The 111,026-nt window shown below is 67.9% G+C and carries 105 protein-coding genes and 24 pseudogenes (2 of these 129 cut by a window edge); 59 read left to right on the top strand and 70 right to left on the bottom strand.

The window, feature by feature from the left end:
• A protein-coding gene (locus tag OG385_RS36750) for a GlxA family transcriptional regulator (protein ID WP_266862436.1) crosses the window boundary here: on the top strand, positions 1-312 show its 3' portion. 633 nt of this gene lie to the left of the window's left edge; only the last 312 of its 945 coding nucleotides appear in the window; the start codon falls outside the window, past its left edge; it ends in the stop codon at positions 310-312.
• 472 nt (positions 313-784) lie between these two features.
• Here OG385_RS36750 and OG385_RS36745 read toward each other — a convergent pair whose 3' ends face one another.
• Positions 785-997, bottom strand: a complete 213-nt coding sequence (locus OG385_RS36745; protein WP_266862434.1) for a hypothetical protein — start codon at positions 995-997, stop codon at positions 785-787.
• Between the two features lie 210 nt (positions 998-1,207).
• Here OG385_RS36745 and OG385_RS36740 point away from each other — a divergent pair, with 210 nt between their 5' ends.
• The 3 genes from OG385_RS36740 (at position 1,208) to OG385_RS36730 (ending at position 4,317) form a co-directional block, all read left to right on the top strand.
• Complete coding sequence (locus OG385_RS36740) at positions 1,208-2,485, top strand: sensor histidine kinase (protein WP_266862432.1); 1,278 nt, start codon at positions 1,208-1,210, stop codon at positions 2,483-2,485.
• Positions 2,475-3,149 (top strand): response regulator transcription factor, encoded by a 675-nt coding sequence (locus OG385_RS36735; protein WP_266862430.1) that lies wholly within the window; start codon positions 2,475-2,477, stop codon positions 3,147-3,149. The genes OG385_RS36740 and OG385_RS36735 overlap by 11 nt, the downstream gene beginning before the upstream one ends.
• Positions 3,150-3,249: 100 nt before the next feature.
• Positions 3,250-4,317 (top strand): CPBP family intramembrane glutamic endopeptidase, encoded by a 1,068-nt coding sequence (locus OG385_RS36730; RefSeq protein ID WP_266862428.1) that lies wholly within the window; start codon positions 3,250-3,252, stop codon positions 4,315-4,317.
• Between the two features lie 249 nt (positions 4,318-4,566).
• On the opposite strand, the pseudogene OG385_RS36725 reads toward OG385_RS36730, so the two are convergent.
• Positions 4,567-4,821 (bottom strand): annotated as a pseudogene (locus OG385_RS36725) (IS110 family transposase); the annotation flags it as partial.
• A gap of 61 nt (positions 4,822-4,882) precedes the next feature.
• Between OG385_RS36725 and OG385_RS36720 the strand changes: the two are divergent.
• The 4 genes from OG385_RS36720 to OG385_RS36705 all read left to right on the top strand — a co-directional run bounded on the left by OG385_RS36720 (position 4,883) and on the right by OG385_RS36705 (position 8,923).
• Positions 4,883-5,545 (top strand): NAD(P)-dependent oxidoreductase, encoded by a 663-nt coding sequence (locus tag OG385_RS36720; RefSeq protein WP_266862426.1) that lies wholly within the window; start codon positions 4,883-4,885, stop codon positions 5,543-5,545.
• A gap of 82 nt (positions 5,546-5,627) precedes the next feature.
• Entirely contained in the window at positions 5,628-5,939 is a 312-nt protein-coding gene (locus OG385_RS36715) for an ALF repeat-containing protein (RefSeq protein WP_266862425.1), read from the top strand.
• Positions 5,923-6,573 (top strand): hypothetical protein, encoded by a 651-nt coding sequence (locus OG385_RS36710; RefSeq protein WP_266862423.1) that lies wholly within the window; start codon positions 5,923-5,925, stop codon positions 6,571-6,573. The genes OG385_RS36715 and OG385_RS36710 overlap by 17 nt, the downstream gene beginning before the upstream one ends.
• Before the next feature lie 2,029 nt (positions 6,574-8,602).
• Positions 8,603-8,923: a hypothetical protein gene (locus OG385_RS36705; RefSeq protein ID WP_266862421.1), complete on the top strand. Its 321-nt coding sequence runs from the start codon at positions 8,603-8,605 to the stop codon at positions 8,921-8,923.
• Positions 8,924-9,048: 125 nt separating this feature from the next.
• On the opposite strand, the gene OG385_RS36700 is transcribed toward OG385_RS36705, so the two are convergent.
• The 3 genes from OG385_RS36700 to OG385_RS36690 all read right to left on the bottom strand — a co-directional run bounded on the left by OG385_RS36700 (position 9,049) and on the right by OG385_RS36690 (position 10,386).
• Positions 9,049-9,420, bottom strand: coding sequence for an antibiotic biosynthesis monooxygenase (locus OG385_RS36700; protein WP_266862419.1), 372 nt, complete (start codon positions 9,418-9,420; stop codon positions 9,049-9,051).
• A 199-nt stretch (positions 9,421-9,619) separates the two neighbouring features.
• Positions 9,620-9,925, bottom strand: a complete 306-nt coding sequence (locus OG385_RS36695) for an NADPH-dependent FMN reductase (protein WP_266862417.1) — start codon at positions 9,923-9,925, stop codon at positions 9,620-9,622.
• Complete coding sequence (locus tag OG385_RS36690; RefSeq protein ID WP_323183983.1) at positions 9,922-10,386, bottom strand: VOC family protein; 465 nt, start codon at positions 10,384-10,386, stop codon at positions 9,922-9,924. Before OG385_RS36690 ends, OG385_RS36695 begins: the two co-directional genes overlap by 4 nt.
• A 67-nt stretch (positions 10,387-10,453) precedes the next feature.
• Between OG385_RS36690 and OG385_RS36685 the strand changes: the two genes are divergently transcribed.
• Positions 10,454-11,464: an Lrp/AsnC family transcriptional regulator gene (locus OG385_RS36685; RefSeq protein ID WP_323183982.1), complete on the top strand. Its 1,011-nt coding sequence runs from the start codon at positions 10,454-10,456 to the stop codon at positions 11,462-11,464.
• A gap of 357 nt (positions 11,465-11,821) precedes the next feature.
• On the opposite strand, the gene OG385_RS36680 is transcribed toward OG385_RS36685, so the two are convergent.
• The gene (locus tag OG385_RS36680; protein ID WP_266862511.1) at positions 11,822-12,079 is read right to left on the bottom strand and encodes a hypothetical protein; all 258 of its coding nucleotides are present in this window, start codon (positions 12,077-12,079) and stop codon (positions 11,822-11,824) included.
• On the opposite strand from OG385_RS36680, the gene OG385_RS36675 reads away from it, so the two are divergent.
• Positions 11,972-12,367, top strand: a complete 396-nt coding sequence (locus tag OG385_RS36675; protein ID WP_266862508.1) for a transposase family protein — start codon at positions 11,972-11,974, stop codon at positions 12,365-12,367. The two genes, OG385_RS36680 and OG385_RS36675, sit on opposite strands and share 108 nt — an antisense overlap.
• On the opposite strand, the gene OG385_RS36670 is transcribed toward OG385_RS36675, so the two are convergent.
• Together OG385_RS36670 and OG385_RS36665 are read right to left on the bottom strand one after the other, a co-directional pair.
• Positions 12,339-13,325 (bottom strand): hypothetical protein, encoded by a 987-nt coding sequence (locus OG385_RS36670; RefSeq protein WP_266862414.1) that lies wholly within the window; start codon positions 13,323-13,325, stop codon positions 12,339-12,341. The two genes, OG385_RS36675 and OG385_RS36670, sit on opposite strands and share 29 nt — an antisense overlap.
• Positions 13,326-13,399: 74 nt before the next feature.
• A complete protein-coding gene (locus OG385_RS36665) occupies positions 13,400-14,257 on the bottom strand; it encodes an SDR family oxidoreductase (protein WP_266862413.1) in 858 nt (285 codons plus the stop codon).
• Between the two features lie 127 nt (positions 14,258-14,384).
• Here OG385_RS36665 and OG385_RS36660 point away from each other — a divergent pair, with 127 nt between their 5' ends.
• Entirely contained in the window at positions 14,385-14,786 is a 402-nt protein-coding gene (locus tag OG385_RS36660) for a helix-turn-helix domain-containing protein (RefSeq protein ID WP_266862507.1), read from the top strand.
• 271 nt (positions 14,787-15,057) lie between these two features.
• On the opposite strand, the gene OG385_RS36655 is transcribed toward OG385_RS36660, so the two are convergent.
• Positions 15,058-15,324 carry a hypothetical protein gene (locus OG385_RS36655; protein WP_266862412.1) on the bottom strand — a complete coding sequence of 89 codons (267 nt, stop codon included), beginning with the start codon at positions 15,322-15,324 and terminating at the stop codon, positions 15,058-15,060.
• On the opposite strand from OG385_RS36655, the gene OG385_RS36650 reads away from it, so the two are divergent.
• The gene (locus tag OG385_RS36650) at positions 15,323-15,778 is read left to right on the top strand and encodes a VOC family protein (RefSeq protein WP_266862410.1); all 456 of its coding nucleotides are present in this window, start codon (positions 15,323-15,325) and stop codon (positions 15,776-15,778) included. The genes OG385_RS36655 and OG385_RS36650 overlap by 2 nt on opposite strands.
• A gap of 21 nt (positions 15,779-15,799) precedes the next feature.
• Here OG385_RS36650 and OG385_RS36645 read toward each other — a convergent pair.
• Positions 15,800-16,673: pseudogene (locus OG385_RS36645) on the bottom strand (IS5 family transposase).
• Between the two features lie 63 nt (positions 16,674-16,736).
• Positions 16,737-17,099 (bottom strand): hypothetical protein, encoded by a 363-nt coding sequence (locus tag OG385_RS36640; RefSeq protein WP_266862408.1) that lies wholly within the window; start codon positions 17,097-17,099, stop codon positions 16,737-16,739.
• A 69-nt stretch (positions 17,100-17,168) separates the two neighbouring features.
• On the opposite strand from OG385_RS36640, the gene OG385_RS36635 reads away from it, so the two are divergent.
• Positions 17,169-17,819 (top strand): TetR/AcrR family transcriptional regulator, encoded by a 651-nt coding sequence (locus OG385_RS36635; RefSeq protein ID WP_266862406.1) that lies wholly within the window; start codon positions 17,169-17,171, stop codon positions 17,817-17,819.
• Positions 17,820-18,303: 484 nt separating this feature from the next.
• Here OG385_RS36635 and OG385_RS36630 read toward each other — a convergent pair.
• The 4 genes and pseudogenes from OG385_RS36630 to OG385_RS36615 form a co-directional block, all read right to left on the bottom strand.
• Positions 18,304-18,859: pseudogene (locus tag OG385_RS36630) on the bottom strand (transposase); the annotation flags it as partial.
• Positions 18,860-18,891: 32 nt separating this feature from the next.
• A complete protein-coding gene (locus tag OG385_RS36625) occupies positions 18,892-19,326 on the bottom strand; it encodes a hypothetical protein (protein WP_266862506.1) in 435 nt (144 codons plus the stop codon).
• A gap of 192 nt (positions 19,327-19,518) precedes the next feature.
• Positions 19,519-20,784, bottom strand: a complete 1,266-nt coding sequence (locus tag OG385_RS36620) for an IS701 family transposase (RefSeq protein WP_266850846.1) — start codon at positions 20,782-20,784, stop codon at positions 19,519-19,521.
• Positions 20,785-21,238: 454 nt separating this feature from the next.
• Positions 21,239-22,192, bottom strand: a complete 954-nt coding sequence (locus OG385_RS36615) for an aldo/keto reductase (RefSeq protein ID WP_266862405.1) — start codon at positions 22,190-22,192, stop codon at positions 21,239-21,241.
• A 141-nt stretch (positions 22,193-22,333) separates the two neighbouring features.
• Between OG385_RS36615 and OG385_RS36610 the strand changes: the two genes are divergently transcribed.
• A complete protein-coding gene (locus tag OG385_RS36610; protein ID WP_266862404.1) occupies positions 22,334-23,251 on the top strand; it encodes a helix-turn-helix transcriptional regulator in 918 nt (305 codons plus the stop codon).
• Between the two features lie 317 nt (positions 23,252-23,568).
• Here OG385_RS36610 and OG385_RS36605 read toward each other — a convergent pair whose 3' ends face one another.
• A complete protein-coding gene (locus OG385_RS36605) occupies positions 23,569-23,928 on the bottom strand; it encodes a helix-turn-helix domain-containing protein (protein ID WP_266862402.1) in 360 nt (119 codons plus the stop codon).
• A gap of 101 nt (positions 23,929-24,029) precedes the next feature.
• On the opposite strand from OG385_RS36605, the gene OG385_RS36600 reads away from it, so the two are divergent.
• A complete protein-coding gene (locus OG385_RS36600) occupies positions 24,030-24,869 on the top strand; it encodes an enoyl-CoA hydratase/isomerase family protein (protein ID WP_266862400.1) in 840 nt (279 codons plus the stop codon).
• A gap of 85 nt (positions 24,870-24,954) precedes the next feature.
• Here the strand turns inward: OG385_RS36600 and OG385_RS36595 are convergent.
• Positions 24,955-25,697: pseudogene (locus OG385_RS36595) on the bottom strand (transposase); the annotation flags it as partial.
• A 278-nt stretch (positions 25,698-25,975) separates the two neighbouring features.
• Between OG385_RS36595 and OG385_RS36590 the strand changes: the two are divergent.
• Together OG385_RS36590 and OG385_RS36585 are read left to right on the top strand one after the other, a co-directional pair.
• Positions 25,976-26,228: pseudogene (locus tag OG385_RS36590) on the top strand (cation transporter); the annotation flags it as partial.
• Positions 26,229-26,358: 130 nt separating this feature from the next.
• Positions 26,359-26,686 (top strand): annotated as a pseudogene (locus OG385_RS36585) (sulfite exporter TauE/SafE family protein); the annotation flags it as partial.
• 123 nt (positions 26,687-26,809) lie between these two features.
• On the opposite strand, the gene OG385_RS36580 reads toward OG385_RS36585, so the two are convergent.
• From OG385_RS36580 to OG385_RS36570, 3 genes are all read right to left on the bottom strand, one after another.
• Positions 26,810-27,877, bottom strand: coding sequence for an alkene reductase (locus tag OG385_RS36580; RefSeq protein WP_266862398.1), 1,068 nt, complete (start codon positions 27,875-27,877; stop codon positions 26,810-26,812).
• Positions 27,878-28,075: 198 nt separating this feature from the next.
• The gene (locus tag OG385_RS36575) at positions 28,076-28,606 is read right to left on the bottom strand and encodes a class I SAM-dependent methyltransferase (RefSeq protein ID WP_323183980.1); all 531 of its coding nucleotides are present in this window, start codon (positions 28,604-28,606) and stop codon (positions 28,076-28,078) included.
• A 15-nt stretch (positions 28,607-28,621) separates the two neighbouring features.
• Positions 28,622-30,124, bottom strand: coding sequence for an MFS transporter (locus OG385_RS36570; RefSeq protein ID WP_266862395.1), 1,503 nt, complete (start codon positions 30,122-30,124; stop codon positions 28,622-28,624).
• Positions 30,125-30,246: 122 nt separating this feature from the next.
• Here OG385_RS36570 and OG385_RS36565 point away from each other — a divergent pair, with 122 nt between their 5' ends.
• Positions 30,247-30,825: a helix-turn-helix domain-containing protein gene (locus OG385_RS36565; protein WP_266862393.1), complete on the top strand. Its 579-nt coding sequence runs from the start codon at positions 30,247-30,249 to the stop codon at positions 30,823-30,825.
• A gap of 29 nt (positions 30,826-30,854) precedes the next feature.
• Here OG385_RS36565 and OG385_RS36560 read toward each other — a convergent pair whose 3' ends face one another.
• A complete protein-coding gene (locus OG385_RS36560) occupies positions 30,855-31,913 on the bottom strand; it encodes an NAD(P)/FAD-dependent oxidoreductase (protein ID WP_266862391.1) in 1,059 nt (352 codons plus the stop codon).
• 502 nt (positions 31,914-32,415) lie between these two features.
• Between OG385_RS36560 and OG385_RS36555 the strand changes: the two genes are divergently transcribed.
• On the top strand, positions 32,416-32,598 hold the full coding sequence (locus tag OG385_RS36555; protein ID WP_266862390.1) for a hypothetical protein: 183 nt from the start codon (positions 32,416-32,418) through the stop codon (positions 32,596-32,598).
• A gap of 209 nt (positions 32,599-32,807) precedes the next feature.
• Positions 32,808-32,975, top strand: coding sequence for a hypothetical protein (locus OG385_RS36550; RefSeq protein WP_266862389.1), 168 nt, complete (start codon positions 32,808-32,810; stop codon positions 32,973-32,975).
• A gap of 96 nt (positions 32,976-33,071) precedes the next feature.
• Here the strand turns inward: OG385_RS36550 and OG385_RS36545 are convergent, their stop codons facing one another.
• Positions 33,072-33,257 (bottom strand): hypothetical protein, encoded by a 186-nt coding sequence (locus OG385_RS36545; RefSeq protein ID WP_266862387.1) that lies wholly within the window; start codon positions 33,255-33,257, stop codon positions 33,072-33,074.
• 109 nt (positions 33,258-33,366) lie between these two features.
• Positions 33,367-33,789: a MerR family transcriptional regulator gene (locus OG385_RS36540; protein ID WP_266862504.1), complete on the bottom strand. Its 423-nt coding sequence runs from the start codon at positions 33,787-33,789 to the stop codon at positions 33,367-33,369.
• 70 nt (positions 33,790-33,859) lie between these two features.
• On the opposite strand from OG385_RS36540, the gene OG385_RS36535 reads away from it, so the two are divergent.
• The 3 genes and pseudogenes from OG385_RS36535 to OG385_RS36525 all read left to right on the top strand — a co-directional run bounded on the left by OG385_RS36535 (position 33,860) and on the right by OG385_RS36525 (position 37,174).
• Complete coding sequence (locus OG385_RS36535; protein WP_266862385.1) at positions 33,860-35,110, top strand: MFS transporter; 1,251 nt, start codon at positions 33,860-33,862, stop codon at positions 35,108-35,110.
• Positions 35,107-36,003: pseudogene (locus OG385_RS36530) on the top strand (IS481 family transposase); the annotation flags it as partial. The gene OG385_RS36535 and the pseudogene OG385_RS36530, both read left to right, overlap by 4 nt.
• A gap of 241 nt (positions 36,004-36,244) precedes the next feature.
• Positions 36,245-37,174: an NADP-dependent oxidoreductase gene (locus OG385_RS36525; protein ID WP_266862383.1), complete on the top strand. Its 930-nt coding sequence runs from the start codon at positions 36,245-36,247 to the stop codon at positions 37,172-37,174.
• Positions 37,175-37,627: 453 nt separating this feature from the next.
• Here OG385_RS36525 and OG385_RS36520 read toward each other — a convergent pair whose 3' ends face one another.
• Entirely contained in the window at positions 37,628-38,560 is a 933-nt protein-coding gene (locus tag OG385_RS36520) for an NADP-dependent oxidoreductase (RefSeq protein WP_266862382.1), read from the bottom strand.
• 89 nt (positions 38,561-38,649) lie between these two features.
• Here OG385_RS36520 and OG385_RS36515 point away from each other — a divergent pair, with 89 nt between their 5' ends.
• Both OG385_RS36515 and OG385_RS36510 read left to right on the top strand, forming a co-directional pair.
• A complete protein-coding gene (locus OG385_RS36515) occupies positions 38,650-39,039 on the top strand; it encodes a helix-turn-helix domain-containing protein (protein ID WP_266862381.1) in 390 nt (129 codons plus the stop codon).
• Between the two features lie 624 nt (positions 39,040-39,663).
• Positions 39,664-39,984 carry a hypothetical protein gene (locus tag OG385_RS36510; protein ID WP_266862379.1) on the top strand — a complete coding sequence of 107 codons (321 nt, stop codon included), beginning with the start codon at positions 39,664-39,666 and terminating at the stop codon, positions 39,982-39,984.
• 75 nt (positions 39,985-40,059) lie between these two features.
• Here the strand turns inward: OG385_RS36510 and OG385_RS36505 are convergent, their stop codons facing one another.
• Together OG385_RS36505 and OG385_RS36500 are read right to left on the bottom strand one after the other, a co-directional pair.
• Positions 40,060-40,359 (bottom strand): hypothetical protein, encoded by a 300-nt coding sequence (locus tag OG385_RS36505; protein ID WP_266862377.1) that lies wholly within the window; start codon positions 40,357-40,359, stop codon positions 40,060-40,062.
• Positions 40,360-40,613: 254 nt separating this feature from the next.
• Entirely contained in the window at positions 40,614-42,149 is a 1,536-nt protein-coding gene (locus tag OG385_RS36500) for a reprolysin-like metallopeptidase (RefSeq protein ID WP_266862376.1), read from the bottom strand.
• A 263-nt stretch (positions 42,150-42,412) separates the two neighbouring features.
• Between OG385_RS36500 and OG385_RS36495 the strand changes: the two genes are divergently transcribed.
• From OG385_RS36495 to OG385_RS36475, 6 genes and pseudogenes are all read left to right on the top strand, one after another.
• Positions 42,413-42,721 (top strand): transposase, encoded by a 309-nt coding sequence (locus OG385_RS36495; protein ID WP_266862375.1) that lies wholly within the window; start codon positions 42,413-42,415, stop codon positions 42,719-42,721.
• On the top strand, positions 42,718-43,155 hold the full coding sequence (locus tag OG385_RS36490) for an IS3 family transposase (protein ID WP_266862373.1): 438 nt from the start codon (positions 42,718-42,720) through the stop codon (positions 43,153-43,155). Before OG385_RS36495 ends, OG385_RS36490 begins: the two co-directional genes overlap by 4 nt.
• 18 nt (positions 43,156-43,173) lie before the next feature.
• Positions 43,174-43,386: pseudogene (locus OG385_RS37495) on the top strand (DDE-type integrase/transposase/recombinase); the annotation flags it as partial.
• 79 nt (positions 43,387-43,465) lie between these two features.
• Positions 43,466-43,615, top strand: a pseudogene (locus tag OG385_RS36485) (IS5/IS1182 family transposase); the annotation flags it as partial.
• 538 nt (positions 43,616-44,153) lie between these two features.
• Positions 44,154-45,419, top strand: a complete 1,266-nt coding sequence (locus OG385_RS36480) for an IS701 family transposase (protein WP_266850846.1) — start codon at positions 44,154-44,156, stop codon at positions 45,417-45,419.
• A gap of 167 nt (positions 45,420-45,586) precedes the next feature.
• Positions 45,587-46,669 carry an IS630 family transposase gene (locus OG385_RS36475; RefSeq protein ID WP_266862502.1) on the top strand — a complete coding sequence of 361 codons (1,083 nt, stop codon included), beginning with the start codon at positions 45,587-45,589 and terminating at the stop codon, positions 46,667-46,669.
• 100 nt (positions 46,670-46,769) lie between these two features.
• On the opposite strand, the gene OG385_RS36470 is transcribed toward OG385_RS36475, so the two are convergent.
• From OG385_RS36470 to OG385_RS36455, 4 genes and pseudogenes are all read right to left on the bottom strand, one after another.
• Positions 46,770-47,762 (bottom strand): aldo/keto reductase, encoded by a 993-nt coding sequence (locus OG385_RS36470; RefSeq protein WP_266862371.1) that lies wholly within the window; start codon positions 47,760-47,762, stop codon positions 46,770-46,772.
• 648 nt (positions 47,763-48,410) lie between these two features.
• Complete coding sequence (locus OG385_RS36465) at positions 48,411-49,262, bottom strand: serine hydrolase (protein WP_266862369.1); 852 nt, start codon at positions 49,260-49,262, stop codon at positions 48,411-48,413.
• A gap of 249 nt (positions 49,263-49,511) precedes the next feature.
• The gene (locus OG385_RS36460; RefSeq protein ID WP_266862367.1) at positions 49,512-50,300 is read right to left on the bottom strand and encodes a dienelactone hydrolase family protein; all 789 of its coding nucleotides are present in this window, start codon (positions 50,298-50,300) and stop codon (positions 49,512-49,514) included.
• 489 nt (positions 50,301-50,789) lie between these two features.
• Positions 50,790-51,118, bottom strand: a pseudogene (locus OG385_RS36455) (ISAzo13 family transposase); the annotation flags it as partial.
• Positions 51,119-51,608: 490 nt separating this feature from the next.
• Between OG385_RS36455 and OG385_RS36450 the strand changes: the two are divergent.
• Positions 51,609-52,064, top strand: coding sequence for a VOC family protein (locus tag OG385_RS36450; protein ID WP_266862365.1), 456 nt, complete (start codon positions 51,609-51,611; stop codon positions 52,062-52,064).
• Between the two features lie 78 nt (positions 52,065-52,142).
• On the opposite strand, the pseudogene OG385_RS36445 reads toward OG385_RS36450, so the two are convergent.
• The 3 genes and pseudogenes from OG385_RS36445 to map all read right to left on the bottom strand — a co-directional run.
• A pseudogene (locus OG385_RS36445) lies at positions 52,143-52,406 on the bottom strand (transposase); the annotation flags it as partial.
• The gene (locus OG385_RS36440; RefSeq protein ID WP_266862363.1) at positions 52,381-52,581 is read right to left on the bottom strand and encodes a transposase; all 201 of its coding nucleotides are present in this window, start codon (positions 52,579-52,581) and stop codon (positions 52,381-52,383) included. The pseudogene OG385_RS36445 and the gene OG385_RS36440, both read right to left, overlap by 26 nt.
• 180 nt (positions 52,582-52,761) lie before the next feature.
• Complete coding sequence (gene map / locus OG385_RS36435) at positions 52,762-53,532, bottom strand: type I methionyl aminopeptidase (protein WP_266862361.1); 771 nt, start codon at positions 53,530-53,532, stop codon at positions 52,762-52,764.
• A gap of 65 nt (positions 53,533-53,597) precedes the next feature.
• On the opposite strand from map, the pseudogene OG385_RS36430 reads away from it, so the two are divergent.
• Positions 53,598-53,821, top strand: a pseudogene (locus OG385_RS36430) (helix-turn-helix domain-containing protein).
• A gap of 255 nt (positions 53,822-54,076) precedes the next feature.
• On the opposite strand, the gene OG385_RS36425 reads toward OG385_RS36430, so the two are convergent.
• Positions 54,077-54,631: a hypothetical protein gene (locus OG385_RS36425; RefSeq protein WP_266862360.1), complete on the bottom strand. Its 555-nt coding sequence runs from the start codon at positions 54,629-54,631 to the stop codon at positions 54,077-54,079.
• Between the two features lie 314 nt (positions 54,632-54,945).
• Here OG385_RS36425 and OG385_RS36420 point away from each other — a divergent pair, with 314 nt between their 5' ends.
• The 4 genes from OG385_RS36420 to OG385_RS36410 all read left to right on the top strand — a co-directional run bounded on the left by OG385_RS36420 (position 54,946) and on the right by OG385_RS36410 (position 57,600).
• Positions 54,946-55,812 (top strand): helix-turn-helix transcriptional regulator, encoded by an 867-nt coding sequence (locus OG385_RS36420; RefSeq protein WP_266862358.1) that lies wholly within the window; start codon positions 54,946-54,948, stop codon positions 55,810-55,812.
• A gap of 73 nt (positions 55,813-55,885) precedes the next feature.
• Positions 55,886-56,194 (top strand): aldo/keto reductase, encoded by a 309-nt coding sequence (locus OG385_RS37440; RefSeq protein ID WP_323183977.1) that lies wholly within the window; start codon positions 55,886-55,888, stop codon positions 56,192-56,194.
• Positions 56,194-56,706 carry an aldo/keto reductase gene (locus OG385_RS37435; protein WP_323183976.1) on the top strand — a complete coding sequence of 171 codons (513 nt, stop codon included), beginning with the start codon at positions 56,194-56,196 and terminating at the stop codon, positions 56,704-56,706. Before OG385_RS37440 ends, OG385_RS37435 begins: the two co-directional genes overlap by 1 nt.
• Positions 56,707-56,823: 117 nt before the next feature.
• A complete protein-coding gene (locus OG385_RS36410) occupies positions 56,824-57,600 on the top strand; it encodes an alpha/beta fold hydrolase (protein ID WP_266862356.1) in 777 nt (258 codons plus the stop codon).
• Between the two features lie 112 nt (positions 57,601-57,712).
• Here OG385_RS36410 and OG385_RS36405 read toward each other — a convergent pair.
• The 11 genes and pseudogenes from OG385_RS36405 to OG385_RS36355 all read right to left on the bottom strand — a co-directional run.
• Positions 57,713-58,102, bottom strand: a pseudogene (locus OG385_RS36405) (transposase); the annotation flags it as partial.
• A gap of 450 nt (positions 58,103-58,552) precedes the next feature.
• Positions 58,553-59,281 (bottom strand): DJ-1/PfpI family protein, encoded by a 729-nt coding sequence (locus tag OG385_RS36400; protein WP_266862355.1) that lies wholly within the window; start codon positions 59,279-59,281, stop codon positions 58,553-58,555.
• A gap of 799 nt (positions 59,282-60,080) precedes the next feature.
• Positions 60,081-61,442: an MBL fold metallo-hydrolase gene (locus tag OG385_RS36395; protein ID WP_266862500.1), complete on the bottom strand. Its 1,362-nt coding sequence runs from the start codon at positions 61,440-61,442 to the stop codon at positions 60,081-60,083.
• A gap of 187 nt (positions 61,443-61,629) precedes the next feature.
• Positions 61,630-62,319 carry a rhodanese-like domain-containing protein gene (locus tag OG385_RS36390; protein WP_266862354.1) on the bottom strand — a complete coding sequence of 230 codons (690 nt, stop codon included), beginning with the start codon at positions 62,317-62,319 and terminating at the stop codon, positions 61,630-61,632.
• A gap of 409 nt (positions 62,320-62,728) precedes the next feature.
• On the bottom strand, positions 62,729-63,097 hold the full coding sequence (locus OG385_RS36385; RefSeq protein WP_266862352.1) for a hypothetical protein: 369 nt from the start codon (positions 63,095-63,097) through the stop codon (positions 62,729-62,731).
• 32 nt (positions 63,098-63,129) lie between these two features.
• A complete protein-coding gene (locus OG385_RS36380) occupies positions 63,130-63,693 on the bottom strand; it encodes an XRE family transcriptional regulator (RefSeq protein WP_266862351.1) in 564 nt (187 codons plus the stop codon).
• 7 nt (positions 63,694-63,700) lie between these two features.
• Positions 63,701-65,956 carry a helix-turn-helix transcriptional regulator gene (locus OG385_RS36375; protein WP_266862349.1) on the bottom strand — a complete coding sequence of 752 codons (2,256 nt, stop codon included), beginning with the start codon at positions 65,954-65,956 and terminating at the stop codon, positions 63,701-63,703.
• Positions 65,957-66,216: 260 nt separating this feature from the next.
• Positions 66,217-66,525, bottom strand: a pseudogene (gene tnpA, locus OG385_RS36370) (IS200/IS605 family transposase); the annotation flags it as partial.
• Between the two features lie 291 nt (positions 66,526-66,816).
• Positions 66,817-67,137, bottom strand: coding sequence for an SDR family NAD(P)-dependent oxidoreductase (locus OG385_RS36365; protein ID WP_266862347.1), 321 nt, complete (start codon positions 67,135-67,137; stop codon positions 66,817-66,819).
• Between the two features lie 6 nt (positions 67,138-67,143).
• On the bottom strand, positions 67,144-68,028 hold the full coding sequence (locus OG385_RS36360; protein WP_266862345.1) for an NmrA family NAD(P)-binding protein: 885 nt from the start codon (positions 68,026-68,028) through the stop codon (positions 67,144-67,146).
• A 48-nt stretch (positions 68,029-68,076) separates the two neighbouring features.
• Positions 68,077-68,793: an SDR family NAD(P)-dependent oxidoreductase gene (locus OG385_RS36355; protein WP_266862344.1), complete on the bottom strand. Its 717-nt coding sequence runs from the start codon at positions 68,791-68,793 to the stop codon at positions 68,077-68,079.
• 82 nt (positions 68,794-68,875) lie between these two features.
• Between OG385_RS36355 and OG385_RS36350 the strand changes: the two genes are divergently transcribed.
• Positions 68,876-69,508 carry a TetR/AcrR family transcriptional regulator gene (locus OG385_RS36350; RefSeq protein ID WP_266862343.1) on the top strand — a complete coding sequence of 211 codons (633 nt, stop codon included), beginning with the start codon at positions 68,876-68,878 and terminating at the stop codon, positions 69,506-69,508.
• 486 nt (positions 69,509-69,994) lie between these two features.
• Here the strand turns inward: OG385_RS36350 and OG385_RS36345 are convergent, their stop codons facing one another.
• Positions 69,995-70,942 (bottom strand): class I SAM-dependent methyltransferase, encoded by a 948-nt coding sequence (locus OG385_RS36345; RefSeq protein WP_266862341.1) that lies wholly within the window; start codon positions 70,940-70,942, stop codon positions 69,995-69,997.
• Between the two features lie 178 nt (positions 70,943-71,120).
• A complete protein-coding gene (locus tag OG385_RS36340) occupies positions 71,121-71,564 on the bottom strand; it encodes a MarR family winged helix-turn-helix transcriptional regulator (protein WP_266862339.1) in 444 nt (147 codons plus the stop codon).
• A 333-nt stretch (positions 71,565-71,897) separates the two neighbouring features.
• On the opposite strand from OG385_RS36340, the gene OG385_RS36335 reads away from it, so the two are divergent.
• From OG385_RS36335 to OG385_RS36320, 4 genes are all read left to right on the top strand, one after another.
• The gene (locus tag OG385_RS36335) at positions 71,898-72,671 is read left to right on the top strand and encodes an SDR family NAD(P)-dependent oxidoreductase (protein WP_266862337.1); all 774 of its coding nucleotides are present in this window, start codon (positions 71,898-71,900) and stop codon (positions 72,669-72,671) included.
• A gap of 91 nt (positions 72,672-72,762) precedes the next feature.
• On the top strand, positions 72,763-73,629 hold the full coding sequence (locus OG385_RS36330) for an SDR family oxidoreductase (protein ID WP_266862336.1): 867 nt from the start codon (positions 72,763-72,765) through the stop codon (positions 73,627-73,629).
• Complete coding sequence (locus tag OG385_RS36325) at positions 73,626-74,276, top strand: hemerythrin domain-containing protein (protein WP_266862335.1); 651 nt, start codon at positions 73,626-73,628, stop codon at positions 74,274-74,276. The genes OG385_RS36330 and OG385_RS36325 overlap by 4 nt, the downstream gene beginning before the upstream one ends.
• A gap of 191 nt (positions 74,277-74,467) precedes the next feature.
• Positions 74,468-75,223 (top strand): SDR family NAD(P)-dependent oxidoreductase, encoded by a 756-nt coding sequence (locus OG385_RS36320; RefSeq protein WP_266862333.1) that lies wholly within the window; start codon positions 74,468-74,470, stop codon positions 75,221-75,223.
• A 589-nt stretch (positions 75,224-75,812) separates the two neighbouring features.
• Here the strand turns inward: OG385_RS36320 and OG385_RS36315 are convergent.
• Complete coding sequence (locus OG385_RS36315; protein WP_266862331.1) at positions 75,813-76,169, bottom strand: hypothetical protein; 357 nt, start codon at positions 76,167-76,169, stop codon at positions 75,813-75,815.
• 123 nt (positions 76,170-76,292) lie between these two features.
• On the opposite strand from OG385_RS36315, the gene OG385_RS36310 reads away from it, so the two are divergent.
• Positions 76,293-77,138 carry an aminoglycoside phosphotransferase gene (locus OG385_RS36310; protein WP_266862329.1) on the top strand — a complete coding sequence of 282 codons (846 nt, stop codon included), beginning with the start codon at positions 76,293-76,295 and terminating at the stop codon, positions 77,136-77,138.
• A 61-nt stretch (positions 77,139-77,199) separates the two neighbouring features.
• Here the strand turns inward: OG385_RS36310 and OG385_RS36305 are convergent, their stop codons facing one another.
• The 4 genes from OG385_RS36305 to OG385_RS36290 form a co-directional block, all read right to left on the bottom strand.
• Entirely contained in the window at positions 77,200-77,961 is a 762-nt protein-coding gene (locus tag OG385_RS36305; RefSeq protein WP_266862328.1) for a hypothetical protein, read from the bottom strand.
• Between the two features lie 129 nt (positions 77,962-78,090).
• The gene (locus tag OG385_RS36300; protein ID WP_266862327.1) at positions 78,091-79,614 is read right to left on the bottom strand and encodes a hypothetical protein; all 1,524 of its coding nucleotides are present in this window, start codon (positions 79,612-79,614) and stop codon (positions 78,091-78,093) included.
• On the bottom strand, positions 79,611-79,955 hold the full coding sequence (locus OG385_RS36295; protein ID WP_266862498.1) for a helix-turn-helix transcriptional regulator: 345 nt from the start codon (positions 79,953-79,955) through the stop codon (positions 79,611-79,613). The genes OG385_RS36300 and OG385_RS36295 overlap by 4 nt, the downstream gene beginning before the upstream one ends.
• A gap of 17 nt (positions 79,956-79,972) precedes the next feature.
• A complete protein-coding gene (locus tag OG385_RS36290) occupies positions 79,973-81,076 on the bottom strand; it encodes a tyrosine-type recombinase/integrase (RefSeq protein ID WP_266862326.1) in 1,104 nt (367 codons plus the stop codon).
• Between the two features lie 174 nt (positions 81,077-81,250).
• Between OG385_RS36290 and OG385_RS36285 the strand changes: the two genes are divergently transcribed.
• Positions 81,251-81,460, top strand: a complete 210-nt coding sequence (locus tag OG385_RS36285; RefSeq protein ID WP_266862325.1) for a hypothetical protein — start codon at positions 81,251-81,253, stop codon at positions 81,458-81,460.
• 101 nt (positions 81,461-81,561) lie between these two features.
• Here the strand turns inward: OG385_RS36285 and OG385_RS36280 are convergent.
• The 3 genes and pseudogenes from OG385_RS36280 to OG385_RS36270 all read right to left on the bottom strand — a co-directional run.
• Positions 81,562-81,792 (bottom strand): annotated as a pseudogene (locus OG385_RS36280) (TetR/AcrR family transcriptional regulator); the annotation flags it as partial.
• A gap of 273 nt (positions 81,793-82,065) precedes the next feature.
• Positions 82,066-82,530 carry a hypothetical protein gene (locus tag OG385_RS36275; protein ID WP_323183974.1) on the bottom strand — a complete coding sequence of 155 codons (465 nt, stop codon included), beginning with the start codon at positions 82,528-82,530 and terminating at the stop codon, positions 82,066-82,068.
• Between the two features lie 312 nt (positions 82,531-82,842).
• Positions 82,843-83,748: a helix-turn-helix transcriptional regulator gene (locus OG385_RS36270; protein WP_266862324.1), complete on the bottom strand. Its 906-nt coding sequence runs from the start codon at positions 83,746-83,748 to the stop codon at positions 82,843-82,845.
• Positions 83,749-83,934: 186 nt separating this feature from the next.
• On the opposite strand from OG385_RS36270, the gene OG385_RS36265 reads away from it, so the two are divergent.
• Positions 83,935-84,687 carry an SDR family NAD(P)-dependent oxidoreductase gene (locus OG385_RS36265; RefSeq protein WP_266862323.1) on the top strand — a complete coding sequence of 251 codons (753 nt, stop codon included), beginning with the start codon at positions 83,935-83,937 and terminating at the stop codon, positions 84,685-84,687.
• 96 nt (positions 84,688-84,783) lie between these two features.
• Here the strand turns inward: OG385_RS36265 and OG385_RS36260 are convergent, their stop codons facing one another.
• The 3 genes and pseudogenes from OG385_RS36260 to OG385_RS36250 all read right to left on the bottom strand — a co-directional run bounded on the left by OG385_RS36260 (position 84,784) and on the right by OG385_RS36250 (position 85,807).
• On the bottom strand, positions 84,784-84,969 hold the full coding sequence (locus tag OG385_RS36260) for a hypothetical protein (protein ID WP_266862321.1): 186 nt from the start codon (positions 84,967-84,969) through the stop codon (positions 84,784-84,786).
• Positions 84,970-84,991: 22 nt separating this feature from the next.
• Positions 84,992-85,258, bottom strand: a pseudogene (locus OG385_RS36255) (Tn3 family transposase); the annotation flags it as partial.
• A gap of 93 nt (positions 85,259-85,351) precedes the next feature.
• Positions 85,352-85,807, bottom strand: coding sequence for a DUF5946 family protein (locus tag OG385_RS36250; RefSeq protein ID WP_266862494.1), 456 nt, complete (start codon positions 85,805-85,807; stop codon positions 85,352-85,354).
• A 714-nt stretch (positions 85,808-86,521) separates the two neighbouring features.
• On the opposite strand from OG385_RS36250, the gene OG385_RS36245 reads away from it, so the two are divergent.
• Positions 86,522-86,791 (top strand): hypothetical protein, encoded by a 270-nt coding sequence (locus OG385_RS36245; RefSeq protein WP_266862319.1) that lies wholly within the window; start codon positions 86,522-86,524, stop codon positions 86,789-86,791.
• A 262-nt stretch (positions 86,792-87,053) separates the two neighbouring features.
• Here the strand turns inward: OG385_RS36245 and cas2e are convergent.
• Both cas2e and OG385_RS36235 read right to left on the bottom strand, forming a co-directional pair.
• Positions 87,054-87,323 (bottom strand): annotated as a pseudogene (gene cas2e / locus OG385_RS36240) (type I-E CRISPR-associated endoribonuclease Cas2e); the annotation flags it as partial.
• Between the two features lie 17 nt (positions 87,324-87,340).
• Positions 87,341-87,595: pseudogene (locus OG385_RS36235) on the bottom strand (type I-E CRISPR-associated endonuclease Cas1); the annotation flags it as partial.
• Here OG385_RS36235 and OG385_RS36230 point away from each other — a divergent pair.
• Positions 87,596-87,745: pseudogene (locus OG385_RS36230) on the top strand (alcohol dehydrogenase catalytic domain-containing protein); the annotation flags it as partial. It abuts the pseudogene before it with no gap.
• Between the two features lie 274 nt (positions 87,746-88,019).
• Here OG385_RS36230 and OG385_RS36225 read toward each other — a convergent pair.
• From OG385_RS36225 to OG385_RS36210, 4 genes and pseudogenes are all read right to left on the bottom strand, one after another.
• Positions 88,020-89,096, bottom strand: a pseudogene (locus tag OG385_RS36225) (NAD(P)/FAD-dependent oxidoreductase); the annotation flags it as partial.
• 302 nt (positions 89,097-89,398) lie between these two features.
• Positions 89,399-89,965 (bottom strand): type 1 glutamine amidotransferase domain-containing protein, encoded by a 567-nt coding sequence (locus OG385_RS36220; RefSeq protein WP_266862318.1) that lies wholly within the window; start codon positions 89,963-89,965, stop codon positions 89,399-89,401.
• Between the two features lie 101 nt (positions 89,966-90,066).
• Positions 90,067-90,958: pseudogene (locus OG385_RS36215) on the bottom strand (SDR family oxidoreductase).
• 118 nt (positions 90,959-91,076) lie between these two features.
• Positions 91,077-92,261 carry a zinc-dependent alcohol dehydrogenase gene (locus tag OG385_RS36210; RefSeq protein WP_266862316.1) on the bottom strand — a complete coding sequence of 395 codons (1,185 nt, stop codon included), beginning with the start codon at positions 92,259-92,261 and terminating at the stop codon, positions 91,077-91,079.
• A gap of 1,383 nt (positions 92,262-93,644) precedes the next feature.
• Here OG385_RS36210 and OG385_RS36200 point away from each other — a divergent pair.
• From OG385_RS36200 to OG385_RS36180, 5 genes are all read left to right on the top strand, one after another.
• The gene (locus OG385_RS36200) at positions 93,645-94,628 is read left to right on the top strand and encodes an Lrp/AsnC family transcriptional regulator (protein ID WP_266862492.1); all 984 of its coding nucleotides are present in this window, start codon (positions 93,645-93,647) and stop codon (positions 94,626-94,628) included.
• Positions 94,629-94,774: 146 nt separating this feature from the next.
• On the top strand, positions 94,775-95,716 hold the full coding sequence (locus tag OG385_RS36195; RefSeq protein WP_266862312.1) for a polysaccharide deacetylase: 942 nt from the start codon (positions 94,775-94,777) through the stop codon (positions 95,714-95,716).
• Positions 95,713-97,020, top strand: a complete 1,308-nt coding sequence (locus tag OG385_RS36190; RefSeq protein WP_266862310.1) for an MFS transporter — start codon at positions 95,713-95,715, stop codon at positions 97,018-97,020. Before OG385_RS36195 ends, OG385_RS36190 begins: the two co-directional genes overlap by 4 nt.
• Positions 97,017-97,868 carry an SDR family NAD(P)-dependent oxidoreductase gene (locus OG385_RS36185; protein WP_266862490.1) on the top strand — a complete coding sequence of 284 codons (852 nt, stop codon included), beginning with the start codon at positions 97,017-97,019 and terminating at the stop codon, positions 97,866-97,868. The genes OG385_RS36190 and OG385_RS36185 overlap by 4 nt, the downstream gene beginning before the upstream one ends.
• Positions 97,865-100,111 carry a 2-dehydropantoate 2-reductase gene (locus OG385_RS36180; protein WP_266862308.1) on the top strand — a complete coding sequence of 749 codons (2,247 nt, stop codon included), beginning with the start codon at positions 97,865-97,867 and terminating at the stop codon, positions 100,109-100,111. Before OG385_RS36185 ends, OG385_RS36180 begins: the two co-directional genes overlap by 4 nt.
• On the opposite strand, the pseudogene OG385_RS36175 reads toward OG385_RS36180, so the two are convergent.
• Positions 100,089-100,466: pseudogene (locus OG385_RS36175) on the bottom strand (zinc ribbon domain-containing protein); the annotation flags it as partial. The gene OG385_RS36180 and the pseudogene OG385_RS36175 overlap by 23 nt on opposite strands.
• Positions 100,467-100,477: 11 nt before the next feature.
• Here OG385_RS36175 and OG385_RS36170 point away from each other — a divergent pair.
• The 5 genes and pseudogenes from OG385_RS36170 (at position 100,478) to OG385_RS36150 (ending at position 107,047) form a co-directional block, all read left to right on the top strand.
• Positions 100,478-101,350 (top strand): transposase, encoded by an 873-nt coding sequence (locus tag OG385_RS36170; protein ID WP_266862306.1) that lies wholly within the window; start codon positions 100,478-100,480, stop codon positions 101,348-101,350.
• A gap of 270 nt (positions 101,351-101,620) precedes the next feature.
• Positions 101,621-102,862 carry an acetyl-CoA carboxylase biotin carboxylase subunit family protein gene (locus OG385_RS36165; RefSeq protein WP_266862304.1) on the top strand — a complete coding sequence of 414 codons (1,242 nt, stop codon included), beginning with the start codon at positions 101,621-101,623 and terminating at the stop codon, positions 102,860-102,862.
• A 7-nt stretch (positions 102,863-102,869) separates the two neighbouring features.
• A complete protein-coding gene (locus OG385_RS36160; protein ID WP_266862302.1) occupies positions 102,870-104,933 on the top strand; it encodes a hypothetical protein in 2,064 nt (687 codons plus the stop codon).
• 147 nt (positions 104,934-105,080) lie between these two features.
• Positions 105,081-105,691: pseudogene (locus OG385_RS36155) on the top strand (transposase); the annotation flags it as partial.
• 180 nt (positions 105,692-105,871) lie between these two features.
• On the top strand, positions 105,872-107,047 hold the full coding sequence (locus OG385_RS36150; protein ID WP_266862488.1) for a glycosyltransferase: 1,176 nt from the start codon (positions 105,872-105,874) through the stop codon (positions 107,045-107,047).
• 81 nt (positions 107,048-107,128) lie between these two features.
• Here the strand turns inward: OG385_RS36150 and OG385_RS36145 are convergent, their stop codons facing one another.
• The 3 genes from OG385_RS36145 to OG385_RS36135 form a co-directional block, all read right to left on the bottom strand.
• A complete protein-coding gene (locus OG385_RS36145) occupies positions 107,129-107,464 on the bottom strand; it encodes a DegT/DnrJ/EryC1/StrS family aminotransferase (RefSeq protein WP_323183973.1) in 336 nt (111 codons plus the stop codon).
• Positions 107,464-107,748: a hypothetical protein gene (locus OG385_RS36140; protein WP_266862300.1), complete on the bottom strand. Its 285-nt coding sequence runs from the start codon at positions 107,746-107,748 to the stop codon at positions 107,464-107,466. Before OG385_RS36140 ends, OG385_RS36145 begins: the two co-directional genes overlap by 1 nt.
• A 178-nt stretch (positions 107,749-107,926) precedes the next feature.
• Positions 107,927-108,370 carry a DUF6228 family protein gene (locus OG385_RS36135; RefSeq protein WP_266862299.1) on the bottom strand — a complete coding sequence of 148 codons (444 nt, stop codon included), beginning with the start codon at positions 108,368-108,370 and terminating at the stop codon, positions 107,927-107,929.
• Between the two features lie 260 nt (positions 108,371-108,630).
• On the opposite strand from OG385_RS36135, the gene OG385_RS36130 reads away from it, so the two are divergent.
• Positions 108,631-109,332 (top strand): hypothetical protein, encoded by a 702-nt coding sequence (locus OG385_RS36130; RefSeq protein WP_266862297.1) that lies wholly within the window; start codon positions 108,631-108,633, stop codon positions 109,330-109,332.
• A 224-nt stretch (positions 109,333-109,556) separates the two neighbouring features.
• Here the strand turns inward: OG385_RS36130 and OG385_RS36125 are convergent.
• Both OG385_RS36125 and OG385_RS36120 read right to left on the bottom strand, forming a co-directional pair.
• A pseudogene (locus tag OG385_RS36125) lies at positions 109,557-109,895 on the bottom strand (DNA polymerase III subunit alpha); the annotation flags it as partial.
• A 454-nt stretch (positions 109,896-110,349) separates the two neighbouring features.
• Positions 110,350-110,871 (bottom strand): TerD family protein, encoded by a 522-nt coding sequence (locus tag OG385_RS36120; RefSeq protein WP_266862295.1) that lies wholly within the window; start codon positions 110,869-110,871, stop codon positions 110,350-110,352.
• Between the two features lie 147 nt (positions 110,872-111,018).
• Between OG385_RS36120 and OG385_RS36115 the strand changes: the two genes are divergently transcribed.
• On the top strand, positions 111,019-111,026 hold the beginning of the coding sequence (locus OG385_RS36115; RefSeq protein WP_266862293.1) for a lipopolysaccharide assembly protein LapB. Its footprint extends 1,219 nt past the window's final position; 8 of the gene's 1,227 nt are visible here — the first part of the coding sequence; the start codon lies at positions 111,019-111,021; the stop codon falls past the right edge of the window.

The following is a 111,026-nucleotide window of genomic DNA, read 5'->3' as shown; positions in this document are numbered from 1 at the left end:
CTCTCCGAGACCCGGGGCTGGGCCCTGCACCACCTCGACGAACCGCTCACGCTCCGCATGCTCGCCCGGCATGGGGGCGTCTCACCACGCACCTTCATACGCCGGTTCACCGCGGAGACGGGCACCACGCCCCTCCAGTGGCTACTGAGCGCCCGCCTCGGCAGGGCACGCGAACTACTGGAGACGACGAGCAACTCGGTGGACCAGGTGGCACGGGACTGCGGCATCGGCACAGCGGCCAACCTGCGTCTGCACTTCCGACGCACCCTCAACACCACCCCCACCGCCTACCGGCGCGCTTTCACGCGTTGACACCGTTCGCGCGCCTGCCACCCACCTCGGTCCGGCTCGCGGCGACCACCGCCGGTGAGCCTGTCCACGGTCCGGGTCACCGTGGCGGAAAACTGCGGCATCCGTCGCACCTTCTCCTGCGCATCGCTCAACCGCCAAACCCAGCGCCGAGGCGGTCGGCGCGGGCACCCGCTCGCAGTCGTCCATGAAGGGCAAACGGGAAGTGACGGGCCGCGTCGGCCGGCGTCCGGCTCAGGGTCGACAGCACGGTCAGATCGCCGTCCCGGTCACCGCCAGCGTCTGCGTCTGCGTCTGCGTCTGCGTCTGCGTCTGGCCGATGCCTCTCAGGTTCTCGACCACCGCCCTGATGTCGTTGTCTCTTCCCGCCAAAGCGGGCCGGTGTTGTGACAACCGAGCGCTCCTTGTGATCGATGTTGTGGAGGGCGTGACACTCTTGCGGGCAGTAGCCCGGTTGTGAGGTGTCTACGGTCCGTCAGGCGGACGAATTCGCGCGCAGGGCGTGCGCGGCGAGGATGCCTGCGCCGAGCGCCGTCACGATGCCGCAGCCCAGATGAGTGCCGGTGTGTGAACCGCCGAAGGACGCCGCGACGTTGATGGCGGTGCTGACGCCTACGATGGCCCACAGAACGGACCGGAAGACGGTCCGGCGGCGCGGCTGCGGGGGCGGGGAGACGAAGTTCGTCATGGGGGAAGTCCTCTGCGAATCTGGTGGTCGAAGGCACGCTTGACGCTATCGGCCGGTCTCCGCTCCGAACGATCCCGCAGACTGCTCGACCGCGGGTACGGCTGGCTGTTCGACCGGTGGTACAGCAGGCTGTAACTCTTCGCGGGTGATCTCGCCGGGCCGCCGGAACCCTTTTGGCACAGGAAAGCGGAAGCGATCGAGGAGGGAAGGATGACGGGGACGTTGCGGCGGACACCACGCCTACGCGGAGCGGAGCAAACCACCACCGCGGTGCTCAGAGCCGCCGGGGCCGCGATCAGTGAGCTGGCGGGCGGCTTCGGCACCGCGCTTTCCGCGCTCGCGCTCCTGATTCTGCTGCTGCTCACGGCTGCTCTGTCGCTCACCGGCATAGGTCTGCTGCTGGTGGGCCCTGCGTTGGGTGCGCTGCACGCCCTGGCCCGGCACGAACGCCAACGGCTCGCCCGCCGGGGCCACGAAATCATCGCTCCTGACCCGCCACCCACGCGCCCACGCGCAGGACTCGTCCATCCCACCACCCGGCGCGAGGTGCGCTGGCTGCTCCAGCACACCTCGGCCGGACTGCTGTTGGCAGTGACGGGCATCGTCCTCCCCGTACTCGCGGTGCGTGACACGGCCTTCCCGCTGTACTGGCGGTTCGCCCCGAAGGACACCACCGCCGCTTCCATCGGCATCGGCACCGCGCACACATGGCTGGACGCGATCGCGGTCTCCCTGCTCGGGGTGGGTTGGATCGCTCTCATCCTGGGGCTCGCTCCCTCGCTGGCCCGGCTCCAGGCGAAGCCCGCCCAGCGCTTCCTCGCCGCCGACTCCGACACCGACCTCTCCGCCAGAGTCCTTGAGCTGACCGCGAGCCGGGCCGCGGCCCTGGACGCGCACGCCGCCGAGCTGCGCCGTATCGAACGCGCCCTCCACGACGGCAGCCAGAACCGGCTGATCTCCGTCACCGTGCTACTCGGCGCGGCCCGCCGCCGGCTGGCCCGCGAGCCGGACCACACGCACGAGGTCATCGACATCCTGGAGCGTGCGCACTCCGCCGCCGAACAGGCCCTGGCCGATCTGCGCGGTGTCTCCCGCAGCATTCTCCCCCCGGTGCTGGAGGTCCAGGGCCTTGCCGGGGCCCTGACAGGACTCGCCGCCGACTGCGCGGTGCCCTGCCGTACAGACGTCGATGTCCCCACACGGTGCGCCGTCTCCGCCGAAGCGACCGCCTACTTCGTGGTAGCCGAGGCCCTGACGAACATCGCGAAGCACAGCGGTGCACAACAGGCCGCCGTAAGCGTGCGGGCCGACGGCGCGAACCTCCGCCTCACCATCACCGACGACGGCCGGGGCGGCGCCGACGAGGGCGGCGGCTCCGGCCTCACCGGCATCCGCCGCCGGGTCGAGGCACACGACGGAACACTCAGCCTGGCCAGCCCCGCCGGTGGCCCGACAACCCTTGAGGTGGTACTCCCCTGTGGACAGTGACCCGCGGATCGTGATCGCCGAGGACGACCCGCTGCTGCGCGAGGGCCTGGCCCTCCTCCTGCGTGCCGAATCGATCGAGGTGGTGGCAACGGCCGGCACCCCCGAGGGGGCACTCGCCGCCATCGACGAACACAAGCCCAATGTCGCCATCTTCGACGTGCGAATGCCGCCCACCCACACCGACGAGGGCATCCGCGCGGCCGTTGAGGCCAGGCGCCGTCAACCCGGCCTGGCGATCTTGGTGCTGTCCGCCTACGTGGAGAAGAGTTTCGCCACCGAGCTGCTCAGCGACGGCGTGGGCCGGGTGGGCTATCTGCTCAAGGAACGGGTGGGCCGGGTCGAGGAGTTCCTCGACGCACTGCACCGGGTGGCCGCCGGTGGCACCGCGATCGACCCCGAGATAGTCGCCCAGCTCTTCACCCGGTCCCACCGGGACGCCCGTCTGGAACGGCTGACCCCTCGCGAGCGGCACGTACTCGCCCTCATGGCCGAAGGGCTGGGAAACAGCGCGATCGCGAAACAACTCGTCGTCACGGAGGGCGCGGTCCACAAGCACATCCGCAGCATCTTCGCCAAGCTGGACCTGTCGCCCACCGACCACGTGGACCGGAGGGTGACCGCCGTACTCAGGTATCTGGAGGGCGCCACGGCGAGGGCGAGGTAGAGCCTGCTGTACCCCGTTTCGAGGCGCACACGGGAATGATCCGACGGCGCGGCGATGGTGTGCTGAACACATCAACCGGCCGGCCCGAAGGAACAATCCAGTGCGCCAACACGAAACCCACACCTCCACCGGCAGCCGAACAGGCGTCCCAGCAGTCCGGACTTCCCAGTCGGCCGGAACCCTCCATGCCGACCAGGATCAGCAGCCCAGCCACATTTCTGCTGACCGGATCCACACCGGCCTGCCTGACCGCCACCGCCCCAGGCCAGCGCCCAACGGTTCCGGACTGCGCGACAGCCTCCGACGCCGTCCGCTGCTCTGGTTCTTCCTGCTTGCCTTCTCGCTGAGCTGGGCGGCCTGGACCCCGTACGTGCTGTCCGAGAACGGCCTCGGCGTATGGCACTTCACGTTTCCAGGAGGCAGCAGCGGAAGCCAGCTGACCGGCGTGCTGCCCGGCGCCTATCTCGGACCCATCGCCTCCGCGCTCCTGCTGACCGGGCTCACGGAGGGGCGCCGGGGTCTACGGACCTGGGGCAGGCGCATGACCAGGTTCCGGCTCAGCTGGCGCTGGTACGTCGCCGTGCTGCTCGCCGTGCCCGCGGCACTCACCATCGCCGCGACCGCCCTGGGTGACCGCGGCCCCACCACCCCGACCGCCGCCGTGCTGGCGGCGTACCTGCCGGGCCTGGTCCTGCAGTTGATCACCACCGGGCTCGCCGAGGAACCCGGCTGGCGGGAGTTCGCCATGCCGCGCGCCCAGGAACGGTTCGGCCCGCTGCCCGCCACCCTCCTGGTCGGCGTTCTGTGGGGCGCCTGGCACCTGCCGCTGTTCCTCACCGAATGGGGCGGCGGCCCGCACGTACCTCTCGCCAAGGTGGGGGCGTTCCTCACCACGACGCTCTGCTTCAGCTTCGCAATGACCTGGGTGTTCAACCGATCCGGCGAGAGCATGCCGCTCGTGATGCTCATGCACACGAGTGTGAACAACTTCTTCTCCGTCGCCTGGACGGCCATGTTTCCCCGGCTCCCCGACGACGACACCACCTACGCCTTCCTCCTGGTATCGGTGGCCGCGGCCCTCCTCGTCCTCCTTCTGACCCGGGGCCGGCTCGGCTACCGTCCGACCACCGCCTTCGAGCCGGTCTCCGCTTCCCCGAGCGGCAGGTGACACGGCCGCCCGTCGGCGGATCGAGGCAGTGACCGACTTCCTCGTCGCGCTCGCCCCCCCCCCGCCTGACAGGCATAGGCCGAGCCCGCGCTCGGCGCACCACGCCTGTGGGCGGCCTCCTTCGGAGCCGGCGTCCGCACGACCTCGTGACCGCCTTCGCCGCCCTCCCCAGCCCGACTGCACCGGCGGGGGGTGCCTCTATGTCGTTCGTCAATCCCGCGCTATCGGTTTTGGTGGTGTTGGTCCCGTTCATGCGGCGAGGGCGATGGTGGGGGTTCGGGGTTCGTAGAAGGTGCCGTCGCGGAGCATGGCGAACAGGACGCTGATGCGTTGGCGGGCGAGGCGGAGGAGGGCCTGGGTGTGGGTCTTGCCGCGGGCGCGTTGCTTGTCGTAGTAGGCGCGGGAGGCGGGGTTGGCGTTCATGCAGGCGAAGGCGGAGAGGAACATGGCCCTGACGCCGACTCCCGGCATCGAGGTCAGGACCTGGGAAAGAGGGTGCTACTGGGTCCATTTACGCTGAGGCAAACGCAGGTTCCACAGTTACGCAATTTCTTGGGAGACACCGTTGGCGAGGATCGCTCTCTTCGGCGCTACTGGAATGATCGGCGGTCGCATCTTGAGCGAGGCGCTCGATCGTGGTCATCACGTTGTGGCCGTCGTCCGCGATCGTGCGAAGCTGACCCGCACTCATCCCGGGCTGCGCGTCGTGACCGGCGACGTCCTCCAGCCGACGTCGGTCAGTACTGGCGCCAAGGGCCAGGATGTCGTGGTCAGCGCCGTCGGTGGTGGTCACGGCAACGGCCCGGGGCATCTCGCCACAGCCGAACCGGCCGTGAGATCGCTGGTGGCCGGGCTGCGCGCACTCGATGGCGGCCCGGCAGGCACCCGTCTGATCTCAGTCGGCGGAGCCGGATCATTGCGCATCTCAGCCGGCAGACGACTCTGGGACACAGTTGGACTGCCGGAGCCTGTGCTCCAGATCATGCACGCGAGTGGCGACGCACTGGATTATGCCCGCACCGTCAACGATGTTCGCTGGACGATAATCAGTCCACCCACACTGATCGGGCCCGGCTCCCGAAGCGGAACGTACCGCAGCGCGCTGGACGATCTCATCGTGGGCGCGGACGGTAGGAGTCGGATCTCTACCGATGACTTCGCTGTCGCGGTCGTCGACGAGATCGAGCACGCACGGCACGTCAATGAGCGGTTTACCGTGGGCTACTGAATTCCTCTCCGTGGCTTTTATGACGCCTCGTGATCCCCAAGAGCGCGTAACACGTTCATGAGCGGGATTTCTTGAGGGTCCGATGAAGACCCGCGGTCCCTGGGTGAGCCAGGCCGCCGCAGATGCTCTGGGTGGCACCGACCAGGACGTGATCACGTTCCTGCGCTCCGGCTGGGACACGGCGGTGCAGGACGAGACCCGTGACGCGGTCTCGGAACTGAGCACCACCAGTCCGTACGAGAGCGTGCGCACGGCCGCGGCCAAGGCGCTGAAAGGGGATGCCAAGGCGGTCACCGACTTCTACACGACCGGCCAGTACACATCCGGCGCCACCGACATGGAGGTGGCTGTCTCCAAGGTCGTCAAGCGGCATCAGCGTGCAGGAGGGCGGTAAGGCCGCGCTCGCCGACGGCAGCGGCAAGGCCCTGGCTGCCTTCCTTGCGCACGGTCAGTACGTCGCCCGCAGCACCGACGAAGAGGCCCAGGCATCCAAGCTGGTCAGCGACGGTGGACCCGAGGTGAAGGACGCGGCGAAGATCGCGCTGGCCGGGCCGGTCAACAAACTGCACGACTTCATCGCGGTCGGGCAGTACATGGCCGACCGCAAGGACCAGCTGGCCGCCACCCACGTCGCCCAGGTCACCGGCCTGGTCGCCCAGGCCGACAGCATGGCCGCCAAGTCCGCGGCCACCGCCCGCGACGCGGCCGACGCCGCCGACCGCGACGCCGCAGCCGCCACCGGATCTGCCGCACAGGCCGCATGGTCCGCCAACTACGCGCAAAAGTCCGCCACCCAGGCAAACGAAAACGCAGCCCAGGCCAAGCAGGAAGCCCTGGACGCCGGCAAGTCCGCTGAACAGGCCGGCGCCGATGCCAAAGCCGCATGGAAGCGCACCTACGACCTGCGTAAGCAGGAAGAGGAGGCAGCTCACAAGGCCGCCGACGAAGCCCGCAAGAAGCAGGCCGCAGCCGACAAGAGCCACGCTGCGTCCCCAACAACAACGTCGCCGGCATCGACTGGAACCTGATCCGCTGCGTCAACAAGGGCGGCACCATCGAGGCCCCCCGAGTACGACCCCCGCCTCGTTGCCATCGCCTGGGCCGTCACCGGCACCGACCTCGCCGGAAAAACCGAGGAACAGGAGCCATCCGTCCCGCTGGCCCCGGAGAAGCCCTGTGATCTTGAGGTATGCCTCCCAGGCTGTGGGGGGACGTCTGCACACAGCCACTGCGCACACGCCCCGCGTCCTCGACCTGATGTCTTGGCCTCAACTCCGCAGCCTGGACTGTCTGGAATGCGGCGCTACGGCTCGAGGCGGCTCTAGGTTCGACAGGATCGGTACGTAACGCCAGGTCGGCCGGATCCTCCTTCGTGGATGGAGCAGCATGTTGGAACCGTCGGCGCCTTCCTTTGATCCTCAGCGGCGGGGCAGCATGATCGGCCTCTTCTGGGTCGAAGCGCAGGATGTGTATCTGGGCATGCCCCCCGTGGCTCCAGCCCCCGGTGTTCTCCTCTCGCCGGCAGGTCTACGTGTGGTCGGGCCCGATCCGTAGTTCTGGGAGTGGCCGGCTGTGACGGATCTTCGGGTGAGCGAGGTACCCGTCCGCTCGACTGTCACGCGGTGGGCTACACGTGCCGTCACAATGGCCGTGGCCGCCCTGGACGCGTGGGTGCCGGGCAGTCCTACGGAGATGACCGTGTCGGGCACCACTACGCACCAGGCCGAGTTCCAGACGCCGGTCTTCTCTGGCGCCGAGACTGCGTACACGCAGCGAGAAGCCGATCTCTCACACGGGCTGCTCGCACAATTCACCCGTGGTGAAGTCTCGCCCAGCGTCATGACTGACTGGTGGAGCGGTACTCAGTCCACCGCAGTGCCGCGTTCACACCAGCGGGAGGCCATACTCCAAAGTCGGCTGGCCACAGACTGAAACACCCTTCGGCCAACCCCGTTCGCATCGTCCCTCGTTGACGAGAGGTCAGCCCCACACATGGACAGCATCACAGCAGAAGTGCAGCCTCTCAACACATGATTCTGGCTTTCGACGGCGACTGCGGTTTCTGCCAGGCCGCCATCAACCAGATACGCGAGCGAAGCAAACCTCGTATGCGGGCCGCTGCCTGGCAGACTCTGCCGACCAAATGACGCGCCCTCACGTGCAGCGCCTGGACAGAGAAGTCCTCCTCTTCCATAGCGATGAGGTGCGCTGCGGCGGTCCACAGGCCCTGGCCCGTTACATGGGCTCTCCTCCCCGGCGCTTCGCGACCTCGCCGCAGCCTTCTTCCTGCGGCTTCCCCTCGTCAGTCCAGCCGCTCACATCGTCTACCGGTGGGTGGCCGTGAACCGGCACCGTATGCCCGCCGGCACACCATCCTGCGCCATTCCCCGCAACCACAGCTGAGAGCCCCGATGTCCCAGGTCCCATCCGAGGCCCACCTGCGGTGGCGGGCCTACACGGTGGCTCTGTGCACGACTCGCGTCAGCAGTTGTTCACCGTTGCGGGAGGCATCTGCACTGCGGCGATGTCGATGTCGACGGCTTTGCGCAGCAACTCGGGCCATGGGCCCGGCACCGGCAACGGTTCCGCCACTACGGACCACCTACCCCCGTGGCCAGCGCTCTTTCCCTGCACCTGCGGAAGCGGTACCGGCCGATCTCGCCTACGGCCCCGAGCTGCGGCTCAAAGCCGTGAATATTCGACGCAGGCCAGCCGCCGCCGCGCCTCCCGAACTGCTGCCAAAACGCTGCTCGCTGCCGTGTACGGAGCCAGGTCCCGGCGCCCAGCAATTGAGCCGCGCTTTCGACAAGATTCACGACACCGTCACGGCCCAGGGCGGCGACGCGACCGTCGAACATACCCTGCTGAAACAGGCCCGCATCTCCATTTGCTTCGGCACCCTCAACAACTGCCTCGTCGACGAAGCCAATCCGTGGTCCGATCATGCTGTTGCCGCAGCGATCCCGGCGGCAACGGTCCGGCAAGGGGCCGGAGTGTCCCGGTGGGATCACGGTGTTCTCCAGACAGATGGCACCCGACGAGAGATCACACCCAGACGTGGTTGCGGCAGGACGCCGGCCGCTTGCCGAACACGTCATGGGCATGGTCTGGTCGGCGACGGATGCGGAGTGGGCGGACAACCTCGCGGCGGCGGCCCTGTACGCGGCCCGGTACGGGACGCTCGCCGCGCCGCGCTGCGCGGGGGCCGTCAGCCCGGCTTCACTCGGACCGAGGAGCCGAGGGTGCGCGACGTCCAGCCACACCGCCCCGCGCTGGGAGAACATGGCCGTCCCCGACTCCCCAAGTGCGGCGATGAGTTCAACGGCCGCCTCGCCCCGCAAGGTGCCGGTGCCACGCGGCCATCAAACAGGCCCGTGAGGAGCAGACAGGGCGAGTAACGTCTCCAAGCGGCAGACCGCGACTTCCACTTCTCCCGGCTCGCGGTACGTGCCCACCGTGGACTGCTTATGCGGCGTTACTGCCCGCTGCCGTACGCCAACGCGTCAGGCGACACAAATCCCCGGCACGGCCTGTGCTCGGAACAGGTGCGGGGTGGCGACGAGGCTGGCCGGGTAGAGCTCGCGAGCGGGTGCACGCACACTGTCGTCGAGCCGGGCCGCACGATAGTGGTCCGTCGACTCCCAGACGGCGTGATTGAGGAACGTGCTGCTGCCTGCGATACCGCGGTACAACTGGGTGAAGATGAAGCCCGGTTGATTCTTCAGAGCGGCCGCGTCGGTGGACCAGGCCAGCAGCAGCTGGTCGACATCTTCGGGGGCGACGGACAGGACGTTGACGAGGATGACAGGTCCGCCCTCCTCGTTGAGCTGGTCAGCGAGGGCAACGTGGGCGTCCAACTCGTGGAATTTCGGCATGATGGTTCTCTTTCAGATACTGGCGGGGTGATCCGGCGCTCGGGTCAGGCCGTCTTCGACTGCAATGCCCGGTCCAGAGCGTCCAAGGCTTTTGGTGAGGCCGTGCTCGATCGATTCGGTAGGGCGTCCCCCCGCGGGTGGAGAAGTTGATCGATGAGCGGGATCGGGACGAAGCCGACAACGTGCAGCTGGAGCGAGATCATCGCCGGTTCGAGTGCCACGGCGGTTCGGGCCCCGGCTGCCACGCCACCGTAGCTGACCAATACCACCGGCTTGCCGCGCCCTTCCCAGAACAGGTGGTCCAGGGTGCGTTCTTCAGGGCGGCGTTGTAGCTGTGGTTGTACTCCGGCATCACGAAGAAGTAGGCCGCCGCGCGGTCTATGACCTCGATGTCGAAGACGCCGCTCCTGGCGGCCTGTTCGACGACCCACCGAGCGGTGGGCTTGCCCACACGGTTCGATCGGGTGCTGGCGATCGGGACCTGGACGAGGGGACGGTCGGTCAACGGCTCGGTGATGACATATCCGGCAACTTCCCGTTCACCGTGATCTCCTCGATGAACAGCGGGTTGACGTGCTCGGCATCGAGCCCGCCACTGCCGTAGGGGCGTGTGACCATCTCCAACTCATGACCGCTGGGGTCGTTGAAGTAGACGCCGCGGCCGTCGTCGAGGCGGTTGATGTTGCCCGCGTCCTGATGCCGGGGGTCAGCCCAGTACTCCAGGCCCCGCTCCAGCACCCGGGCGAAGATCACATCGAACTCCGCCTCGCTGACCAGGAAGGCGTAGTGCTGCGCCGTGATGTCGCGGTCGGTGCTCATAAAGTCGAAGGTGACGTCAGGGCTCACCCGCACCATCACGAAGTGGCCCAGCTTCACCGGAGGCTCGAAGCCCATCATGTCGGCCAGAAAACGGGCGGAGGCCCCTGCATCGCGGGACCAGACGATCTGGTGGTTCAAAACGCTCATGCACCGAGTGTTCGCCACGCAACGGCGAAAGCTCCAGGAAGCCGACTAGAATTTGCCAATAACTCCCATGCGATCTGCCCAGAAGAACGAAACTTCACTGATGGATGTTGTAGATCAGCAAATCCTCCAATGCCTGATGCTCGACGGGCGAGCCCCGATGAGACGAATCGCCGAGGTAGTGGGGGTATCGGAGCAGACCGCGACCCGCCGCTACCGCACCATGCGTGAGGCAGGTGTGCTCCGCGTCCTGGTCAGTGAGGCGGCCGCCTCCGCCAGACATCCGCTCTGGCTGCTGCGGTTGCAGTGCCGCCCCACTGCCGCCGCACGCCTTGGCAAAGCGCTGGCCGCACGCAACGACGTCTCTTGGGTCGCTCTGCACTCCGGCGGCGCGGAGCTGATGTGCACCACGAGCCTGCCCGCCGATACGGAGGGAGGCACGGGAGTGCTGCCCCGGATCTCGCACACATCAGAAGTGCTCTCGTTCACCACCCACCTGGTGCTGCACTCGTACTCCGGCGGCCCCGCCGAGTGGTCGGGCTTCGAGGAACCGCTGAGCGAGGACGCGAAACGAGATCTTCTTCAGGGCTGCGATCCACGCCGACGGAAGGCGACGTACAGTCCGGTCCTCCTCGAAGACCGCCCGCTGTTGGAGGAACTGCGCAAGGACGGCAGATCCACCGCGTCAGCGCTGGCCCGCACCCTCAACTGGCCGCTCTCCCGCGTCAGAGGCCGTCTCCAGGCGCTACTGGACAGTGGCGCGGTCACAGTGGACGTGGACGTGATGCTGGAAGCGTTCGGCTACCACACATCGGCCACGCTGCTCCTTCATGTCTCACCGGACCGCATCGTCACGATCTGCGAAACGCTCTCCGCTTATCGACAGACCAGTTGGGTCGCCGCGGTCACGGGCGCCGCGAACATCGTGGCCGCAGTGACCTGCCGCGACAGCACCGAACTCTTCAGCTATGTCACTGAGCAGTTGGGCAGCCTCCCCGGCGTGACCCACGTCGAGGTCGTCCCGTTGCTCAGCAGGCTCAAGCAGGCCGCCACTCGAGTGACTGGCGGCCGCCTGGTGTGATCACGTCGGACCTCACTGGTCGGGAGTGAACTTTGACCGACCGACCACCAAGCCGTGCTACGGCCGCCCGGCGGCAAGGTACCCGCCGACCTGGCCACCGGCCGGCAGGGCACTCCCGCAGGCCGAGGCCCTGCAGCCCGGCCGCACCCGCCACGGAGAGAGCCTTCTCGAACAGCGGCGTGACCACGGCGTTGAGCCTGCGATCGAGCCGCTCAATCCGCCCGATCCGCCCGATCGCCGCCTCCACGAGTTCCGTCGGCGACACCACCTTGCGGCGGACCAGGTCGGCTTGAGCGGTGGCGTCCAGCCATGCGAGTTCTTCCTCGGGTATCGAACTTCCCGTCATTTCCTACCGCTTCAGGCTGTGGTTGTGGACTTCAGCACAACCGCGATGACGGGCTTGGACTGCGGGGCGAACCCGGTCGCGGTGTACATGGCGTGCAGGAGTTCGCCGGTGGTGTCAGCGAAGCCGAGGCCGTGCCGCTCAGCGAAGTCGGCGAGGAAGGGGTGCTGCAGCAGGGCCCGGGCCATCCGGGCGTCGTTCGATGTCCGGATCGCCGCCCCACCGACGGCCCGCCCCACTTCCTTGAACGGCTGGTGGCCACACTGGTCCACTTGCGGACCGGGCTGACGCAGGAGGCCCTGGCCGTGGCCTACGGGGTCGGGTCCTCCAGCACCAGCCGGGTGATCAACGCGCTCAGGCCCCTGCTCGCCGAACGCGGCTTCGCCGTCCCAGACCGGCCCGACTTGCGCCTGCGCACCCTGGAGGATGTCTTCGCCTACGCCGAGGCCGAAAAGACCGAACCCCGGCAGGGGCCCCGATGCGTCGGTACACCGGACGCCGCGAGCACAGCACCGAACCGACGGTGCGGGGTCAGTGCAGCGGCAGGCTTTCGAGGGTGAAGACCGGGCTGGTCAGCGGATCGCCGTAAAGGAAGGTGTCCATCTGGGAGTTGGACACCAGCAGCTGGTCCTGGCTCACGGCGACGCCGGTGGTGGTGTCGGCCCCGGGGTAGGTGCGGGCGGAGACGACGGCGGCCCGGGTGGTGTCGCCGGACAGCCGCACGGCGTCGACCTCGTTGTTCACGGACCGGGCGACGTACAGGGTGTTCCCTAGCCGTGCTATCCCGTCGGCGCTGGCCAGGGCCGGTGCGGTGATCTTGCGGACCTCGCCGGTGGCGAGGGTGAGCCGGTAGAGCGCGCCGCTGTACCAGTAGCCGATGATCAGCGACTTGCCGTCGGGGGTGGTGACGATGCCGTTGCCGTTGGACTGGCCGTCCACGTAGTCCGGCAGGCGGTAGGCCACTTCCAGGGTCCGATGAGCGCCGGTGGCAGGGGCGTTCACCTCGGCGGCCGGAATCCGGTAGACGACGGCGCGGAAGGAGTCGGTGATGTAGACGTCCCCGTCGGGGGTGACGGTCTCATCGTTGACGAGGGTCGAGCCGCCTGTATCGGGGACGGTGTAGGAGGAAACGAGTTTCCCGGTGTTCGTGTAGACGAAGAAGCGTCCGGTGAAGGCACCGGCGACCAGCAGGCGGTTGCCGGCGGTCTTGATCCCGGTGGCCTGAGTACGGCTGTCCTGGCCGCCCGGCAGGAAGGGGTCGAGCGTCTTCGCTCCTGGGCGCCCGCGATAGACGGTGCCGTCGGCGATGCTGGCGGTGTAGACGTAGTGGCGGTCGGCCGCGACGCTCTCCGGGAAGGCCCGACTGCCGTTGACCGTGATCGTGTGGCCGTTGCCCTCGCGGTTGTGGGCGGGCGCGGCGGTGGCGGGAAGCGTGAGGGCCGCCAGGGTTGCGGACGTCGCGGTGAGGGCGAGGAGCATGCGCCGCCAAGTGGGGTGCGCGGTGGTGCGGATGGACATCGTGTAGGACCTTTCCCCGGGTGACCGGGAGCGACGTGGGCGAGTGGGAGACGGAGCCGGTGGTCGACGGCCTGTCAGCGCAGCGCGTCGGCGATCGCGTCGGCCGGCGGCGTGGTCGGCCGCCCGATCAGGCGCCGCAGGTCACCGGAAGCGGTGAACAGCTCGCCGCGACTCATGCCGAGGTCGGCGTCGGCAAGGACGTGCGCCAGCTCGGCGGGCAGGCCGGCGCCGGTCAGCACCTGGGCGAGTCCGTCGGCCGGGAGGTCGGTGTACGTGATCCGCTTCCCGGTGGCGGCCGAGATCGCCGCGGCGAGCTCGGACAGGGTGAACGCCTCGTCGCCGCCCAGCTCGTACACCTCGCCCGCATGGCCCTCGGTGGTCAGCACGACCGCGGCGGCGTCGGCGTAGTCGGCGCGGGCCGCGGCGCTGATCCTGCCCTGGCCGGCCGACCCGACAACGGCTCCGTTGCGCAGTACCAGCGGGAGTTGGGCGGTGTAGTTCTCCAGGTACCAGCTGTTGCGCAGCAGCACGCTGGGGACTGCGCGCTCCCGCAGGTATTTCTCGGTGGCGCGATGGGTGGAGGCGAGGATCGTGGTGGCCGTGTTTGCGTGCAACATGCTCGTGTACGCCACCAGCGACACGCCTGCTGCCACCGCTGCGTCGATGGCGCGGCGGTGGTTGGCGACCCGCTCGTCCACGGTCGTGGTCGATATCAGCAGCAGCTTGTCCGCGCCCTCGAAGGCCGCCGCGAGGCTGTCCTGCTCCGCGAAGTCGGCCCGGCGTACCACGACGCCGCGGTCGGCGAGGTCCTTGATCCTGGCGGTATCCCTACTGGTCGCGACGATGTCTGAAGCCGGCACTCCGCGCGCCAGCAGTGTTTCGACGGTGAGCCTGCCCAGCTGACCGGAAGCTCCGGTGACAACGATTGACATGGGGTCGCCCCTTCCTGTCGCGGACCTCCCGCGGCACGAACCCCAGGATGACCTGGTCGCTCTCTTTTGGTAAGGAACCACTTCAAGGTAAGGTGGCCACCCGGACGAAAGTATCGAGGTGAGCACTGTGCCGGCCCCCGAGGATGTGATCGAGCCCATACCGTCATGGGACCCGTACGCACGTGGCTGCCCCTCGCGTGACGTGCTCGACCAGATCGGCAGCAAGTGGGCGGTTCTCGTGCTGGGCGAACTCGGCAAGCACGGAGCGTGCCGGTTCACCCAACTGCGGCAGCGAGTGGCGGGAGTGAGCGAGAAGATGCTCACCCAGACGCTGCGCACCCTCGAACGCGACGGACTGGTCCTGCGGACGGTGTACCCAGAGGTGCCGACCCGCGTGGAGTACGAGTTGACCCCGCTCGGCCAGACGCTGCGCGGTCCCCTGAGGGCGCTCACGGAGTGGTCGGTGCGGTACATCGAGGAAGTCCTCGCCGCCCGTGAGGAGTACGAAGTCCGAACCACGAGACGTTAGTACTGCCACGGTCTTTGTCGTGATGAGATGGAAACGGATGGCGCCCGACACTCACCGCGACGGCATACACACCCGGGCAAGGTGCCGCCGAGGAGCCATGAGCGCAGGTTCGCCCCGCCTCTGACCAACAAGTGGCCGTTTTCAAAGAGCGTCATCAGAAGAACTGGCACTCATCGGGTACACACTCCTGCCGACCACCCTTCAGCCGAACCACCAGGCCAACGGACCCTCACATCAATCGCGGGTGAGGTCGTTAGCGGGGTGACGATTGTCAGCGCTCGCGTGCGGTCGAGCTGGTCCAGCTGGCCAGAAGATCGAGTGCCTGGCGTTCGGGTGAGTCGGGCTCGGGCGAGTAGATGGTGATACGGAGCCCGGGGTCAGCGGTCAGACCGAGGGCTTCGTACGGCAGGGCCAGGTTCCCGACGAGCGGGTGGTGGAGTTGCTTCACGCCGGAGCGGTGGAACTTCACGTCGTGCCTAGCTAGGGCCTGTTGCGAAAGTGGATCGTCTGTCAGACCTGTCTGGGATTCTCCGAGCATGGAGATGACGCTGCAGCTGACGATTGACTGCTCCGATCCGCAGAGAATGGTGACTTTCTGGGTCGAGGCCCTGGGCTACGTGCCTGAGCCTCCGCCCGGCGGGCACGCCACATGGCGTGCTTACTGGGCGGCGATGGGGGTGCCCGAGGCAGAGTTGCCGGCCGGAGCCGGGGATATTCCGGAGTCGATCATCGATCCCGCGGGACGTGGACCGAGGGTGTGGTTCCAGCAGGTTCCGGAGCCGAAGGTCGCCAAGAACCGGTGGCACTTCGACTTGAAGGCCGGTGGGGGCCGTGACGTTCCACTGGACGTCCGCACGCAGCGGGTCAGGGCTACGGTTGAACGGCTGGTCAAAGCTGGTGCCACCGTGTTGCGGATCAAGGATGAGCCGGACATGGGGCTCTACGCCACCGCCATGCAGGACCCCGAGGGCAACGAATTCGACATCGTCTGAGGGCCGTTGCGCCGGCGCTGGTCACAGCCACTCGTTCACGGCTGCGACCAGCACAGTCGCCTCGTAGCGGACGGAGAGCTTGTCGTACCTCGTGGCCACTGCCCTGTGCCTTTTAGTCGGTTGATCCCGCACGCGACCGCATGACGCTCGCGGTAATCCACCGCATCGAAATGCGGAGGCCGACCGCCACGGGAACCGAGCTTCTGGCGGTTGCGCGCCTGGTCGGCCTTGTCCGGGATGGTGCAGCGGATCCCCCAGCAGCGCAGGCATGTCCGGTTCCTCCGGGAGGCGTACGCCTTGTCAGCCCGCACGCGATCGGGCCGGACACGTGGTCGGCCCGATCCGATGCGGGGCAAGCGGACCTTTTCCAGCACGGGTTCGAACTGCGGCGAGTCCCCGCGCTGTCCAGCGGTGATCACGATGGACATGGACTTCTGTCCCTGCTCGACGGCCAGGTGCAGCTTGGTGGTGAACCCGCCGCGCGAACGTCCAGTCCGTGATCTGAGGGCTCGATGAATACGCCGCCGGGTGGTTCCTTTTGCAGGTCACCCCGTTTACGGGCTCCGGCCGCATGCTGATGAGCGCGGCACACCGTGGAATCGACACTCAGGTCCCACGTGATCGCGCCCTTCGCGTCGGCCAGAGACTGGAGACGGGTGAGGAGCCGCTGCCAGGGTCCGTTCCGCTGCCATCGGCGGAACAGGTCATAGACCCGGCTCCACGGACCGTACTCGACAGGTACATCCCGCCACGGCACACCGGTCCGCACCCGGAACCGTATGCCGTCGATCAACTGCCGCCGAGGCCAGAAGGGCGGCCGCCCCACCCTGGCACCCTTCGGCAACAACGGTTCCAGCACCGTCCACTGCTCGTCCGTGAGATCTCCCCGACCCATGAACCGTGATCATTCACAACCCAAGATCCACTTTCGATACACGGCCTAGCGACGACACTGCGTTCAGCCGAGCACGCGGGCTATCGCGGCCAGTGCGTCGTCCGGGTTGCGGACCAGGATGATCCGGGCGGCCGGCGCGTGCGCGTGGATGACGTTGAGGACCCGGTTGAACCAGTAGGTCGTCTGCTCCGTCGGCGGAAGATTCGGGTCTTGGCCGCTGATGAAGCTACCGATCACGACGCCGTCATACTCGGCCTTGCCCAGCCTCGCGGCCAGTTCGGCGTCACCGCTCTCGTCGTCGGGAAGGACCATGATGTCGGCCGCCAGGCCGGCCTTCCGCAGGCGCGCCTGGACGACCGCGCCGATCTCCGGGTGCTTGCCGAAGCCGAGCACGCGCCACTCCTTGAGGAACTCCACTGTCGACAAAGCCTTCCCCTGTCCGTAGAATTGACTGGACCGTATGTTTGTTGAATAGATGGTGAGTGTAGTGAAATCATGACAGGCGTCAAGGGAACCCAGCGCGCATACCGCTCGGCGGTACGGGAGGAAGCCGCGCACCGCACACGCGAAACCGTGGTTGCCGCCGCCGCCGAGGTGTTCGCGGAGAAGGCCTACGCGGGGGCCACGATCGAACTGATCGCCGCCCGCGCCGGGGTCTCACGTGCCACCGTCTTCGGAGTCGGCGGCAAGGCTCAACTGTTCGCCCTCGCCCGGATGCACGCGGCCACGGGCGGCCGTCTCACCGCAAACGACGAACGCTTCGAGCAGCTCCTGGCGGCCCCTGGCGCGCACCGGCTACTCAAGGAGTTCGCCGCCTTCACCGCCGCCATATCGCGTCGGCTCGGGCCCTTGCAGCTCGCGCTCGAACAAGCCGCGACGACCGACCCCGAACTGGCACAGCTACAGGAATCGAGCCAGCAGGAGCTGCTGGAGTGCGCCCGCGCCGTCGCGGGGGCGGTGGCCGCCACGGGATTGCTGCGGCGCGACGTCTCGCCCAAGGTCGCGGGCGACATCCTCTGGCTTCAGATCCAGCCGACGAACTACCGGCGCCTGACGCAGGAGCGCGGCTGGAGCCACGAGGCGTTCGAGCGCTGGCACGCCGCGACCATGATCGCAGGCCTGCTGAATCACCACCCGGCCGACTGAACCACCCCGGTCGGCCGACAGGAGCGCAGGCCAGGAGCACACGGGCGCGGAGCCATCCTCCGGTCCCCCGCTCCGCCGACCAGGCCACCCGGCGCCCGCCCGCACGGCCTGAGAACTCGAAAGGCGGTCTCGCCGCGCGTAGAGGTTCAGTCATGACCGACGTGACGAGAAATCCGTTCGCGCCCGGATTCACGCGTCAAGTTCTTTGTACACGCTTACAGTTGGGCCCGATGTTCGAGTCGACCTCCCGGCAGTGTCCGCCGCGGGTCGCCACCGAATGCGTTCCACCGCCCGAGGGGCCCCTGCCGGTCGGGCAGCGGAACGCGGGCGGGCGCCCTCCTGGCGCCGACCGGTTCCGCGCCAACTACGAGATCCGCCCAGCCCTAGTAGGACTCTTAGGTTGCTCTGGCTCTTGGGTTTGGGCTGGTGGTTGATGTTCTGGGCAGGGGGCGGTGGCAGGTGGTGCAGGTGCCGGTCCAGCAGTTCAGCAGGGCCTGGATGGCGTCGAGGATCTGGTAGAGGGAGAGTCCGCTGTATCGGCTTTTGGGGCCAGGCGCTGTTCGGTGAGGAACGCGTGGGCGGCGGTGACCAGGGTGACGTGGTGATGCCACCCTGCCCAGGAACGTCCCACGAAGTGGTCCAGGCCGAGGCCGTGCTTGACTGCCCGGTAGTCGTGCTCGATGCGCCAGCGGATCTTGGCAATGCGGACCAGTTCGGCGACCGGAGTGTCTGCGGACAAGTTGGACACCCAGTAGTCGGTGGGCGCCTCGGCGCCGTCGGGCCACTCGACCAACAGCGTCACCTCGGGCAGGACACCGTCCCAGCTGCCTGGGCCGGTGGCGGCGGCCTGGGCCAGGCGACGGGCCCGGGCCCCGGCCGGCCGCACCCGCAGCGCCAGAAAGCGCGAGCGCATCGGCCTGCCCGCGAGAGCCTTCACGCCACCTCACCTCGGTGAACGCCTGCCGCCCCTGACAGACCTAACGGAGTCCTACTAGATGCGGCTGGCAGCGGACTCGTCGGCGCGCCAGGCGATCGTCGCCCAATCATCAAGGAAAGTTCCCGCCGCTGATCGCTACATCGCAGGACCGCCGAAGGGCTCTGTGGAGAAGGGTTCGTCTGACGTGATGACGTCACCATAAGTCGCGCGTCGTTGGATCGGGGCGGCGTGACTACCGTCTCGGCCCTCGGCCTTCGATCGCACAGGCACGGGCCCTGCCAGCAATTTCGTAAAGATCTGCTCGGCGCATCCCAGATACAGGCGCATCGCACCGTACGGCCCCACCGCGCATCCGGTGCGATGCCCGTGCAAGTCCAGCTCCTCCACTGCTTGAACACCCGCGTCCATCTCCGGCATGTCGTCCGGCGGGACGAGAGCATGCAACTCCCCCGACCACTCCCTGCCGAGATCGCGGAGCACGGATCGAGCTTCTTCCTGCTCCCAACCGCTTCGCGCCACCAGTCCGTGACGAGGGTCCGTCGAAAAGACGATGTCGGGGGTCGTCATCATCACGTCGTTGCTCCGCTGCGCTCAGATAGCTGGGGCTCCGCAGGGCCATCAACGGCCCGTGGGGGCCAGGCTGCGAGCTAGTAGGGCTTGGTCAGGTCAGTACGAGCGTGGGTATGTCGCGGTGGCAGGTGGGGCAGGCGCCGGCCCAGACCGCGAGGAGTATCTGCAGCTCGCGGACGACTTGGTAGAGGCTCAGACCGGCGCCGTGTCTTTTGGGGCTCTGGCCAGTCGTTGCAGGGTGCAGAAGGCGTGGGCGACGGAGACGAGTGTGACGTGGTGGTGCCAGCCGTTGAAGGTGCGGCCCTCGAAATGGGTCAGGCCCAGGGCCTGTTTCATCTCCCGGTAGTCGTGCTCGATGCGCCAACGGAGCTTGGCGAGGCGGACCAACGTGGTCAGTGGAGTGTCGGTGGGCAGGTCGGAGAGCCAGAACTGGACCGGTTCGGGTTCGTTTGCCGGCCACTCGGCCAGCAGCCAGCACTCCGGCAACTGCGGGCCCTGGACCGCCTGACGGATCTCGCGTCCGGCGGGGCGAATCCGCAGGGCGACAAACCGCGAGTACATGCGCTTGAAGCCGCTGCGGCTGGTGCCAGGCCGCGAGCCCTCCCGCCATTGCACGGGTTTGGCCGCCTTCCGGCCTGCTTCCATGGCCAGTTGTTTCACCGACTGTGGTTTGTCCAGATACTTCACAACCGGTGGGCGTCCGGTTCCGGAGTACGGAACGGCCACGGGAACGGCCTGGCCGGGGTGGGCCGTGAGCGTCGTGGAGATCCCGACGACGTAATTCAGGCCGCGGGCCTGAACACCGAGCCGGAAAGCGGTGGCGTCGCCGTATCCAGCGTCCGCGATGGCCAACGGGATCTCAATGCCCCACGAGCGCGTCTCGTCCAGCATGTCCAGGGCCAGCTGCCACTTCTCCACGTGCCCGACATCGTCGGGAATGCCACAGGAGGCGCGGCGGGCGACCCTGTCCGGGTTCGCCTTCGGCGAGGCCGCATCCCACGTCTCGGGCAGGAACAGCCGCCAGTCCACCGCCGAGGAGGCGTGATCGGAGGCCAGGTGCAGCGAAACGCCCACCTGGCAGTTGGTGACCTTGCCGGCGGTGCCGGTGTACTGCCGCGACACACACGCCGAAGCATTTCCGTCCTTGAGGAAGCCGGTGTCGTCGAAGATCAGCGCGCTCGGCTGGATCGCCGCCTCCATTTTCCACGCCAGCCGGGCCCTGATGTGTGAGGGGTCCCACGGACTGGTGGTGACGAAGTGAGCCAGCGCCTGCCGGTTCCCCTCCTCCCCGAGGCGGGCCGCCATCGGCTCGACGGACTTCCGCTTGCCGTCGGTCAACAGCCCGCGCAGGTAGACCTGCCCCCAGCGACGTTGATCCTTTCTCGCGAACGGCTCGAACACCTCCGCCGCAAACGTCTCCAACTCACCACGCACACAGGCAATCTCGTCCGGAGTCACACCCTCTCAACGCCGGACCACACCCAACGGACACGCTCCACCACCATCAACATGACCAAGCCCTACTAGTGCCACGGCAGGCAACGTTTGCCCCGTCGCGACGCCCGGCACACACTCTCGCCGCACCGGCCGAAAGCCCAAGTACGTCCAGTACAAGGGCTTCCGGCCGGCACGCCGAGAGCACGCACCGAACGCCGCTCCTTGACGGGCAAACCTTGCCTGCCGCGGCACTAGAAACGCGCCGGCCTGACTTCGTGCCGTCCGACTCTGCATTCGTCGCCGGCCTTACCGAGGGCCTTGTTCATCCGGGTGATGAAGCGGTCGTACTGCTCATGCCAGATCACGGTCGAGCCCTCATCCAGAACGACGGGGCCGTCCGGAGTGGGGCGGCGACGCCGGGCGAGCGTGCCGTGCGGCCGGCCGCAAGCGTCTTGGAGGAGTCCGACGACTGCTACTACATTTCGTGCTCCCACCAGCCGCGCGTGTCGACGTCTGCGGCATCCGCCAGCGACTCCAGTTCCGCGATCTCCGCGCCGGCGAGCTCGATGCCGCGAGCTCGAACCAACCCGTCGACGTAACCCGCCTTCGTGACCCCGATGATCGGGGTGGTCCCCTTGGCGATCGCCCAGGCAGTGGCGACTTCGGCGGCGGACGCACCTCGATCCTCGCCGATCGCTCCCATCCGGTCCGTCAGCGCCTGCAGTCGGTGCAGGATGCCGTTGTAGACGGCCGCCCGGCTGCTGCCCTCCGGCAACGGATTGGCCGGACTGTACCTGCCGGTCAGCGCTCCTTGCTCGAGGACCATGTAGGAAAAGAACCGCACGTCGTGCTCGCGGCAGTAATCGAGGATGCCCGTGCGCTCAGAGCCCCGGTACAGGAGGCTGAAATGGTTCTGGACCGCCTCCACGCGGAAGCCGGCCTCGCCGAGGATCCGATCGGCAAGAGCGATCTCCTCCATGTTGTGGTTCGAGACGCCGACATGCTTGATTCTGCCGCTCCCCAGCAGCGGGATCAGAGACGGCGTCCACCGTGCCACGTCGGCAGGATTATGGATCCAGAACAGATCCACATAATCCGTGCCCATTCGGTCGAGGCTCTGCTCCAGCATGTCCGCGACCGGATCGTCGCCGTCGCCCGCCATCTGCGGGGTGAACTTCGTCGACAGCTTGTACTCGCTGCGGTCATGGCCCGCCAGTGCCTGGGCGAGGACCGTCTCCGAGCGGCCCATGCCGTACGCCACGGCGGTGTCCCACAAGGTGAACCCGTTCGACTGAGCCTTCTCGACGACCTCTCGCAGACCGGACTCGCTCAACCGGCTTCCGAAGTAGCCGTCGCCCGGTCGGCCGCTGTCTCCCCAGGCCCACGTGCCCAACGCCACCGCCGGCACAGTCAGCGTGTTGCTCGTCATGTCTTATCTCCGTTGCTCTGGCTTCGTGTCGGAACGTCCGATCCCAGGAGACCGTGATCACCGCCAACGGAGAAGGTCGCGCTTATGAGGGGTATAACCTCAGCCCCCCTCGCGCAGAGACCAGCGGCTACCCTGAACGACATGGACCAACAGCCCGGAAGCCGCGGCGAAATCCGGGACTTCCTTGTCAGCCGACGCGCCAGAATCACCCCCGCGCAGGCCGGACTTCCGACCAGCGCCCGTCGCCGGGTCGCCGGACTGCGGCGCGAGGAGGTCGCCGTCCTCGCCGGCGTGAGCACGGAGTGGTACACGCGGCTGGAGAAGGGTCACATCGGCGGCGTGTCCGAAGTTGTTCTCGACGCGGTTGCTCGCGCCCTGCGACTGGACGACGACGAACGCACCTATCTGTTCGACCTGGCCCGGTCATCGCGGCACGTCGGTCGCACGCCGACGCGTCGCAGGGACGTCGAGGTCCCGCCCCGGGTCCAGTGGCTGCTCGACTCCATGACGACGTCCTCGGCATTCGTACGCAACGGCCGCACGGACATCGTGGCCGGCAACCCGCTGGCCCGGACCCTACTCGTACCGATGTTCGACAGCGCCACCGTCGACAAGCACGGCCGCCCGAACATCGCTCGCTACATCTTCCTCGATCCCGGTGCACATGACTTCTTCGTCGACTGGGACGCCGCTGGCGTCGCCACCGCCGCACTGCTGCGTGCCGAGGTCGCGCGCGAGCCTCGCGACCGGGCCCTGCGCGAACTCGTCGGCGAGCTGTCCACCCTCAGCCCCGAGTTTCGCAGCCGATGGGCCGCGCACGACGTTCTGATGCGCCACGACGGCGTCAAACAGCTCCAGCACCCCGAGGTCGGCCACCTGGAACTGGCCTTCCAGTCCCTCAACCTGCACCTGTCGGACCGAGCCGTGCACGACCTGATCATCTACACCGCCGAACCCGGCACCGCATCCGAGGACCGGCTCAAACTCCTCGCCATCTGGGCAGCTACGCAATCTCGGGCAGCACAGCCCATCCGCCACTCCCCTCAGCCCGGACCCTAGAGTGCCGACGGCCAAGGCGGTTGGCGCGACGGGGACCCCCCGCTGGGGGCGAGCACAGTCACGTGCTCGCCCGGTTCACCCCCGCTCGGGCGGAGGTAAACCGCGCCGGAGCGTTGACCCGCTCGGGGCGATAGGTAGTCTCCGCGCAGGCGGAGCGTCGCGATGGTGCGGCGAGGGCCGACCTCATCCTGGATATTGGCCCGGATCTGCTGGGCGATCGTTGGTACGGGTCTGACTCTGGCCGCACACACCGAACGGCCCGGCACGACCAGCTGGAAGTCCTCCCGGCGCCGCCCTGCGCTAGGCACGCCCGGATATCACTTGTCCACACGTCGCTCGTCGTAGTGACAGCGGGCGGCTTCGACCGCGTCGAGGTGACCGACGGCCCATTCCAGTACGGCGTGCACAGGGGGCCGAAGGGTCCGGCCCAGGGGGGTGATCCGGTACTCGATCGCCACCGGATCCGTGGACACGACCGCTCGCTCGACCATGCCGTTGCGCTCCAGTCGTCGCAGGCAGGCGGTCAGTGACTTCGGGGTGACAGCGGGCATGTGTTGCCGGAGTTCGTTGAAGCGTCGGGGGCGGTCGCACAATGCGGCCAGTACCAGTAGGGACCACTTGTCGAAGAGCTGGTCGAGCAACTGCCGGCCAGCGCCGTTGAGCTCCACTTCGGGCACGGCGGTCTCCTTCGCGATACCTGATTTCGTTGAAGTGTATCCGCACTACTAGGTATACCTCGTATACTTACCGACGACGGCCTGACGGCGAAACGGGAATCATGACCGACGCGTACTCGACCCTCAAGATCTCTCTCACCAGCGGCGTGGCACACGTCGTGATCGACAACCCTCCCATCAATCTGCTCGACGCCGTCCTGATGACCGACCTGGACCGGTTCGCGGACGCCATGTCCGGCGACCACGACATCCGGGTGATCGTTTTCGACAGCGCGGACCCGGACTTCTTCATCGCGCACGGCGACATGACGGCAGCCGACGACCCCGCGACGTTCGTCGGCCTGCCCATCGCACCCGGACAGGACCAGACCCTGAACCCGATGATGCGGCTCCACGAACGCATCCGGTCACTGCCGCAGATCACCATCGCCAAGCTGCGCGGACTGGCGCGCGGCGGCGGTGCGGAACTGCTGTCCGCGATGGACATGCGGTTCGCATCACTGGAGCGCGCCGGAATGGCCCAGATGGAGTGCCGGCTGGGAATCATTCCGGGCGCGGGAGGCACCGCGTACCTGCCCGGTCTCGTGGGCCGCGCCCGCGCCCTGGAGATCATCCTTGGCGGGCAGCTGATCGATGCCGCGACCGCGGAACGGATCGGCTGGGTGAACCGGGCCGTGCCGGACGCCGAACTCGACCACGTCGTCGACACCCTCGCCGCCCGCATCGCCGCTCTGCCGCCCGGTGTCGCCCGTGCCGCGACCGAAGCGGTCGACACCGCGGTCGAGTCGACCACTCACGGCCTGCGGAAGGCCAACGAGCTCCTCAGTGAACTCTTCAGTGAGCCCCCTGCAGCCCGTCTTGCCAAGGCTGCACTGGCCGCCGGCGCACACACCCGCGACGGAGAGCGCCGCCTTGAGGCTCTTGTCGACGACATCACCTGACACTTCCTACCGTGATGCCTTCAGGCGTCGCCAGCAGATGAGTCCGCATCCGAGGGTGAGGAAGACACCTCACGACCTCAAGTCGTCAAGCCGCAGCGGCCAAGGCAGTTGGGAATGCGGTGTTCTCATCGAACAGTTCGCGTCGCTGGGGCAGTGGAACATCTGTCCGAGCATGCGGTTGAAGAGGTTGCGCTGGGCGGCAGCGTGCCAGTCCCCGTGCTCGTCGCGGCGGCGACGGTAGTGGTCCATGGCTCCGGGCGAGGCCCTGAGGGCGGAGAAGGCCCAGAGGTAGCCGGCGTGGTTGAGGCGGTCGTTCTTGACCCAGCGGCGGGTGATGCTGGACTTCTTGCCAGAAGCCCGGGTGATGGGCGAGGAGCCGGCGTATGCCTTCAGGCCGCGGGCGTCGGCGAAACGGCCGCGGTCGTCCCCGATCTCAGCGAGCACCCGGGCGCCGAGCTGGACGCCGAGGCCGGGGAAACTGAGGATGATCTCAGCGTCCGGATGCTGAGGGAAAGCTTCCTCCACTGCCTGGGCGAGGTCGGCGGTAGCCGTGCAGGCGGCCTGGAGCTGGACCAGGAGGGCGAGCATCTGCTTACCGAGCGCGACCTCGACGAGGGCAGGTTGGCGGGTGTAGTCCTCGCGGAAGACCTCACGGAGGCGTTCGGCCTCGGCTTCGATACCGCGTTGGCGGCCAGCCCGCTTGAGGGCGGCTTGGAGCTGGGCGCGAGTCAGTCGAGCAGCTCGCCTGGGAGTTGGAGCCAGCTTGAGGACTTCGTTGGCTTCAGAGCGGCAGAGACCGTTCTTCCAGGACTCGAACGCCGCCAGGGAATCGACGAGCGCAATCGCGTCCCGCTTGAACTCCTCGGTGTACCGCTTCGTGTACGTGCTTCCCACCTGGTGCTACTTCCTCTGGAACCTCAAGATTCCAGTCTCCAGGTGTCCACGATCAAGGGGAAGCTTCACCGCTGTGGTCGGAGCGATTCTGAACAGGCGTGATGCCCTCCTTATGTGGTGGGTGGAATCCTTCAATGATCGTGACGAAGGCCGGTTTCCGTAACCGGCGATCACCGGCCATGTTGCTGCGCCGCCGGGGCGGACGCTCGCGGCTGCTGTGCACGTACATCTCCGCGGTGCTACTGGTCTGCCTGGTCCTCAATCCCACCCTCGGCTGGTCCTGGCCCGACTGATCCAATCGCCGCCCTGGTCATTGCAGGCATCACGGTCAAGGAAGGCCGTGACGCCTGGCAGGGCAAGGGCTGGTACGCCCCCACCGCCCACACCCCACCGGCCCTTGGCGGGTCCGGCGCGGTCGGGGCGGACGCGTGCGGCTGCGAGCCAGGCTGCACCTGCCATTCGTGAACACCTTGTTGCCGACCTGCGGCTCAGCAGCTTGGCCCGTCGATACTGACCGGGCGATCAAGGAGCGGCCTGGGCAGCGGTGGAGTGGGCGATCTGGGCAGGGTTCGCGGCCGGCCTGCTGATCTCGACGATGACCGCTTCGGCCAGCGTGTTCGGGGGCGATCCTTCTCCTCCCCGTTCAGCTCAGCGTCCTCGGTGTGCCGAGTCCGGCGGTCACGCCGATGAGCCTGCTGTTCAATGTGGTGGCCGGGCCGGGCCCACTGAGGCTCTACCGCCGCGACGGCGCTCTGCGCGGTTCACTGGCCCGGCGCCTCGTCGCCTGGACGCTGCCCGGCGTCATCGTCGGCGCCGCCGTTCGCGTGTTTGCCCTCCCCGGCCCCGGCGTCTCCGCCTTCCTGCTGCCGATCGGCACCTGGCTGTGCTTGCGCACCCTGCGCCCCGCCCGGAACCGACCGGCCGAGCTGTCGGCCGATGGCGCTGACAGGGCGCGATCGCTGCGGCGACTGAGCACCCCCAAGTCGCTCTGTCTTTCAACTACTTGAACGAGATGCTGCGGTCTCGGGGGTGCCGGTGTGGCCTTGTTACAGAGTCGGGTAGTCGGTGTAGCCGCGGTGGTCGCCGCCGTAGAAAGTGTTCATGTCGGGCTGGTTCAGGGGCGCCTGGGTCTGCCAGCGGTGGACGAGGTCGGGGTTGGCGATGAAGGCGCGTCCGACGGCGACGAGGTCTGCCTGGTCGTTGTCGAGGAGGGCCTGGGCGATGGTGGCGTCGGTGACGGGGTCCCATCCGTTGCTGACGGTGCGGGGGCCGGCGAAGCGGCGGGAGACGTCCTCGATGAGGGGTGTGGTGGGGTCTCCGATGGTGTGCAGGTAGGCCAGTCCCATGGCGGACAGGGCGTCGATGAGCGTGCGGTAGGTGATGGCGGTGTCGTCCGGGTCGTCTTCGATGGCGCCGTGGAGGTTGATGGCGGGTGAGATGCGGATGCCGACGCGTTCGCTGCCGATGGCGTCGCAGACGGCCTGGGCAACCTCGATGACGAAGCGGGCGCGTGCTTGGGGGGTGCCGCCGTAGGGGTCGGTGCGCTGATTGGTGTTGGGGGCGAGGAACTGGTGGAGCAGGTAGCCGTTGGCGGCGTGGAGTTCGATGCCGTCGAGGGCGGCGTCGAGGGCGGCCCGTGCGGCGTGGGTGTATTCGTCGATGACGGAGGGGATTTCGTCGGTGTCCAGGGCGCGGGGGGTGGGGTGGGGCTGGGGACCGGTGGGGGTGAACATCTCGCCGGGGGCGGCGATGGCGCTGGGGGCGACGGTTTCGGCGTGGTGCTTGTTGTCGGGGTGGGAGATGCGTCCGGCGTGCATGATCTGCGCGACGATGCGTCCGCCGTTTTGGTGGACGGCGTCGGCGACGGTGCGCCATGCGGCGATCTGGGCGGGCGTGTGCAGGCCGGGTGAGTTCATGTAGCCCTGGCCCACGGTGCTGGGCTGCACGCCTTCGGTGATGATCAGGCCGGCGGTGGCCCGCTGCCCGTAGTAGTCGGCCATGAGGTCGGTCGGCACACCGTCGGGGGTGGCGCGGTTGCGGGTCATGGGCGCCATGACGATGCGGTTGGCCAGTGTCCACTTGCCGACGGTCACCGGTGAGAAGAGGTCTGCCATGAGGGGTCTCCTATGGGATGAGGGCTGCGCGCGCCGTAGAGGGTGGCGCAGCCGGGGTGCTGCGGGGTGGGTGGGGTTTTCAGGTGCGCCGGATGGTGACGACGGTGTCGGTCACGGTTGCTGTCTGGCCGTTTGGGCCGGTCGCTTCACGTTCGGGGGTGGCTAGGCGGACAGGGGTGAACCGGGCGGGGCCCAGGCCTAGTTCGTCGAAGACTTCTTCGGGGCGGAGGAAACGGGTGTCGGGGTCGGTGTTCCAGGCCCAGGGGCGCACAGAGCCGTGGTCGACGATGAGGAGGAGTCCGCCGGGGGTGAGGGCGTGGGCGGCCTGGCGCCGGATGTCGGCGCCGGGGAGGTCGCAGGGGGTCTGGAGGTACTGGGCGCTGATGAGGTCGAGTGTTCCGGCGGGGAAGGTTTCGGCGAGGTCGTGCTGCTGGGTGACAGGCGGTCGGTGACGCCTGCGCGTGCTGCGTGCTGTGTAAGGCGCTGCAGTGCGGTGGGGGCGATGTCGACGGCGGTGACGTGCCAGCCGTGGGTGGCGAGCCATTCGGTGTCGCCGCCTTCGCCGCAGCCCAGGTCCAGGGCACGTCCGGGAGGAGAGAGCTGGTCTGCGGTTTCGGCGAGTACCGGGTTGGGGTCGCCCTTCCACACGGCGTCTTTGCCGCGGTAGAGGTTGTCCCAGAACCGGGCCGCCTCGGCCGGGGACTGCGCGTTGTGGGTGGAGTCGTGCATCGGGTGGCCTTTCGGTCAGTGGGCGGGGGCCGGAGTGGTGGGCTCAGCCGAGGGGGACTTGGGGGTTTTCACCAGGACGGCCAGGGCGAGGACGGCGGTGGCCATGAGGGCACCGGCGACGATGAACGCGATGCGGTAGCCGTGCAGGAAGCCCTGGAGCTGCAGGGCCTGGGATGCTGCGCCGCCGGCCGGGGTGCGGGGGGTGAGGTAGCCGGTGACGGCGGCGAGGTAGAGGGTGTTGAGGAGGGCGGGGCCGAGTGCAGCGCCGATCTGCTGGCTGGTGGTGAGGGCTGCGCCAGCCACTCCGGCGTCGCGCGGATCGACGCCGGACAGTGCGACGTTGGGGCCCGCCAGGAAGAACAGACCCACGCCGACGCTCACGAGGATCTGGGTCGGCAGGACCTCCCCGGTGTAGGCGGAGGCGGTGTCCAGGCGGGTGAGCCAGAGCAGTCCTGCGGTGGCCAGGGAGGTGCCGGCGACCATCAGGGGCTTGGGGCCGAAGCGGGTGACCAGGGGCGGGCCGAGTGTGGTAGCGGCGATGATCCCGACGCTAAAGGGCAGGAAGGCGACGCCGGCCTGTAGCGGGGTGTAGTGGAGATTGACCTGGAGGAAGTACGTCATGAAGAGGTTCATGCCGAACATGCCCGCGCCGATGAGGAGGTTGGCCAGGAACACCCCGGCCCGGTTCCGTTCCATGACCACCCGCAGCGGCAGCAGGGGGTGGGCGGTGCGGCGTTCCACGAGGACGAACGCGCTCAGCAGCAGGGCGGCGACGGCCAGGAGGATCAGGGTGGCGGGCGCTGTCCAGCCGCCGCCGTCGGCTGCCTGGGTGAAGCCGTAGACGAGGGCAACCAGCCCGCCGGTCACCAGGAGGGTGCCGGGGAGGTCGTAGTGCCGGTCGCCCGCGGCGCGGCTCTCCCGGACATAGGGGCGGGCGGCGAGGGCGACGATCAGGGCGATGGGGACGTTGATGTACATGCACCAGCGCCAGCCCGCGTAGTCGGTGAGGACGCCACCCAGGAGAAGCCCGACGGCTCCTCCGCCGCCCTGGAACGCGCCGAAGATCCCGAATGCCTTGGCGCGTTCTTTGGGGTCGGTGAAGGCCACGGTGATGAGGGAGAGCGCCGCGGGTGCCAGGAGCGCGGCGAAGGCGCCCTGCAGGGCGCGTGCGGTGAACAGGGTGCCCGGGTTGGGTGCCAGGCCGCCGAGCGTGGAGGCCGCGGCGAAGCCCAGCAGTCCGATGACGAGGATGCGCTTGCGGCCGGCGAAGTCGGCGATGCGCCCGCCCAGGAGCAGCAGCCCGCCGAAGGCGAGGGCGTAGGCCGTGATCATCCACTGGCGGTTGGCGTCGCCCATCACGAGATCGCTCTGCGCCTGCGGCAGCGCGATGTTCACGATGGACACGTCCAGCACGACCATGAGGGTGGCGACCGACGCGACGATCAGGGCCATCCAGCGCCGCGGATCCGGTGCATCCGCGTCCTGGCCCTTTGCGGCGGTGCGGGCGGGGGTAGACATCGGCAGCTCTCCAGAGCAATGAGGGGCAGGGGCTCGGTGGTCCACGGGATACGTGCTCCACGACGCCAGGAGAGTGCGTCCAGTCCTGAAGAAGTTGCAATCTCTCATGCCGGTTCAGCAAGATGCGGAGCATGGACGACTTCGAGAACGTGCTGGCCGGTGTCGGGCCCCGGCTGCGGGACCTGCGCCGCCGGCACACCGTCACACTGGCCGCGCTGGCCGACCTCACAGGGATCTCGGAGAGCACGCTCTCCCGCCTGGAGGGCGGAGGCCGCAAGCCCAACCTGGAGCTGCTGCTGCCCCTGGCCCGCGCCTACAACGTCCCGCTCGACGAGCTCGTCGGCGCTCCGGAGACGGGCGACCCCCGCGTGCATCTACGCCCCGTCACGCGCGACGGCATGACGTACGTGCCGCTGACCCGCAGGCCGGGCGGCATGCACGCGCACAAGCTCGTCATCAGCCCCGCCGCGGGTGAGCCCGAGCTCCGGACGCACGAGGGCTATGAGTGGATCTACGTTCTCAACGGCAGGCTCCGCCTTCACCTTGATGACCGCGTCCTGGTGATGGCGCCGGGGGAAGTCGCGGAGTTCGACACCCACGTCCCGCACTGCCTGGGCCCCGACAACGACCAGCCCGTGGAACTGCTGGTCATCTTCGGCAAGCAGGGCGAACGCGCCCACCTGCGCGCCCGCCCCGCCTGACACCCCGCCCACGAAGGGCAGCCCTCCCGTTACCGGCCGGATTCGGGGGGCAGCATCGAATCCAGGCCGTGGCGGCGATCACCCAGGACCCGCTCGCACACGAGTGCCTCAGTGGCCGGGCTGACGACCTGAGTGGACCGGCGGCGGGCCACTGCCTCGTCGGCGTCGGCATTCACCAGGTCGGCGTTGATCGCCGCAGCCGCCGCCACTCCGGACGCCTGCACGGCGGGCAGGCCGCCCATCAGATCGGTCACGTTGCCCGCCACGTACACCCCGGGAACCTCGGTCGCGCCGCCCGGTTCGCAGGGAACGTAGGTGCCCACTCCCATAGGGTGCTCCACCGGGTCGACTCCCAGGCCGGAGAGGACTTCGCTGCGCGCCACGAACCGCGGGGTCACCACCAGCGCTTCCACCGGGATGCGCAGGCCCTCGGCCAGCCGGACAGCGCTCAGGGCGTCGTCGGTGATCTCCAGACCGGTCACCTCGCCCTGGACGACCTCGATCCCGCGTGCCGCGAGGCGCTCCCACTGCTCCTCGCTCGGCTCGGGGCCGTTGTGGAGGAATAGCGTGACGCGCGGTGACCACTGGCGGAACAGCAGCGCCTGGTGCACCGACGCGGCGCTGGTGCCCAGCACCCCGATCGCCTTGTCGCGGACTTCCCAGCCGTGGCAGTACGGGCAGTGCAGCACGTCGCGCCCCCACCGCGCCCCCAGCCCCGGCACCTCCGGCAGCTCGTCCGACAGGCCCGTCGCCACTAGCAGGCGGCGGGCACGGAACGTCCGGCCGCACTGCGTGCCCACGACGAACCCGCCGTCCGTCCGGCGTGCGGACGTCGCGCCTTCCTGAAGCAGAGCGCCCCCGTAGAGAGCCACCTCGATACGGCCGGCATGCAGCAGATCCCGCGGCGCCACCCCGTCGCGCGTCAACAGGCCGTGGGCCGCGGCAGCGGGGGCGTTGCGCGGCTGCCCGGAATCGAGCACCAGCACCGAACGCCGGGCCCGGGCCAGGGTCAGCGCCCCCGACAGACCAGCGGTTGCACCGCCGACAACAACGACATCAAACTCTTCGGGCATCTCTTCCGTGTTCATGCGGCCCACCGTGCTGCGCCCCCGCCACCGGTGCCACTTCTCTTGCTGAACCAGCAAGGCGCTTCCCTGTAAATGGGGGTTGAGCCCACGCCGGGCGGTCGCCTCGCGAGGAGCGCTCGTTCCCCTCCGTCGCCGGAGCGTCCCGTTCCGGGGCGCCGCAGCCCCGCCGGGAGGACCTCGACGGCATGCACTCCGCCGCGCTACTGAACGTTACCGCTGCCCATCATCACGCGGAAATGCTCGATCGGTGCTCATGATCGCGCGGAAGCACTCGTGGAACCGCGGAGCCTAGACAAACCGTAGCGTCATCGCTTGCTCCCCTGTGAGTCAGTTGCGCACAGTTGCGCGACGACCGTCCCGCGTTGAGGAGTCGACGCTCAAGGCCCTGCACGGAACGAAGCCGCCACTCAGGCCGGTGGGCCGTGACAGCCTGTTGTCCGTGCGGGTGAGCGAGCGCCACGGCTGCGGTGTCCGGGGGTGCGGCGCCTTTACCGTGCGGGCCATGGAACTCGCCCCGATGCCTGAGCCACTACGCCAGGAGGTTCACGAACTCGTCTCCGAAGCGGTCATGAACTGCCAGGAGGTGCTGCGCTACACCGAGCCGGATCTCGCACGCGACTGGAAGCGGATGACGCTGATCCGCGCCACCGACGCCTCCGCCACGCTGAACATGGCCTCCATCTGATCGCCGCCTACTGCCAGCGCACCGGCATGGCCATGGACACCCTCGCGTCGCATCTCCAGACCCGGCAGCAGCGCAGCCGGGCAGTTGGCCCGACGGATTCAGACCGACACGAAATCGCCGGGATGCTCGGGGAACCACTTCCGCCCGAGGCGGACCAGGACACGCCGACGTGGTTCTCCTGGGGCCAGCGGCACGCGGAAGGAAGGTCGATGGCCGAGGCCGATGAACAGCAACTCTTCACCGAGGCTTGTCTCCACGGGCTGCGGGCCAAGCTCTGCGACGACCTCGGCTCGCTGGACCGCTTCCCGCCGCAGGTGGCAGCGATGGCCCGCAAAGTCGCCGATGCCCTCGAAGTTCCGGAGCCGGCCACGACCTGACACCGGAGTCGCACCTTCGTTGGACAGCGCGACTCCAGAAGGCCGGGCCCCGGAGACTCTGATCCTCCGGGGCCCGGTGGTGTGTCCGACTCGGGGTCAGATGTTCCCGGCCGCCGTGGTGGCGAACCCGCCGGCGGCTTCGGTGTCGGTCATGAGCAGGACCTGCGTCGGGTGGGCGGTGATCCCCTGCACAACGTGGAAACGGCCCGGGTGCCGGCTGCTCTTCGGAACGGGGTGGATCTGCGGGGTGAGCTGGGCCCAGCCGCGGATGGCGACCCGCACGAGGATCACAGTGGAGAACTGCTCTCGTCCCAGGAGAGAGACAGGCGAAAGGTGGGCCCTGAGCTACGGATCTGTGAACAACCTGATGGCGCAAAAACCCTGTTGCGGGTCATGACGTTGCTGACACCGACGGGGAGTTCGGCGTTCCGTGAGAGCTGCCCGGCGCCGGCGCTCGGCATTGTCCGACTTCAGTCAGGTACTCGCTCATCGCATCACGGTTGCGGATGAGTACGTCGATCCGCTCGGTGAGCCGGTCCCGCTCGGCGGCCAGCAAGGCCAGCATCTCCGGTGTTGCATCGGGAAAGTGGATCGATCGAGGTTTGTCCAGGCACGGAAGGATCTGCTTGATGATGCGAGTGGGGAGCCCCGCATCCAGCAGGCCACGGATTTGGTTGACCCGGTCCACGTAGCGGTCGTCATACTCCCGATACCCGTTCGCGCCCCGGTCCGGGACAATCAGCCCCTGCTCCTCGTAGTAGCGAAGTAGCCGACGGGACGCACCCGTCAGTCGCGACAATTCACCGATCCTCACACCCGCCGAAGCTACTCGGCGCACCTCGACTTGACCATCACATCTATGTGAAGGTTTCAAGATTCGGTCCATGACCACCACGTCTTCTGACACACAGTCTCGTACGCGACAGGTTGGCCTGCCATGGTCTGCGCTGTTGGCACTGGGGACTGCCGTCTTCATCACGAGCTTGACGGAGACTCTGCCTGCCGGTGTGCTGCCCGAGATGTCGGCCTCACTGGGCACCAGTTCAGGTGCTGCCGGCCAGGCCGTCACCGTCTATGCGGCCGGTACGGCGTTGACCGCGATCCCGCTCGCCACGGCGACAGCATCTGTTCCGCGGAAACCACTGCTGCTCGGCGCCATGGCCGTCTTCCTCGTGGCCAACACCCTGACTGCGGCTGCACCGGGATACATCGTCCTGCTTGCGGGCCGGTTCCTCGCCGGCGTGGCCGCGGGCCTGGCCTGGGCGATCCTCGCTGGCTATGCCCGTCGTATCGCACCTGCCGGCTTGGAAGGGCGCGCCATCGCAGTGGCGATGACCGGGATCCCAGTGGCGTTGTCCCTGGGAGTTCCGGCCGGTGCGCTGATCGGTGAACAGGTGGGATGGCGGGCGGCGTTTGGCGCTGTCTCCCTGCTCACTCTTGCCGTCATCGGCTGGATCAGCGTGTCCGTCCCCGGCGCGGGGCAGCTCGCCATTGAACAGGCTGGCACCAACGGTTCGGACCCCGCACCACAATCAGCGAAGTCGCCCCTGCGGCAGACCCTGGCGGTGCCTGGGGTCGCGCCGATCATGGTCACGGTCACGACGTTTGTTCTCGGGCACACGATCATCTATGCCTACATCGCTCCCTACCTACAGCACGCTGGGCTGGGGCCAGCGACCGACGCGGTTCTCCTCGCTTTCGGTGTCGCATGCCTGGTGAGTATTTGGTACGTCGGACGCCATGTCGACCGCCGACTACGGACTCTGATGGTCACCGGCTCGGTGCTGTTCACTTTCGCCACCGCAGCTCTTGCCGTCAGCACCACACACGCGATCGTTTGGGTCGCCGCTGTTCTTTGGGGCCTGGGGTGGGGCGGTGCCCCGACCTTGCTGCAAACCGCAGCCGGACAAGCCGGAATGCGGCGCAGCAGCGCTGCCGCTGACACCGCGCAAGCCGTCCTCGTCACCCTCTGGAACGCCGCGATGGCCTTTGGTGGCATCATCGGTGGTCTCCTGCTGCAAAGCTCGGGCGTCACCGTGGTCGCCGTGTCAGCCGCCGCCCTCGGGGCAGTCAGCCTGCTCATCGTCGCCGGGGCCCGACACCACGCATTCCGCAACACTCAGGCCACGCCATGACCCACGCCAACGCACCCCTGAGTGTTGAAGGACGCCGGCGTCTGGTCAAACGTTGCCGCACTCGGCCCATCGCGCACGTCGCCGCAGAGATGGGCATCTCCAGGGCGACCGCATCGAAGTGGGTCAATCGCTACCGCCATCACGGCGAGCTTGGGCTACACGACAGAAGCTCGACGCCATATCGCCAACCGACTGCGACCGCACCCGACATGGTCGCGAGAATCGAGAAGATGCGGCGTACTGACAAGTGGTCAGCGGCCCGCATCGCCCACGAACTCGCAGCAGATGAGACCCGGGTCTCCCGACGTACGATCAGCCGCCACCTGGCCGACCTTGGACTCAACAGGCGCAAGTTCATCTACCCGAGCGGTGACACCAACCGTGAACCACAGAAGATCGTCGCCCGGCGGCCTGGTCACATGGTGCACGTCGATGTGAAGAAGGTCGGCAGGATTCCCGACGGCAGTGGCTGGCCCGCCCACGGACGCGGAAGTGCCAACGCTGAAGACGCCGAGTGCTCGAAGACTACCGCGATCGCGTTCATGCACCGAGCACGAGCCTGGTTCGCCGCCCACGGCATCACCTACATCGAGCGGATCGTCACAGACAACGGTGCCTGTTACCGAGCCGACGCGTTCGCCCGGGCAGTCCTGGGGGCGCGGCATCAACGGATCACTCCATACACGCCCCGCCATAACGGGAAAGTAGAGCGCTACAACCGGATCATCTCCGAGGAGTTCCTCTACGCCCGCACCTGGACATCCGAAAACCAACGCCGGGAAGCCCTCGCGGTCTGGAACATCCACTACAACTACCACCGCCCCCACACCACAGCGAACGGGCAGCCGCCAGCATCACGGCTACGCGAAGGCGTCAGCAACGTCATGGCCTCCTCCAACTATCAGTTGTCGGGACGGTCACCACAGAAGTTGGGCCAGAGCCCGAGTAGTGGCGTCGGTTGTTCACGGGGTCGGGAGGCGCCCAGGTCCATGGTCGGGCGATGTTCACGAGTTTCGACAGGGCTGGGTTACTTGCCAGCGCGGCATCGAGGTGCTCCTGGTGAAAAGCCCTGTCCATGCCGCAGACGAAGTGGGAACCGGAATACGTATCCGGCGCCGTCCGTTGCTATTGATCATGAAGGCAATCACATTGCAGCGTTACGGGGGCCCAGAAGACCTGGCGCTCACAGACCTGCCGACCCCGAAGGTCGCCCCCGGTGAGGTCCTCGTCCGGGTCAAGGCGGCCGGCGTCAACCCGGCGGACTGGAAGCTCGCCGCCGGTTATCTCGACGACGTCATGGAGGCGCGCTTCCCCTTCATCCCGGGCTGGGAGGTGTCCGGTGTCGTCGAAGCGAGAGGCTTTGACGCCACCGAGTTCGAGGTCGGCGACGAGGTAGTGGGCTACATCTGCAAGGACTGGGCGCAGAACGGCGGCTATGCCGAACTCGTGTCCGCGCCAGTGCGCACTCTCGCCCGCAAGCCCGAGTCCCTCAACTGGCTGCAGGCCGCTGGGCTGCCGCTGGCCGGGCTGACGGCCTACCAGGCCATCCAGCGGCTCGGCATCGGCAGGGGCGACACAGTGCTGATCCACGCGGCTTCCGGCGGAGTCGGCTCGTTCGGCGTGCAGATCGCCGTCGCTCGTGGAGCGCGCGTCATTGGCACCGCCAGCGAGCGCAATCACGACTACCTCCGCAGGCTCGGCGCCGAACCCGTCACCTACGGCGACAGCCTGTCGGACCGGATGCGCGAGCTGACGCCCGACGGCGTCGACGCGGCACTCGACTTCGTCGGCGGTGACGCGGTGGCCGTCTCCCAGGAAGTGCTCAAGAACCCGAAGCGGGTTGCCTCCATCGTCGATGCCACCGTCACCGAGAAGGGCGGCCACCTCGTGTGGGCCCGCCCCAGCTCGGACGACCTCGCCGCGCTGTGCGCCCTCGCGGACTCCGACAAGCTCTCCGTCACCGTGGACCGCACCTTCCCTTTGGCCGAGGCGGCCGACGCCTGGCGGGCAGTCCAGGAAGGCCACACCCGCGGCAAGATCGTGCTGGATGTCGAAGCGAGCTGATCCCCGGCCGTCGCCGACCGCCTCACTATCAACGGTGCCATCATCGAGATCGGCACCCACTCCTACCGCCTCATAGGCATGCGAGCCCGAGCCGAGGAACCGGCCAACCGGCTGACCATGCCAAGCCCTTAACTCAACGGCCCGCCGCCCGAAGGGCGGCGGGCCGTCACCGTGCAGTGACTTCATTTCTCATGACAGCAGCAGCCTTCAAGATCCCTAACTGATGCCGAAACCAACGTCCAAACGCTGCTGTTTCAAGTGAACGAAGTCATGCGCGCCTCGCAGAGGTGTCCTGTCTCAACGAAGCTAGTCGTCCGCATGCGGTGACCTGCGTGGACTGAGTTGGATGAGACAGATCGACCCGGTTCGCCGAGACGAAAGACCGGAGCCGACCCGCGGGGACTGAGAGGACATCTCGGTGGGGCCTCACTCACGCGAGGCCCCACGACGGGATCAGACGGTGAGGACGAGCTTGCCCTGGAGGTGACCGCCGTCGAGCAGCCGGTGCGCGACGGCGACGCGCTCGAACGGGAACGTCTCCTGCACGTGGATCCGGAGCCTGCCCTGTTCGACGAGTTCGACGAGCCCTCGCAGGGCGACCGGATCGGGGTCGACCGCGATGCCGCTGAAGCGCATCCCGGCCGCCGCGTACTTGGCGACGAGGGCCGAATCCCCCTCGGCGACCGCCGTCACCAGGTGACCGCCTGGGCGGAGTACTTCGAGCGACCGCTCGACGGTGTCCCCGCCGATCGTGTCGAGCACGACGTCGATGTCGCGGACCGCCTCGGTGAAGTCGACCGCCGTGTAGTCGATCACCTCGTCCGCGCCGAACTCCTCGACGAACTTCCGCTTGCCCCCGCTGGCGGTCGCGATCACGTGCGCACCGAGCGCTTTCGCGATCTGGATCGCGACGTGGCCGACACCGCCACCACCGCCGTGGACCAGGACGCGGTCGCCCTCGGTCACGCCGGCGAGGTCGACGAGCCCCTGCCACGCCGTCAGCCCGACGACCGGCAGGGCCGCCGCCTCGACGTGCGAGAGCGACGCAGGCTTGCGTGCCAGGTGCAACGCCGGCGCAGACACGACCTCGGCGTAAGCGCTCCCCGCCCGTGGGAACAGTGGCATCCCGAACACCTCGTCGCCGGGCCTGAACCTATACGTCAGCGATCCCTCCTCGACCACGCCGCTGATGTCCCAGCCGAGAATGAATGGCGGCTGGCCGAGCAGCGGGGGAAACTCGCCGGCGCGCAGGAGCGCCTCCAGCGGGTTCAGCCCGATCGCCTTGACGCGGACGAGAACCTCGGTGGGGAGGGGCTGGGGCTCGGGCGCGTCCACGACGGTGAGCACCTCGGGACCGCCGAACGTCTGCTGGGTGATGACTCGCATGATTCTCCTGGCTCTGGAGGGGGGAGAGAACCCAGGCTATGAATCTGATAGGAACCAGCAGGTACCTTCGGCGCAGGTACCTTTGGCGCATGAGCGGTTTCTGTCCCGGCGATCCCTTTCTCGCCGACTGTCCGGCGCGGCTGGCGGTCGAGGTGATCGCCGACAAGTGGACGGTGGTCGTGCTCTACGGCCTCAGCAAGGGCCCGGTGCGCCACGGCGAGCTGATCGAGCTGATCGGCGGCATCTCCCGCAAAATGCTCACCCAGACGCTCCGACGGCTCCAGGCGCACGGACTCATCCGCCGCCACGCCTACACCGAGGCGCCGCCACGCGTCGAGTACGAGCTCACCTCGCTCGGGGCCACGCTGATCGAGCCGATCCACATGCTGACCGAGTGGGCCAGGGCGAACGGCGACGCAGTGCTCGAAGCGCTCGATGCGCTCGACGCCGACCCTGCGTCGGTCGCCCATAGCGACTGAGACCTCCCGCCAGGGACCGCCCCTTCAGACTCACCCCAGCCGGTACGGCCGTCCAGCACCCCAGCGCACTCAGCCGCGCGACCAGGTTCGCTGAGACAGAAGGACGAACGACTCGGTTCGTTGAGAAGTGACTCTATTGAGTGAGACGGGACAACAAAATCTGTGCCAGAGCCTCTCCAGGAACAGCGTCTATCGACGAGTTACGGAGGCGTTCGTTGATCAACTTGCTCTCGGATATCGACGGAACTGACGGCATCCGCGCGGCGCTGAGCGCTGGACTGGCGTTGAGGCGCCAGGTCCAAGGACGGTTCCCGATACGGGGTCCTGTCGCCGTCCTCGGCGGCGGCGAGAGTCTGCTGGGCGGCAGTGCGAGGACAACCCGCACTGCTCCTTCCCCTCGCCCGTGCCGGCGGTGCCCGTGCCGGTCGACCGCTGCTACCCGGATCGCCCGTACGCGACCTGGCGCACGGTCGCCACGGTCTCCCCGCTCCCGCGGCAGGCCGAAGGGGCCCCGTACATTCAGATCGAGACCGGCGTCCAGCCTCTGGAGAACACCCTCTTCCGCTTCTACCAGAACCTCACCGGCCGCAACTGCTCGAACGGCGTACTCGACCCGTGCACCGCGTGTGCGGAGCTGTTCATCCGTGGCTTCCCTCGAACGCGTCCATCAGCATCGACGGCCGCACCCAGAAGGCCAACTCGGTGTGCCGGCAGAGCGACCCCGGGCTGCGGTTCGTCACCACAAGCCAGCGCGTCTCCCCCATCGGGCCCGGCGGCACGGCGTTCCAGTGGCCGGTCTTCCCCTGCGGCACCGGCTTCTGCATCGAGATCGTCACCTCACAGAAGGTCACCGTGCACGACTCCAGCGGCAAGAGCACGACCGTGAGCATCGGAGCCGATGCCCGTGTCTCCATCTCCCCCGTCGCCCGCTTCGACGCCACCTGACCCAGGACGCACAGGTGCCAGCGCCTGCCGCGAACGACGGGGACGGGCACCTGGTGCCGCGTCAGGACAGCGGCGTCACTTCACGAGGACCACCGAGTTCACCGGCGTCATGTCGTACGAGATGGTGGTGACCAGACGGTTGACGTCGCCACAGTTGGTGCCGTTGTACCCCCGGCAGATCTGGTAACCCGCTCCGCCGGTCTGGTTGTTCACGACGTCGCGGACGCCGAGCACTTTTTCCAAGTTGTGTTGTCGTCGGGCGGTCTTCGAGCCAGAGCCGACGGTCTGACATGCCTTGGTGGCGCTGACGCCCTGCTGCATGAGCGGGAAGTACGCCTCCCGCTCATGCGACAACTGCATGCGTTCCTGAGCCACGGTCCGCAGCTCCCGGCTCTCGAAGCGCATCGCATCCCGCTGAACCGGGGCGTTGCAATGACCGCTGGAACGGACGTCTTGGCCGGGGTCCTTGGGCACCTCTCGTTCGGCCCGAGGGGCTTCCTTACGACGCGGGGGCGACGCCGGCTGAGGTGGCAACGTGGCCCGGGCGTGCCGGGTATCTGCTTCGCGATCGCGGCCGGCGCACGATCGTGCCGTGGCTCTGCCCTGGGCTGTTGAGACGTGGGAGACGTCTACGACTCGATCGGGGCGAACAGCGCGTTGATGGTCCGGTTGGCGTTCATGGTGATCTCGTGGCTCGGATTGCTTCCCGCCAATTCCACGCCGTCGACCGCCCAGGCGTCGAACCGGTAGCCGGGGTTGGGGAAGGCGCTGACGGTGACCCGCGTGTTGGGATCGTACGGACCGAATTCGCTGATCCTGACCGTGCCGCCGGTGTTCGGGGTGACGGACACGGTGAGGGAGTGGCGGTTCACGGGCCTCGTGGGGGCACGGTAGGCGGCCAGGATGTCGGCGTTCTGCCGTGCGACGGCTGCGTTGTTGTTCATGGCGTCGCCGAGAGGCTGGTTGCCCCAGAACCTGTCGGGGTTGGAGTACTCGTTGACGACGTTGCACGCCTGGGGGCAGGCGTTGGAGTAGGCCATGAGCGTGCGGTGCTGTCCGTCGGGCGTGATCCAGCCGTAGTTGGACGAGCCCTCGGGCGGCGTTGAGCCTTGCCTCATGTACGTCAGGCGGTCGTGCTGCATGCCGAAGTTGTGGCCGATCTCGTGTGCGAGGTTCTCCCATGCCGTCACGGAGAAAATGCTGGTGACCGAGAACGCGGCACCGGAGGTTGCCGCTGACGGGCGAGGAGTGGGCAGGTCGGACGCCCCGGAACTGTCCTCCGCGGGGACGGAGGCGAACAACGCAACCAGGTCGGCGCCGTACAGCAGCCGTTGGGATGCGGCCGCGCTGCCGAGGACCGTGTTTGTAGGGCTGCTGATCATACTCAGCAGCGTGTTCACGTTCTCGCGATGGACCCCGGTGGCCGCGGTCTCGTAGGTGTTGATGACATGCACGCTGGCCGGCACATTGCTGTCCGCGAGCGCCCTGTTGAGCTGGTTCACGCCGTAGTTGATACGGGACACGACCGCCGAGACACTGCCGAGTTCGGCGACAGTGGCCGGGGTGTAGGCCGCGACGATGTCGATGGCTGCCGGATTGTTCGGCGTGGCGGCCCTCGTACCGGGCTTGTGTGGCTTGTTCGGCTTTGTCGCGCGGACGTCGACCGTGTCGACACCGTGCCCGTTGGGCGGCAGTTTCAGGGGGTCGATCTCCTTCAGCATGTACCAGCCCGGCCGCTTCGCCAGCGGCTCATAGGCGTACTGGCGGAAGCCGGCCTCGATCGTGCCGGAGAGCGTGACCGGCCCCTTGCCGCAGGCTCCGATCACGGACACCGAGATGGTCTTCTGGACATTCTTCGGGTCGTGGCCGCTCCAGTACACCGTGCCGTTCTTGTCCAGTCGCTGGAAGTCCTGCACCGCGGTGAAGGGCTTACCGTGCTCGAACAGCGGGAAGGTACGACGCTCGGGTCTGCCCTCCTTCTGCTTGCCGCACAGCGAACGGAACGCCTTGGCGTCCGTGCGCTGTGCGGCACTCCGCAGTACCCAGGGCTCGTGATCACCGCCGCCTGGTCTGGCCGAGGCGGCAGGTGCGGTCAGGACCAGTGACAGGCCGGCAGCGACAGCGGTCGCCGCGCGGGTGGTGGCGAGCAGGAATCGAGGACGCATGAGATGGAGGAGCCTTCCGTGAGGATTTCCGCCTTGTATCCCGCACCGAAGACCACGCCACGCCGGTAAGACGTTCCCACACGACCGACCGGTCTCCGGTTCACCCGAACAGAGGGGGCGGCGGGGTCCGCCGGACACCGCCTGGACCGTCAGGTCGGCCCGGACAGACTCGTGCATGCCCGGCCATAAGCTTGGCGTTTTGAGCTTGCTCCGGTTTGGCGGACATTCGAGATCAGGGGTTCGTCCCCGGGAGGATGTCCATCATGGAGAGCATGGGGAAGAAGCCTCGTCGCGCTCGCCGCTCGTTCACGCCGGAGTTCAAGGCCGAGATCGTTGAGCTGTGCCGCCGCGGCGACCGCTCGATCGGCCAGGTCGCCACGGACTTCGACCTGGTCGAGACCCGGATGCGTGACTGGGTCCGGCAAGCAGAAGTCGACGCCGGCGAGCGGGATGGCTTGACCGGCAACGAACGTGACGAGCCGGCCGCGTTGCGGCGGGAGAACCGCCGTCTGCGCGAGGACGTGGAGGTCCTCAAGCGAGCCACGGCTTTCTTCGCGAAGGAGACCCGGTGAACGTCCACCCGTTCATCGAGGCGGAGAAGCAGGCAGGCCCCAGCGTCACACGCGCATGTGAGCTGCTGAAGGTCTCCCGTGCCGCCTACTTCGCCCGCCGCTCAGGCCCCAGCGCCCGCACCAGTGACGATGCTGAGCTGACCGAGAAGATCCGTGCGGTCCACGCTCGCTCCCGAGACACCTACGGCTCCCCGCGCGTGAAGGCCGCCCTCAACCGCGACGGCACTGTCTGCGGGCGACGGCGAGTCGCCAGACTGATGCAGCAGGCGGATCTGACCGGGATCACACGCCGACGCCGCCAGCGCACCACCATCCCGGACCCCAAAGCGGCCATCCGCCCTGACCTGGTCCTACGCGACTTCCAGCCGAACCCTGCCGGCGCTGACACGCGCTGGTGCGGCGACATCACCTACATCCCCACCGACGAGGGCTAGCTCTACCTACCCACCGTCATCGACATCGCCATCGCCATCCGCCGCGTCGTCGGCTGGACCACCGCCGACCACCTGCGCACGAGCCTGGTCGCCGACACCCTCACCACCGCCTGCCGCACCCGTCGACCGACTGAGCACGTGATCTTCCACTCCGACCGCGGCTGCCAATACACAAGTCACGAACTCGCCCCACTCGCGGCGCAGTTGAACGTCCGCCTGCCCGTGGGGCGCACCGGACAGTGCTGGGACAACGCCCTGGCGGAGTCGTTCTTCTCGACGTTGAAGAACGAACTGCTCGGCAGGCAGTCCTGGGGTGAGCTGGCGGGACGTCCCCGGGGAACAGATCGGCTGCAGCGGAGTGACGGCCCGGAGGCGTCTGCAGGACTGGACCGAAGCGGGGGTATGGCCCCGCCTCCACGAGGTCCTGCTGGCAGAACTCCGCAAGGGCGGCCTACTGGAGATGGACGGGTCCGCGCCCTGGCCTTCTGATGCCTGATACCTCCGAGGCGCCAGACAAAAGTGCTGCTTACCCATCGAATGGGCCAATGCCGTGCCCCGCACGTCGCAGTGGCTACCACCCGCCCACTACGAAGATCACGACAGATGGACTCGTCCGGAAGGGATCCTCGGTGGTGAAGGTCTCTCACCTCACTCGATTCCATGGCGCCTCGTGGCGCACCGACCCGTTACGACAAGCGGGCGTACGTTTTCCATGGCACCGTCACGGCCGCAGATCCGACTCTGGCTTCGGCCCGGAGTGGAATCACCCCTTCTGATGCGGCGTCCGAGAAATCAGTGGCAGCGCGACAAACAAGACAACGGGATAGACGCCCGCGCTCCACGGTTGCGGCACGGTCTTCAGGGCGGCAACCGCCAGAACTGCGAGCAGAACCCAGCTCGCGAAAAGCCACGGACGCTTGACCAGCGTCCTAGTAGGGCTTGGTCATGTTGATGGTGGTGGAGCGTGTCCGTTGGGTGTGGTCCGGCGTTGAGAGGGTGTGACTCCGGACGAGATTGCCTGTGTGCGTGGTGAGTTGGAGACGTTTGCGGCGGAGGTGTTCGAGCCGTTCGCGAGAAAGGATCAACGTCGCTGGGGGCAGGTCTACCTGCGCGGGCTGTTGACCGACGGCAAGCGGAAGTCCGTCGAGCCGATGGCGGCCCGCCTCGGGGAGGAGGGGAACCGGCAGGCGCTGGCTCACTTCGTCACCACCAGTCCGTGGGACCCCTCACACATCAGGGCCCGGCTGGCGTGGAAAATGGAGGCGGCGATCCAGCCGAGCGCGCTGATCTTCGACGACACCGGCTTCCTCAAGGACGGAAATGCTTCGGCGTGTGTGTCGCGGCAGTACACCGGCACCGCCGGCAAGGTCACCAACTGCCAGGTGGGCGTTTCGCTGCACCTGGCCTCCGATCACGCCTCCTCGGCGGTGGACTGGCGGCTGTTCCTGCCCGAGACGTGGGATGCGGCCTCGCCGAAGGCGAACCCGGACAGGGTCGCCCGCCGCGCCTCCTGTGGCATTCCCGACGATGTCGGGCACGTGGAGAAGTGGCAGCTGGCCCTGGACATGCTGGACGAGACGCGCTCGTGGGGCATTGAGATCCCGTTGGCCATCGCGGACGCTGGATACGGCGACGCCACCGCTTTCCGGCTCGGTGTTCAGGCCCGCGGCCTGAATTACGTCGTCGGGATCTCCACGACGCTCACGGCCCACCCCGGCCAGGCCGTTCCCGTGGCCGTTCCGTACTCCGGAACCGGACGCCCACCGGTTGTGAAGTATCTGGACAAACCACAGTCGGTGAAACAACTGGCCATGGAAGCAGGCCGGAAGGCGGCCAAACCCGTGCAATGGCGGGAGGGCTCGCGGCCTGGCACCAGCCGCAGCGGCTTCAAGCGCATGTACTCGCGGTTTGTCGCCCTGCGGATTCGCCCCGCCGGACGCGAGATCCGTCAGGCGGTCCAGGGCCCGCAGTTGCCGGAGTGCTGGCTGCTGGCCGAGTGGCCGGCAAACGAACCCGAACCGGTCCAGTTCTGGCTCTCCGACCTGCCCACCGACACTCCACTGACCACGTTGGTCCGCCTCGCCAAGCTCCGTTGGCGCATCGAGCACGACTACCGGGAGATGAAACAGGCCCTGGGCCTGACCCATTTCGAGGGCCGCACCTTCAACGGCTGGCACCACCACGTCACACTCGTCTCCGTCGCCCACGCCTTCTGCACCCTGCAACGACTGGCCAGAGCCCCAAAAGACACGGCGCCGGTCTGAGCCTCTACCAAGTCGTCCGCGAGCTGCAGATACTCCTCGCGGTCTGGGCCGGCGCCTGCCCCACCTGCCACCGCGACATACCCACGCTCGTACTGACCTGACCAAGCCCTACTAGTGTTCCGAGTCAGGAATTCCGCGTATATGTGTAGGCTTGTTGTATGGCGCGGATGGGGCGGCCGAAGGCCGAGTTGACTCTGTCGGATGAGGAACGGGCCGCACTTGAGGAGTGGGTGCGGCGTCGTTCCACGCCGCAGGCGTGGGCATTGCGGTGCCGGATCATCCTGGCCTGCGCCGAAGGCACCTCCAACAAGGACGTGGCTACTCAACTCGGTTCCACACCACAGGCAGTGGGCCGCTGGCGGGCCCGATTCGTGCAATATCGAATCGCAGGTCTGGGTGACATGCCACGTCCGGGTGGCCCCAGGACAGTGACGGACGACCAGGTCGCCGCGGTCGTCACCAGGACGCTGGAGTCCATCCCGAAGAACGCGACACACTGGTCGACGCGGTCGATGGCGAAAGAGATGGGTCTGTCCCAGTCGTCGGTGTCCCGGATCTGGCGGGCGTTCGGCCTGCAGCCACATCGCTCGGAGACCTTCAAACTGTCAACCGATCCGTACTTCGTCGACAAGGTCCACGACGTCGTCGGTCTCTACTTGGACCCGCCCGAACGGGCGTTGGTGTTCTGCGTGGATGAGAAGTCGCAGATCCAGGCCCTGGATCGGTCGCAGCCGGTGCTGCCGATGATGCCCGGTGTTCCCGAGCGGGCGACCCATGACTACGTCCGCGCCGGCACCACCACGTTGTTCGCCGCACTCGAGGTGGCCACCGGCAAGGTGATCAGCTCCCTGCACCGCAGGCACCGGGCCGAGGAATTCAAGAAGTTCCTAGTCAAGCTCGACAAAGAGGTGCCTGGTGACCTGGAAGTCCACCTCGTCTGTGACAACTACGCCACCCACAAGACACCCGCCATCAAGAAGTGGCTGGTGGCCCACCCCCGGTTCCACCTGCACTTCACACCAACCGGCTCGTCCTGGCTCAACCTCGTCGAGCGATGGTTCGCCGAACTCACCAACAAACAGATACGGCGAGGCGTCCACAAATCCGTCCACGCCCTTGAGAAGGACATCCGCAACTGGATCAGTGCCTGGAACACCGACCCGAAGCCCTACGTCTGGACGAAGACCGCAGACGAAATCCTCGAACGCCTCGCCAGCTATCTGAACAGAATTCCCGACTCAGAACACTAGCCACGATGGCCCAACGACTCCGGAAACCATCCCCCATCGATCCCATGGCCAGACCCTAGTCTCAGTGAGCAGCGGCCATCCATGATCCGCCGGACACGACCTAACCCCGAGCGACCTCAGCGGTGTGCGCGGGGGTGTAGCGCTCGCCGATCACCTGGTCGCTCAGCGGGTCCAGCGCGGCCAGCGCCTCGGCGTCCAGGGTGAGCTCCAGCGCGGCCGCGTTCTGCTCCAGCCGGGCAGGGCTGCGGGTGCCCGGAATGGTCGCCACCGCCACCCCGAGCCGCTCGGCCTGGGCGTACACCCAGGCCAGCGCCACCTGGGCCGGGGTGGCACCCAGCCGGTCGGCCACCTCGCGCACGGTCTGCGCGATCTTCTCGTTGGCCTCGCCCGCCTCGCCGGCGAAGCGGGGGTTGGTGCGCCGGAAGTCCTTCTCGCCGAGTGTGGAGCGGTCCAGGGTGCCGGTCAGGAACCCTCGCCCCAGCGGCGAGTACGGGACCAGCCCGACCCCCAGCTCGGCCATCACCGGGGTGACCGCCTCAACGTCGCGGCTCCACAACGAGTACTCGCTCTGCACCGCGGTGATCGGGTGCACCGCGTGCGCCCGGCGCAGCAGCTCGCCATCGACCTCGGACAGACCCAGATGGCGGACCTTGCCCGCCTCGACCAGCTCGGCCATCGCCCCGACGGTCTCCTCGATCTCCACGTCCTGGGGCGGGCGGTGGGCGTAGTACAGGTCGATCACCTCGACGCCCAGCCGCAGCAGCGAAGCGTCGCAGGAGCGCAGCACGTAGTCCCGGGCACCGCGGATGTGGCGTGCCCGGTCGCCGGCACTGCGGTCGATGCCGAACTTGGTGGCCAGCTGCACCTGGTCGCGGCGGCCGTGGATGGCCCGGCCCACCAGCACCTCGTTGTGCCCGGTGCCGTAGGAGTCGGAGGTGTCCAGGAACGTGATGCCCAGCTCCAGGGCCCGGTCGATGGTGGCCAGGCCGCCGTCCCAGTCGGCGGCGCCATAGCTCTCGCTCATCCCCATGCACCCCAGGCCCATCGCGCTGACGATGAGACCGGTCGAGCCGAGCGTGGTTCGGGTGATCATGCGCGGGATACTCCTCCTGCCCGGCGGACCGGGCGGTACCGTGAGTTGACGAACGCCTCGAAACTAGGACTTGGAGCGCACTCGAAGTCAAGTTGGAGGACCGGCCCCCCGCCGGCGGGTCAGGCGCGGCGGGAGTGGGTGAGGGTGAAGCGGTCCACCGCAGCAGGTCGCCACAGGGCCCGGGCATCGCGTATCTCCCGGCCGTCTTCACCAGCGGGTGCAGCGGCCCAGCGGCCGGACCTTCGTGCGGGACATGGCGTCCTCTTCTCCTACCGGTCACGGGTATCTGCGCGGGAACTCCGCTACGAAAACGAACGGCCCGACAGGTCGGGTGCATCGCCCATCTCTCCCCGCCTTCGCTGTCCTCGACGGCGTCCGGGTCCCGCAGCGGGGGCAGCCCCTGGCCGGCGGCGCTGGCCTTGACGGTGAACAGGTAGCGGCCCAGGAAGTTGATGTGCCGGGCCCCGAGCTGCGAGAGGCGGGCAATGTCCCCGTCCTTGGTGTCGTGGCCCTCGGCACATGCTCGACACCAGCCCAGCCGGTCAACGTGGCGCTGGGCATACGCCCCGTGGGCGCAAGCGCTGAAGGCGCTAACCGTAATTACCGAGAGCAAGACCCACTCGGTATTTCGTCGTTGGGACAGGCCGTTCAGGGCTTGGGGCCAGCAGAGCTGCCGGGTCTGGCCTGCTGTAGAAGCTTGATGCCAAGTTCGTCGGTACGGTCGGCTCGTCGGGTGAGGCGGTGGACCACTACCCACCTGCCGTCCGGCACAGCGCCGGTGAAGACAGAAGCGTCACCGGTGGCGCCGTTGTGCCAGAGCACGCTACCGGCCTTCTGCCAGGACATAGCGGGCTCCCCCAGTTTCCGATCTACGAGGAGGGCGGCCACCAGGTCCGCAACGGCACGCGGGGTGGCCCAGAGCCCGCCGGCGGGGAGGATCGGGCCGGACATGGTCCAGGGACGCCGTGCACGGCCGAACAGTCCGCGGCTGTGGAGTTGTCGATCTGACGGCGGATTGCTCGTTACCTCGGTGATGTCCAGAGGGGCGAGGACGTAGTGGTCCAAGAGGCCCTGGTAGGACATGCCTGAGGCGGCAGTCAGCGCGGCTCCAAGGACGGAGTATCCGAGGTTGGAGTACTCCTCCGTGCGGCCCGGGGCAGCAGTGGCGAGGGTATCCAGTCTCCGGAGCACGCCGTGCAAGGCGTCATCGTCGAAGGCGGAGTACGGGTCACGCCGTCTCATGTGCGGGGGAAGCCGGGGCAGTCCGGAAGTGTGCTGGGCGAGATGCTTCAAGGTGATACCGGTACCCGGCGGAACGGGCAAGAACTGTTCCAGCGGGGAGTCCGACTCCAGCACGCCCTTCGCTGCGAACTGGGCCAGAGCGGTTCCGGTAAGGATCTTGCTCAGTGAGCCAATCTGGACGTATGCGTCGACCGCATGTCCATGCAGGGCCTGCGGTGCTTCGTTGCTACTGAGGATGCAGGTGGGGACGGGACTCATGGCAGGCTTTCAGTGGTAGGGACGAGGGACCGGGCAAGCTGCTTCCGGCGGGCATCCGGTGCCGGTTGACGGCCACCCGCCGGTAGACCTGGCGAGCAAGCAAGCTGATGGCGTTCATGGACCGTCTTCCACGGCCCGAACCGCTCAGGCATCACGCCACTCCCCCCCAGTCCGTACCGGCGCAAGATCCCGTCGATCACCTGCCGGTGATCCCGCCATCTGTCCTCGACGGCGCCGATAGCCGGAGCGTCACGTCAGCGGAACTCGCAGTTCGTCGCGGAACAGCCGCACCACGTGCTCCCACGACGCGTCCGCCGCCGTCTTGTCGTACGTCTCGCACCCCGGGAAGAAGAAAGCGTGCGCGGCGTCAGGGTGGACGGTTACCTCGTGGCGTACGCCCGCTGCTGTGAGCGCGCGGCGGACCGCGTCGACTTGGGCCGCGTCGATGACGTGGTCACGTTCGGCGAAGAAGAGGGCGAGGCGGGTACCGTGCGTCGCGATCGCGCCCGTGTCGTCGAGGAGCGGGGCCGGGCGGCTGAGTGCCGTGCCGGTCGTGGGAAGCCAGCCCGGGTAGTAGATCGCGGCCGCCGCGAGGGGCAGCCGGGTCGCCGCGAAGTAGGCGAAGTGGCCGCCGAGGCTGAAGCCCAGCATGCCGGTGCGGTCCGCGGCGCCCGCATAGGTGCGGGCGTGGGCGGCCGCCGCCCGCAGGTCTGCCTCGACCTCGTCACGGGTCATCCGGGCCACCAGCTCGAAGGCGTGGGTGCGGTTCGCGTCGGAGTGGGGAAAGCCCTCCGCCGAGTCCGGATCGGTGCGGTGGTAGAGGTTCGGGACAATCGCTACGAAACCGAGGGCAGCGACGCGGCGGGCCACGGCACGCGCGTCCTCGTTCACACCCCACAGTTCCGTGCCGACGAGGACGACCGGGTGATCGCCCATGGCAGCGGGACGGGCCAGATAGGCGGACATGCGGGTGGGTGCGCCGGGCACCTCGATGACCGGCTGTTCGTCGACGACGTGAAACTCATCTTCGTAAGTCACGGCCGGACTGTGTCACGATCCGCGCCCGGATGCAGGGGTTTTGATCAGTTCACGCTCCGCCCGCGCCTTCATGCCCCGGGAGCGCGTGCGTGGCCATGCCTGCGAGCTGGCGGGGGGGCAGATCACCCGGGTGCATCTGAGGGGAACGATGCCGCGGCGGCCGCGGCGGGGAGGATGCAGTAGTCAGTGAAGCCGCCCCCACAGGTGGGCAGTTGGGTGCTGTTCTTCCGCGCTCGATGAGGCACGACTTGTAGCGCCTCCCGTGGGACAGGCGCCGTGCGACCGGCCCGCCCTGACCTCGCGTCACCGCCACAGTGTGGCCAGTTACCTCAACGGTGGCGCACCGCTGGCGGCTCGGGTCGGTACGACGGAAGCGGTGAGTGTAGAAAAGGTGAGGGCAGCGCAGGCCACGGGTGCAGCGGTGGCGGCCGCAGACCCGACTCCTACCGAGGCTCTAGCGCGGCTCCGCTGCGAGTCCCCGCTCGCCCTCGCTGCGATGGACCGGACGATGACTTCGTGGCTGGTCAGCGGGCGGCCGCGCCAGTTTGCGTGAGAAGAGCCGGTGCTCGATCTTGTTCCACTTCGATGTACCCGGCGGCAGGTGGCAGACGGCGATCGTGAGTCCTGTTTCGGAAGCGAGCCGGGCGAGTCCAAGCTTCCAGGCCCGGGGTGCGGTAGCCGTTCGGGCCGCCCGCGTCGGCGGTCATGAGCCGTCATGTCGCCTGCGGGTAGGCAGCTCGGCCCTGACCGGACCACCAGCGGCGGATCGATTCCACTGCGAACGCGGCGGTGTCGTGATCGGTGCCCACGTTGCCCCAGATAGCGCCTGCGGCCTGGCCGACTTCGACGCGGTGATCTCCCCAACACCCTCATCAACAGCCGCCCCGCCCTCCGCCAAGCCCTCAGCTGAAGGAGGCCAAAGCTCCCCTGTCTTCACGCTCTCGCCCCCCCCGCCTGGGCTTCCACTTGAAGCCCAGGATCAGGAACTGGCCTTCCACCGGCCCTCCGAGCAGAGCGAGTACGTGCACATCGACGCACTGATCGGCGAGCCGGGCAAGAACGTCATTCGACTCCGACCGCATTGAGCCCCAGTCCCGCCCTCAGGCGCGTGGCCGTCTCCGTGCGCAAGGGCAGCGCCATCTCCACCGCCACGCTTCTCAAGCGTCTGCGCTCGGTGTTGAAGGAGAACGCCCCCTATGCCGCCTTCCGCGAGGTCGGCGCGCCGCGTGATCCGCACCATGCAGCTGTTGCGCCAGAGCCTGTTGCGAAAGTGGATCGTCTGTCAGACCTGTCTGGGATTCTCCGAGCATGGAGATGACGCTGCAGCTGACGATTGACTGCTCCGATCCGCAGAGAATGGTGACTTTCTGGGCCGAGGCCGTGGGCTACGTGCCTGAGCCTCCGCCGGGCGGGCACGCCACATGGCGTGCTTACTGGGCGGCGGTGGGGGTGCCCGAGGCAGAGTTGCCGGCCGGAGCCGGGGATATTCCGGAGTCGATCATCGATCCCGCGGGACGTGGACCGAGGGTGTGGTTCCAGCAGGTTCCCGAGCCGAAGGTCGCCAAGAACCGGTGGCACTTCGACTTGAAGGTCGGTGGGGGCCGTGAAGTTCCACTGGACGTCCGCACGCAGCGGGTCAAGGCTACGGTTGAACGGCTGGTCAAAGCTGGTGCCACCGTGTTGCGGATCAAGGATGAGCCGGACATGGGGCTCTACGCCACCGCCATGCAGGACCCCGAGGACAACGAATTCGACATCGTCTGACGGCCGTCGCGCCGGCGCTGGTCACAGCCACTCGTTCACGGCTGCGACCAGCACAGTCGCCTCGTAGCGAACGGAGAGCTTGTCGTACCTCGTGGCCACTGCCCTGTGCCTTTTAAGTCGGTTGATGCCGCGCTCGACCGCATGCCGAGCCTTGTAGTCCTCGGCGTCGAATCTGGGTGGCCTGCCGCCGCGAGAGCCCAGCTTCTTGCGGTTACGTGCCTGGTCGGCCTTGTCCGGGATGGTGCAACGGATGCCGCGTCGGCGCAGGTAGGCACGGTTTCTGCGGGAGGCGTACGCCTTGTCAGCCCTCACGCGATCAGGGCGAACGCGTGGCCGACCTGGCCCGCCCGTACTCGACAGGCACGTCCCGCCACGGAACACCGGTCCGGACCCCGAACCGTATGCCGTCGATCAGCTGCCGCCGGGGCCAGATGGGCGGCCGTCCCACCCTCACTCCCTCGGGCAACAACGGCTCCAACACCGCCCACTGTGCATCCGTCAGGTCTCCCCGCGCCATGAACCACGATCATTCATCACTCAAGATCCACTTTCGATACACGCCCTAGCTCATGCACCGCTGCGCCGCCGGGTGACCCCGGCGGCCAACAAGGTCGAATCGTTCAACCGGTTCTCCCAGTGGTCGGCTCCGGCACGGCGGCCTGAGCGGAACACGGGGGCTCCGACCTCACGGCTGCGTCTACTTCGGCAAGGTGAGGATCTCGGCTCCGTCGTCGGTGATGGCGATCGTGTGCTCACTGTGGGCTGTCCGGCAGCCTGTCGCGCTTCGGAGCGTCCACCCGTCGGCATCAGTGACGAGTTCAGCGGTGTCCGCCATGACCCAGGGCTCCAGTGCCAGCAGCAGCCCAGGGCGCAGTTTGTATCCACGGCCAGGCCGTCCGGTGTTCGAAACGTGCGGGTCCTGGTGCATCGTTGATCCGATGCCATGGCCTCCGAACTCGGTGTTGATCGGGTACCCCGCTTCGCTGAGGACCGTGCCGATGGCATGGGAGATGTCTCCGATGCGAGCCCCGGGCCCGACAGCCGCGATCCCTGCGGCCAGCGCGCGCTCGGTTGCACTGATCATCGCGACGCTCTCTGAGGGTTTTGCGTCGCCCACGATGAAGCTGATGGCAGCGTCTGCAGCGATCCCGCGTTTGGAGACGGCGAGGTCGAGTGTCAGCAGATCTCCGTCGGCAAGCGTGTAGTCGTATGGCCGTCCGTGAAGCACGGCGTCATTGACGGCCGTGCAGATGTAGTGGCCGAACGGGCCGCGTCCGAAGGATGGCGCATAGTCGACGTAGCAGGACTTCGCTCCCGCCTTGACGATCATGGCCTCGGTCCACCGGTTGATGTCCAGAAGATTCGTGCCGATCGTGCTACGGCTCTTCAGTGTCTGCAGGATGTCAGCGACCAGGGCACCTGTGTCTTTCGCTCGGGCCAGCAGGGTGGGGTTCAGGATCTCGATCACGCGGCGTCCTTCTATGCAGCCAATAACTATACCGGTCAAACTATACCGGTACGAGAATCGGAGCCATGGTCAGGTTGCCGCACACTCCTGCAGAGATCGAACGCGGACAGCGACTCGGCGCCCTCCCGCGTCGGGCCAGGGCAGAGCGCTCGATGGTTGAAGTCCCGCTCGCCGCCTGCGTCTCACCGGAGACCCTCCGGAAGATCGAGTCGGTTCGCGTGGCCACCCCGCCTTCTCGACCATCGCGGCGATCGCCGATGTCCTTGGCCCCTCCCTCAATGCGGTGTAGACCGAGCCCAGCCCGAACGCGGCGTTGGACCGACCACCTCTATGCCCAACGCACCTGAGCAGATGTTCTCGTAAGAGGACTTCTCGAAACCGAGTTGGAGCTGGAGGGCCCGAACGAGGCCCCGCTGCACGTCGCCTCACGTAGTTTCGAGTAGATCAGGGCTTCAGGATCATCCCGTTGCCCCAACCAGCGCCTATTGCATCTGATGCGAACTGGCTGCATCTTGCGGCGCGTTGCTCGGACGGCTCCCGGAAGCTACTGATCAGCCGGTAGACGCCGTGTCAGGGCCTGCTGGGACGTTACCTCGGCGACCGAGGAGGTCGGGCCCCTTCCGAAGCCGGTGCTCAGGTCGCCGGTCATCCGCAGGGTGTAGTTGTTGACGGTGCGTGAGCGCGGTGATGGTGTCTCTGTTGAGCAGCCCGAAGGATTCTGTTCGAGTACTGTGCGGATGAAGTGCGGGTGATTGCCGAGCGCGGCGGCAACGGCGTCCCAGGCATAGGCCACGCGCTCAGCTTCGGGGTCCGGCTCCACGATGGCGAGGGCCAGTTCGTAGCCGATGTCGTCGGCTCGCAGAACCAGACCCTCTCGTCGCCGGGCTCGACAGGGGGAACGAAGGCTATGTGCGAGCTGCCGCGCAGCGCGTCGGGCGACGCGGACGGCGCCCCGGTCGGCGTCAGGCAGTTGGCTCTTGCCGCGGTCGATGGGCGGATGCGACTGATTCCAACGATGCTTGTCATCGGATTCGTCATTAAGGCCCCGTCGGGACAACCGCTTGCTGCCAAAGGAGCGCTTAACTTGGCGGCTCGGCACTTGGGCCCGGCGAATTTGAGCGTCGTGGTTGGAGGGGGTGAGGGGACCCCGGTTCGTTGAGTCGCAGCGGGTGGCCTGACACCAGTGGCGTCTCCTCGGCCCCAGCCGGACCGTGTCCAGCGCCGCTGTCCACGACGGCGTGCCCGGCGACAGCACCGCGATGAAGGAGCGCGGCCAGCACGATCCGCTTCTCGGAGCCGGGTGGCGGCAGGCGTTTCAGCAGGTCACGAGGGCGACCCGCGTCGGAGCGAGCCTTCCCGGGCGGGTGCAGCGCACCCACGCCCCGGTGTCCGTCCCCGATTATCGTGCCGGGTATGGAAAGCGTGAATGAACTCGGTGACTACCTGCGCGCCCTCCGTGCGGCGGTCACGCCGGCGGACGTCGGCCTGCCCGACTACGGGGCGAGGCGGGTGCCGGGGCTGCGGCGCGATGAGGTGGCGCTGCTGGCCGGGGTGAGCACGGACTACTACATCCGGCTGGAGCAGGGCCGCGAGCGGCATCCGTCCGAGCAGGTGCTGCGGGCGATCGTCGGGGCGGTGAGGCTGGACGCCGCGGCGGCCGACCACCTCTTCCGGCTGGGCCTGTCCGTTTTCGGGACGGCGGCTGCGGTGAGGACCGTCGCTCCGGAGTTGCTGCGGCTGATGGACGGTATGCGCGAGGTGCCGGCCTTCGTGGTCGGGGCGGCGCAGGACGTGCTGGCGGCGAACGCGATGGCGCGGGAGCTGTACAGCGGTTTCGCCTGCTACGACAACCTGCTGCACATGATCTTCCTCGACCCCTATGCGCGGGAGTTCTACGCCGACTGGGACCACGCGGCGCGGATCGCGGTGGGTAACCTGCGGGCGGCCGCCTCGCAGTTCCCGCAGGATGAGCGGATCGAGCAGGCCGTCGGCGGGCTGAGCGTGCGCAGCCCCGCGTTCGCGGGCCTGTGGGCGCGCTACGAGGTGCGACCCCGTACGCACGAGGACAAGCACTTCCGGCACCCGCGGGTGGGGGAACTGCGTCTGCACTTCGAGGCGCTCGCCGTCACCAGCGCCCCCGGACAGCATCTGTCCGTCTACAGCGCGGATCCCGGCAGCGCCAGCGCCGACGCCTTGGTCCTGCTTGGCCGGCTGTCCGAGCAGGAAGCGGCCTTGGCGAACCAGGCCAATCCTGCAGAAAAAGGGAAATTCCGCTCGTGATTGCGTCGCTGTCCGACATGGCCGGCACCTTCGAGATAGCGGGTAAAAAGTCGCCCGTCTCGGTTTCGGCGCCATGCGCCTGACCGGACTCGGGGTGTGGGGTGAACCCGAGGACCGCCAGGAGTGCGTCCGTGTCGTGTGCCGTGCCGTCGAGCTCGGGGTGCAGCTGATCGACACCGCGGACTCCTACGGCCCGTCCGTGAGTGAGGAGATCATCCGGGAGGCGATCCACCCCTGCCCCGACGACGTGCTGATCGCGACCAAGGCCGGGCTGACCCGCAACGGCCCGACGTGCTCCGGACCAACGCGGGGCTGGTGCGCCTCGGCCCGGCGGCGTGGCCCCCGGTCGGACGCCCGGAGTACCTGCGTCAGCAGGCACTGATGAGCCTTCGCCGGCTCGGCGTGGACCACATCGACCTCTTCCAGTTGCACCGCGTCGATCCGAAGGTCCCGCTGGAGGACCAGGTCGGCGAGCTGAAGAGGCTCCAGGACGAGGGCAAGATCCTCGCGATCGGCCTGTCCCAGGTCACCATCGACCAGGTCGAGCGTGCCCGCACGGTCGCCGCGATCGCCACCGTCCAGAACCGCTACAACCTCACCGACCGCCGCTCCGCCGACGTCCTGGAGTACTGCACCCGCCACGGCATCGGCTTCATTCCCTGGGCTCCGGTGGCCGCGGGAGAGTTGGCCCGCTCCGGGGGCCCGGTCGACCGGATCGCCGCCGCGCATGGCACCAGCCCGTCTCAGGTGGCGCTGGCCTGGCTGCTGGCCCGCTCCGAAGTCGTCCTGCCCATCCCCGGCACCTCCAGGGTCACGCACCTGGAAGACAACCTGAGCGCGGCCACGCTGGTGCTGAGCGACGCGGAGATCGACGAGCTGACCGCCGCAGCGTGACATCCGCCCCAGGAAGACAGGTCTTCCGCTCCTTGGCACCACGAGCCCGGGCGGTCTTCCCCCTCCCCCTTCCCCTCCGCCTGTTCCCAGTGTTCCCACCGAAGAAAGATGCTTGCCATGCTGCTGCCCTTTGATGAGGCGGGCCGAGGCCGCCCCGTAGTCCTGCTTCACGCCCGCCCCACCGATCGCACCATGTGGGGCGCCCACCTCCCCCTGCTGGCCGATGCGGGCGTGCGGCCCATCGCCCTGGACCTGCCCGGCCACGGCGACGCGACCGTGCCCGAAGCCCGTGAAGTGGCCCCCTGGACGGATGTGCTCGACACGCTCGACCACCTCGGGGCCGACCGCTTCGTCCTGGCCGGGAACTCCCTCGGCGCCCTGGTAGCGCTCCAGGCCGCCGTCACGGCACCCGAGCGGGTCGAGGGCCTGGTGCTCGTCGGGTACCGGCCCCACGACCAGCCGGCCTCTCCACGTCTGCAAGTCGCCTGGGACGCCGAAAGGACTGCGCTCGCCGCCGGCGACCTGGACGCAGCAGTGACAGCCGGCGTCGAGGCATGGACCTCGGCCGACGCGAGCGACGATGTACGCGCTCACGCTGCCCGTATGCTCCGCGGCCGGCTTGCTGAGCAGCTCGCCCACGGCGAGCCGCCGCTGGCTGCGGACCCGCTCGGCGAAGGAACGGCAGCGCTACGCACACTGACCGCTCCCGCCCTGGTCGGCGTCGGTGAACACGACATGCCCGATTTCTTCGAGGGCGGCGAGGGTCTGGCCCGCGCCCTCGACGCAGGCCCAGCCGTGGTCATCCCGGCCGCAGGGCACCTCGCACCGCTGGAACAGCCCTCGGTGTTCTGCACCCTGCTCCTGGACTTCATCCGCCGGCTCCCGGAGCAGTGACGCTGAACTCCGCACCCTATGAACCGAGTCCGGACTCCTCCGCTGGAGGAGCAGGCCGCCCGCCGGGACAGGATCCTCTCGGCCGTCCAGGCCAGCCATTCCGCCGACATTTCAGGTGGTGTTTCGATCCGGCTCGGGCACGGCCGACCGGACTCGGTCCTGTCCAGTCCCCCTTTTATGGCTCGCACGTGGTTGGAGTCGACCACGGCCCGGGGCCAGTCGAGACGAGCTGCCGCGTTCGGCTCGGCGCCAGCAGCACCACGGGCAACTGCTGCCAGACGTCGGCCACGTTCCAGTCCCGCAACCGCCGCCGGCACGTCATGCCCGAACCGAAGCCCAACTCCTGCGGCAGGAACTCCCACTGGGCGCCCGTGTGCGGCACGAACAAGATGCCGCACAGCACCTTCCGGTCAGGCAGCGGGCTCCGCCCCGGGTGCCGGGAACTCCGCTCCCTGCACGGCAGAAGCGGCTCGATCCGCTCCCACAAGTCGTCCGAGACGATCCACGGCGAAGCCCCCGTGCCCGGCCACCGCCGAACTCCTTACCCGGACACGGCCACCAAGGCCGAACACCCCATTGTGTTAGCCGTTGTGAGTCCCACCCGCATCGGGCGACATCGCCAAAGCGGCACTCACCCTCGCCCTCGTATGGGGATGAGTCGCTGAAAGAACGTCATTCAGCGTCTTCGCCGACGCTGACCGCGTGCAGCAGTCAGTAGCAACCACTGCAGCCATTGTCGTCGCCGATTCAGCAGACACCACCTGGGCATGGCAACGTAGTCGTCGAAGCCGACGTCCGACCACATTTGAGGAGGTGGTCGTCCCGGTCGGCGAACCAGCTGATCTCCGCGCCCTGCACAGGTCGGCATCCCCGATGCACCCCCAGCCGGCCTTCCTCGACCGAGTCCTGCGCCTGTCCGGTCTTGCACCCGTCCGAGTGGGACCGGCCCCGGTCAATTCTCCCGCCAGACGGTCCCACGTGCCTCGTACTCCAGCATGGTCTCCGCGCCCGTCGCCACATCCGGCCCGAGTTCGCGGTTGACCAGCCACAAGCCCAGGTCGAGACCCGAGGTAATACCCCCGGCCGTCACAAGATCCCCGTCGTCGACCACCCGGGCGTCTTTGACAAGACCGCCCTGTTCCCCCAGATAGTCTTTCGCACCGTGATGTGTGGTGCATGGGCGTCCCTTTGTCAGGCCGGCCGCAGACAGAATCACCGCTCCCGTACACAGCGAACTGATCGTCAGCCCTTCACGAGGAGCGGCGGCGAGGGCACGGGGGAGAGTGCCGCCGTCGATCTCGGCCCATACGCCCGGACCTTCACGGTGGGCGTAACCGCCGCCGGGCACGATGACCACGTCCGCTGCTTCCGGCGACCACCGATACTTCACCTCTATGCCCGTGCCGTATCCGCAACGGACCAGCCGAGGCCGCCCCGTCGTGACATATCGGACCTCGACACCGTTCGGGCTGTGCATGGCCGCTGCGGAGAAGACCTCGTACGGGCCGATGCAGTCCATCTCCTCAACACCGTCGAACATCACGATGTGGACACGCAGCGCACCTGTGCGCTGCGTCGAGGCCGCCGCTGAGCCAGCGCCCAGGGAGGTGGTGGCCAATGCCCCTGCCGACACGACGCCCGCGGCTGCTGACGTCTGACGGATAAATTCCCTACGGTGCATGGATGTGCCCTCCTGTGCCCGTGTGCCGGGCGTTGGTGTGACGGGCCCGGTTGGTGGGCCGACTCCTCTGTAGTGGTCGTTCCGGACGGTGGCGGAGTTCCCGTACGAGGGCGTGTTTCCGCAGAGTGACCGCACTTACAGCGGCTAACACAATGGGGCGCTCGGCCTTGGTGGCCGAGTCCGCATCAGGAGTTCGGCAGTGGCTGGGCATGGGGACTTCTTCGCCGTGGATCGTCTCGGATGACCTCTTGGAGCGGATCGAGCCGCTTCTGCCGTGCAGGGAGCGTAGGTCCCGGCACCCGGGGGGCGCCTGAATCGTCCAACTTCGCTCGTTAATGCCCCCTGCTTATGGCCATCCGAACCTTCCGTGGTCAAACTCCTTTCCTTTCGGCACCAGTTGGGGTGGCCTCTTGGCCTCGTACTGCGTCCCGCCCGGCAATGCGTCCGAGCGGGGCTGGACCTTCTCGGTGCGGGCCGGCACCGGAAGCAGTGGAGGGGTGAGCACCCACCCGTACATCCTGCGCAGCCCTCCCGCCTGCCGGCCCGCTGGCCCCGTTACGAGGCCGGGTGGTAGACGACGGTGGTGGAGGGACAGTCCTCAGCGGGTACGAGGAGGGCGTGTCCCCCGGCGGTGTCGGCGGCGAGGTCCCAACGCAGTGTCGTTGCGACCCAGATCGCGGTGTAGGTGCAGCGGTAGGAGTGGGCGGTGGGCAGCCACTCGGCCAGATCTGTATCGCTCTTGCTCCGGCTGGAGGCTGCGGAGGTATCACGCGCCTTCTGTACGGGTGGAGCAAGACATTCAGGTCCGGGTGACGCTGAGGTCCGTGCCGGCGGCGGCCTCGAAGCTGTCATCGATGGCGATGACCTCTCGTCCGGTCGCGTCCAGGAGGGAAGCGGCGATCGCCGCGCGCATCCCGCCGGCGCAGTGCACCCACACCGTGCCGTCCGGCACGTCGCCGACCCGGCCGTGCAGTTCGTGGAGCGGAATGTGCACGGAGCCCTCGATGAAGCCGTTCGCACGCTCGGAATCCCGGCGCACATCCAGTACCGCCGCGTCCTCACCGCGCCCGCGTGCAGCGGCGAGGTCGGCGAAGCGGGCGCGGGGGAAGGAGGCGAACTGTTCCCCCTCACGGACCCAGGTGATTGGATCTCCGGTGGTGGCGGCGGCCGGGCGGTCGATGCCGACCCGGGTCAGCTCCCGCTGCGCGTCTGCAATCTGCGCTGGGGTGTCGCCGAGCAGGGTGACTGGTTTGCCCCACGGGATCAGCCAGGCCAGATAGGTGGCCAGCTTGCCGGTGCCCTCGAAGTTGAACGAGCCGGCCACATGGCCGTCGGCGAAGGCGACCCGGCTCCGCAGGTCCACCACCCACTCGCCCGCCGCCAAGCGCTCGGCGATCTGTGCGGCGTCGGCGGGCTCGGGCGGGGTCAGGTCGACGGGAGCGGGACCAGCGGCGTTGGCCGGGCCCATGTGCGTGTAGTAGGCGGGTACGTCTTCCAGACCGGCCAGGACCCGCTTCACGAAGGTGTCCACATCCAGGGTGAAAGCGTCGTTGCCGGCGCGTTCCTGGCCGATCGTGGTCGCATCGCCCTCGGCCTGGGAGGAGGAGCAGAAGCTGCCGAAGCCGTGCGTGGGCAGCACGGGCACCTCGTCGTCGAGCGTTGCCGCCAACCTGTGGGCGGAGGCGTGCTGCGCGCGGGCCAGACGCTCGGTCAGCCGCGGGTCCACCAGGTCCGGACGGCCCACGGTGCCGATCAGCAGCGAGCCGCCGGTGAAGGCCGCCACCGCGCGTCCCTCCTCCAGTGCGTACGAGGTGTGGTGCGGGGTGTGGCCCGGGGTGGCTATCGCACGCAGCACCAGGTGTTCGTCCACCTCGAACGTGCCGCCATCCGCGACGGGAGTGCGTGGGAAGGAGACGTTGGCGTCGGCCGGGACGAGGTAGCGGGCGCCGGTGAGGCGTGCCAGTTCCAGACCGCCGGTGACGTAGTCGTTGTGAACGTGCGTCTCCGCCACGTAGGCGATGCGCACCCCTCTCCGGGCGGCGGCGGCGAGCACCTGGTCGACGTCCCGCGGCGGATCGACCACGACCGCTGCTCTCGGACCGCCGGCCAGGTAACTGCGGTTCCCCAGCCCCTCGAACTCCAGGGTGTCGATAAAAAACAACATGATTCCTTTCTTGGACGGCACACCCGGTCAATTCTCGTTACGGGAAATCGCCGCCATTTGGCGCGGACGAGCTCCGCCTGAAATGGTGGTAGGAAATTCCTTGAGGAGTGCGAGGTGGATGGCGTGCCCGGTCGGCCTCATGCCGACGGACGCATGCGACGGTTATCCGCCGCTTCTGCTTTCGTCAGTCCTCACGTACCGCAGCTTTGGCACGGTCGCCGTTGTTCACCGAGTCCCCACGGCCGGGAAGGGAGACCGGAAGCCCTGCCGCTTCCCACGCCTCAAGGCCGCCTGTCACGCTGTAGACGAAGGACCGGCCCACGCGGATCGCCTGCGCGCCGCCCTGCATGCTGCGTTGGCCCGTGCGGCAAACGAAGGCCAGCGGGCCGTCAGGCACATCTGACAGCGAGGCCGGCAATGTGCTGAGCGCGGCATGGACGGCGCCCGCCGGGTGACCCGCTGCCCATTCATCGTCTTCGCGAACATCGACCAGCGTGAGCTCCCCGTCCACGACGCGGCGCCGCGCCTCGACCGGAGACAGGCCAGCGGGGGTGTGGCCGTCGCCGCAGCCCGGGCTCTGCGCGGGCAGGACCGTCCGGATCGCCTCGTAGTTCGAGGCATGGGCGACGGCTATCTGCTGTCCCAGCATCGGGCAGACGTTCATCGCCTCTTCCCAGTGAGCGGTGGACTCCCATTCCGCCACGTTGACGAGAGAAAATTTACTCCCCGGAACGATCGTGCGGAACATGTACGTCCGAATGAAACCGGGTTGAGCTGCCATCACGTCCGCAGCGTCCTGCCAGGCGTCGAGATATGAGCTTTCCTTATCCTCATCGATCTCGATCGGAATGATCACAACATGGCGATTTTCCATCTGTAGCCTCTTCTATCCTGTAAGGAAATCACGATGCCTGACGTGCCGTTCGAGCCGGAGAGCTTCCCGGCGAACGAGAGAACACGGCCGATTCCGAGAGGCACCGGCTTGCCCTGTACGCCAGCGCTTTCTGGATGCAGTCTTCGCGCACTTGTCTATGAGCGGCAAATGATATTGCTGAACCGGCAATTCGATCGCTGCGGTTCGGCACGCCGTCGGTGCATCGGGTGGCCACCACTGTCACAACCGAGGCTGGCACCTCAGCGGCGAACGCAGACGTGTCCGTGATCAACACTGGCGGACGTGGAACTGTTCGCCGCCGGCGGAGAACAGGGCCAGGACTTCGGCTGCCCCCTCGCCTCAGCAACCCAAGCTGCCGGGGGACACGGGAATCCCCGCCAGTCAGCGGCTACATCGGGCTCGCGTCCAGGACCTCGCGCAGCGCTCGGCCACTCAGGATCCGGGCCGGGTTCTGACCAGGGGCGATCGGGAGCTGCTCGCCCAGGAGCCGTTGGAAGCGGGGGGCATGCACAAGCTCGAAGACGTACCTATCGTCAGCCGCGGGATCGGTCCAGCTCTTCTTGATCTCGTAGGCACCGACGCACCCGACTCCACCATCGCCGACTTCCTGCACGACGTCTTCGAGCCGACCGCCCGCGACATCGTCGGCCTGGAGAAGGCGCTGAAAGCCGTCGGCTTGCTGGAGGAAGCTGGCCAGGTTCCAACGAGCGTGTCTCGGCTCACCCGAGCCGTCGACACAGCATGCTCCACTCGCCAACTTCCGACCCCGCGGACTGTTCGGGGCCGTTTCTACAGCTCGAACTCCAGGTCCAGCACGTCGTTGATCTGGACTTCATGCAGGGAGCCAGCGCGGCGGCCGCCGTCCTGGAAGTACACCTCCCGGAGCGCGTCGGCGGCGAGCTCGCGCAGCCGGTCATCACCTTCGCCCTGCTCCTGAGCCTCGAAGAGACGAGCCGCATGCTGCGGCGGGAGGGCCACGGTGAGGTGCCGGACGCGGTCCTCGTCCGAGGAATGCTCCGGCGCCCCGGCGTAGCCGAGGCGGGCATGGACTTCGATGACGATGCCCCCGGTCGTCGCCGCCTTCTCCCTCGCCTTGGCCCGGATCTGCGGCTGCCACCGCTGCTTGACCTCTTTCTCCAGCCGGGCGGCGAGGTCCGGGCGGGGTTTTTTGATCTGGTCCTTCACGTACCGCTCGACGGTGCGCTGGGAGATCCGCAGCATCTGTGCGACCGCCTTGGTGCCCTTGAGCTGCTTGACCAGGTACCGCATCTGCGCGCCGGCTGCCTTCGGTGCGGGGCGGGTGAACGCCTTCTGCACCGCTTGGTTGAGGCCGTCCCCGAACTCCTTGGCCATCGCCTGCCTACTCCCCGTTGTCCTTGTCGGTGACGGTGCCGTCCTTGATGTAGCGGGCGAGGTTGAGTTCGGGAGCCTTGTACTGCTCCCGGACGCCCTCGCCCCACAGCGTGGTCTGCGTGCCCTCGTGCTTCACCAGGCCGGGATTCACTCCGAGCTTGAAGCCGCCCGGCAGGGGCTTGCCCTCCCGGTAGGGCAGGAAGTCCAGCGGGCTCTCGCCGTCGACCGCGTAGACGACACAGTCGGAGTTGACCGCGACGGGGTACTGACCGGTGAACGCCGCGTGCTTGACGATCTTGCGGTGCAGATTGACCCGCGTACGGGAGATGACCGCAGCCCGGATGTCCGGCCGCCACGTCGGACGGGACAGAGCCCTCCACGCCTGGCCGGGCCGCCAGCCCTCGCCCCTCGGCCGCTCACGCAGCTTCCCCAGCCCGCCCTTCACCGTCGCCTTCACCGCGGACACCACGATCGCCAGCTCCGGGTCGCGCCCGCGGTAGCCGTCCATCGCCGCCAGGAACTCGGCCGGCGACAGGTCCGCTGCCACACCGAGGTCGGCCATCGTGGCGAGGTAGGCGTCGCGCAGCCGCGTGTACCAGCCGTCCAGGTAGCGCCCGTTCTCGTACCGGACGTACGCCTCCACCGGGCGCACCTCGTAGCCCAGCTCCTGGGCATACGCCACGGTCGGCGTCGCGTACCAGGCGGGCCCCTCGGGGCGCTCGCCCTTCGGCGTGAACGGGCTGGGCAGCAGACTGCCGTCCAGCTCCACCCACTCCTTGCCGAGCTTCACCCTCGACAGGTCGACGTGCGAGAGGTCCACCAACCACGCGCCGGGCAGCTTCGGGTCGAAGGCCGGTGCCTTGACGTGCGTTGGGGCTCCGAGGCCGACGATGAGCCCGTTGGCGCCGGCGGCGAAGGCCATGTTGACGTCGAGCCCGACGAGGTTGCGGTGCATGCATTCGGCGTCGGTGAGCGGGCGCGCCCAGTCGTACGCCTCCTCGAAGAGTTTCTCTGCCGGGCCGCGGACGTGGAAGCGCGGCAAATCAGCCAGGAGCGGGTGCCCGTCCGGGGCTTCGCACGGCGCGCAGTCCACCGGCTCCTTTCCCAGCGAGCCCGGATTGTGCTCGGAGTGCCGCTTGCCGTCGACGTCCGGTTCGGAGGCGCGGGTCGGCGGATGCAGGGCGGTCATCAGCTCCAGGCCGGTGACGGCGGTCGAGCCGCGCGGCGTCATCACCCTCGACGCGTACGTCCCCAGCAGCCGGGCGAGCTCCGCCGGCGGCAGCTGGCCGGCGATGCCCCAGTGCCGGGTGTCCAGCGCGTTCCACGACGGGATACACAGCTGGACGCAGGCCCGCTCCGAGCCGGTAGCGGGGCGGTAGATCCGCGCCCACGGCCCGAACCCGCGCTTCGTCAGCTTCCACTCCGTGCGGGCCAACTGCTTGATGACCTTGTGGCCCTCGGGAATCCGCCCGGCGATCCGCTCCTCCTCCGTGAGGGCGACGGGGAGGCCGTAGCGCTCCAGCGCAGCTTCGGTGAGCACCAGCAGCGGGTCGGCGTCCTTGCCCGGCCCGACCAGCTTCGGCGCGCCCAACTTCGCCTCGCGCAGGGTCCAGTCGACCAGGGCCGGCATGGACTTGGCGGGCACGTCCAGGACCAGGCCGCCGACGCAGTACGCCAGCACCTGCCCGTCAGCGTCGATGTCGACGACCGCGAGCGGCCCGTTAGCGAAACGCGGGTCGACACCGGCTGGGACGGCGGCGGGCTTGGCCGTGGCCTTCTTCGCAGCCGGACGCCGCGACGCCGACGGCCCCCTGGTGACGGCAGTCGTACGGGAGGCGGGAGCGCGGACGGGACGCCGCTGGACGTCCGGCGCGTCGGCCAGAGCCGCAGTCTCCGGCACCGAACCCGACTCCGGGGACAGATCGGTGGCCCCGGCTTCGCGAGGCGCGGGCGCGGCGGGGCCGGTGAACGTCTCGGGCACCACGGTGTCCTGTCCGGGTGCGGCGGTGGCCGCCGGCGCGGGGTAGAGCTCCGCGAGCTGCCTGAGCAGCCGCGCGTACGCCTCACGCTCCGGACCCCGCGGCTCCGTCTTGTTTTTGCTGGACTCCCAGACGCTGACGGTCGCGCGGCGCACCTTCAGAGCACCCGCCACCTGCTCCAGCGTCAGACCGTGCGCCACACGCAACCGCTTGCGCTCCTCCGGCGGCGGGAGCGCAGACGCGGACGCGACCAACGCATCAACAGCGTCGAACAACTCAGACATGGAACACCTCCTGAGCCTCAATCTACCTGCGAACCGCGCAACCACCGCACATTCTCCGCCCATTTCACGTACGTAAGCATCGCGTAGAATCGAAGCTATGGACGTTATGTCGCCCGATCTTCTCCGTCTCCGCACACTGCGGACGTGGCACGCCATCTCTTGATCGTCGCGGGGAATCCCGGCCTTCTGGCCGGGCGGGAATGCGATCCCTGGACCGGAGGGGCGGAGCACCGGAACTCGCTGCGCCTCTGCTCTGACGGTCAGGCAGGATGCTTCTGGTTCTCGATGTAGTCCTCGACGATGCTCAGCGGTGCGCCGCCGCAGGACCCCGCGAAGTACGACGGGGACCAGAACACCGGCCCGGTGCCGATCCGGTTGATCCGGCCGGTGTACTCCGCCCGCAGGTGGCGGGAACTGACGCCCTTCAAGCTGTTGGCCAGCTTGGACAGGGCGACCTTCGGCGGGTAGTGCACGAGCGGATGGACGTGATCGCCTTCGCCGTTGAACCTGTGCAGTTCGGCTTCGAAGGACTCGCACACGTCCCGCATGACCGCCTCGCAACGCGTCAGAGCCCAGCGCCTCGGCGAGCGACCAGCAGAGTTACGCGACTCCAGCTCCCTCAGCATCGCCTCGGTCATCTCCCCCAGCAGGGCCCGTTGTTCACGGCTCTCGGAACAGTCCGCGATCCTTCGCTCACCCCCCGAGTGCCGCCGTCCATGCCTGCTCGGCTATTGCGGCCTCAGCGGCCACCTGTTCTTGATGAGTCGTCACAAACGTTCATGATCACGGTAGCCGCACTCATGCCCGCAGGCACCCCACCGTCCCGCTGACCAGCCACGACTCACAACGCAGCCACATATCTACAGCTGCCCTGTCAGTGCGACCACGTCAGCGTCGGTGAACTCTTCCGCAGCCCCCACCAACCCGTACATGGCGTTGGAGACGACGACCTCGATGCGAGCCAGGTCGGTGAACGCTGCCGACACGATGTCGCGAAGCTGGCCGATGTCGTTTTGCGTGACGGCCCGGGCCCACACCGCGCCGCCGTACTCGCGGTTCACGGCCGCCACGTCCCCGGATTGGTCGGTGATGGCCGCGACTCGGTCACCGCGAGCCAGTAGTTGCCTGATCAGGTCAGGCCCGAATGCCTGCGACGGGCCGGTGGGGAGCCGGGATGCCATGTCACCCTAGGATTCGTGGATCTCGTTGCTTTCCCGGCTCAGGCGAAGGCCGCGGCGTGCTCGGCGATGAAGGTGCGCAGGCTGCGCGGGGCGGTGCCGGTGAGGGTCGCCACCTCGCCGGTCAGCCAGGCTGCGTCGCCGTCGGCGATCAGCCCGAACGCTTGGGCGTTGGAGATCGCGACGGGTTCTGGGACGCTCGCCTTGATCATCACCGCCCGGTGTTCGTCCGGACGGATCTGGCGGTACTCGATCTCGTGTCCCAGTGTCGCGGAGAGTTCTTTGGCGATGTCGATGTAGGTGATCAGAGCAGAGCCGGTGAGGCCAGTAGGTGCGGCCCGCGTGCTCGCCCGGCGCGGTGGCGATGGCCGTCGCGGCGGCGGCGACGTCCCGGGCGTCGATCATCCCGACCTGTCCGTCGCCCGTCGACATCACGAAGCCCCGCGTCCGGCGGATCATCGGGGCCAGCGCGAGCAGATTCTGCAGGTACGCGTTCGAGCGCAGAAGCGTGTGCGCCACGCCGGTGGCCGCGAGGTGCGCCTCGATCCGCGCCTGTCCACGCCGCCGGTCGACCGGGGAATCGGCTGACGCCTTGCTGGTGATCTTGACAATGTGCGATACGCCCTGCCGGACCGCGCTGTCGATGACCGCGATCTCCTGAGCCGGCACGGCCGGGCTGACCAGCACGACGGTGTCGACGCCGTGCAGGGCCGCGTCCAGTGTGTCCGGGCGGTCGAAGTCGCCGGTGACGATCTCGATCTCGTCGGCGAGGTCGGTGCGGTTCGTCACACGGTCCGGGTCGCGGACCAATGCCCGGGCGGGCTGGTGCCTTGCGGACAGCAGCCGCACGGCTTCTGACCCGACCGTGCCGGTCGCGCCGGTAACCAGAATCATGTTGGTTCCCTCAAGTTTGGTCGATTGTGGAAGGACAGTGACGAACGGTCAGAGCGTGGCGACGCGGCCCGCGTCAACGGCGAGGACGGCTCCGGTGATCGGCCGGGCGTCCTCACCCGCGAGGTAGGCGATGACGCGGGCGACCTCGTCGGGTTCGTTCGCCCGGCCCAGCGGGCTGGCGGCCGCGAGGGTGTCGAGCAAGTCGCCCATGCTCTGGGTGATCTCGGTCCGGCTGGGTCCGAGCGCGACGGCGTTGACGCGCACGCCGGCCGGGCCGAATTCGGCCGCCCAGGAGCGGGTCAACGCCTCCAGGGCCGCCTTGCTCGCCCCGTAGGCGGCCATACCCGCGGCCCCACGGGCGGCGACCATGGTGGAGACGTTCACAATCGCCCCGCGACCACGTGCGGCCATCGGTGGGGCCATTGCCGCGGTGAGGAAGAACGGGGCCCGGACGTTCACCGCGTTCATCGCGTCGAAGGCCGCGTCGGTGGTCTCGGCGGTCGGGCCCAACTCCCAGTAGCCGGCGTTGTTGACCAGCACGTCCACCTCGCCGGCCTCGGCAGCCAGGCGTCGCACTTCCTCGGGTACGGCGAGATCGGCGCGAATGAAGCGCCCGCCGGTCTCGGCGGCGACCTCCTTGCCCCGGTCCTCGTCGCGGCCGGTGATGATCACCGTGGCACCGCGCCGGCTGAACAGTTGCGCGGTCGCCCGGCCGATGCCCGAGGTTCCACCCGTGATCAGCACCGTTGTCAACTCAGTACTCACTCGCCACCCCTTAGATTGGATCGACCTATCCAATCTAAGGGGGTTAAGATTGGATAGGCAAGTCCAGTCTTGAGGGGGTTCAATGCCGACACGCGCAGCGCCGCAGGAGGAGCCCAGCACACGGAAGGGGCGTGCGACGCGCGAGCGGATCGTCGCGGCCGCGGCCGACCTCATGTACCGCCGCGGCGTGGCGGGCACCAGCACCCCCGCTGTCCGCGATGCCGCCGGCGTCAGCTCGTCGCAGATCTATCACTACTTCGCCGACAAGGACGACCTCACCCGCGCGGTCATCACATTCCAGTCCGAGGCGATCCTGTCCCACCAAGCACCGCTGCTGGCCAGGCTCGACAGCATCGAGGCGCTGCGGTCATGGCGCGAGGTGGTGGTCGACGCCGCCCGCCGGCAGAACGGGGCCGGGGGCTGCCCGCTGGGCACCCTGTCCAGCGAGCTGTCCGACGACCATCCGTGGGCGCGCGACGCTCTGGCCGCCAGCTTCACCGAGTGGTCCGAAGCGATCCGCGCCGGCCTGGCCGCCATGGTCGACAACGGCTCCCTGCGGCCGGAGACCGACGCGACCACGCTGTCCCTCGCCTTGTTGGCGGCAGTACAGGGCGGGCTTGTCCTCGCGCAAGCACAGCACACCACCGAGGCCCTCGAAGCGGCCCTGGACGCCGTGATCACCCACATTCACGACCACGCCATACCGCCGGCCTGAACGTGCAGTTCGTTTCTGCCCGATTCGCGCAGAAACGACACCCTCCGCAGGCTGGGGCATGTCGGGTCCGGTCGCCGGTCGACGTGCTGTCGATCCGAAAGAGTGTGGGTTCTGGGTCCTTGGTGGTGTCTGCGCCACCAGGTGGGGGACGCGTGGCATCTGGCGCCTTCAGCACGGGAGGCTCTGGTCATGCCGTCAGCCGGGCAAGACGGTCGGTGCACACCAGGTGCTCGTCGTGGAACCGCTCCGTCGCGGGGCACGGACGAAACGCGGACGAGCACCAGTTTCTCCCCGAACGCCCTCGGTGAGTCAGCGGCCAGGGCAGCACGATGAACCGGGATCGCGGAGTGGTCCTCCCGAAGCCTTGGGTAAGGACCACTCCGCGACCACCAAAATGAGGAACGGCCCTGAAGCGGCGGAAACGTGGACGCGGCACCCCCTTCGGCGGAAGCGCCGCGGGGTGTCGGTCACCACTCGACCGCTTGGTTACGACACGGACGCGGCGTGCTCCGGGCGGCGGCCGGCCACGAGTACCGGGCCGCCGGGCGCCGTGGGGATCTGGCGCAGGTCCTGGAACCCCAGGTCGCTCAGCGCCTGTTTCATCCGGTGCGAGGTCAGCGCACTGCCGCCGTTGCGCGCCGCAGTCCAGTCGGCGACGGCTGCGAGCAGCGGCTCGGGCGGTGCCGGGTTGGTGCCGGCCACCAGCCATCCTCCGTCCGTGAGGGCAGCCGTCACGTGAGGGAGGCAGGCGTTCAGCGCGTCGTCGGACAGGAAAGGTGCGGGCAACCAGATCAGGTCGTAGACATCCCGTTCGCGCAGATCGACAGCGTCCTGATGCCGCACCTCGACTCGGTCGGCGGATGCGGGTCCAGCCTTGTCCAATTCCTGGCCGGCCAGCCGGATCGCTCGCTCCAGGCTGTCGATCCCGGTCACATGGACGTGGGGCAGGTCCTGGGCCAGCGCGAGGGCGAGCGCGCCGGTCCCGGTGCCGATGTCCAGAATGCGGCTGCCCGCGGTGGCGAGTCGGCCGGCGAGTCCCGGCAGGGAGGGCACGAGACGCGTGGCGAGCGCGTGCCCGGTGCCCGCGGAGGCGCGTCCCTGATCGAGCAGTACGTTGTCGCTCTGCCCGTCCCACCCCGTCACGGCCTCGCCGCCGGCGGCGGCGACCGCCTGCCGCATCGAACTGAGCCGGGCGGACGCCATGTTGGAGGAGGCGGGACCGAGCTGCAACACGGGGGCGGCTATCACCTTCTCCCCGTCCCGTCGCACGACGCCGACCGCTTCCAGCACCGCGGTACGCGCCGGGTCCGCCGCCAGGGCCTCCTCCAGTGAGCTCGTCCCGGCCTCCCGCAAGGTCGCGACCACTGCGGCCAGCGCCCACACCTGACCTTCCAGTAGGGCCACCGGATCGCTCTGCTCGATGGTGTCGCTCATGCCTCACTCCTTGTTTGAAAGACCTCGCTGGCAGCCACGCGCCCTACCGTCAGAATAACTGACGAATAAGTCAAACAAGCTGACTACATCACGGTGGAGTCAAAGCTTGTCGGCGCCCGCCGCCCTGGCGGCTCGGGGTGAACGGGAATCGGGGCGGGACGGCTCGGCGTGGCCGGGTCTACCGCGCGTAGGGGTCGGTGATCTCGCGGAGTTGATCCAGGATCTGGTGCAGCAACGTGAAGTTGCGCGTGCCCAGGTAGGCCTTCCACTCCGAGAGGATCTCGTCGAGTGTCGCTGAGGCCACCTCGACCGCCCTCCGGCCGCGTTCCTCGATCACGATCAACCGGGCGCGGCCGTCCGTAGGGTCGGGGACCCGGCGGACATAGCCCAGGCGTTCCAGTTGATCGACCAGCACCCCGGCACTCTGCTTGCTCATTTGCGCCTGGTCAGCGAGGTCCGTGAGGCGCGAACCGTCCGGGGCGACGCGTTGGAACACCCGGCACTGGGCGAGGGTCCAGTCGTCGAACCCGGCATCCTGCAGGGCCCGGAACATCCGGTCCTCGGTGTACCGGTACGGGATGAACAATGACGTCCCTAGATCAACCCGCTGCTCGTCGCCCATACCGCTCTCGGCTCCGTCGCCCACCTGATCCCGCGAGGTTCACACCCTACGTCAATGCCGCCGGGCCGGATCCGGATCGCCGTCGGCCCCGGCCGTGATGACGCGCGTGCGGCTCCAATCGCGCCGGGTTCCGCACAGTGCCGTCCGTCCCTCGGCGACCTCATGCCGGCCGCTGTTGCCGTCGGCGCTGCCGTATGAGTACAGTAGTCAATGTTCCTGACTAGTTGAGTGGCTGCTCGACGAAGGGACGGGCGGTGCGACCCAAGGACTGTGCACATCCGTCAGTTCACATCCGGAGAACCCGGAGAACACAGAGAGGGCGCAGGTAGCGCGATGACATCGACATCGAGCCTGGCAGGCAAGCGGGTCCTGGTCACCGGAGGCAGCAGCGGAATCGGCGCCGCGATCGTGCGGAAGCTCGCCGCCCAGGGGGCCACGGTCGCGGTCAACTACCGATCCGATCAGGAGGCGGCCGAGGCGCTCGTCGGCGAACTCCGCGACAGCGGGTGTGCCGCGTCGGCCTTCCCGGCCGATATCGGCGAGAGGACGCAGACCCACGAGCTCGTTGGCGCGGTGGTGTCCGAGTTCGGCGGCCTGGACCTGCTGGTCAGCAATGCCGGGATCGAGCACTTCGGAGCGCTGGAAACCATCACCCAGGCCGACTTCGACCGCCTCTTCCAGACCAACGTGGCCGGGCAGCTGTTCGTCACCCAGGCGGCAGTGGCCGCGATGACCGACGGCGGCCGGATCGTGCTCAGCTCCTCGGTCAGCGCGCGCCTGGCGGTCCGTCAGCACGCCCTGTACGCGGCAAGTAAGGCCGCCATTCCGGCCATGGTGCGCAATCTCGCTCCCGAGCTGGCCGAGCGGAACATCGCCATCAACGCGGTCGCCCCCGGCGCCACCGCCACTCGCATGGCCGGCTATGCCCCCCACTACGTCCACCCCGCACTGGCCGATGTGCCGTTTCCCGCGCTCATCCGCTCTATGAGCGCACTGGGCCGGTTGGCCCAGCCTGACGAAATCGCCGCCGTGGTCGCCTTTCTGCTCTCCCCGGACGCGTCCTTCATCACCGGCACCACCATCGAAGCCGACGGCGGCTGGAACTGACACACCGGCTCATCGCACTCGGCCATGACGCCAGGGTGATTCGCCCACGCCGTAATGCACTCACACCGAACACTTATCGAAGGGAAAAACCATGTCCACTGTCATCACCGGAGCCTCAGGTCATCTCGGCCGGCTCATCGTTGATCAACTACTCGCCGCCGGAACGCCGCCGGAGCAGATCGTGGCCACAGGGCGGGACACCGGCAAGCTCGCCGACCTCGCACGGAACGGGGTCACTGTGCGGCGCGCGGACTTCGCCGACCCGGGCAACCTCGACGACGCTTTCGCGGGTGCCGACACGATGCTGCTGGTTTCCACGACGACGGTGGGTGAGCGGTTCGACAACGCCCGCAACGCCATCGACGCAGCGCGCCGGGCGGGTGTCTCCCGCATCGTGTACACCAGCATCCTCAACGCCTCGACCGCGCAGATGATGCTCGCCGGCGCGCATCGCCGCACCGAGGAGTATCTGCGCGCGAGCGGGTCGCCGTTCGTCATCCTGCGTAACGGGTGGTACCTGGAGAACTACACCGACCAGCTCCCGATGATCAGCCAGTACCACGCACTGCTGGGCAGTGCGCACGACGGGCGTGTCAGTGCGGCCGGCCGACGTGACCTGGCGGCGGCCGCGGCCGCGGTGCTGACGCAGGACGGGCACCTCGGAGCGACCTACGAACTCGGCGGAGCGCCGTTCACGCTGGTCGAACTCGCCGCCACGTTCAGCGAGGTCCTGGGCACCCCCATCGACTACCGGGACATGCCGGTCGCCGACTACACCGCGACTTTGACGGGTGCCGGGCTGCCTCCGGAGATGGCCGCCGCGGTGGCTGATGCCGATGCCGGGCTGGCCCGCGGAGAGTTGTTCACCGACAGTGACGACCTGGTCAAGCTCATCGGCCGGCCGGCTATCACGGCGCGTGAAGCTGTCCGGAACGCGGCCGCCGAGGAGTCACGGTGAGTGCTTCCGCGCCCGGCGTCGACACGCACGAGATGGTGCTGATCCATCGCGTCCTCCGGCGCGAGTTCGGGCACCTTCCGCGGTTGTTTCGCGCCGCGGCCGGTGACCGTGCGCGGTCCAAGGTCATCGGTGCGCACGCCCGGGAGATGCTGACTTTCCTCCACACGCACCACACCGGCGAGGACGAGCTGCTCTTTCCGCTGCTGCGTGAGCGAGCCGCCCTCGATCCGGAGCTGATGGACCGGATGGACGCCCAGCACGCGCAGGTCGACGACGCCGTCACGGCCATCGACGCGGAGTTGCCGGCGTGGACGGTGAGCGCGGACGCTGCGGTGGGCGAGCGGATGGCCGCTCGCATCGACGCCATGATGCCGACACTGATCGAGCACCTGGCCGAGGAGGAGCGGGAAATACTGCCGATCGTCGCCGTCACAATGACGCAGAGCGAATGGGACGCACTCGGCAAGCACGGCATGAGCGCGATCTCCCTCACACGGCGGCTGGTCATCCTCGGCCACATCACCGAGGAAGCCGATGGCGCGGAACGGCGAAGGTTCATGAAGGTCCTGCCGGCTCCGGCCCGTGTGGCCTACAAGCTGATCGGCCACCGCCAGTTCACCCGCGAGACCAGCAAGATCCGCGGCTGACCCGCCCCACCACCCGGCACCACACCACACCGCACCACCGAGCCCCCGCACTGACCGTGGTGCCGATCGCCCGCAACACCACCAGCGCACCAGCAAACCAACGCGTCGACCCTACGGAACACCCTCAAGACCAAAACGCAAACGCTCACGGGCCCACCCAACCCTCAACGGCATCTCAACGAGGAGAGGCAATGACAGAGCAGGACCTTGCGGGGCGCACGGCCCTCGTGACCGGTTCGACCAGCGGGATCGGCGAGGCTACGGCCAAGCAACTCGCCAAGCACGGGGCACACGTGATCGTGGTCGGCCGTCGCCAGGAACTCGGAGACGGCGTCGTCGCCGCGATCCGCGCGGCCGGCGGCAAGGCCGATTACGTTCGCGCTGAACTCAGCGGCGCGGTGTCGGCCCGCGAGTTGGCCAAACGGGCACTGGAGACCTCCGGGGGCCAGATCGACATCCTGATCAATAACGCCGGGACGGCGGTGTTCGGCCCGACGGCGGAGACTCTGGAGGAGAACTGGGAGATGATGTTCAACACGAACCTCAAGGGACACTTCTTCCTCGTCGCAGAGCTCGCGCCGAGGATGGCCGCTCGCGGCAAGGGCGTGATCGTCAACACCTCGACGATGGTTGGCCAGTTCGCCGTTCCGGGCATGGCGGTCTACGGCGCGACCAAGGCCGCACTGAACCTGCTCACCAAGTCCTGGGCCGCGGAGTTCGGCCCGGCCGGTGTCCGTGTCAACGCGGTCAGCCCCGGAACCACCAGCACCCGGAAAGTCGTCGACGCCATGGGCGACGGCCTCGACGAGCTCGGAAAGCAGGCCCCGTTGGGCTACGTCGCCGACGCCAGCGAGATCGCCGACGCCATCGTGTACCTGACCACGGACAAGTCCAGCTACATCACCGGCACGATCCTCAACGTCGACGGCGGCCGCACCGCCATCTGACCACGGCACCTCCGCACAGCGGGCGCCGTCACGGGCCAGCCGGGTATCGCGAATCCCTCCCCCGCGTGCCCTGGACTGGTACACCCCCCCAGGGCCCCCGGGGGGGGATCCCGTCGCTCCTAGTTTGACCGGTTGATCACCGAAGCCCGGGAATGAGACGAGCACGGCTCTTGGGGATGATGGAGTTCTCTACGCTCCCAGATCAGCAAGGCTGCCGTGCTATTCGTTCCACCCTCGCTCATGTCCGTATCCCTGGGCACGTCTCCCTGCTCGTCCACCGATGCGGTCGGGAAGGTGTCGGCGGATGGACTGCTCCTGGCGCTGGCCAAGGTGCCCGACCCGCGTGATCCGCGGGACGTCCGATACCGGCTGGCCACGCTGCTTGCGATCGGGGTGTGCGCAAATGACGGCGGCTGGACACAACTCTCTGGGTCCGATCGCGGAATGGGCCCGTCAGTGTGATCAGGAGGCGCTGGCCCGTCTGGGCTGCCCCTTCGACCCGTTCGCCAGCCGGTACCGGGCTCCGGGCGAGTGGAGCTTGCGGGACGCCTTCGCCAAAGTGGATCCTGGCGCGCCGAGCGCCGCGGGTTTAGCCGAGCCATCCTTCACGTTCAGCTTCGGTGATCCGGACGATGAGGTTGTCGCGGATTTCCACCACGCGGTCTCGCTGTCCCGGGTCGGGACGGAGCAGGGAGCAGCGGACGCAGGCGTGTTCGTGAATACAGGCGGTGCCGTACGCCCGGGCGCAGGTGCCGACGGAGAGTTTGCGGCGTTCGAAGTGGCCCAGGAAGTCTTCCCATTCGGCGTCGGTGGGGGCGCGGTACTCCTCGGCCGGGCGCAGTGCTCGGCGGCGGGAGATGAAGGCGCGGTGGGCCTCGATGGTCTCGTTGGGGTAGACGGCTAATGGTGCAGTCGGGTATTGGAACTCTCGGAATACCCCGGTCACGATCTTCCTCTCTGGCTGACTTCTCTGCACTTCACCCGGAAGAGTTGTGCGAGCCGGTGTGAAGGCCGGTGCTGGGCGAAAAGAAGGTGCACTGGGCAAGGCGGTGTTGGCAGGATGCCCGGCGTGACTGAGCTGCCGAGCAACGCCGTCCCGCCCCCTGCCGTCCTCGATGCCTTCGGCGTGAAGGGCACTCCTGTCCCGCTGATTGGCGGGCAAGGGCGAAGCGTTCTCGTCGGTGGGTTTGTGTTCAAGCCTGCGGAGGGAGCTGAGGACGGGGCCGAGTGGGCTGCTTCCCTATTCGAGACGCTGGCACCGGGCAGTGGCTTCCGCGTCCCGTTGCCGCTCCGGGCCGTCGGCGGGCGGAGCATCGTGGACGGCTGGACGGCCAGCGAGTTCCTGACCGGTGAGTCTGGTCCGCAGGAGCACTGGACTGGTGTGCTTAGTGCTGGCCGTGCCTTCCATGCCGCCCTGCGACAGATGCCCCGGCCCGACTTCCTTGATCGGCATACCCACCCTTGGGCCGTGGCCGACCGGGTTGCGTGGAACGAACAGGACATCGACGTGATCCAGGACCTCGCCGCGCCGTTCTCGACTCTGCTGGAGTTGAGGCGCCCGGTGAAGCAGGACGCAGCTCAGCTCATCCACGGCGATCTCACCGGCAATGTGCTCTTCGCTGCGGACGAAGTGCCTGCTGTGATTGACTTTTCGCCGTATTGGCGGCCTCCGGTGTTCGCCGAGGCCATCGTGGTCGCAGATGGTCTGCTGTGGTTCGATCTTCCGTCCGACCTGCTGACGGGTGGCAGCGATCATCCTGACTGGCAGCAGATGCTGATTCGTGCACTGATCTTCAGGCTCGTCGCACACAGCGAGAGCGCAGGACCGTTGGGGCGGGCTCAGCCTGGTGAGCCAGAGCGGTATGTAAGGGCAACCGACGTTGTGGTAAGGACGTTGGCAGCGCTTCAGGGGTAGTCCTCTCGGGTGGTTTCCGGCTGAACGAGCTCGGAGTATCGGAACCCTCGGAACGCCTCGGTTATGGTCTTCCTCTCTGGCTAACATCGGCGGCGTAGGCGGCCCAGTCGCCGGCTGATGCCTTCTGCCATTGGACGGCGACTTGGATGTGGACGCCGAGCATCCGGGCGAGGATGGCGGCGGGCAGTTCGGAGGCGAGGGTGAACAGGGCTGTGGAGCGGTCCTGTTGGGGGCGAATGCCGATCTTGTGCAGTCGCAGACCGATCTGACTGTCGCTGAGTGGACGGCCTGGTTGTCCTCCGGGGAAGAGCCAAGGGGCGTCGTCCGGAGTGCCGATCTTGGCCTTGCCGCGTCGGGTCGCGATGAGCTCGCGGACCAGGGCGCCCAGCGGCATCGGAAGGATGACGGGCGAGGTTCCGAAGGTGATCGCGACGGTCTCGCCGGTGATGTCGACGTCCTCGACGGTGAGTTGGCTGATGGTGGAGATCTTCTGTGCGTAGAGGATTAGCAGCAGTCCGGCGACGCGGTCTGTGGTGGGCAGTGTGTCGTCGTTGAGGAGGCGGCGTGCGTCGGCCCAGCGTTTCTCGCTGTCGATGGTTCCCTGTGGGCCGGTCCAGCGGACGGCGCTGCAGGTGAGGCCGTGGGCATGGCGGTGCTGTACGGACCAGCGGACGAAGTGGCCGGTCTCGTCGCGGTAGCGGAAGGCGAGATCGGTCATCCAGCGTTCCAGGTCGGCTTGTGTGCAGGCGCCCAGGGTGAGACCTTCGCCGGCGAGCCAGGCGAGGAAGTTGTCGGCCGCGGTGACGTGGCAGCGCACGTTCATGTCCTGCAGTTGCGTGGTGTGCTGTTCATCGACTCGGCGGCGGAGTCGGCGCAGGTGGTGCCAGACCGCGTAGCCGTGCAGGCTACGGCGTTCGGCGAGGTCCGTGCGGGCCTGGACGGTGGTGGTGATTCATTTCTCCAGAGCGACGAGCCGTTCGTCGCGTGGCGGTAGGGCACCCGTCGCGACGAGGACGCTGCGAAGGTGGGCCAGCACTTTGCCCGGCGGAAGTTCGTCGAGGAGGTCGTGGGTGACGGGACGCTCATCGCGGCCTATGCGTTCCAGCAGGTCCCGGGCCTTTTCTCGGGAGATCCAGGCCAAGGCGACGTCAGGACGCTCGGCGCCCGTCAATGCCGCGTGGAAGGCCGCGAGTTCGGGCCCGATCGTCCCGGTGCCGTCACCGAGGAGGTCGCGGATCTTCTGGTCCAGGACGCATCGCTGGCAGGGCCGAGGGCTGAGTTGCCAGGTGGTCGCGCAGACGGGGCAGCGTCCCCAGAAACCGGGGTCGGGGTTGGTGCACTTCGCGCACAACGGTTTCTCCCAGGTGCCGCCGCGGGCCTGGGCGACGGTGCCGCAGCCGCTGCAGGTCACCCAACGTTGCTGGCAGCGTTCGCACCAGGGCTGCCCGGTGGCCCGGGAGAGCTCGCAAGGGGCGGTGCGGCCGCAGTGAGCGCACTCTCTGACCTCCTTCGGCCTGCAGTTGTTGCAGCGGATGCCGTCGGCGAGCCGGACGGCGACCGGCTGACGGCGCCCGCAGCCGACGCAGATTTCCAGGTTGACCGGGTCGCGGATCAGGCAGTTGGGACACAGCGGCTGACCGGCGGCATCGCGGGTGGCGGGTTCACGGACGGAGCCGCAGCGTGCGCAGGGGACGGCCGCGTGCCTGGCGAAGCAGGCCCGGCAGATCCGCTGGCCGTCCAAGAGCTTCGACAGCGCCTTCACCCCGTGGCAGCGCGGGCAGGCTGGCTTGACGACGGCGGTGGCGCCCGCGGCGACAAGTTCGGCGATGAACCGCAGCATCGCCGGAGTGGAAGCCTCGTGTCCGACGCTGGTCAGCAGCTCGGGGCGGTCGATCACGGCCCAGGCCAGTCGGCGCTGCCCGGCCGGTCGCTTCGTGGACCGCTCGAGAGCGGTCCTGACGGTGTGCGGGGCGAGTGCGGGGTCGAGCTCAGTGATCAGCTGGGTGAGTTCTGTGAGTGGATCGCCGTCGGAGTCGGGGCACTTGCCGCATCGAGGCTGACCGTAGCGGTCGCGGCTGACGACTCGCCGCTGCTGGTGGCAGCCCGCGCAGACGGCGGGTGTGTCGAAGCAGGGTGAGCATCCCCAGCGTCCGCCCGAGCGGCTGCCGACGTAGGGGCGCGGGCGTCCGCACTCGCCGCAGCGAGGCAGGGCGGTGTCCTGGGCGCCGGCCTCGTGCAGGGCCATCAGCAGCTTGGCGACGCGGAACGGCGCGGGCGGCTTACCGGTCCGCAGCAGCGAGGGATTGCCGTGCAGGTCCTGGGCGAGGTTGCGGCGGCCGGCCCGTGTGCGTACGAGCCTGCAAACGACGCCGCGGATGCGGTCGGCGTTCAGGTGTGTCTCGACGTTGCTGACCAATCGCACGATCAGGCCCACCGGATCGGCGAGAGCTTCCTCGGCGATCGCAGGTGCGGTCACCGCTCAACTCCGGTGATCCGGGCCCGCCTTGGCCTCAGATCGCCGACGCCTTCGGAGGCGGCTGTCCCGCCTGCGGCGGCCTTCTTGGGCTTCTTCGCCGTCCCGGCCGTGGCGATCGGCTCGATGAGGTCGTCCATTGCGCAGTCCAGGATGTCCAGCAGGGCCATGAGGATCTTCAGGCTGAGTCGCTCCGGTCGCTCGACGACGAGGCGGTAGACCTGGCTCGTGGACAGCGTGATGCCGCGTTCCTTCAGCGGCGGGAGGAGGTCGGTGGTGGAGAACATCCCGCGATCCGCCATCACCTTGCGCAGGTGCCAGTGGTAGTCGAGCTTGGCGGCCATCATCGGGTCCTTCCTCGTCAGACGCCAGCGAACGCCGGGGCCAGGGCCTTGCTCAGGGCAGTGTTCATGAAGTCGTTGCTGACGTGCGTGTAGATGGCGGTGGAGCTGTCGCAGTCGTGGCCGACTTGCTGCTGGATGAACCGGCGGTCGATCCCGTCCTCGGTCAGATGCGTGACGTACGAATGCCTGATTGAGTGAGGGACTAGGTCTTTTGAGAGTTTTAGGGCATCTCTGTATGCCTCGAACCGATCGTTGATGGAGCCGGGCTGCAGGCGTCCGCCGCGTTCCGTGATCCATAGGGCCGGATGGTCGGAGAATCCGAAGCGCGGCCGCACGTTCTCGACGTAGTCGGCGACCGCCTCAACAGCCCAGTCCATCACCGACAGCACGTTCCTCCGTCGCGGCGGTTGGCCCTTCTTCGCCTTGCCGTAGCGGACGTTGAGTGTGCCGTACCGGCCGAACTGAGGAGCCTTCGGATTGCGTCCGAAGTCAACGACGTCCAACTTGGACGTCTCGGTCCGTCGCAGCCCCCACCCGTAGACGACCTTGAAGAGGGTGGCGTCGCGGTAGGCAGCGAGGGCTCCCTTGCGCTTGGACTTCACAGCGCGTGCGACCTGGTCGTCGGCGTAGTCGAGGAACCGCTGCAGTTCTTCGCGGGTGGACGGCCTCGCTTCCGGATCCCCCTCGTAGTCCTGCAGGTGAGGGAGGGTGTTCCACTCATGGGCGATCGCCACGGGGTGGGTGCCGAAGGCTTCCTCGCAGGCCGTTCCCCACCCGTAGCGGGCGTCGATGAGGAACTCGGTGAACAGTCGGACGTCGCCCTGGTAGCTGCGGATCGTCGACGGGGCCAGGTGCTTCTCGCCTGTCAACGAGGCCGACCACTCGTCCAGGTGGGCCGGCGTCCACTGCCACGGGTACTCGTTCGCGAACTCGAGGAACCGGCGGATCAGCCGCATCCGCGGGTCGATCGTCTCGTCCTTCAATCCTCGCGACTTCTGCTGAGCCCTCCAGCCTCGCAGCATCGCGTCGAACATCGTGTCCTCCGGACGCAGTTGGACCACGCCGGACACGAGCTCCATCTGAGCCGCCCCGGCCAGCGCCACCTTCTGCTGATGCACCACTCCAGACCATCCCTTCTGGAGGGCAGATCATGCATCAGGCGGGATCTCCCTGGCAACATGCCTGCTCAGGCTGTTAGTTCATAGTAGCGATGGAGTTCACCAGCCCGTCGCCCTGAGCTCGCGACCTGCGGACTCTCGCCCGTCTGACGCAATTCCCGAGGGTTGTGGTAGCCCATGGTGATGTTGATGTTGGCATGTCCGGCGATGGCCTGGGCGATGTGGGGTGGCAGGCCGGATCGGATGGCGTCGGTGATGAACATCCTGCTTGCGTCCGCAGAAGCCGTGTGCGGTGAAGTTCGTGTGGCGATTGAGCTGGCCGTCTGCGGACGCGGCATTCGAGACGCCAGCCAGCGGCTGTGTTGTATTGCACCGACATTACTGTGAGGCAGATCGCTCGCAGGGCGAGGTGGTCCCTCCCTGTCGGTGTACGAGCTGATGTACACCGACAGGTACAAGCTGACGTGCAGAGGACATCGCTGCGATCACTAGTTCTGAAGTGGTGTCCCGTACGTGGCATCAAGCACCAGAGTGAGCAGCCGGTCGGGCTGTTGCGCGTCGTGGCCACGAGCTGTGGACAGCGCAATCCCGACGACAAGTTGGACCAGGTCGTCGGCGGTCAGGTCGGCGCGCGCCGTTCCCCGCCGCTGGGCCTGGGCAAGAAGATCAGCCGCCGCGTCCAGGATCAGCCGATGACAGTCGAGCCCCAGCGCGACCGGTCGTCCTCGTCCAGCTCTGGCGCGTCCGGGTCGCGCAGCGGTCCCTAGGGAGCCCGCCACGCGGAGCATGTCGTCCCAGTGGGCGGTCGACCGTCGAGTACGAGACGGCCCCATAGCGGGCCGCCCCGAGCCACAACGACCTGCTCGCATCGCTCCCTTCCCTGCGCACCGCGTACCACGCGCTCAACTCGTCGTCCAGTGGCCCTGATACGGGCCGGTCCCCGCCTCCGCAGCGGCGGCTCATGCCCGGCGTGAGGCGGTTGAAGACAGCGCCTATCCCAGGATGGGGTCGCGGTTGAGAGTGATGGAGTTGACGGGTGTCAGGTCGTAGGTTTGCGCGTTCTGCGCCGGGAGTTGAGGGTGACATCCGACGCCGTTGTAGCCCGAGCACAGGCTGACGCTGGCGCCGTTGTACTGATTGTTGACGATGTAGTGGTGGCCGTACTTGCCGCTCAAGTTGTGGGCACCGTAGCTGTAATACACGTCCGTCGGGTGGGGGCTGCCCCATGGATTGGCGTCCTGGCCATAGATGCACACAGCCCCGTACGGGCATCCCACCCAGGGGCCGCCGGCGGGCGCGGCCGACGCTGTCCCGCTGCTTGCCAGTCCGATCCCAGCAAGCAACGCACCAGCAGCAAGTGCCGTCGTGATTCTGCGCAGCATGAAGAAGTCCCCGTTCGTTTGTGGCCCTTGTTCGGCGGGCCGGTCGACCTCAAGACTGGCCCGCACAGGCACCACACAGCAAGGCTGACACGGGCACATCCACATCTGGAACTACCCACTCCCACACGCCGAGTTCCCAGGGTTGGCCGGCCGGCCTCTGCTCCTATGTCTTCGGGCTGGCAGAAAGGTGGTTGACGGTGGCCCTGGACCCGCATCGCTGGCTGTTGGTGAGACGATTTCGCGGCCTTCGAATCAGGGCTCGGAATCTGGCGTCGCTCTGCCTGCTCAGGAGCGGTTCGGTCCCCGACTGATCTGACGTTCCTGGTGCCCAGTCACCGGGATGCAGGCGTCATCCGGCGCTTCCCGGGGATCGGTGTCCGAGCCGGTTCAGGTCGGCGGAGCGACTGCCCGCGGGTTGCAGGTCAGCCCACTCGTCGAGCTTGGGGCCGGCCGTTCCGTCGCTGAGTACCCGCGCAGCAGGCGGTCGATGTTCTCGCGGCTGCGCATGTCGGTGGGGGTCTGGACGACGAGGCGGACGCCGGGGTGGTCGGTCAGTTCCATGCCGGTGGCACGCAGGCTCACTTCGCCGATCCCCGTGACGTCATAGCGCTTGTCGCACAGGTGCGGTGGAGCGACGTCGTGCGTAGCCCAGAGCCGGGAGAACAGCGGGCTGGCGGTGCACAGACGGGTGACGAAGTCCTGCCATCGCGGGTCGCCCGCGTTCTGGCTGTAGCGATAGCGGAACCCTGCCACGGCCTCGGGCGCCTGCTCGTCGCGGTTGACGATGTGGTGCTGCCCCTCCGGTGCCGCGAAGAGGTGCCAGAGGGTGTTGCGCTTGCCGGGCGGAGCACTGACCAGAGCGGGGTGCAGGGCCGCGTATGCGCGGTTCCAGCGCAGCACGTCGGTGCGGGCGTCGACCAACATGGCGGGCAACGGGTCCAGGGCTCCCAGGACGGTGTCGAGGTGGCCGGGGAGCTCGGTCGGCGGATCGCTGATGACCGGGGGCTGGGGGACTTCGGCCAGCCGGTAGAGGTGGTCACGCTCGGCGGCACCCAGAAACAGCGTGCGGGCCACCGCGTCGAGCACCTGGGAGCTGACGTTGATCGGCCGCCCCTGCTCCAGCCACGTGTACCAGGTGATGCCGACACCGGCCAGCTGGGCGACCTCCTCGCGGCGCAGTCCGGGGGTGCGCCGACGGTCTCCCGGGAGGATGCCGACATCCTCGGGTGAGACCCGCGCGCGTCGTGAGCGCAGGAACTCCCGCAGTTCGGTCCGGTTCGTGGTCGTCGGCACTTGTCCACTGTGCCAGAGCCGGGAGGCGTCGGCCTGGTGCTGTCAGTACCAGTATCAGCAGGCTTCTGGAACCGGTGTCCGCACAGGGCGCAGGCTCGAACCGCCTGTGTTCCTCAGGACGTTCCCGGGACGTCTTGCACGAGGTTCCCCAAGGACGGCTACCCAGATGAACGGACGACGAGTTCCATGAGCAACGCATTTCACAACAAGGTCGCGGTCGTGACGGGCGGGAGTGCCGGTATCGGCCACGTCACCGCGCGGAAGATCGCCGAAGGGGGCGGCACCGTCTACATCACGGGACGGGACCAGGACGCCCTGACGGCGGCGGCCGCGGACATACCGGGTGATGTGATCGGGGTGCGGGCCGACTCGCGCTCGGCCGACGACCTCGACCGGCTCTTCGCGCAGGTGGAGCGGCGCAGCGGCCGGCTGGACGTACTGGTCGTCAACGCGGCGGCGATCGCGACCGCGCCGCTGGGAACCATCACCGAGGACGTCATCAGGACGGTCTTCGACGTCAACATCACCGGCACGATCATGACCGTCCAGAAGGCGCTGCCGCTGCTGGCGGACGGTGGTGTCATCGTCCTCACCGGCTCGATGGCCGCGCACAAGGCGTCGCGCGGGCGGAGTCTCTACGCGGCCTCCAAGGCCGGGGTCCGCGCCCTCGCCCGTACCTGGGCCCTTGAGCTGACCCCACGCGGGATCCGGGTGAACGTGGTGAGCCCGGGCCCGACGGACACGCCCGGTATCGCACAGCTGGCCGCCACCGCCGAGGAACGCGAGGCGCTCATCGCCACGATGGCCACCGGGACCCCGATGACCCGGGCCGGTACCGCGGAAGAGGTCGCCGCCGTCATCGCCTTCGTCGCCTCGGACGCGGCCTCCCACGTCAACGGCGCCGACTACCAGGTCGACGGCGGTTACGGCCAGGTCTGACACCCTCACGGGGCCGTCACGGACTACCTGGACACGGCCGGATGTCCTCGATCACGGCCTCGGGGAAATCGGTACAGGAGTTGGCGGTGAGAACGATCATGCTCCGGGCGGTGTGAGTGTGCTGACGCGGTTCTCGTACTCGCGGCGGGCCTTGCGCTGGGCCGGGATCGTCGGGACGCCCTGGGCGCCGTCGAGCGGCCGGCAGCGGTTGAGGATCTGGCGGTGGCTCGCCTGGGTGGTGCTGACGCGCAGGGTGTAACCCTGGCCGCGCCGTACGGTCATCCCCTGGTCAAGCGCGGCCCGCTTCGGAGTACGACGCGGTGTCGGTGATGGCGGTCTCCGGCTTCGGGCCGCCGTCGCGGGCGTGGATGGCGTCCAGGATGAACAGCGAGCCGCGCAGCGTGCCCGGCACGACCACCCCGCCCAGCCCCATCACCTGGTCGTTTACCACGTTCAGCCAGGTGGCGCCCTTGTGCCGCAGCCCGAAATACCGGGGGTTCGACCCCGCGTACAGGGTCTGCACGGGCACGGTGAAGCGGATCCCGTCGGCGGAGACCGGGGAAAGTCGGCCTCAGGCGCACCAGCGTCGTGAGTGCGGTCGTGGACAGGCCGAAGAACCTATGAATGCCGTGGGCCGTTCTTCGGCGGGCCACGGCCTTTCCGGTCACGTGCCGCAGCTCCACGCGTCGACCGTCGCGGCAACCCAAGCCTTGACGCGTTGCGTGAACTCCGACGAGGGGAACGTCCCATCGACGGCGACGTCTTGGATCGTGACGGAGAAAGAGGATCGCGGCGCGTCCCGGTGCAGCAAGGCCGCGTCCCGGACCACTCGTGAAGGCTCGCCCTTCGCACGATGGGAGTTGCTACGACGAGCATGACCGACGAGCTGGTTCACTTCGTCGAGGCCGCCTTCGAGGTACGCACGCAGGAGCGCCCAAGCCATCGCGCCGTCGTCGGCAGGAAGCCGACTGGGATGTTGGAGCAGGAAGCAGGAGACTGAGACACCGTGCAGCGGCCCCCACGGTGCCTGACGTGAATGGTCCAGAGCGAGCAAGGCGTGGAACAGCTCGTCGCAGGATCGCGGAGCTATCGGTGCACCGCACTCCAGGCAAGGTTGCATGCCTTCTCCTCGATCCTCGAAGTACAGCGTAGCCAGTACTTCAGCCGAGTGGTGATCCTGCTGGAGGAACCCGGTAACCAGACATCTGGGGCCACCGGTGATCACCGTCCTGCGTGTGGACTGATGATGAAGCGATAGCCGCAGGTCACAGCGTAGTGCCTGCCCGATGGCAGGCGATGTTCCACGGCCGCATCGGCCGGATCCCGGGTCGTTTCACCCGGCTGGAACCTCGCCTGCGTGTACGGCAGTTGGCGCTGGGACTGCTGGCGGACCTCCACAGCGGTGCGCAGCCATCCACGAGAAGTGATCATGCGTCACAGATAGCGGTGCTCCGCCCGCGCAACGGACATCGTCACCCGTACGACGGCGCGCCCAGAAGGCCGCTGGCTCAAGCCACCGTCGGATGGCGAGACGCGGTCAGCACCGGTAACGGCGGCCCGGGCCGCACAGGTTCATCTTTTGCCCACTGGGCAGCGAGAGTAGCGGTCACGCTGCTCCCCCTCCCCGCAACCCTGTGTGCCGCGTCGCGAACCAGGTGGCCCGACTCGCCGGTGGCGGCCAGGGAAGACTGGCCGGCATCCAGGCCGGATCGACCGAACTGCCCACCGCTGTCCTTACGGTGTGCCCTCTCGCTCCGGCGATGCCAATCACTGGAGACCCCGTACGTTTGTGTGGATAATGTGAGCACAGCGCGACACAAACGTGAGGGAAGACATGGGGAAGGCAGAAGAGCGCAGCAACCTGTACCACCAGTTCCTCGGCCTGGCGGACCAGATCCATCGGCTTCTGAGTACGGGGCGAGCCCCGGAGCAGAGCGAGACCGCACACTGGGAGTACCTCAGCGAGCAGCCGGAGATGAGGACAGTCCTCCACCGACGCGACTACGTCCTTGTTCCCGGCGCAATCCCTTCCACGGACACTCTCCGCGAGTGGAACGCCCATGCCGCCGCCGTACTACGGGCTGCAGCCCCGATCGACCGCTGAGATACGGCAGAGGCCTCCTCTCCAGTGCCCCGGAGCGTAGGCACGTCGGGTCCGAGGCCGCTCGGTGTCAGTGGCTGCTGCGATCCTGTCTGAATGCCCGGCGGCGCCCATCACCGAAGCCGATGCCGCCGCCGGGCAACTGCGGACGGGCGGGGAGCGGAGACGCACCTCGGTTGCCGCGTGCTCGCGTCGTACCTCTGTCGGCCCCGCCCGCCTCGTACACCGTGGCGGTCGAGCGCCACCTCACCGGGGCTTGGGCAACGGGGCGCTGGATCAGGGTCAGGCCCTCATGGTCGGTCGGACGCCATGCGTGATCGTGCGTGCGGAAGGTGAAGCCCTGTTCGTTGTTCGAGGTGTGGGCGAGCAGGGCGCGGCCTTGGCCCGCGTAATGGCGGACTTCGTGCCACAAGACGTCGCGGACGCGGGCTGAGGGGTTACCGACGAAGAGACCCGCCGAGATTTCGAGGAGCCAGCGGGTGAGGAATCCCCGAAGCCCAGGTGGGCAGTTGGTGAGGACGATGACGGTGACCAGATGGGCGATTCTTCGGTTCCGTAGTTGACGCCGGCTGCCACCTGGTGGCCTTGGTCGCTCTGGAGCGTGACGCGGTCGAGCTCGTCTCCTGCGTTCGGTCTGTCAGGCAGCAGTAGCTGTTTGATTTCGGCTACATAGCGGTCCAGGAGTCCGGTCGCGTGAATGCGGTCGCGCAGTCCGCGGCGAGTGCGCGGGCCGACGTCCTGCTCGTCTTCGGCTGCGATGTCGAACGCGAGGGGGATACCGATCTCGGCTTTGTAGAGGTCGGCAATGAGGCGATGGGGCCGGAGGTCACAGCACTTTCGGTCGGGGACCGCGTCGTTCCCTTCAACGTCTCGTGCGGCACGTGCTGGATGTGCGGGCAAGGCCTGCACTCGCAGTGCGAGACCACACAGGTCAAGGACCGGGAGCGGGGAGCAGCCGCCGATGCGGATGGCCTTTTCAACCCGAGCCAACCAGTCGGTAATCTCTCGAACTCCATCGGAATCCGCAAGAGAACATGTAGCGGGCCCGCGGCCCGGCGTACTGATAGCCGACGACGAACGGGCCGACGGCCACGCTGTAACCACCGCTTTCCGGGCTGCCCCAGGCGACCAGCCATCCACCAAACCGTTGACAGCTCATCGAACGCGTCCAGCCCCTTCTCGCGTTGTGGATGAGCTGAGGTCATCGGATGGCGGGTGGTCCCGCCTCCCCGAGGTGCTCGTGCGCCAGACGGACAGCCATGGCGCCCTCACCGACTGCGGAGGCCACCCGCTTGACCGAGCCGCTGCGGACGTCACCGACGGCGAAGACTCCCGGCAGACTGGCCTCCAACGCGAGCGGGGCTCGGGCTAGGGGCTTCCAGAGGTCCGCTGCTACCTGGGCCACGTCCTGCCCAGTCGGAATGAAGCCGCGCCGGTCCAGGGTGACGGCGTCTGCGAGCCAGGAGGTGGCGGGACGCGCGCCGATGAAGACGAACAGGGCGCGGGCTGCAACCACTTGCTGCTCGCGGGTGCGGTTGTTCTCGACCACGAGGGATTCGACCCGGTCCTCGCCGGTCACCTCCCGGACTTCGGTGTGCAGCCGGACATGGATCCGGGGGTGCCGCTCGATCCGGTCGATCAGATAGCGGGACATGCTGTGTTCCAGGTCTTCGCCACGGACCAGAAGATGGACGGCGGGCGACTCGCGCGCCAGGAACAGGGCTGCCTGGCCGGCGGAGTTGCCGCCGCCGACGATCGCCACCGTGTCAAGGCGGCAGGTCCGCGCCTCCCAGACGGTGGCGGCGTAGTGGACCCCGAGTCCTTCGAACCGTTCGACACCGGGGGCGGTCAGCCGCCGGTAGCGGGCGCCGGTGGCCACCACGACGTTGGTGGCGGTGACCGTGGCGCCGTCGGCGAGCCGTACCACGCTGTTCCCGTCCCGCTGTTCAAGGCCGACGGCCTCGGCGGGGACGTCAATCCGGGCGCCGAACCGGTTGGCCTGTACGACGGCACGTTCAGCGAGCTCCATGCCGGAGATCCTGGCGGGGAAACCGAGGTAGTTCTCGATCCGGGAGGAGGTGCCGGCCTGGCCGCCGGTCGCCGCGGCGTCCAGCACGACGGTGGAGAGTCCCTCGGAGGCGCCGTACACCGCGGCGGCCAGGCCCCCGGGTCCCGCGCCGACCACCACCAAGTCACAGACGGCCTTCGCGGCGGTCTCGGTGCGCAGCCCGATGACCCGGGCGAGTTCGACGTTGGAGGGATTGCGCAGCACCCGGTAGTCGTTCCAGACAACGATCGGGGTCTCCTCCCGCGAAGCCCCAGCTGGAGCACCCGTCGCCGACGTGGTGGCCGCCGAGCATCGCGACTGCCGTGAGCCGCACGCCCCTGGAGCAGGACGTCAGCTCCGCTCGGGAGGACCAGCGGGTGCGGGCGGCCATGGCTGCGGAAGGTGACAGTTCAGGGCCTGCGCATCGAGGCGGGTGACAGGCTTCTGCGCCGTGTCCTGCACATGCTCGCGCGGGCCGCCAGTGAAAAGAGCCCGGCCGGCGTCCACCAGTGGAAGCCGAAGGACGGCGCCGGCGAGGACGACGACAATGCCATCACGTTCGTTCAGGAGCCGACGAGTGCCTTGTGGACCTCACCGAGGAAGTCGTCGAGGTCCTTGGGGGTCCGGGAGGTGACCAGGGTGTAGCCGCCTTCGGAGTCGCTCACCACTGGTTCGTCCACCCACGTCTTGGCTCCCGCGTTGCGGATGTCCGTACGCAGAGAGGGATAGGAGGTGAGTGTCTTGTCCTTGAGGACGTCCGCTTCCACCAGGGCCCAGGGCCCGTGGCAGATGGCCGCGATGGGCCGGCCGGAGACCGCGAATGCCTTGACCATGTCGATGGCCTTGTCGTTCAGGCGGAGGTTGTCGGCGTTGAGGGTGCCGCCGGGGAGCAGCAGCAACTGGTGCGCGAGGGGGTCGACCGTCTCGAAGGTGGCGGAGGGCCGTACGGTCTCGCCGGTGTCCTTGTCCCCCACCAGGGTCTGGATGAGGTCCGGTGTGGCAGCGGCCACGGTCACGTCCGCGCCGTCCTCGCTCAGCCGCTTGAGCGGAACAAGCAGTTCGTCCTGCTCGACGCCGTAATTGGTGACGAGGACAAGAACACGGTGACCGTTGAGGGGTTCGTCAGCCATGATGCGCCTTTCTGTGACAGTTACCGACAGGATCGGGGCCTGGGCGCCCCGACCTCAAAGTGGGCAGAGGAGAACTTCGGGAGATCGTGTCGGGCGGTCTCTCAGGGCAGTGGTGTCCCTCCGGTGGCGTTGACGATTTCCGCGGTGATGTAGCTCGCCTGTGGTGAGGCGAGGAAGACGTAAGCGGGGGCCAGTTCCGCTCGCTGGGCTGGACGTCCCAGGCGGCGACTGCTTTCCGAAGGTGGCGGTGTCCGGAAGCGTGGCGGGGATGAGTGGGGTCCATACCGGCCCGGGAGCTACCGCGTTGACCCGGATCCCGTCAGCGGCCACCATCTGGGCGATTCCCTGGGTGAACGTGACGATGGCGCCTTTCGTCATCGCGTAGTCGAGAAGGTGCGGGCTGGGCTTGTACCCCTGCACAGACGCGGAGTTGATGATGGACCCGCCCTTGGGCATGTGCGGCAATGCCATTTTCGACAGCCAGAACATGCCGTAGAGATTGGTGCGCATCACACGGTCGAACTGCTCCGTGGAGATGGCTTGGATCCCATCCGGCTGAGGCATCTGATAAGCGGCGTTGTCCACCAGGATGTCGATGCGGCCGAACTCGGTGACAGCGCAGTCGATGAGTAGTCCGCACTGCTGTTCTTCCCGGATTTCGCAGGCCACCGGGACGGCCTTTCGCCCCGCGTCGGTGATGAGGCGCGACGTTTCCTTCGCGTCCTCCTCCTGGTCGGGGAGGTGGGCCAACAGGACGTCTGCGCCCTCCCGTGCGAACGCCAGGGCGACGGCCCGGCCGATGCCCGAGTCGCCGCCGGTCACCAGAGCTTTCCGGCCTTCCAGCAGGCCGTGGCCCTGGTAGGAGTCCTCTCCATGGTCAGGCGGTGGGTCCATCGGCCCTGTCCACCCGAGGTGATCCTGATCCTGTTGCTCGAATTCCGGCTGCGGATGCTTGGTGACGGGATCCTGTGGGACTTCACTGTCGCCTGTCACGGAAACCCTCCAAGACGGGGTGAGAAGAGTGAAGGGGAGCCTGCACGCACAGCTGACTCGGCGGTGTTTCGCCTTCGTCTGATCCTTTGCGGGAAGAGGTAGTCAGTCCACCGTCGCTTCAGGGGGTGAGGACGGTTTTGATCATGCCGTCCTCTTTGGCTTGGAAGGTCTTGTAGGCCTGGGGGCCGTCTTCGAGGGGCAGAGTGTGGGTGGCGAAGTCGTCGACGCCGAGAACGTCTTCGTCGTCAAGGAGCGGCAGGATCTCGTCGACCCACCGCTTGACGTTCGCCTGGCCCATACGGAGCTGGATCTGCTTGTCGAACATGGTCAGCATCGGGACCGGGTCGACAGCGCCCCCGTAGACGCCGATGAGTGAGACGGTGCCGCCCCGGCGGACAGCGTCGACGGCCGTGTTGAACGCCGTCATGCTGTCCACTCCGGCACGGCCCATTACCTTTTCGCCGAGGCCGTCGGGCAGCAGGCCGACGAACTGCTGCGCGGCCTTGGTGACGGGAGCGCCGTGGGCTTCCATGCCGACGGCATCGATGACGGAATCGGTGCCGCGGCCTCCAGTGAGCCGGCGGATCTTCTCTCCGATGTCCTTGCCGTACTCGTTCAGGTCGAGTGTGTGCACGCCCCTGGAACGTGCCCGGGCCAGACGCTCAGGTACGAGGTCGACGCCGATGACCAGGCCCGCCCCTTGGTGCAGAGCGATACGGGTGGCCATATCGCCGATGGGTCCGAGTCCGAGCACGGTGACGCTGCCACCCCGGGGGATGTCTGCGTATGCGACGGACTGCCAGGCGGTGGGCAGCACGTCGGACAGATACACGAACCGCTGGTCAGGGGGGCCGTGCGGCACTTTGACGGGGAGGGTGTTACCGAACGGCACCCGCAGGAGTTCCGCCTGGCCGCCAGGCACCTGGCCGTAAAGCTTGGAGAAGCCGAAGAGTGAAGCGCCCATCCCCCGGCCCTTGACCTGTGTGGTCTCGCACTGCGAGTGCAGGCCTTGCCCGCACATCCAGCACGTGCCGCACGAGACGTTGAAGGGAACGACGACGCGGTCCCCGACCGAAAGTGCTGTGACCTCCGGCCCGATCGCCTCCACGATGCCCATCGGCTCGTGGCCGAGGATGTCCCCGGGGTCGAGATAGGGGCCGAGCACCTCGTAAAGGTGCAGGTCCGACCCGCAAATACCCGTGGAGGTAACTCGCACGATCACGTCGGTCGGATCGGTGATCTGCGGATCAGGAACGGTATCCACCCGGACGTCGCGCTTGCCGTGCCAGGTCAAAGCCCTCATCATCGCTCCTTACTAATCGCTTCCCAACACTGAGTCCGCTGAAGCCGAGAGATATCGGCCTCATCCAGCTTCGTTCCCACCATGCGGCAGGCTGCGCGTCTTCGCAGGCTGCGCCATTCGGCCGTCCTCTTCTGACGCAGTGCCGACCCCAGCCTCTGGTTGCACCTGACCCCACCCATCGGTCAGCTTGGCAGCGGTCCTCTGAGGTCCGTGACCGCGAACAGGGCACCGGCCGGGTCACGGATGAAGGCATGGTGGTCCGTCCTGCCGGGCACCGGACTCAGGGAAGTCACCGTGCCGCCTGCCGAGCGTGCCGCCGCGGTCGTGGTGGCGGGGTCGGGGCCGCGAATGTGCATGGTCCAGCGGGGCCGGATCTGCGGGTCGGAGGCATTCGACAGCTCCGTCCCTCACGGTGGCCACTGTTCGCGTGCCGTCGTGGACGAGGACGTGGTCGTCCTCCTAGGTCACGTCGCAGGCACCAGGTTCGCCGCTCGCCCAGCCCAGGATCTCGCCGTAGAAGATGGCTGCGGTCGAAGGCGTCCGGCGTACGCAGCTCCAGGAGGGCGGGAGCTTCCCCCCCTGGCCGATCGCCCAGGGGAGGGTCGTCCTCCCAGAGTCCGAAGACCCACCCGTCGCCGTCCGCGCCGAAGGCTGCGCGTCCGGGGGCGAATTTCCTCGGGCCGACGGCGATGGTCGCCCCTCGCTCGCGCACCTGGCCACCGTCTCGTCCATGCCGGAAACCGCGAAGTACGGCGTCCAGCTCACCGCTGTCTGCCGACTCGGGATCAGCGTGCTGACCCCGGCCACGGGCCCGCCGTCCGCAAGAGCCACCGAGAACTCTTCGCCGAGACTTCCAGCGCGTGCCTTCGATGCTCTCGGCAGCAGTTCGCGGTCGAGGGCTTGGCAGACGTCGCGAGCCCGGGTCGATCACAGCCCACTGCTGGTCCGATAAGTCGCTTGGGTACGGCGCGCGTTCACTCACCCGCCGCCCCAACAGACCACCGTCTGCGGACCGGTGGATTCCGCCCGTACGCGGGGCTGGGCTGGGCAAGGGCAGATCGACCGGCACGTGGCTGTCCGAGTGACGTGGCAGCAGTTTGTGCGCAGAGAACTTGCCACTCAGGCTCATCGCCCTCATCAACGAGTCGGTGTTGCGGCGTCGCGCAGAAGCCGAGCTGCGGAAACTTACGCGTCCTCGCGAGGTAATCCTGCAGGCTCGTGCCGCACCCAACCACCATGGCCTATCTGCGGCATTTCCCTTCCTGAAACCCGCATAACGCTGGAGACGGCCTTTGCGCTGGCCACTGATGCAGGATTCCGCCGTTGACGGGTTTCTGGCCGCTGATTAAGGTCCGTGCCATGTCATCCCGAGCCCATGCAGGCATGATCGATGAGCTGGACCGCCGCGTCATCGCCGCGCTCCAGCTCAACGGCCGCGCCTCGTGGAATTCCGTTTCCCGCTGGGTGGGAGCCAGCGAGACCACCGCACAGCGGCGCTACCAGGTACTGCGCGAGCGCAAGCTTGTTCATGTGGTCGGTGCGCTGGAGCTGGACCGTACCGAGAGTGGCTCGTCCATGCTGGTACGGGTGCATGCCAAGCCGGGTAAGGGGCTGGAACTCGCCGAACTGCTGGCCGCGTGCCCGGAGACGCGGTTCCTGGCGGTCGTCACCGGAACCGCCGATCTGATCGTCGATTTCGTTGCCGAGGACAACGAGCAGCTCATGCGGCTGCTCTTTACTGACCTGCCGGGCGCGCACCTGATCACCAGCACCGAATGTGTCGCCGTGCTCCGCAACTTCACCTCGGCGGCCATGTGGGACACCGGCCTGCTGCCCCCTGAGGCCACTGCCGACCTGCGGTCGGCCACTTTCGCCCCGCCGTTCGACCGTGAGGACTGGGACCAGGCGCCACAGGCGCTGTCCCCTCTTGAGCGGGCCGTTGCCGGCGCTCTCGCCGAGGACGGCCGGACGCCGGTCAGTGCACTGGCGCGCAGGCTGGAGCGCAGTGAGTCCAGTGTTTCGCGGGCGCTGGAGAGGCTTGTGGAGCGTGGAGCCCTGCACTTCCGGACGTTGGTCGACCCTGCTCTTCTGGGGTATCAGGCGGAATTCATGGTGTGGCTGTCCGTCGAGCCGGACCGGCTCGACGCGGCGGGTCGCCAGCTCGCACGCCACCCGGGCACGAAGTTCCTGGCCGCGTCCACCGGTCGTTTCAACTTGGTCGGCCACATGGTGCTGCCCCGCCGTTCCGACCTGTTCCGCTACACCAGTGAGGTCATCGGCGCCCTGCCGGGCCTGAACGCCTCCGATGTCACCGTGCACCTGGCCACCGTCAAGGGTGCCTGGACCCGGCTGGATCAGTCCGGCTGAGTCCGTCGGCGGGACGAGCCAGCGCCCGGCTCCCGTACACGCGGCCTCGTCTGCGCAAAAGCCGCACATCTGCATACCTGCCGCCCGCCCATGAGCTGGGTGCGAGCGGCGAACTTCCCCCAGTCCCCGAGCTACTGGAGAGCACCATGCCCGCAACAGAGCCGGACACCGCGAGGCAGAGCTGGCGGTGGCCCGAAAGCGAGTGGCGCCGGCACGTCGAGGCCGTTCGTGCCGGGCGGCGGCTGCTGCCGGAGCGCTGGCCGGACGGCGCCCGGGTCGCGGTCGCCCTGTCCTTCGACTCCGACCACGAGACCATTCCGCTGCGGGACGGTCAGACCAGCCCGGGACTGCTCGCCCAGGGCGAGTACGGGGCGCGGGTCGGTGCACCGCGAATCCTGGAGTTGCTCTCCCGCTTCGGTGTCCCGGCGACGTTCTTCATGCCCGCCGTCTCCGCGCTGCTCCACCCCCACGAGGCCCGGGCCTACACGCGCCACGGTCATGAGATCGCGGTGCACGGGTGGATACACGAGCGCAACACCCTGCTCGGCGCCGAGGACGAGAAGGAGCTCGTGGGGCGGGCCCTGGACACCCTGACGGAGATCACGGGGCAACGCCCGGCTGGTATTCGCACTCCGTCCTGGGACTTCTCGGACTCGACCCTGCAAACCATTCTCGACCTCGGCTTCGCCTACGACTCGTCGCTGATGGCGGACGACGAGCCGTACGAGATCCTGGCCGCCGGACGGCCCACCGGGCTGGTCGAGATACCGGTCGACTGGATCCGCGACGACGCGCCGTATTTCACCATGGACCGCTACGGCGCGGTCCGCCCGCACAGCCGTCCCCGCGACGTGCTGGAGATCTGGACCGATGAGTTCAACGCCGCGTACCGGTCGGGTGGCGTCTTCCAGCTCACCCTTCATCCGCATGTCATCGGCCACCGCTCACGGCTGATCGTCCTGCGCGAGCTGCTGGACCACATCGCCGCGCACCCCGGCGTCTGGTTCGCGACCCACGCGGAGCTGGCCCAGGCCGTCCGCACCGCGACCGAGACTCCTTCCTTCGAGTTCCCGGAGCACACGCCATGAGTACCGAGTCCCCCGCGGTCCCGGCCGTGAGCGCCACGCACAAGCTGTCCGGCAAGCAGCGCAAGGCGATCGTCGCCGGCACGATCGGTAACACCGTGGAGTGGGTCGACTGGGCCCTCTACTCCATCTTCGCCAAGATCATCGCCGATGAGTTCTTTCCCTCCGGCAATGGTGCGGTCGCTCTCCTGTCCACCCTGGCTGTCTTCGCCGTCGGCTTCGTCATGCGGCCCGTGGGCGCGGCCGTGCTCGGCGTGTACGCCGACCGGCACGGCCGCAAGAAGGGCATGACCCTGACGGTCGCGCTCATGGCGGGTGCCGCTTTCGTCATCGCCCTGGCCCCCAACTACGACTCGATCGGAGTGCTTTCCCCTCTGGTGCTGCTGGTGGCCCGGCTGGTCCAGGGATTCTCCGCCGGCGGCGAGTTCGGCTCCTCCTCGGCATTCCTGGTGGAGTCCGCCGCCGTCGGCCGCCGCGCGTTCGCCGGATCGTGGCAGCAGGTGTCGGTCGCCGGCGGAGCGCTGATCGCCTCACTTCTGGGGACGATCACCACCTCCGCCCTCAGCGACGCTGCCCTGCACGCGTGGGGCTGGCGCATCGCCTTCGTCGCCGGCGGACTGCTCGGACTGGTCGGTCTGTGGCTGCGGGTCTCGGTGGAGGACTCCGAGTCCTTCACCCGGGCCCGGGGAGCGGGACGTACACGCTCCAACCCGCTCAAGGTGATGTTCGTCGAACACCCCGGCGCCGCGCTGCGCGTCGCGGGCATCACCATCGCCGGCACCCTGACGTACTACATCTGGGTCAACTACCTTCCCACGTACGCCAACCTCACCACGGGTATCCCGCTGAGCCGCGCGCTGCTGTCCCAGACGCTCTGCCTGGTCGTCTTCATCGTCCTGCTGCCGTTCGCCGGCCTGCTCTCCGACCGCCTCGGCCGTAAGCCGACCATGGCGGTCTTCGCGGGCGGGTTCACGGTGCTGGCCTGGCCGTTGCTGCATCTGCTGGGCGACAGCTTCCTCAGCCTGTTCCTGGTGCAGTTGGTCGGAATGCTGCTGATCCTCGGCTACTCCGCGAACTGCGCGGTGATCATGGCCGAGCAGTTCCCCGCGGAGATCCGGGCCACCGGCATCGCCCTGCCCTACGCGCTGGCCGTCACCCTCTTCGGCGGCACCGCGCCCTACCTCACCACCTGGATGCACGAGAGCGGTCACAGCGACCTTCTATGGCTGTACGTCTCCGGGGCGTCGCTCATCTCGTTCCTCGTCTACGTGACGATGCCCGAGACCAAGAACAAGGAGTTCCGCTGATGCACGTCCTGATCACCGGCGCGGCCGGAGGGATCGGCCGGGCGATCGCCGAGGAGTTCGCCGTAGCCGGCGCCGTCCTCACCCTCGCCGACCGCCACCCGGAGGCCCTGGAGCGCATCGCCGCACACGTCGGCGCCAAGGGCCCCACCGGCCCAGCAGGCACGCTCGCCGTCGACCTGACCGGCCCCCGGGCCCCGGAGGACCTCGTCCAGCGGGCCTGGGCGGTGCGGGGGCCGGTCGACGTCCTGGTCAACGCGGCCGGTGTCTATCCCTCCCTCGACATGGCCGAAGTCTCGGCCGCGGAGTGGGACCAGCTCTTCGCCGTCAATCTGCGCGCCCCGGTCCTGGCCACCGCCGCGTTCGCCCGGCTGGCCCGCAAGCACGGCCGGGGCGGCGCGGTGGTCAACATCTCCTCGGGCTCGGCGCTGCGGGCCCGTCCCGGCGGCGGCCCCTACGCCAGCTCCAAGGCCGCGCTGGAGATGGCCACCCGGGCCGCCGCCCTCGAACTGGGCGCGCACGGTATCCGCGTCAACGCCGTCAGCCCCGGATTCGTCCCGGTCGACAGCTCCTGCAACCCGGTCTCCGAGGAGTACGCCGCCGCGATTGGCGCCAACCCGCTCGGCCGGGCGGGCGCCCCTCAGGACATCGCCCGCGCGGTCCACTGGATCGCCGGCCCGGACGCCTCCTGGATCACCGGCGAAACCCTGCGCGTCGACGGAGGATCCTCCACCGGCGCCCTCCACCTGCCCCGGATCTGGCCACCGCAGGGCACGGACGCCTCCGATGGCAGCCCGCACTCCCCCACCACCGCACCACCGGCCCAGGCCACGAAAGGAAACCCCGCATGAGCAGCGGCAGTTACACGGTCGTCGGAGCCGGAGCCATCGGCGGCACCCTGGCCTTCGCCCTGGCCCGCGCGGGCCATCGCGTCCAGCTCATCGATACCGACCTCGCGCACGTGGCGGCGATCCGCGACCGGGGGCTCACCGTCGCCCGGGGTGAGGACCGCGAGAACGTACGGGTGGAAGCGGCGACACCCGACGCGTTCGACGGCACCGTCCACCACGTACTGCTCGCCGTCAAAGCACAGGCCACCGGTGCCGCTCTCGACTGGATCGCCCCCCGGCTGACCCCGGACGGCTGGGTCGTCTCGTTCCAGAACGGCTTCAACGAGGAGCTGATAGCGGACCGGATCGGACCGCGACGCACCGTCGCCGCCTTTGTCAATATCTTCGCCGACGTCATCGAACCCGGGGTGATCCTCGACGGCGGCGCCGGAGCCCTGGTAGTCGGTGAGCGTCACAGCGCCCCCGTCTCCGACCGGGTCCGTGCGCTCGTCACCGACCTGCAGTGCTGGGGGCCGGCGGTGGCCAGCGACAACGTCGAGGGATACCTGTGGGCCAAGGCGGGGTTCGGCGCCATGCTGGCCGCCACGGCCCTGGCCGACGCACCCATGGCCGAACTGATCCAGCGCCACCCACCCACCATGCACGCGGTGGCCGCCGAGGTCTTCGACGTGGCTCAGGCCCAGGGGGTGAAGCTGGAGGCGTTCGACGCCTTCGAGCCCGACGCGTTCCGGCGGGGTGCCGAACCCTCCGTGCGCCGTGCCGCCACCAGGCGTCTCACCGCCTGGCTCGCCACACAAGCCAAGGACCGCAGCGGCATCTGGCGTGACCTGGCAGTACGCCGTCGTCCGGTCGAGGTGACCACGCACTACGCAGAGGTCTTCACGCAAGCCGAGCGCCACGCCGTGGGCACACCGGTGCTGCGAGCCGTCATCGACGGACTGCGCGAACTGGAACACGACCCGGACCTGATGGCGGAGACCCGGCTCGACGCACTCGACCTCCTGGCAGGCACACCGCCGACCCAGCTGCCCGAGGGATCTGCCGGATCTGCCGGGGCAGAGGGCTCGCACGGTGGCTGCGCCCGCCCCGACCCGCAGACAGCGGCCGCCGTCGCGGCGTGGCTGGACTCGCACCGGGAGGACATGGTCGACGACCTGGCCGCCTACACCTCCCAAGGCAGTGCCAGTGACGACCGGCAGGCGCTCGACGCCTGTCTGACGTGGGTGCGCGGCTGGCTCGACGACACCCTGGGCGCCCCGGAGACCGAAGAGATACTGGAACGCGAGCGGACGGGCGACATCCTGATCCGCCGCTACCCGGGCACCGGGAGCCGGCCGGTTCTCCTGCTGGGCCACTACGACACGGTCTGGCCCACCGGCACCCTGGACGACTGGCCGTTCAGGCGCGAGGGCGACCGGATCACCGGCCCCGGCGTCTTCGACATGAAGGCAGGACTCGTCCAAGCCGTATGGGGCCTGCGAGCGCTGGACGCGCTCGGTCTGCCCCGCCCAACCTGCACGCTCATGCTCAACGGCGACGAAGAGACCGGCAGCCTCACCTCCAGCGAGGCCATCGTCGCGGAGGCCCGGCGCAGCCGCGCCGCCCTCGTCTTCGAAGCCGCGGCCGACGGCGCCGTCAAGACGGCACGAAAGGGAGTCGGCCTGTTCACCCTCACCGTCACCGGCCAGGAGGCGCACGCCGGCCTCGACCCGGAAGCCGGAGCCAGCGCGGTCGAAGAAATGGCCCATCAGATTCTTCAACTGACCTGCCTGCGTGACCCGGAGGCCGGCACCTCACTCAACGTCGGCGTCATCGAGGGCGGCACCCGCAGCAACGTAACGGCCGGAAAGGCCACCGCCCGCCTGGACATCCGGGTAGCCACCAGCGCTGAACAGGACCGGATCGGCGTGGCTCTGGCCGCACTGCGGCCGGTGAATGCACGCACGTCCATCGAGGTGACCGGTGGATGGAACCGACCCGTCTTCGAACGCACTGAAGGAGTCGCGGAGCTGGCGACGGTGGCACGCACCTGTGCGGCGTCGCTCGGCTGGGACCTGCGCGAGGCCGCGGTCGGCGGTGCCAGCGACGGGAACTTCGTCGTGGCGGCCGGTATCCCCGTGCTGGACGGCATCGGCGCGGTCGGCTCCGGAGCACATGCCCGGTCCGAGAACACCTCGGTCACCGGCATGGTGGAGCGCGCAGCACTCACAGCACTGGTACTCACCGCCCTGCCCGTGGGCTGAACAGGCGTGTGACCGGGCCGGACCGGTCCCCGGCAGCCGTGCCCGCGTGCGCCTGGCGGTCGCACGAGACGCAGTGGAACTTCTCCTGGGTGGGCCGGTTCTCCGTTGCGACGTGCCCGCATTCGGGGCAGGTCCGGGAGGTGTTGCGGGGGTCCACGGCGATCACTTCCCGTCCGGCGCTTTCAGCCTTGGCGTGCAGGATCGTCAGGAACACCGCCCATCCGGCATCGTTGATCGAGTGGTTGAGTCCGGCCTCCGCGGCGGCCCCGTTGGGCAGGAAGCTGCCTGGCTGGGCGGGGTCGGGCTTCGGGGCCGGGGCGTTGGCCATGTTGCGGATCTTGACGTCTTCGTGCGCGAACGCCCGATGTGATTACCGCACTCGTCGCCGAGGTTGGCCCGTTGTGGCATGAACGACACCAGGCCGTCCTGACCGCGCGGCCCCGGCGGCGAGCCGTGGGCGCCGGGGCAAAGTACAAACTGGTCCTCGTCGACCGCCTGTTGGCGACCCTCGTCCACCTCCACCACGGCGCAACCCCCGATGTTCAGGCCTGCTGGTTCGGCGTCGACCGCTCTACCATCACGCGCGCAAACAGCGAAGTACGCCCCCTGCTGGCCCAGCGGGGCTGCACCGTCACCCCTGATATCCGACTTGGCTCGCTCGCCGAGGTCATCGAACCTCTCGGAGCGAACGGCCCGACTGGGATCATTGACGGCACCGAGATCCGGGGCCGACGCCCCGCCACCGGGCGCAAGGACCGGGTGAAGTTCATCTCCGGCAAGAACAAGCAGAACGCCGTCAAATACATGGTCGTCACAGACGCCGAGGGGCGACTGCCGTTCTGCAGCCCGGCCGAGCCCGCCAGTTGCGCGGACATCACGCATGCCCGGAAGTTGGGCTTGGCCAAGCTACTGGCAGAGGGGCCTGCCGTGGAGATCCTGGCCGATGCCGGCTACCAGGGATTCGGCGCCCAGACGGGCGGGCGCGTGGTGACACCGCCGCACCGAAAATTCAAGAAGAACCCGCCCGAGTGGTACGAGGAAATGCACGAACGCCAGCGCAAGGCCCGCTCCTCACGCCGCATTCGCGTCCAGCACGGCATCGGGCGGCACCTCAAGAACTGGCGGGCCCTCGCCCACCACCACGGCCGCCGCGAGCACATGAGTGACATCATCCAAGCCGTCGCCGGACTGCTCTCCCACCAGCAGACCGCCACCATCGCCAGCAGTGTGCGAATGTGAACACGAGGGCCAAACCTCGGCACTCGACGCGCCACCGCCAAACCATGCACGAACTCGTTAGCGGGCCGCATCGGCTCCCGCCTGCCCCGTCCCCCGTCACCCCCGCCACCCCGAACGGGTGGCGTACCCGCGAGAAAATGCCGTCTTCGTACCTGCACGCAGGAATGAGGTTCTTGCACGCGGGCATGAGGTGCTTGCGAGTCAGATTGCCGGGCACGGTCGTGCCAGTCACAACGACGATGAGCGCATGCGTCGAAGGAGGAACTGTCTATGACACAGGGCGAACCGACCACCAAGAATCCAGACAAAGGCTATGTAGCGCTTCTTGGCTGGAGCCTCAATGCGGTGGAAGCCCTCGATCGGTTCGACCGGCGATACGTCGTCGTGGCTCCCGAATGGGCCGAAGAGTACTGCGCCGAACACGACATCCCCTATTTGCAGTGGAATTTCGAACGGCTCAACGACCGCTCCATGAAGATTGCCGAGACTCTTCAGAACGAAGGTGTCGACGTCGCGATCCCGCTGTACGAGGAAACAGTTGAATGGGCAGGGGCAATCAACTCCGTTCTGCTGGGCAACCCGCGTTTGTACGGTCAGGCCATGCTGCTGCGGGACAAGGCGCTGATGAAACGCCGCGCGCAACTCGGCGGCATCCGGGTCGGCATATTCGAGGAAGCCCACGACCGGGACGACGTGACCCGCTTCCTCAAGCGCGTCAATCAGACCCTACTCAAGCTGGACGGTGACCCGAACGACCCGATCCATCTCAAGGCATTCGACAAGGCAGGATGCCTGGGGCACCGTGTCATCCGCACCCCTGACGAGGTCGACACGATTCCGGAAGAGGAATTCCCGGTTCTCATGGAATCCCACCTCGACGGCTGGGAGTTCGCGGTCGAAGCCTGGATACACAACGGGAAGATCAAGTTCCTGAATATCTCCGAATACGTCACGCTGGGGTATTCGGTATTCGTGCCCGCAACTCCACAACTGGAACAGTACCGACCACAGATCACGGCGCAGATCGAGAAGCTCATCAAGACGTTTGACATCGAGTTCGGATTCGTGCACCCAGAGTATTTTGTCACCAGTGACGGCGAGATGTACTTCGGCGAGGTCGCCTACCGGCCGCCGGGCTTCAAGGTGTTCGAGCTGCTGGAGCGGGCATACGGGTTCAACGCATACCACGGGCTGGTGCTGGCCTTCGACCCGAAGACGACCGAGGAGGAGGTCGACGCTTTCTTCCCACGCGAGGTCGTCGACGCGTCGGGGGTCGCCGGCTGCTTCGGTGTCTATCCGCGCCGCCGCGTCGTCAGCGACCTGGTGATCCCGGAAGAGACCGAGGACGACGACTACTACGAGTCGCACGACCTCTCGACGCCGCTCGAGGAGACTGTCACCAAGAGGACCGCGTTCGGCACCCACTGGGGCCTGCTGTACTTCTTCGGTGATGACCCCTACCGGATGCGCGACCTGTTGAAGAAGCAGGAAGAGCTCGACTTCTACGTCTGACGACCCCGTGGACGCAGGAGACCAACCCAAGGGAAACCCTTTGAAACCGACCGACGATGTCAGCTGTGAGGCCACGACACTGGACAAGCGCGTGTCCTCACTCGACGACGCCATCCAGGCCATGGCCGAAACCCGCGACTTCGGCAAACACACGAAGCTGCGGCGAGTCCTGGAAGCACTGCGGCGGGTGCTCATGCAGCCGGACGGCATCGCGGCGGTCCAAGCCAGAGCGCAGGCCCTTGAGGAAGCCGGGCTTTTCCAGGAGACCGACTGGGCGTCACCGGAGATCCTTATCCCGTCGCTGGCCGGCCCGGGCCTGCACAGCGCAGACGCGGACACCGTCGTCATAGAGGCGACCAGCGAGCTGCGGATGCTCGCCGTCGCCCGCGGCGACTTCGCGCACCCGACGTTGCCTGCCGAAGACGCCCGCCAGTTCCTGTCCCAGGTACTGGCAACCAACCTGGAGCTGCTGTTCACTCCGCCCACCGAGGCGGAGCGAACCCAGCAGGGCCGGACCGCACAGCTCATCCGGGACCTGTTCCGCCACCTCGCCGACGAGATCGGTTACGACAGCGTCCTGGACAACCTGGTCGACGAGATCTGGCGGATCCTGCGCCAGCGTCCGATCCAGGTCGAGGCAGTACAGTCCCTGATCACCCGGATCGCGATCTACCGCAACGACCCGGACATCGCACTTGGCGTGTCCTCGGGGCAGGGCATCGACCGGCTCATCACGAGCCTTTTCGGGACCACCGAAGCGTGCCGGGAGGACCCGGGCATCGCCGTATTCCGGTCCCGGCTCGAGGCGATGGACGCCGGCGGCCTGCAGTACGAGGCGACAGGGTTCGCGCGGGCGATGCACGACACGGGCCTGGTGTCGCCCTACCACGCGGAACTGCTCCGGTTCCTCCTGCGCGAGGGCGACTACCTCCTCGGGGAGGCGCTCGGCCTGTCCGACACCGGCCGGAACTGCCTGCTGCGCTACAGCCAACTCGTGCACCGGCTGATCGAAATGGCCATACACCCACAAACCGCGCAAAGCCTCTACGGGCTGGCACTGCTGCTCGACCGCGGCATCCTCTACGAGCCGCCGGTGGTGCCCGCGCTGTGGCGCCAGTTGGCGCTCGATCTCGCCCCGGTCGCGCAGGAGCGGTTGACGACCGTTTTCGGCGAGGCGCCGGGGCCGCAGGCGCGGCTGGTCGCGGGAGTGCTCTCGATGCTGGGCCAGCCGCTCGGCGTCGGCCAGGGCGACAACCCCACCTGCCAGTCAGCCCGCGCGCTGTCGATGTGGGCCTACAACGACCCGGACTACCTGCTGCAAGTAGTGGCCTGGGCGGCCCGCGACGACGAGATCCTCATGCACTTCGAGGGCCAGCCAATCTCATCGAAGGACAGCGCGACCGGAGTCGCGACCACGCTGCCGATGGACCTAGACCCCGTGTCACTGCTCGTGGTGCCCCACTTGGACCGGATCTACGCCGAGATGGGGCGGCGCTGCGCCGCACGGCCAGGAGACCCGCACCGCTGGGTCAACCCAGAGTTTCACGGCTGGTGGACGGCCCGTGGGTTCCACATCAACGTCGACGTCGCGACCGGAAACCTGATCGACCTGGACGAGTTCCTGCGGCAGTTCCACGCCAGCTACCACCCCTCCTACAACGGCGAGCAGCCGCTGATCCATCCACAGCCGGCTGGCATCGCCGTCACCGACAGCGCGGGCCGCTACGTCGGCTGGCACGCGATCACGATCCTGCGGGCCGCGCCGGACCCACAGGCCATCATGCGGGTGTATTTCTTCAACCCGAACAACGACAGCGGCCAGGACTGGGGCGACGGCGTCATCGTCTCCACCGCGGGCAACGGCGAGCGGTTCGGCGAGGCCTCACTACCGTTCGACCAGTTCGCCTCGCGGCTCTATATCTTCCACGCCGACCCGCTCGAACACGGCGAACCAGAGCGGGTGCCCGCGGTGGACGTCGCGCGGATCATCAACTACATCGAGCGCAGTTGGGGCACCGACCGGCTACCCGCAGGGTCACTGCAAGCCGTCGCGAGGCCAACGAGCCTGTGAGCCCAGCACCCCAGATGCAGACCCTTAGCCTCGCGCTTTCGTGAAGCAGCTGTCCGGTAGGTGATCGGCAAGCAGAAATTGCCTCTGCCCAGCGAGAATGAGGATTGCTGAAGTCCTTGTTCCCGCCCCTGTCGGAGGCACTTCCAGGTGAAGCAGCCTATTGGGTCCTATCCCCATGTCCGGGTCCGGGATAACGGCCGGGTCGTGGTCTCGCGGGCCGGTTCGGTCCTGCTGATCGAAACGGTCCGCAAGACCGGCCTTGACCAGGCCGTATCCGCAGCACTTGCCCCCTGGCGGAAACCGCGGGCCGTCCATGATCCAGGCAAGATACTCGTGGATCTTGCGTTGACGGTCGCGCTCGGCAGGGACTGCCTCGCCGACATCGCGATGCTGCGGGCCGAGCCGGTCGTGTTCGGACCGGTCGCCTCCGAGCCGGCGGTCTCCCGCCTGGTCGGCACCCTCGCCGACGCGGGCGAAAGGGCACTGACCGCGCTCCGCAACGCGCGATCAAAAGTGCGCCAACGCTCCTGGACATTGGCCGGCGATCGGGCACCGGACAGCGGTGGGGAGGTGACCGTGGACCTGGACGGAGTCCTGGTGGTCTCTCACTCGGACAAGCAGGACGCCGCCCCAACCTGGAAGAAGACCTACGGCCACCACCCGCTCATGGGGTTCGTCGACCACGGACCGGGCGGAAGCGGCAAACCCGTCGCCGCACTCCTGCCCCCGGGAACGCGGGCTCGAACACCGCCGCCGACCAGTTGCGCCCGCCGCTTGGAGCCTCCCTCCACGTTCCGGACACACCAAGCGTCAAGTGTTCGGCCGCTCCGGTTTCCCTTGAGCGAGGGCCCCCGCCACTACGAGACGGCCCTGTTCTCCCGAACCGGCCGCGCTCTGGTGCCCCTGGCCGCGAAGTGGAAACCAGTAGGGTGCGTGGGGTGAACACTTCCTCCGTGCTACCGCGTTCGTTCCGGCTGCTCGTGACGGGCGGAGGCACTGGCGGACACACCTACCCGGCCCTGACAGCGATCCGTACGCTGCAAGGCCGCCTCGCAGACGCGGGCAGCACGCTGGATGTCCTGTGGATCGGCACGGCGGACGGTCTCGAAGCGCGTGTCGCCCCGGCAGAGGGCATCGAGTTCAAGACGGTGTCCACGGGGAAGATCCGCCGCTCTTCGAATCCGCTCAAGATGCTGTCCGCCGCGAACGTGCGGGACATGGCGCGGGTGCCGCTCGGCGTGGCTCAGGCCCGGTCGATCGTGTCAGCCTTCCATCCGGACGTGGTCCTGGCGACGGGCGGATACGTCGCAGTCCCGGCTGGGCTGGCCGCACGGCTGTGCCGGCGCCCGCTGGTCCTGCACGAGCAGACGGTCCGGCTCGGCCTGGCCAACCGGAAGCTCGCGAGTTCCGCGACGCGAATCGCGGTCTCCTCGGAGTCGTCGCTGCCGCTGCTGCCGGACTCGGTGCGCGGCGCCGCGGTGGTGACGGGTAACCCGATCCGGCCCGAGGTGCTGGCGGGGCACGCGGACAAGGCCCTCCAGGCGCTGGAGTTGCAGGAGTTCGACCGGCGGCTGCCGACGGTGTATGTCACCGGTGGCGCGCAGGGCTCCCAGCAGATCAACGAGCTGGTGAAAGCGGTGCTGCCGTGGCTGCTGGGGCACGCGAACGTGATCCATCAGTGCGGGCCCGCCAACGTGGAGGAGCTGCGGCGGGACGCGGCTGTCCTGTCTCCGGAGCTGGCGGGCCGGTACCACCTCACTGGGTTCGTGGGCCCGGAACTCCCCGATGTCCTGGCTCTGGCCGACGTCGTGATCTCACGGAGCGGGGCGGGCACACTCGCCGAACTCACCGCGTTGGGAAAGCCGGCCGTGTTCATCCCGCTGGCGTCCTCGGCCGGGAACGAGCAGGCGCACAACGCCCGCCACCTTGAGGAGGCGCGGCCGGCCGTCGCCCTGCTCGGTGAGCCGACCGGTGCGAACCTGCGGGACGCGGTGGGCCCGCTCCTCACCGACCCGGCACGGCGTGAGGCAATGGCGGAGCGGGCGCGGGCGCACGGGAGGCCGGATGCGGCGGACAGGCTCGTGGACGTGATCCTGTCCGCCGCATCCGGCTGACCGGGGCGGGGTGTTACGCCAGGCGGCCGATGCGCAGCGCCGTGCCTGTCTCGATCAGCGCGGCGCACGCCGTCAGGATGTTCACCGCTCAGCCCTCGCTGTCTCGACGGCCTGGCCGAGGGCGGACACCACGTGGTGGATGTCGTCTTCGGTCAGGTGCTGGTGGAAGGGCAGGCTCAGGAGTTCCTGCCCAGCCTTCTCAGTGACGGGCAGTGGCCGCCGCCAGGGCGCGAACGCGGGCTGCAGGTGGTTGGGCGGGTAGTGGACCCCGACGCCGACCTCCCGGGATCGCATCTCCGTAAACATCTGGTCGCGTTGAGGGACGCGGACCTGGCACAGGTGCGGTACAGCCGGCTGTGGGCCGACGTCCACGAGCGTCACGCCCTCCAGCGGGCCCAGGGCGTCCGGTAGGTGCATTACAGGCCTCGCCGGGTCTCCACGGTCGTGTCGAAGTGGTCGAGCTGGGCCAGGCCGATGGCTGCGTTGATCCCGGAGAGCTGGTAGCGCAGCCAACTGCCACCAACTCCGCGTCCCGCTGGCTCTTCCCGGGTCGCCGGTCGGGGCAGCCGGCCCGCCCCGACCACCTGTCCGCGCTCTTGAACCAAGTCGGGGTCCCGACTGCGGCCGCCCGCGGCGCCGCCATGCGGCAGCAACTCCTCGAATTTCCCGCACCCGTCGTCGCGGACGCTCTCGGCTACCACGACAAGACCACCAGCCGCCTCCGCAATGAGATCGGCGGGACATGGAGCCGATACACCCCAGGAGATCATGCAAAGTCACCAACAGGCTGGATTCCACGGGGAACCAGCGAAGTTGGGAGCCCTCCAGTTCCGAGAGCCTGAGAGCGCGTGAGTGCCCCACTTCGGGGCCTTGGGACGACTACCCCTGGCAGAAGAATTCCCGCACGTCGGCAGCAACAGTCGTCAGCTCTTCGCCGGCCTCAATCGTGGTCGTCACAGTGCACTCCCAGCCGTTGGAGAAGACGTCCGCTCGCAGGGTCCAGCTCAGACACACGTGACCGCCTGAACCGAACGTCGCTGCCACGACCAGCTCGTTGTTGGCCCAAGACCGCTCGCCCTCCCAACCGCGGAAGTCGCGCGCAAGACCGTCGAGAAACTCGGTCAGGTATCCCGCACCGTCCCAGGCAGACACCGTCACGGACTCGACCCGTGCGCGCAGGCCGTCATCGACGGCCTCCACGGCGAATACCACCTCGAACTCATCAGTCCGCGACCAGTCGGACAACCGGATAGAGGGCGCTTGTGACCCCGCTCCCCGAACGACGAGCTCGACCTGCCCAGGAACCACCTCGATCAGACTCACCCACTGAGGATAAGGACGCCAACACGGCGGCGTCGCCCCTGACTCACAAAGGCCAAGCTGTGCCTGAGGGTCTGAGTTCCCCCGACGCACCCGAGTCCCTGGGTTCGCCCAGAACAAGCGGCCCCGACCCGGCGAAGGCACGAAACGGCATCATCTGTTTCAGAGCAGGGGCCACAACGGCGAGGAACGCCTAGCGTCAGCAGCCGCCGTGCTCCTGATCCGCGTCAACGCTATATGTCGCCACACCCATGGAGTAGGACATGAACCAGGGCGAAGCGAGCGATGCGGGGAAGTACGAGGAGTTCATCCTGGATATCGGGCTGAGCTGGATGGCGTCGAAGTCCGAGTACCCGGTGTGGCTTCCCGAGGAGGAATTCAACCGGTTTGCCCCCAAGAGTGGGCCGGTGGACGTACAACTCAGCATCGTGGACGAATCCATTACCGAGTTCGAACGCACTGCTGGCATGCAGATCGGCGAGGACGTACGGAGGCTGCTGGACTCGTCATTGCCGGATGAGGTGATCCGCACTGTGTGGCTCGGCGTTACGAAGTCGTACTTCGATCCCGCGAAGCATGGGATGACCGGGCGGGACTGGATGCTCCGGATCGAATTGGTGTGGACGACCAGTGCGCGCCGGCTGGACGCGGCGTTCGTCCCGCCGCCACCGCATCCGGTGACTGATGCCGGTCTGCGGAGCGCTGTTCTGGACCAGATCCGTCCTGTCGCGGATGAGCTGGAGCAGGCGGCCGCGAAGCACTCTGTGCCGGGTGGGGTGCCTGCGCTGCAACAGGTCGTCGGCGAAGCCTGCGCGGACCCCGGATACCGGCTGTTCCTGAGGACTATGAAGGCGTACTTTGTGGCGATCAGCGAAGAACACTGCGAGAAGTTCCTCGCTCTTGGTGAACGTTTCGGGTACCCGGAATTCCTCGTCGACGACAATCTCAACGTCAGAGTCGACTGAGCTCGACAACAAGCGCTGCTGAAGCTGATTTGTGCACAATCCGGCTTCGCCGGGGCCTGTTCAGCTCGAACTCTTCCACCCCTGACGACTCGTCCAGCACCTGCACCGGCAGCCAGTCCAGATCCGCACCATTCCTCATCCCGCTCCCCCTCGTCGACAGAGCAGCACGCTGCGAGCCCCACTCCCTCATTGCGGCCCCTGTGGACAACCGCCGCGCTCCGGGATCAGCCGGCGCTTCCGGGTGATCGGTGTCCGAGGCGGCGCAGGTCGGCGGAGCAGCCACCCGCGGGGTGCAGATCCGCCCAGGCGCCGAGTTGGGCGCCGGCGGTTCCGTCGCTGAGCACCCGTGAGGTGGGCCCGGTGGTGGTCTGGGTGGCTGTGGTGGTGTGGCCGAGGAGGTCGAAGGCTGCTTGCAGGCCCGTGGTCGCGGCGGGCGGCGTCTACGGCGTCCAGGTCCCAGACCATGTCGCCGACCTGGTGCGGCGGGGGCCGCGTGCTTCGACCGTGCCGCGAGTCGGGAGCAGCCCGGAGTGGAAGATCGTGTGGACACAGGTCTCGCGGGAGGCCGCGCGCACCGGGCTGAAGCCGCGCAGCGACGTGGAGCTGCTGCCCGTCCTGCTGGATCTGCTGGCAGCGAAGACATCGGTGGCCGGCCGGCCCACCCAGATGAGCCGTCAGCAGAGAACCGATCGTGCGCGCGAGTTGGCGCGGGCACTAGCGGGCACGATAGGCCGTGCCCGGACTGGCTGGTGGGCCTGCCACGGCAGGATGCGGCAGCGGCCCGGCAGCAGATGGCCGCAGCTGCGAACAGGAGCGGCGCCGACGGCGGGAAGCGCCACGACATCTGAGACCGCCCCGTGGAGGGCCGCCATATCCCGCCGCACCCCGTCCGGACTGCGTACCCGCAGATCCGGGCGGGGTGCGGGGGTGGCAGCGGGAGCTCTGCTCAACCCCACTGCGCCCAGGCGTCATCACCACTTCGAGAACGCGACACACCCCCGTTCACGTCAGGCGCCTTCACTCACCGACCGTGCCCATCTCCGCCATGAAGTCCACCGGATTGCTGGCGAAGCCGCGGAGCATCTCGCGCAGCCCCCAGCCCGCGGAGCCATCCCGGGTGAACTCCGCGACCGTCGCGGCAGTGGACCCCGCAAGCTGCCCGAAGTCGTCCGCGAGGAGTTCCCGGTACCGCTCGACGACGACCACACCGGGGTTCGCGATCTCGCCAAAGGTGAGAGGCCCGGCGTTCTGGTGAATCGCCACCCCCACCACCACCCGGCCGTAGTCGGACGGTATCCGGTCGAACTCCAGGACCATCACTTCATCGAAGCCGAGGCCCTGGCCGGACTCGCTGTGCCGGCCCATGGTGATCGTGCCGTCCGGGGAACGGCTCTCGGTGTGAACGACGTACACCGGCCGCCCCCACGGGTCGTCGGCGGAGTAGACCGCGCCGATGATGTCCAGATCATGCGATGCCTCCCCCAACGGACTCGGATCCCACCGGAGCCTTACCTCGACCTTGCCCAGTTCGCCGTTCACGCCGTCTTCCCCCTTGTCGCGTCGCCGCGGGAGAACCCCCGCGTGATCAAGTATGGCCGCTGACACTGCTCTTGATGCAAGGCCGGCGCAGGATGGCGAGGCTCCGGGCCCCAGCGGTGCTCCCGGGGCTACCGGAGCGGGCGTTCCGTGGGACT

It is taken from the genome of Streptomyces sp. NBC_01306 (assembly GCF_026340465.1).
Taxonomy (GTDB): Bacteria; Actinomycetota; Actinomycetes; order Streptomycetales; family Streptomycetaceae; genus Streptomyces.
The sequence above is the reverse complement of the archived record's forward strand: the minus strand, read 5'-3'. Positions and strand labels throughout refer to the sequence as shown.

What these genes read in the sequence shown, in the direction of transcription:
- OG385_RS36745 (WP_266862434.1), bottom strand. Translation starts at nt 997, where the DNA reads ATGACGAACTTCGTCTCCCCGCCCCCGCAGCCGCGCCGCCGGACCGTC.
- OG385_RS36740 (WP_266862432.1), top strand. Translation starts at nt 1,208, where the DNA reads ATGACGGGGACGTTGCGGCGGACACCACGCCTACGCGGAGCGGAGCAA.
- OG385_RS36715 (WP_266862425.1), top strand. Translation starts at nt 5,628, where the DNA reads ATGAAGACCCGCGGTCCCTGGGTGAGCCAGGCCGCCGCAGATGCTCTG.
- OG385_RS36700 (WP_266862419.1), bottom strand. Translation starts at nt 9,420, where the DNA reads ATGCCGAAATTCCACGAGTTGGACGCCCACGTTGCCCTCGCTGACCAG.
- OG385_RS36690 (WP_323183983.1), bottom strand. Translation starts at nt 10,386, where the DNA reads ATGAGCGTTTTGAACCACCAGATCGTCTGGTCCCGCGATGCAGGGGCC.
- OG385_RS36685 (WP_323183982.1), top strand. Translation starts at nt 10,454, where the DNA reads ATGCGATCTGCCCAGAAGAACGAAACTTCACTGATGGATGTTGTAGAT.
- OG385_RS36670 (WP_266862414.1), bottom strand. Translation starts at nt 13,325, where the DNA reads ATGTCCATCCGCACCACCGCGCACCCCACTTGGCGGCGCATGCTCCTC.
- OG385_RS36665 (WP_266862413.1), bottom strand. Translation starts at nt 14,257, where the DNA reads ATGTCAATCGTTGTCACCGGAGCTTCCGGTCAGCTGGGCAGGCTCACC.
- OG385_RS36650 (WP_266862410.1), top strand. Translation starts at nt 15,323, where the DNA reads ATGGAGATGACGCTGCAGCTGACGATTGACTGCTCCGATCCGCAGAGA.
- OG385_RS36655 (WP_266862412.1), bottom strand. Translation starts at nt 15,324, where the DNA reads ATGCTCGGAGAATCCCAGACAGGTCTGACAGACGATCCACTTTCGCAA.
- OG385_RS36635 (WP_266862406.1), top strand. Translation starts at nt 17,169, where the DNA reads ATGACAGGCGTCAAGGGAACCCAGCGCGCATACCGCTCGGCGGTACGG.
- OG385_RS36625 (WP_266862506.1), bottom strand. Translation starts at nt 19,326, where the DNA reads ATGATGACGACCCCCGACATCGTCTTTTCGACGGACCCTCGTCACGGA.
- OG385_RS36615 (WP_266862405.1), bottom strand. Translation starts at nt 22,192, where the DNA reads ATGACGAGCAACACGCTGACTGTGCCGGCGGTGGCGTTGGGCACGTGG.
- OG385_RS36610 (WP_266862404.1), top strand. Translation starts at nt 22,334, where the DNA reads ATGGACCAACAGCCCGGAAGCCGCGGCGAAATCCGGGACTTCCTTGTC.
- OG385_RS36600 (WP_266862400.1), top strand. Translation starts at nt 24,030, where the DNA reads ATGACCGACGCGTACTCGACCCTCAAGATCTCTCTCACCAGCGGCGTG.
- OG385_RS36580 (WP_266862398.1), bottom strand. Translation starts at nt 27,877, where the DNA reads ATGGCAGACCTCTTCTCACCGGTGACCGTCGGCAAGTGGACACTGGCC.
- OG385_RS36575 (WP_323183980.1), bottom strand. Translation starts at nt 28,606, where the DNA reads ATGCACGACTCCACCCACAACGCGCAGTCCCCGGCCGAGGCGGCCCGG.
- OG385_RS36570 (WP_266862395.1), bottom strand. Translation starts at nt 30,124, where the DNA reads ATGTCTACCCCCGCCCGCACCGCCGCAAAGGGCCAGGACGCGGATGCA.
- OG385_RS36565 (WP_266862393.1), top strand. Translation starts at nt 30,247, where the DNA reads ATGCGGAGCATGGACGACTTCGAGAACGTGCTGGCCGGTGTCGGGCCC.
- OG385_RS36560 (WP_266862391.1), bottom strand. Translation starts at nt 31,913, where the DNA reads ATGAACACGGAAGAGATGCCCGAAGAGTTTGATGTCGTTGTTGTCGGC.
- OG385_RS36555 (WP_266862390.1), top strand. Translation starts at nt 32,416, where the DNA reads ATGGAACTCGCCCCGATGCCTGAGCCACTACGCCAGGAGGTTCACGAA.
- OG385_RS36550 (WP_266862389.1), top strand. Translation starts at nt 32,808, where the DNA reads ATGGCCGAGGCCGATGAACAGCAACTCTTCACCGAGGCTTGTCTCCAC.
- OG385_RS36535 (WP_266862385.1), top strand. Translation starts at nt 33,860, where the DNA reads ATGACCACCACGTCTTCTGACACACAGTCTCGTACGCGACAGGTTGGC.
- OG385_RS36525 (WP_266862383.1), top strand. Translation starts at nt 36,245, where the DNA reads ATGAAGGCAATCACATTGCAGCGTTACGGGGGCCCAGAAGACCTGGCG.
- OG385_RS36520 (WP_266862382.1), bottom strand. Translation starts at nt 38,560, where the DNA reads ATGCGAGTCATCACCCAGCAGACGTTCGGCGGTCCCGAGGTGCTCACC.
- OG385_RS36515 (WP_266862381.1), top strand. Translation starts at nt 38,650, where the DNA reads ATGAGCGGTTTCTGTCCCGGCGATCCCTTTCTCGCCGACTGTCCGGCG.
- OG385_RS36500 (WP_266862376.1), bottom strand. Translation starts at nt 42,149, where the DNA reads ATGCGTCCTCGATTCCTGCTCGCCACCACCCGCGCGGCGACCGCTGTC.
- OG385_RS36495 (WP_266862375.1), top strand. Translation starts at nt 42,413, where the DNA reads ATGGAGAGCATGGGGAAGAAGCCTCGTCGCGCTCGCCGCTCGTTCACG.
- OG385_RS36475 (WP_266862502.1), top strand. Translation starts at nt 45,587, where the DNA reads ATGGGGCGGCCGAAGGCCGAGTTGACTCTGTCGGATGAGGAACGGGCC.
- OG385_RS36470 (WP_266862371.1), bottom strand. Translation starts at nt 47,762, where the DNA reads ATGATCACCCGAACCACGCTCGGCTCGACCGGTCTCATCGTCAGCGCG.
- OG385_RS36465 (WP_266862369.1), bottom strand. Translation starts at nt 49,262, where the DNA reads ATGAGTCCCGTCCCCACCTGCATCCTCAGTAGCAACGAAGCACCGCAG.
- OG385_RS36450 (WP_266862365.1), top strand. Translation starts at nt 51,609, where the DNA reads ATGGAGATGACGCTGCAGCTGACGATTGACTGCTCCGATCCGCAGAGA.
- OG385_RS36440 (WP_266862363.1), bottom strand. Translation starts at nt 52,581, where the DNA reads ATGGCGCGGGGAGACCTGACGGATGCACAGTGGGCGGTGTTGGAGCCG.
- OG385_RS36420 (WP_266862358.1), top strand. Translation starts at nt 54,946, where the DNA reads ATGGAAAGCGTGAATGAACTCGGTGACTACCTGCGCGCCCTCCGTGCG.
- OG385_RS37440 (WP_323183977.1), top strand. Translation starts at nt 55,886, where the DNA reads ATGCGCCTGACCGGACTCGGGGTGTGGGGTGAACCCGAGGACCGCCAG.
- OG385_RS37435 (WP_323183976.1), top strand. Translation starts at nt 56,194, where the DNA reads ATGAGCCTTCGCCGGCTCGGCGTGGACCACATCGACCTCTTCCAGTTG.
- OG385_RS36410 (WP_266862356.1), top strand. Translation starts at nt 56,824, where the DNA reads ATGCTGCTGCCCTTTGATGAGGCGGGCCGAGGCCGCCCCGTAGTCCTG.
- OG385_RS36400 (WP_266862355.1), bottom strand. Translation starts at nt 59,281, where the DNA reads ATGCACCGTAGGGAATTTATCCGTCAGACGTCAGCAGCCGCGGGCGTC.
- OG385_RS36390 (WP_266862354.1), bottom strand. Translation starts at nt 62,319, where the DNA reads ATGGAAAATCGCCATGTTGTGATCATTCCGATCGAGATCGATGAGGAT.
- OG385_RS36380 (WP_266862351.1), bottom strand. Translation starts at nt 63,693, where the DNA reads ATGGCCAAGGAGTTCGGGGACGGCCTCAACCAAGCGGTGCAGAAGGCG.
- OG385_RS36375 (WP_266862349.1), bottom strand. Translation starts at nt 65,956, where the DNA reads ATGTCTGAGTTGTTCGACGCTGTTGATGCGTTGGTCGCGTCCGCGTCT.
- OG385_RS36365 (WP_266862347.1), bottom strand. Translation starts at nt 67,137, where the DNA reads ATGGCATCCCGGCTCCCCACCGGCCCGTCGCAGGCATTCGGGCCTGAC.
- OG385_RS36360 (WP_266862345.1), bottom strand. Translation starts at nt 68,028, where the DNA reads ATGATTCTGGTTACCGGCGCGACCGGCACGGTCGGGTCAGAAGCCGTG.
- OG385_RS36350 (WP_266862343.1), top strand. Translation starts at nt 68,876, where the DNA reads ATGCCGACACGCGCAGCGCCGCAGGAGGAGCCCAGCACACGGAAGGGG.
- OG385_RS36345 (WP_266862341.1), bottom strand. Translation starts at nt 70,942, where the DNA reads ATGAGCGACACCATCGAGCAGAGCGATCCGGTGGCCCTACTGGAAGGT.
- OG385_RS36340 (WP_266862339.1), bottom strand. Translation starts at nt 71,564, where the DNA reads ATGGGCGACGAGCAGCGGGTTGATCTAGGGACGTCATTGTTCATCCCG.
- OG385_RS36335 (WP_266862337.1), top strand. Translation starts at nt 71,898, where the DNA reads ATGACATCGACATCGAGCCTGGCAGGCAAGCGGGTCCTGGTCACCGGA.
- OG385_RS36330 (WP_266862336.1), top strand. Translation starts at nt 72,763, where the DNA reads ATGTCCACTGTCATCACCGGAGCCTCAGGTCATCTCGGCCGGCTCATC.
- OG385_RS36320 (WP_266862333.1), top strand. Translation starts at nt 74,468, where the DNA reads ATGACAGAGCAGGACCTTGCGGGGCGCACGGCCCTCGTGACCGGTTCG.
- OG385_RS36305 (WP_266862328.1), bottom strand. Translation starts at nt 77,961, where the DNA reads ATGAACGTGCGCTGCCACGTCACCGCGGCCGACAACTTCCTCGCCTGG.
- OG385_RS36295 (WP_266862498.1), bottom strand. Translation starts at nt 79,955, where the DNA reads ATGGCCGCCAAGCTCGACTACCACTGGCACCTGCGCAAGGTGATGGCG.
- OG385_RS36285 (WP_266862325.1), top strand. Translation starts at nt 81,251, where the DNA reads ATGGTGATGTTGATGTTGGCATGTCCGGCGATGGCCTGGGCGATGTGG.
- OG385_RS36265 (WP_266862323.1), top strand. Translation starts at nt 83,935, where the DNA reads ATGAGCAACGCATTTCACAACAAGGTCGCGGTCGTGACGGGCGGGAGT.
- OG385_RS36260 (WP_266862321.1), bottom strand. Translation starts at nt 84,969, where the DNA reads ATGACCGTACGGCGCGGCCAGGGTTACACCCTGCGCGTCAGCACCACC.
- OG385_RS36250 (WP_266862494.1), bottom strand. Translation starts at nt 85,807, where the DNA reads ATGCAACCTTGCCTGGAGTGCGGTGCACCGATAGCTCCGCGATCCTGC.
- OG385_RS36245 (WP_266862319.1), top strand. Translation starts at nt 86,522, where the DNA reads ATGGGGAAGGCAGAAGAGCGCAGCAACCTGTACCACCAGTTCCTCGGC.
- OG385_RS36220 (WP_266862318.1), bottom strand. Translation starts at nt 89,965, where the DNA reads ATGGCTGACGAACCCCTCAACGGTCACCGTGTTCTTGTCCTCGTCACC.
- OG385_RS36210 (WP_266862316.1), bottom strand. Translation starts at nt 92,261, where the DNA reads ATGAGGGCTTTGACCTGGCACGGCAAGCGCGACGTCCGGGTGGATACC.
- OG385_RS36200 (WP_266862492.1), top strand. Translation starts at nt 93,645, where the DNA reads ATGATCGATGAGCTGGACCGCCGCGTCATCGCCGCGCTCCAGCTCAAC.
- OG385_RS36195 (WP_266862312.1), top strand. Translation starts at nt 94,775, where the DNA reads ATGCCCGCAACAGAGCCGGACACCGCGAGGCAGAGCTGGCGGTGGCCC.
- OG385_RS36190 (WP_266862310.1), top strand. Translation starts at nt 95,713, where the DNA reads ATGAGTACCGAGTCCCCCGCGGTCCCGGCCGTGAGCGCCACGCACAAG.
- OG385_RS36180 (WP_266862308.1), top strand. Translation starts at nt 97,865, where the DNA reads ATGAGCAGCGGCAGTTACACGGTCGTCGGAGCCGGAGCCATCGGCGGC.
- OG385_RS36165 (WP_266862304.1), top strand. Translation starts at nt 101,621, where the DNA reads ATGACACAGGGCGAACCGACCACCAAGAATCCAGACAAAGGCTATGTA.
- OG385_RS36145 (WP_323183973.1), bottom strand. Translation starts at nt 107,464, where the DNA reads ATGCACCTACCGGACGCCCTGGGCCCGCTGGAGGGCGTGACGCTCGTG.
- OG385_RS36130 (WP_266862297.1), top strand. Translation starts at nt 108,631, where the DNA reads ATGAACCAGGGCGAAGCGAGCGATGCGGGGAAGTACGAGGAGTTCATC.